The sequence below is a fragment of the Cryobacterium sp. HLT2-28 genome, from assembly GCF_004402495.1.
Classification (GTDB): domain Bacteria; phylum Actinomycetota; class Actinomycetes; order Actinomycetales; family Microbacteriaceae; genus Cryobacterium; species Cryobacterium mannosilyticum.
The window spans coordinates 110,674-225,599 of sequence record NZ_SOFH01000029.1 but is presented as its reverse complement, the minus strand read 5'-3'; the positions used below and the strand labels follow the sequence as shown (position 1 = coordinate 225,599).

At 65.6% G+C, this 114,926-nt stretch carries 105 protein-coding genes, 3 tRNA genes and 3 pseudogenes (2 of these 111 only partly in view); 53 read left to right on the top strand and 58 right to left on the bottom strand.

What is annotated here, in order from left to right; translation table 11 throughout:
• From E3O48_RS16030 to E3O48_RS16010, 5 genes are all read right to left on the bottom strand, one after another.
• Positions 1-59, bottom strand: the 5' portion of a protein-coding gene (locus E3O48_RS16030) for a VIT1/CCC1 transporter family protein (RefSeq protein ID WP_134540410.1). 700 nt of this gene lie to the left of the window's left edge; the window shows 59 of its 759 coding nt (coding positions 1-59); its start codon is at positions 57-59; the stop codon falls past the left edge of the window.
• 105 nt (positions 60-164) lie between these two features.
• The gene (locus tag E3O48_RS16025; RefSeq protein WP_134540407.1) at positions 165-1,559 is read right to left on the bottom strand and encodes a dihydrolipoamide acetyltransferase family protein; all 1,395 of its coding nucleotides are present in this window, start codon (positions 1,557-1,559) and stop codon (positions 165-167) included.
• 49 nt (positions 1,560-1,608) lie between these two features.
• Positions 1,609-2,568: an alpha-ketoacid dehydrogenase subunit beta gene (locus tag E3O48_RS16020; RefSeq protein ID WP_241982585.1), complete on the bottom strand. Its 960-nt coding sequence runs from the start codon at positions 2,566-2,568 to the stop codon at positions 1,609-1,611.
• 86 nt (positions 2,569-2,654) lie between these two features.
• The gene (locus E3O48_RS16015) at positions 2,655-3,782 is read right to left on the bottom strand and encodes a thiamine pyrophosphate-dependent dehydrogenase E1 component subunit alpha (protein ID WP_241982578.1); all 1,128 of its coding nucleotides are present in this window, start codon (positions 3,780-3,782) and stop codon (positions 2,655-2,657) included.
• Positions 3,783-3,786: 4 nt separating this feature from the next.
• A complete protein-coding gene (locus E3O48_RS16010; RefSeq protein WP_134540401.1) occupies positions 3,787-4,893 on the bottom strand; it encodes a histidinol-phosphate transaminase in 1,107 nt (368 codons plus the stop codon).
• 77 nt (positions 4,894-4,970) lie between these two features.
• On the opposite strand from E3O48_RS16010, the gene E3O48_RS16005 reads away from it, so the two are divergent.
• A complete protein-coding gene (locus E3O48_RS16005) occupies positions 4,971-5,363 on the top strand; it encodes a phage holin family protein (protein WP_134540397.1) in 393 nt (130 codons plus the stop codon).
• 89 nt (positions 5,364-5,452) lie between these two features.
• On the opposite strand, the gene E3O48_RS16000 is transcribed toward E3O48_RS16005, so the two are convergent.
• Both E3O48_RS16000 and E3O48_RS15995 read right to left on the bottom strand, forming a co-directional pair.
• Complete coding sequence (locus tag E3O48_RS16000) at positions 5,453-6,922, bottom strand: hypothetical protein (RefSeq protein WP_134540395.1); 1,470 nt, start codon at positions 6,920-6,922, stop codon at positions 5,453-5,455.
• A complete protein-coding gene (locus E3O48_RS15995; protein ID WP_134540392.1) occupies positions 6,919-7,209 on the bottom strand; it encodes a hypothetical protein in 291 nt (96 codons plus the stop codon). The genes E3O48_RS16000 and E3O48_RS15995 overlap by 4 nt, the downstream gene beginning before the upstream one ends.
• Positions 7,210-7,340: 131 nt before the next feature.
• Between E3O48_RS15995 and E3O48_RS15990 the strand changes: the two genes are divergently transcribed.
• Positions 7,341-7,868, top strand: a complete 528-nt coding sequence (locus E3O48_RS15990; RefSeq protein WP_134509514.1) for a low molecular weight protein-tyrosine-phosphatase — start codon at positions 7,341-7,343, stop codon at positions 7,866-7,868.
• The gene (gene purB / locus E3O48_RS15985) at positions 7,865-9,247 is read left to right on the top strand and encodes an adenylosuccinate lyase (protein ID WP_134540389.1); all 1,383 of its coding nucleotides are present in this window, start codon (positions 7,865-7,867) and stop codon (positions 9,245-9,247) included. The genes E3O48_RS15990 and purB overlap by 4 nt, the downstream gene beginning before the upstream one ends.
• A gap of 59 nt (positions 9,248-9,306) precedes the next feature.
• On the opposite strand, the gene E3O48_RS15980 is transcribed toward purB, so the two are convergent.
• From E3O48_RS15980 to E3O48_RS15910, 15 genes and pseudogenes are all read right to left on the bottom strand, one after another.
• Positions 9,307-9,561, bottom strand: a complete 255-nt coding sequence (locus E3O48_RS15980; RefSeq protein ID WP_134509518.1) for a hypothetical protein — start codon at positions 9,559-9,561, stop codon at positions 9,307-9,309.
• Positions 9,558-10,154, bottom strand: a complete 597-nt coding sequence (locus tag E3O48_RS15975; RefSeq protein WP_134540386.1) for a DUF308 domain-containing protein — start codon at positions 10,152-10,154, stop codon at positions 9,558-9,560. The genes E3O48_RS15980 and E3O48_RS15975 overlap by 4 nt, the downstream gene beginning before the upstream one ends.
• Positions 10,155-10,244: 90 nt before the next feature.
• Positions 10,245-11,618 (bottom strand): NAD(P)(+) transhydrogenase (Re/Si-specific) subunit beta, encoded by a 1,374-nt coding sequence (locus E3O48_RS15970; RefSeq protein ID WP_134540383.1) that lies wholly within the window; start codon positions 11,616-11,618, stop codon positions 10,245-10,247.
• Entirely contained in the window at positions 11,615-11,926 is a 312-nt protein-coding gene (locus E3O48_RS15965; protein ID WP_134509524.1) for an NAD(P) transhydrogenase subunit alpha, read from the bottom strand. Before E3O48_RS15965 ends, E3O48_RS15970 begins: the two co-directional genes overlap by 4 nt.
• Entirely contained in the window at positions 11,926-13,086 is a 1,161-nt protein-coding gene (locus E3O48_RS15960) for a Re/Si-specific NAD(P)(+) transhydrogenase subunit alpha (RefSeq protein WP_134540381.1), read from the bottom strand. The genes E3O48_RS15965 and E3O48_RS15960 overlap by 1 nt, the downstream gene beginning before the upstream one ends.
• A gap of 221 nt (positions 13,087-13,307) precedes the next feature.
• Positions 13,308-14,699, bottom strand: coding sequence for a replicative DNA helicase (gene dnaB / locus E3O48_RS15955; RefSeq protein WP_134540378.1), 1,392 nt, complete (start codon positions 14,697-14,699; stop codon positions 13,308-13,310).
• A gap of 439 nt (positions 14,700-15,138) precedes the next feature.
• Positions 15,139-15,588 (bottom strand): 50S ribosomal protein L9, encoded by a 450-nt coding sequence (rplI, locus tag E3O48_RS15950; RefSeq protein ID WP_134540375.1) that lies wholly within the window; start codon positions 15,586-15,588, stop codon positions 15,139-15,141.
• 9 nt (positions 15,589-15,597) lie between these two features.
• On the bottom strand, positions 15,598-15,861 hold the full coding sequence (rpsR, locus tag E3O48_RS15945; RefSeq protein WP_035835236.1) for a 30S ribosomal protein S18: 264 nt from the start codon (positions 15,859-15,861) through the stop codon (positions 15,598-15,600).
• A gap of 54 nt (positions 15,862-15,915) precedes the next feature.
• On the bottom strand, positions 15,916-16,419 hold the full coding sequence (locus E3O48_RS15940; RefSeq protein WP_134509532.1) for a single-stranded DNA-binding protein: 504 nt from the start codon (positions 16,417-16,419) through the stop codon (positions 15,916-15,918).
• A 180-nt stretch (positions 16,420-16,599) separates the two neighbouring features.
• Positions 16,600-16,968 (bottom strand): annotated as a pseudogene (gene rpsF / locus E3O48_RS15935) (30S ribosomal protein S6); the annotation flags it as partial.
• Between the two features lie 265 nt (positions 16,969-17,233).
• On the bottom strand, positions 17,234-17,926 hold the full coding sequence (locus E3O48_RS15930) for a hypothetical protein (protein WP_134540372.1): 693 nt from the start codon (positions 17,924-17,926) through the stop codon (positions 17,234-17,236).
• 244 nt (positions 17,927-18,170) lie between these two features.
• Complete coding sequence (locus E3O48_RS15925) at positions 18,171-19,505, bottom strand: sugar ABC transporter substrate-binding protein (protein ID WP_134540370.1); 1,335 nt, start codon at positions 19,503-19,505, stop codon at positions 18,171-18,173.
• 45 nt (positions 19,506-19,550) lie between these two features.
• Positions 19,551-20,372 (bottom strand): carbohydrate ABC transporter permease, encoded by an 822-nt coding sequence (locus E3O48_RS15920; protein WP_134540367.1) that lies wholly within the window; start codon positions 20,370-20,372, stop codon positions 19,551-19,553.
• Positions 20,359-21,255, bottom strand: coding sequence for a carbohydrate ABC transporter permease (locus tag E3O48_RS15915; protein WP_241974613.1), 897 nt, complete (start codon positions 21,253-21,255; stop codon positions 20,359-20,361). Before E3O48_RS15915 ends, E3O48_RS15920 begins: the two co-directional genes overlap by 14 nt.
• Positions 21,245-22,675 carry a CCA tRNA nucleotidyltransferase gene (locus E3O48_RS15910; RefSeq protein ID WP_134540364.1) on the bottom strand — a complete coding sequence of 477 codons (1,431 nt, stop codon included), beginning with the start codon at positions 22,673-22,675 and terminating at the stop codon, positions 21,245-21,247. The genes E3O48_RS15915 and E3O48_RS15910 overlap by 11 nt, the downstream gene beginning before the upstream one ends.
• An 80-nt stretch (positions 22,676-22,755) precedes the next feature.
• Between E3O48_RS15910 and E3O48_RS15905 the strand changes: the two genes are divergently transcribed.
• The 6 genes from E3O48_RS15905 (at position 22,756) to E3O48_RS15880 (ending at position 30,619) form a co-directional block, all read left to right on the top strand.
• Positions 22,756-25,050, top strand: coding sequence for a DUF6049 family protein (locus E3O48_RS15905; protein WP_134540361.1), 2,295 nt, complete (start codon positions 22,756-22,758; stop codon positions 25,048-25,050).
• Positions 25,043-26,659 (top strand): murein biosynthesis integral membrane protein MurJ, encoded by a 1,617-nt coding sequence (murJ, locus tag E3O48_RS15900; protein ID WP_134507588.1) that lies wholly within the window; start codon positions 25,043-25,045, stop codon positions 26,657-26,659. Before E3O48_RS15905 ends, murJ begins: the two co-directional genes overlap by 8 nt.
• A 151-nt stretch (positions 26,660-26,810) precedes the next feature.
• Complete coding sequence (gene trxB, locus E3O48_RS15895) at positions 26,811-27,785, top strand: thioredoxin-disulfide reductase (RefSeq protein WP_134507587.1); 975 nt, start codon at positions 26,811-26,813, stop codon at positions 27,783-27,785.
• An 11-nt stretch (positions 27,786-27,796) separates the two neighbouring features.
• Complete coding sequence (trxA, locus tag E3O48_RS15890) at positions 27,797-28,120, top strand: thioredoxin (RefSeq protein ID WP_134507586.1); 324 nt, start codon at positions 27,797-27,799, stop codon at positions 28,118-28,120.
• 183 nt (positions 28,121-28,303) lie between these two features.
• Positions 28,304-29,623, top strand: a complete 1,320-nt coding sequence (locus E3O48_RS15885) for a PLP-dependent aminotransferase family protein (RefSeq protein ID WP_134540358.1) — start codon at positions 28,304-28,306, stop codon at positions 29,621-29,623.
• 39 nt (positions 29,624-29,662) lie between these two features.
• Positions 29,663-30,619: a D-alanine--D-alanine ligase gene (locus E3O48_RS15880; protein ID WP_134540355.1), complete on the top strand. Its 957-nt coding sequence runs from the start codon at positions 29,663-29,665 to the stop codon at positions 30,617-30,619.
• A 2,960-nt stretch (positions 30,620-33,579) separates the two neighbouring features.
• Here the strand turns inward: E3O48_RS15880 and E3O48_RS15875 are convergent.
• The 8 genes from E3O48_RS15875 to rpmH form a co-directional block, all read right to left on the bottom strand.
• Positions 33,580-34,539, bottom strand: a complete 960-nt coding sequence (locus tag E3O48_RS15875) for a ParB/RepB/Spo0J family partition protein (protein WP_134540352.1) — start codon at positions 34,537-34,539, stop codon at positions 33,580-33,582.
• Entirely contained in the window at positions 34,539-35,477 is a 939-nt protein-coding gene (locus E3O48_RS15870; RefSeq protein WP_134507582.1) for a ParA family protein, read from the bottom strand. The genes E3O48_RS15875 and E3O48_RS15870 overlap by 1 nt, the downstream gene beginning before the upstream one ends.
• An 85-nt stretch (positions 35,478-35,562) precedes the next feature.
• Positions 35,563-36,192, bottom strand: a complete 630-nt coding sequence (gene rsmG, locus E3O48_RS15865) for a 16S rRNA (guanine(527)-N(7))-methyltransferase RsmG (RefSeq protein WP_134540349.1) — start codon at positions 36,190-36,192, stop codon at positions 35,563-35,565.
• Between the two features lie 14 nt (positions 36,193-36,206).
• Positions 36,207-36,722: a R3H domain-containing nucleic acid-binding protein gene (locus tag E3O48_RS15860; RefSeq protein ID WP_134540346.1), complete on the bottom strand. Its 516-nt coding sequence runs from the start codon at positions 36,720-36,722 to the stop codon at positions 36,207-36,209.
• An 18-nt stretch (positions 36,723-36,740) separates the two neighbouring features.
• On the bottom strand, positions 36,741-37,712 hold the full coding sequence (gene yidC / locus E3O48_RS15855; RefSeq protein ID WP_134540343.1) for a membrane protein insertase YidC: 972 nt from the start codon (positions 37,710-37,712) through the stop codon (positions 36,741-36,743).
• An 8-nt stretch (positions 37,713-37,720) separates the two neighbouring features.
• Positions 37,721-38,032 carry a membrane protein insertion efficiency factor YidD gene (gene yidD, locus E3O48_RS15850; RefSeq protein WP_134507578.1) on the bottom strand — a complete coding sequence of 104 codons (312 nt, stop codon included), beginning with the start codon at positions 38,030-38,032 and terminating at the stop codon, positions 37,721-37,723.
• 6 nt (positions 38,033-38,038) lie between these two features.
• Positions 38,039-38,422: a ribonuclease P protein component gene (rnpA, locus tag E3O48_RS15845; protein WP_134540340.1), complete on the bottom strand. Its 384-nt coding sequence runs from the start codon at positions 38,420-38,422 to the stop codon at positions 38,039-38,041.
• A gap of 8 nt (positions 38,423-38,430) precedes the next feature.
• Entirely contained in the window at positions 38,431-38,568 is a 138-nt protein-coding gene (gene rpmH, locus E3O48_RS15840) for a 50S ribosomal protein L34 (RefSeq protein WP_134507576.1), read from the bottom strand.
• Positions 38,569-38,964: 396 nt separating this feature from the next.
• On the opposite strand from rpmH, the gene dnaA reads away from it, so the two are divergent.
• The 10 genes from dnaA (at position 38,965) to E3O48_RS15790 (ending at position 49,861) form a co-directional block, all read left to right on the top strand.
• Positions 38,965-40,380, top strand: a complete 1,416-nt coding sequence (gene dnaA, locus E3O48_RS15835) for a chromosomal replication initiator protein DnaA (protein ID WP_134507575.1) — start codon at positions 38,965-38,967, stop codon at positions 40,378-40,380.
• A gap of 365 nt (positions 40,381-40,745) precedes the next feature.
• Positions 40,746-41,894 carry a DNA polymerase III subunit beta gene (gene dnaN, locus E3O48_RS15830; RefSeq protein ID WP_134540337.1) on the top strand — a complete coding sequence of 383 codons (1,149 nt, stop codon included), beginning with the start codon at positions 40,746-40,748 and terminating at the stop codon, positions 41,892-41,894.
• A gap of 14 nt (positions 41,895-41,908) precedes the next feature.
• On the top strand, positions 41,909-42,796 hold the full coding sequence (gene gnd / locus E3O48_RS15825) for a phosphogluconate dehydrogenase (NAD(+)-dependent, decarboxylating) (RefSeq protein WP_134507573.1): 888 nt from the start codon (positions 41,909-41,911) through the stop codon (positions 42,794-42,796).
• 5 nt (positions 42,797-42,801) lie between these two features.
• Positions 42,802-44,004 (top strand): DNA replication/repair protein RecF, encoded by a 1,203-nt coding sequence (gene recF, locus E3O48_RS15820; RefSeq protein WP_134540334.1) that lies wholly within the window; start codon positions 42,802-42,804, stop codon positions 44,002-44,004.
• Positions 43,997-44,485 (top strand): DUF721 domain-containing protein, encoded by a 489-nt coding sequence (locus E3O48_RS15815; RefSeq protein WP_134507571.1) that lies wholly within the window; start codon positions 43,997-43,999, stop codon positions 44,483-44,485. The genes recF and E3O48_RS15815 overlap by 8 nt, the downstream gene beginning before the upstream one ends.
• 122 nt (positions 44,486-44,607) lie before the next feature.
• Positions 44,608-46,584, top strand: coding sequence for a DNA topoisomerase (ATP-hydrolyzing) subunit B (gene gyrB / locus E3O48_RS15810; RefSeq protein WP_134507570.1), 1,977 nt, complete (start codon positions 44,608-44,610; stop codon positions 46,582-46,584).
• Between the two features lie 61 nt (positions 46,585-46,645).
• Positions 46,646-49,195, top strand: coding sequence for a DNA gyrase subunit A (gene gyrA / locus E3O48_RS15805; RefSeq protein WP_241982583.1), 2,550 nt, complete (start codon positions 46,646-46,648; stop codon positions 49,193-49,195).
• Positions 49,188-49,595: a DUF3566 domain-containing protein gene (locus tag E3O48_RS15800; protein WP_134507568.1), complete on the top strand. Its 408-nt coding sequence runs from the start codon at positions 49,188-49,190 to the stop codon at positions 49,593-49,595. Before gyrA ends, E3O48_RS15800 begins: the two co-directional genes overlap by 8 nt.
• A gap of 83 nt (positions 49,596-49,678) precedes the next feature.
• Positions 49,679-49,752 (top strand) — tRNA-Ile (locus E3O48_RS15795).
• Positions 49,753-49,788: 36 nt separating this feature from the next.
• A tRNA-Ala gene (locus E3O48_RS15790) sits at positions 49,789-49,861 on the top strand.
• A gap of 630 nt (positions 49,862-50,491) precedes the next feature.
• Here E3O48_RS15790 and E3O48_RS15785 read toward each other — a convergent pair.
• Together E3O48_RS15785 and E3O48_RS15780 are read right to left on the bottom strand one after the other, a co-directional pair.
• Entirely contained in the window at positions 50,492-52,450 is a 1,959-nt protein-coding gene (locus tag E3O48_RS15785; protein WP_134540328.1) for a DUF222 domain-containing protein, read from the bottom strand.
• A 172-nt stretch (positions 52,451-52,622) separates the two neighbouring features.
• A complete protein-coding gene (locus E3O48_RS15780) occupies positions 52,623-53,150 on the bottom strand; it encodes a hypothetical protein (protein ID WP_134507594.1) in 528 nt (175 codons plus the stop codon).
• Positions 53,151-53,277: 127 nt separating this feature from the next.
• On the opposite strand from E3O48_RS15780, the gene E3O48_RS15775 reads away from it, so the two are divergent.
• Together E3O48_RS15775 and E3O48_RS15770 are read left to right on the top strand one after the other, a co-directional pair.
• On the top strand, positions 53,278-53,817 hold the full coding sequence (locus E3O48_RS15775; protein WP_134507595.1) for a peptidylprolyl isomerase: 540 nt from the start codon (positions 53,278-53,280) through the stop codon (positions 53,815-53,817).
• A gap of 156 nt (positions 53,818-53,973) precedes the next feature.
• Positions 53,974-54,663, top strand: coding sequence for a rhomboid family intramembrane serine protease (locus E3O48_RS15770; protein WP_241974622.1), 690 nt, complete (start codon positions 53,974-53,976; stop codon positions 54,661-54,663).
• Positions 54,664-54,744: 81 nt separating this feature from the next.
• On the opposite strand, the gene E3O48_RS15765 is transcribed toward E3O48_RS15770, so the two are convergent.
• The gene (locus E3O48_RS15765; protein ID WP_134507597.1) at positions 54,745-54,990 is read right to left on the bottom strand and encodes a cell division protein CrgA; all 246 of its coding nucleotides are present in this window, start codon (positions 54,988-54,990) and stop codon (positions 54,745-54,747) included.
• Positions 54,991-55,073: 83 nt separating this feature from the next.
• On the opposite strand from E3O48_RS15765, the gene E3O48_RS15760 reads away from it, so the two are divergent.
• The 3 genes from E3O48_RS15760 to E3O48_RS15755 are packed head-to-tail and all read left to right on the top strand — an operon-like array spanning position 55,074 to position 56,688.
• The gene (locus tag E3O48_RS15760) at positions 55,074-55,883 is read left to right on the top strand and encodes a class E sortase (protein ID WP_134540325.1); all 810 of its coding nucleotides are present in this window, start codon (positions 55,074-55,076) and stop codon (positions 55,881-55,883) included.
• Between the two features lie 8 nt (positions 55,884-55,891).
• Positions 55,892-56,053: a hypothetical protein gene (locus tag E3O48_RS17705; protein WP_166788730.1), complete on the top strand. Its 162-nt coding sequence runs from the start codon at positions 55,892-55,894 to the stop codon at positions 56,051-56,053.
• A complete protein-coding gene (locus E3O48_RS15755; protein WP_134540322.1) occupies positions 56,050-56,688 on the top strand; it encodes an aminodeoxychorismate/anthranilate synthase component II in 639 nt (212 codons plus the stop codon). Before E3O48_RS17705 ends, E3O48_RS15755 begins: the two co-directional genes overlap by 4 nt.
• A 37-nt stretch (positions 56,689-56,725) precedes the next feature.
• On the opposite strand, the gene pknB is transcribed toward E3O48_RS15755, so the two are convergent.
• The 7 genes from pknB to E3O48_RS15720 all read right to left on the bottom strand — a co-directional run bounded on the left by pknB (position 56,726) and on the right by E3O48_RS15720 (position 65,605).
• Positions 56,726-58,357: a Stk1 family PASTA domain-containing Ser/Thr kinase gene (gene pknB, locus E3O48_RS15750; RefSeq protein WP_241982577.1), complete on the bottom strand. Its 1,632-nt coding sequence runs from the start codon at positions 58,355-58,357 to the stop codon at positions 56,726-56,728.
• A gap of 129 nt (positions 58,358-58,486) precedes the next feature.
• Complete coding sequence (locus E3O48_RS15745) at positions 58,487-60,187, bottom strand: protein kinase (protein WP_134507601.1); 1,701 nt, start codon at positions 60,185-60,187, stop codon at positions 58,487-58,489.
• The gene (locus E3O48_RS15740; RefSeq protein WP_134540316.1) at positions 60,184-61,635 is read right to left on the bottom strand and encodes a penicillin-binding protein 2; all 1,452 of its coding nucleotides are present in this window, start codon (positions 61,633-61,635) and stop codon (positions 60,184-60,186) included. The genes E3O48_RS15745 and E3O48_RS15740 overlap by 4 nt, the downstream gene beginning before the upstream one ends.
• Positions 61,636-63,048 (bottom strand): FtsW/RodA/SpoVE family cell cycle protein, encoded by a 1,413-nt coding sequence (locus E3O48_RS15735; protein WP_134540568.1) that lies wholly within the window; start codon positions 63,046-63,048, stop codon positions 61,636-61,638.
• Entirely contained in the window at positions 63,032-64,261 is a 1,230-nt protein-coding gene (locus E3O48_RS15730; RefSeq protein ID WP_134540313.1) for a PP2C family serine/threonine-protein phosphatase, read from the bottom strand. Before E3O48_RS15730 ends, E3O48_RS15735 begins: the two co-directional genes overlap by 17 nt.
• 4 nt (positions 64,262-64,265) lie before the next feature.
• Positions 64,266-64,859 (bottom strand): FHA domain-containing protein, encoded by a 594-nt coding sequence (locus E3O48_RS15725; protein WP_134540310.1) that lies wholly within the window; start codon positions 64,857-64,859, stop codon positions 64,266-64,268.
• Complete coding sequence (locus E3O48_RS15720) at positions 64,856-65,605, bottom strand: DUF3662 and FHA domain-containing protein (protein ID WP_134540307.1); 750 nt, start codon at positions 65,603-65,605, stop codon at positions 64,856-64,858. Before E3O48_RS15720 ends, E3O48_RS15725 begins: the two co-directional genes overlap by 4 nt.
• A 238-nt stretch (positions 65,606-65,843) precedes the next feature.
• On the opposite strand from E3O48_RS15720, the gene E3O48_RS15715 reads away from it, so the two are divergent.
• Positions 65,844-65,927, top strand: a tRNA-Leu gene (locus tag E3O48_RS15715).
• Positions 65,928-66,170: 243 nt separating this feature from the next.
• Here the strand turns inward: E3O48_RS15715 and E3O48_RS15710 are convergent.
• The 4 genes from E3O48_RS15710 to E3O48_RS15695 form a co-directional block, all read right to left on the bottom strand.
• Positions 66,171-67,838: a hypothetical protein gene (locus E3O48_RS15710; RefSeq protein WP_134540304.1), complete on the bottom strand. Its 1,668-nt coding sequence runs from the start codon at positions 67,836-67,838 to the stop codon at positions 66,171-66,173.
• Positions 67,839-67,927: 89 nt separating this feature from the next.
• Entirely contained in the window at positions 67,928-68,809 is an 882-nt protein-coding gene (locus tag E3O48_RS15705) for a hypothetical protein (protein WP_134540301.1), read from the bottom strand.
• A 711-nt stretch (positions 68,810-69,520) separates the two neighbouring features.
• Positions 69,521-69,766 (bottom strand): helix-turn-helix domain-containing protein, encoded by a 246-nt coding sequence (locus E3O48_RS15700; protein ID WP_166788729.1) that lies wholly within the window; start codon positions 69,764-69,766, stop codon positions 69,521-69,523.
• 202 nt (positions 69,767-69,968) lie between these two features.
• Positions 69,969-70,862 (bottom strand): site-specific integrase, encoded by an 894-nt coding sequence (locus E3O48_RS15695; protein WP_134540296.1) that lies wholly within the window; start codon positions 70,860-70,862, stop codon positions 69,969-69,971.
• A gap of 104 nt (positions 70,863-70,966) precedes the next feature.
• Here E3O48_RS15695 and E3O48_RS15690 point away from each other — a divergent pair, with 104 nt between their 5' ends.
• From E3O48_RS15690 to E3O48_RS15665, 6 genes are all read left to right on the top strand, one after another.
• Positions 70,967-71,281, top strand: coding sequence for a hypothetical protein (locus tag E3O48_RS15690; RefSeq protein ID WP_134540293.1), 315 nt, complete (start codon positions 70,967-70,969; stop codon positions 71,279-71,281).
• Positions 71,271-71,648: a hypothetical protein gene (locus tag E3O48_RS15685; RefSeq protein WP_134540290.1), complete on the top strand. Its 378-nt coding sequence runs from the start codon at positions 71,271-71,273 to the stop codon at positions 71,646-71,648. The genes E3O48_RS15690 and E3O48_RS15685 overlap by 11 nt, the downstream gene beginning before the upstream one ends.
• Before the next feature lie 86 nt (positions 71,649-71,734).
• Positions 71,735-72,328 (top strand): very short patch repair endonuclease, encoded by a 594-nt coding sequence (locus E3O48_RS18400; RefSeq protein ID WP_370250219.1) that lies wholly within the window; start codon positions 71,735-71,737, stop codon positions 72,326-72,328.
• A 268-nt stretch (positions 72,329-72,596) separates the two neighbouring features.
• A complete protein-coding gene (locus E3O48_RS15675) occupies positions 72,597-73,829 on the top strand; it encodes a DNA cytosine methyltransferase (protein WP_134540287.1) in 1,233 nt (410 codons plus the stop codon).
• A 233-nt stretch (positions 73,830-74,062) separates the two neighbouring features.
• Positions 74,063-74,797: a GIY-YIG nuclease family protein gene (locus tag E3O48_RS15670; RefSeq protein ID WP_206751287.1), complete on the top strand. Its 735-nt coding sequence runs from the start codon at positions 74,063-74,065 to the stop codon at positions 74,795-74,797.
• A 3-nt stretch (positions 74,798-74,800) separates the two neighbouring features.
• The gene (locus tag E3O48_RS15665) at positions 74,801-75,859 is read left to right on the top strand and encodes a DUF4928 family protein (RefSeq protein WP_134540281.1); all 1,059 of its coding nucleotides are present in this window, start codon (positions 74,801-74,803) and stop codon (positions 75,857-75,859) included.
• A 275-nt stretch (positions 75,860-76,134) separates the two neighbouring features.
• Here the strand turns inward: E3O48_RS15665 and E3O48_RS15660 are convergent, their stop codons facing one another.
• Positions 76,135-77,874 (bottom strand): AIPR family protein, encoded by a 1,740-nt coding sequence (locus tag E3O48_RS15660; RefSeq protein WP_166788728.1) that lies wholly within the window; start codon positions 77,872-77,874, stop codon positions 76,135-76,137.
• A gap of 349 nt (positions 77,875-78,223) precedes the next feature.
• On the opposite strand from E3O48_RS15660, the gene E3O48_RS15655 reads away from it, so the two are divergent.
• Positions 78,224-78,451, top strand: coding sequence for a hypothetical protein (locus tag E3O48_RS15655; protein ID WP_134540275.1), 228 nt, complete (start codon positions 78,224-78,226; stop codon positions 78,449-78,451).
• Between the two features lie 208 nt (positions 78,452-78,659).
• Positions 78,660-79,298 carry a hypothetical protein gene (locus tag E3O48_RS15650; RefSeq protein WP_134540272.1) on the top strand — a complete coding sequence of 213 codons (639 nt, stop codon included), beginning with the start codon at positions 78,660-78,662 and terminating at the stop codon, positions 79,296-79,298.
• Positions 79,299-79,345: 47 nt separating this feature from the next.
• Here E3O48_RS15650 and E3O48_RS15645 read toward each other — a convergent pair whose 3' ends face one another.
• From E3O48_RS15645 to E3O48_RS15630, 5 genes are all read right to left on the bottom strand, one after another.
• On the bottom strand, positions 79,346-81,112 hold the full coding sequence (locus tag E3O48_RS15645) for an ATP-binding protein (RefSeq protein ID WP_134540269.1): 1,767 nt from the start codon (positions 81,110-81,112) through the stop codon (positions 79,346-79,348).
• 713 nt (positions 81,113-81,825) lie between these two features.
• Complete coding sequence (locus tag E3O48_RS18395) at positions 81,826-82,167, bottom strand: DUF805 domain-containing protein (RefSeq protein ID WP_370250280.1); 342 nt, start codon at positions 82,165-82,167, stop codon at positions 81,826-81,828.
• 524 nt (positions 82,168-82,691) lie between these two features.
• Entirely contained in the window at positions 82,692-83,258 is a 567-nt protein-coding gene (locus E3O48_RS15635) for a hypothetical protein (protein WP_134540264.1), read from the bottom strand.
• 12 nt (positions 83,259-83,270) lie between these two features.
• The gene (locus tag E3O48_RS17700) at positions 83,271-83,429 is read right to left on the bottom strand and encodes a hypothetical protein (RefSeq protein ID WP_166788726.1); all 159 of its coding nucleotides are present in this window, start codon (positions 83,427-83,429) and stop codon (positions 83,271-83,273) included.
• Positions 83,430-83,781: 352 nt separating this feature from the next.
• The gene (locus tag E3O48_RS15630) at positions 83,782-84,969 is read right to left on the bottom strand and encodes an ROK family transcriptional regulator (RefSeq protein WP_134540261.1); all 1,188 of its coding nucleotides are present in this window, start codon (positions 84,967-84,969) and stop codon (positions 83,782-83,784) included.
• A 101-nt stretch (positions 84,970-85,070) separates the two neighbouring features.
• Between E3O48_RS15630 and E3O48_RS15625 the strand changes: the two genes are divergently transcribed.
• The 9 genes and pseudogenes from E3O48_RS15625 to E3O48_RS15585 all read left to right on the top strand — a co-directional run.
• Complete coding sequence (locus E3O48_RS15625) at positions 85,071-86,411, top strand: substrate-binding domain-containing protein (protein ID WP_241982575.1); 1,341 nt, start codon at positions 85,071-85,073, stop codon at positions 86,409-86,411.
• 87 nt (positions 86,412-86,498) lie between these two features.
• A complete protein-coding gene (locus E3O48_RS15620; protein WP_134540258.1) occupies positions 86,499-87,383 on the top strand; it encodes an alpha/beta fold hydrolase in 885 nt (294 codons plus the stop codon).
• A gap of 137 nt (positions 87,384-87,520) precedes the next feature.
• Entirely contained in the window at positions 87,521-88,342 is an 822-nt protein-coding gene (locus E3O48_RS15615) for a sugar phosphate isomerase/epimerase (RefSeq protein ID WP_134540256.1), read from the top strand.
• A 48-nt stretch (positions 88,343-88,390) separates the two neighbouring features.
• A complete protein-coding gene (locus E3O48_RS15610) occupies positions 88,391-89,548 on the top strand; it encodes a substrate-binding domain-containing protein (RefSeq protein ID WP_134540253.1) in 1,158 nt (385 codons plus the stop codon).
• Positions 89,549-89,598: 50 nt separating this feature from the next.
• Positions 89,599-91,164 (top strand): sugar ABC transporter ATP-binding protein, encoded by a 1,566-nt coding sequence (locus E3O48_RS15605; protein WP_166788725.1) that lies wholly within the window; start codon positions 89,599-89,601, stop codon positions 91,162-91,164.
• On the top strand, positions 91,145-92,119 hold the full coding sequence (locus tag E3O48_RS15600; protein ID WP_134540247.1) for an ABC transporter permease: 975 nt from the start codon (positions 91,145-91,147) through the stop codon (positions 92,117-92,119). The genes E3O48_RS15605 and E3O48_RS15600 overlap by 20 nt, the downstream gene beginning before the upstream one ends.
• A gap of 26 nt (positions 92,120-92,145) precedes the next feature.
• Positions 92,146-93,276, top strand: coding sequence for an agarase (locus E3O48_RS15595; protein WP_134540244.1), 1,131 nt, complete (start codon positions 92,146-92,148; stop codon positions 93,274-93,276).
• Between the two features lie 20 nt (positions 93,277-93,296).
• Positions 93,297-94,496: a Gfo/Idh/MocA family protein gene (locus tag E3O48_RS15590; RefSeq protein ID WP_134540241.1), complete on the top strand. Its 1,200-nt coding sequence runs from the start codon at positions 93,297-93,299 to the stop codon at positions 94,494-94,496.
• Between the two features lie 327 nt (positions 94,497-94,823).
• A pseudogene (locus tag E3O48_RS15585) lies at positions 94,824-95,081 on the top strand (DUF6510 family protein); the annotation flags it as partial.
• An 81-nt stretch (positions 95,082-95,162) separates the two neighbouring features.
• On the opposite strand, the gene E3O48_RS15580 reads toward E3O48_RS15585, so the two are convergent.
• The 3 genes from E3O48_RS15580 to E3O48_RS15570 all read right to left on the bottom strand — a co-directional run bounded on the left by E3O48_RS15580 (position 95,163) and on the right by E3O48_RS15570 (position 99,849).
• Complete coding sequence (locus E3O48_RS15580) at positions 95,163-97,661, bottom strand: glycoside hydrolase family 65 protein (protein WP_134540235.1); 2,499 nt, start codon at positions 97,659-97,661, stop codon at positions 95,163-95,165.
• Positions 97,658-98,467 (bottom strand): HAD family phosphatase, encoded by an 810-nt coding sequence (locus E3O48_RS15575; protein ID WP_134540232.1) that lies wholly within the window; start codon positions 98,465-98,467, stop codon positions 97,658-97,660. Before E3O48_RS15575 ends, E3O48_RS15580 begins: the two co-directional genes overlap by 4 nt.
• 524 nt (positions 98,468-98,991) lie before the next feature.
• Complete coding sequence (locus E3O48_RS15570; RefSeq protein ID WP_134540229.1) at positions 98,992-99,849, bottom strand: NAD(P)-dependent oxidoreductase; 858 nt, start codon at positions 99,847-99,849, stop codon at positions 98,992-98,994.
• A gap of 41 nt (positions 99,850-99,890) precedes the next feature.
• On the opposite strand from E3O48_RS15570, the pseudogene E3O48_RS18100 reads away from it, so the two are divergent.
• A pseudogene (locus E3O48_RS18100) lies at positions 99,891-100,091 on the top strand (hypothetical protein); the annotation flags it as partial.
• Between the two features lie 32 nt (positions 100,092-100,123).
• Here the strand turns inward: E3O48_RS18100 and E3O48_RS15560 are convergent.
• Positions 100,124-100,687, bottom strand: a complete 564-nt coding sequence (locus tag E3O48_RS15560; protein WP_134540226.1) for a TetR/AcrR family transcriptional regulator — start codon at positions 100,685-100,687, stop codon at positions 100,124-100,126.
• Positions 100,688-100,786: 99 nt separating this feature from the next.
• On the opposite strand from E3O48_RS15560, the gene E3O48_RS15555 reads away from it, so the two are divergent.
• From E3O48_RS15555 to E3O48_RS15525, 7 genes are all read left to right on the top strand, one after another.
• Positions 100,787-101,623, top strand: coding sequence for an alpha/beta fold hydrolase (locus tag E3O48_RS15555; RefSeq protein WP_134540223.1), 837 nt, complete (start codon positions 100,787-100,789; stop codon positions 101,621-101,623).
• A gap of 312 nt (positions 101,624-101,935) precedes the next feature.
• Positions 101,936-103,360, top strand: coding sequence for a protoporphyrinogen oxidase (gene hemG, locus E3O48_RS15550; RefSeq protein ID WP_166788724.1), 1,425 nt, complete (start codon positions 101,936-101,938; stop codon positions 103,358-103,360).
• Entirely contained in the window at positions 103,357-104,592 is a 1,236-nt protein-coding gene (locus tag E3O48_RS15545; protein ID WP_241982574.1) for a TIGR04053 family radical SAM/SPASM domain-containing protein, read from the top strand. The genes hemG and E3O48_RS15545 overlap by 4 nt, the downstream gene beginning before the upstream one ends.
• Before the next feature lies 1 nt (position 104,593).
• Positions 104,594-105,682: a ferrochelatase gene (locus E3O48_RS15540; RefSeq protein ID WP_134540218.1), complete on the top strand. Its 1,089-nt coding sequence runs from the start codon at positions 104,594-104,596 to the stop codon at positions 105,680-105,682.
• 265 nt (positions 105,683-105,947) lie between these two features.
• Positions 105,948-107,120: a sigma-E factor regulatory protein RseB domain-containing protein gene (locus E3O48_RS15535; protein WP_134540215.1), complete on the top strand. Its 1,173-nt coding sequence runs from the start codon at positions 105,948-105,950 to the stop codon at positions 107,118-107,120.
• Complete coding sequence (locus E3O48_RS15530) at positions 107,117-108,076, top strand: ABC transporter ATP-binding protein (RefSeq protein WP_134540212.1); 960 nt, start codon at positions 107,117-107,119, stop codon at positions 108,074-108,076. Before E3O48_RS15535 ends, E3O48_RS15530 begins: the two co-directional genes overlap by 4 nt.
• Positions 108,077-108,182: 106 nt before the next feature.
• The gene (locus E3O48_RS15525; protein ID WP_134540557.1) at positions 108,183-108,983 is read left to right on the top strand and encodes an ABC transporter permease; all 801 of its coding nucleotides are present in this window, start codon (positions 108,183-108,185) and stop codon (positions 108,981-108,983) included.
• Positions 108,984-109,001: 18 nt separating this feature from the next.
• Here E3O48_RS15525 and E3O48_RS15520 read toward each other — a convergent pair whose 3' ends face one another.
• Together E3O48_RS15520 and E3O48_RS15515 are read right to left on the bottom strand one after the other, a co-directional pair.
• Positions 109,002-110,231, bottom strand: coding sequence for a low temperature requirement protein A (locus E3O48_RS15520; RefSeq protein WP_134540210.1), 1,230 nt, complete (start codon positions 110,229-110,231; stop codon positions 109,002-109,004).
• Between the two features lie 195 nt (positions 110,232-110,426).
• Positions 110,427-112,010, bottom strand: coding sequence for an HNH endonuclease signature motif containing protein (locus tag E3O48_RS15515; RefSeq protein ID WP_166788723.1), 1,584 nt, complete (start codon positions 112,008-112,010; stop codon positions 110,427-110,429).
• Positions 112,011-112,204: 194 nt separating this feature from the next.
• Between E3O48_RS15515 and E3O48_RS15510 the strand changes: the two genes are divergently transcribed.
• Together E3O48_RS15510 and E3O48_RS15505 are read left to right on the top strand one after the other, a co-directional pair.
• Positions 112,205-112,864 (top strand): hypothetical protein, encoded by a 660-nt coding sequence (locus E3O48_RS15510; RefSeq protein WP_134507642.1) that lies wholly within the window; start codon positions 112,205-112,207, stop codon positions 112,862-112,864.
• Between the two features lie 22 nt (positions 112,865-112,886).
• Positions 112,887-113,372 carry a DUF2269 family protein gene (locus tag E3O48_RS15505; RefSeq protein ID WP_134540204.1) on the top strand — a complete coding sequence of 162 codons (486 nt, stop codon included), beginning with the start codon at positions 112,887-112,889 and terminating at the stop codon, positions 113,370-113,372.
• On the opposite strand, the gene E3O48_RS15500 is transcribed toward E3O48_RS15505, so the two are convergent.
• The gene (locus tag E3O48_RS15500) at positions 113,353-113,859 is read right to left on the bottom strand and encodes a MarR family winged helix-turn-helix transcriptional regulator (protein ID WP_134540201.1); all 507 of its coding nucleotides are present in this window, start codon (positions 113,857-113,859) and stop codon (positions 113,353-113,355) included. The genes E3O48_RS15505 and E3O48_RS15500 overlap by 20 nt on opposite strands.
• Positions 113,860-113,904: 45 nt before the next feature.
• Here E3O48_RS15500 and E3O48_RS15495 point away from each other — a divergent pair, with 45 nt between their 5' ends.
• Positions 113,905-114,804: an EamA family transporter gene (locus tag E3O48_RS15495; protein WP_198413085.1), complete on the top strand. Its 900-nt coding sequence runs from the start codon at positions 113,905-113,907 to the stop codon at positions 114,802-114,804.
• On the opposite strand, the gene E3O48_RS15490 is transcribed toward E3O48_RS15495, so the two are convergent.
• Positions 114,749-114,926: the 3' end of a hypothetical protein gene (locus tag E3O48_RS15490; protein WP_134540199.1), read on the bottom strand. The gene runs 884 nt beyond the window's last position; 178 of the gene's 1,062 nt are visible here — the last part of the coding sequence; the start codon falls outside the window, past its right edge; the stop codon is at positions 114,749-114,751. The two genes, E3O48_RS15495 and E3O48_RS15490, sit on opposite strands and share 56 nt — an antisense overlap.

Here is a 114,926-nt window from a genome sequence, read left to right as displayed (position 1 = left end):
GCTGCGGTGTCGACCGAGGGAGTGACCGGGGCGATTCTGGCGGGGGCGATGGAGGTCATGTGAACATCAGAACACACGGAATCGAAGGCCGCCAGCGTGGAAAGCCTTACCTCACCAGGGCGTTAAAAAGCTGGTGAGGTGAGGCTTCCCAAAGTTCAGGCTCGTTATTCGAGGAGGAGGGCCGGTTCCTCGATGATGCTCGCGACGTCGGCCAGGAAGCGGCTGGCGACGTCTCCGTCGACGACCCGGTGGTCGAAGCTGGCCCCGATGGTGGTGACCTGGCGCACCCGTACCTCGCCGTCGACGACCCACGGCTTGGGCTTGATCGTGCCGAGGGCGACGATGCCGGCCTCGCCTGAGTTGAGGATGGGAGTGCCCGTGTCCATCCCGAACACGCCGATGTTGGTGATCGTGATCGTGCCGCCCGACATGTCCGCCGGGGTGGTCTTGCCGTCGCGCGCGGTCATCGTGAGGCGCTCGAGCGCACCCGCCAGCTCGAGCAGGCTCATGTCCTGCGCCTCTTTCACATTGGGCACGATCAGGCCCCGCGGGGTCGCCGCCGCGATGCCGAGGTTGACGTAGTGCTTGATGATGATCTCCTCGTCGGTGAAGATCGAGTTGACCGTGGGATTGCGGCGCACCGCCCAGATCATTGCCTTGGCCATGATCAGCATGGGGGAGACCCGCACGCCGGCGAAGTCGGTGGAGGCCTTGAGCCGTTTGACGAATTCCATCGTGCGGGTGGCGTCCACGTCGACGAACAGGCTCACGTGCGGTGCGCTGAACGCGCTGGAGACCATGGCCTGGGCGATGGCCTTGCGCACGCCTTTGACGGGGATGTGCTCCTCGCGGTCGCTCGGCCACTCGGGCGTCTGGATGTTGCGGAAGACGCTGGCCTGGGTGGCGGCGCGCAGCACGTCCTCCCGGGTCACGTCGCCGACCGGGCCGGTCGCCTCGACCAGCGCGAGGTCGACGCCGAGGTCCTTGGCGAGCTTGCGGATGGGCGGCTTGGCGATGACCGGTCCGGCGGATGCCGCGCGGGGCAGCTGGGGGAGCGGCGCTGCCGCAAGCCGCGGGGCAGCGACGGGCGGCGGCGCGATCGACTCGTGGGCGACGGGGGTGCCGCCGTGGCGCTTGCGCCTGGTGGGCATGGTGGCGGTGGCGCCGCGGCCGACGAGCACGGCGCCGGGCATTTCGGCCGGTTCGTCGGTGATGGTGGAACCGGCATCCGCTGCCGCGCCGGCCAGCTCGTTCTCGGTGGCATCTGCCGGGGCGCCGGGCGCGACCGGGGGAGCGGACGCCGCGGCATCGGCTGCGGAGTCGGAGACGATCGTGATGATCACGGTCCCGACGTCGACCGTCGTTCCGGGCTGGACGAGGATCTCGCCGACCACGCCGATGTAGGGGGAGGGCAGTTCGACGAGGGACTTGGCCGTCTCGATCTCGACCAGCACCTGGTTGATCGCGACGGTGTCACCCGGCGCCACCTTCCACTCGACGATTTCGGCCTCGGTGAGACCCTCGCCGACATCCGGCAGTGTGAACTTCGACACGCTCATGGAGTGCGCTCCTTGCGATGGGTGAGGGAGGGGAGCATGCAGGGCATATTCAGTAGGCGAGGGCGCGGTCGACGGCCTCGAGCACCCGGTCCGGGCTGGGGAGGAAGTGCGTCTCCACGGCGGCGGGCGGGAACGGGGTGTCGAAGCCGGAGACGCGCAGCACGGGGGCCTCGAGCAGGTAGAACGCCTTCTCCATCACGGTGGCGGCGATCTCCGACCCGACGCTGACGAAGCCGTGCGCCTCCTGGGCGACGACGAGGTGGCCCGTCTTCTCCACCGAGGCGAGGATCGGCCCGTAGTCGACGGGGGAGATCGAGCGGAGGTCGATGACCTCGATGCTGATGCCCTCCGCGGCGGCGAGCTCGGCGGCCTGGAGCAGCACACTGACCATGGCGCCGTGGCCGAGCACGGTGACATCCGTGCCGGTGCGCACAACCCGGCTGGCGTGGAGAGGGGCGCCGCTGGTTCCCAGGTTCACCTCGCCCTTGGGCCAGTAGCGGCTCTTGGGCTCGAAGAAGATGATCGGGTCGTCGGAGGCGATGGCCTCCTGCATCATCCAGTAGGCGTCATGCGGGTTGGACGGGCTGACCACGCGCAGGCCCGGCGTGTGCGCGAAGTAGGCCTCCGGGCTCTCCTGGTGGTGTTCGATCGAGCCGATGTGGCCGCCGTAGGGGATGCGGATCACGACGGGCATGATCACCTGTCCCTCGTGCCGGTTGCGCATCCGGGAGAGCTGGCTGGTGATCTGGTCGAAGCCGGGGAACACGAAACCGTCGAACTGGATCTCGCAGACCGGGCGGAATCCGCGCAGCGCGAGGCCGATCGCGGTGCCGATGATGCCGGACTCCGCCAGCGGGGTGTCCAGCACGCGCTTGTCGCCGAATTCGGCGTACAGGCCCTCCGTCACCCGGAAGACGCCGCCGAGCGGGCCGATGTCCTCGCCCATCAGGAGCACCTTCGGGTTGTCCTGCATCGCCTTGCGCAGCCCGGCGTTCAGGGCCTTGGTCATCGGCAGGCTGGCCGTCTCCGGGCCGGCCGGGGTCACTGCGGTTCCCGACGCCGGTGCGGCGTGCGCGGCCGAAACGATCGTGTCGCTCATGCGTCGCCTCCTTCGAAGGATGCTTCATAGCGCCCCAGCCAGGCCTCTTGCTCCTGCACCCGCGGGTGGGGTTCGGCGTACACGTTGTCGAAGATCACGTTCTTCTCCGGCGAGTGGATCTCGAGGGCGCGCCGGCGCACGTCGGCGGCGTTGTCCTCCGCCTCCTCGTCGACGGCGTCGAGGAATTCCTGTTCGACGCCGAGTCCCTGCAGGTAGGCGCGGAACCGCACGATCGGGTCCCGGGCCACCCAGTAGGCGAGTTCGTCGGGGTCGCGGTACTTGGTGGGGTCGTCGGCCGTGGTGTGGGCACCCACCCGGTAGGTGAGGGCCTCGATCAGGGCCGGACCCTTGCCGGCACGCGCGTCGTCGAGGTGCTTGGCGGTCACCGCGTAGCTGGCGAGCACGTCGTTGCCATCGACCTGGGTTCCCGGGATGCCGAATCCGCCGGCCCGCAGGTACAGCGGGGTGCGCGACTGGCGTGTCACCGGCACGGAGATGGCCCAGTGGTTGTTCTGCAGGAAGAACACCTGCGGGGTCTGGTAGCTGGCCGCGAAGACGAGGGCCTCGTTGGCGTCGCCCTGGGAGGATGCACCGTCGCCGTAGTAGACGATGACGGCCTGGTCGGTCTCCGGGTTGCCGGTCGCCGTCGAGCCGTCCAACTGCATTCCCATTGCGTAGCCCGTGGCGTGCAGGGTCTGCGAGGCGAGCACGAGCGTGTAGAGGTGGAAGTTGCCGTGGTCCTCGGGGGTCCAGCCGCCGAGGGTGACCCCGCGCAGCATCCGGAGGATGTCGACCAGGTCGAGGCCGCGGATCATGCCGACGACGTGCTCCCGGTAGGACGGGAAGATGTGGTCCTGCGGGCGGGCGGCGTAGGCGGAGCCGACCTGGGCGGCCTCCTGGCCGTGGCTGGGCACCCAGAGGGCGAGCTGCCCCTGGCGCTGCAGGTTGGCCGCCTCCTTGTCGAACCGGCGGATGACGACCATGTCCCGGTAGAACCGGCGGTGGTCGGCCTCGGTGAGCCGGTCGAGGTAGGGCAGGAACTCGGCGGCGGCCTCGCTGGGCGCGAAGACACCGGCGGGGGAGAGCAATTGCACCGTTGGCGAGGCGTTCGGGGTCGCTGACACCGTCCTAACCTATCCGCCGGGCCGGATGCCCCGTTGGTAGATCATCGACAATGTCTGCGCACATGCATACGAGCTTTTCCACAGATTCTTCCTCGCCGATCGAGATCCGGATGCCTTCCGGCGGGAACGGACGCACGACCAGTCCGACGGCGGAGAGGACGTCGGCGATGTCGGTGGTTTCCTCGCCGGCGGGCAGCCAGACGAAGTTGCCCTGGGGTGCGGGGATGTTCCAGCCCTGCTCCGTGAGCGCCCGCCAGGCCGCGTCCCGGCGTTCCGTGATGGTGCGCACCCGCCGCAACAGCTGGTCGGATGCCGCGAGGGAGGCGATGGCGGCGGCGGCGGCGACTCCCGTGACCGACAGGGGGATCGCGGTGGCGCGGGCGGCGTCGAGGATCGGCACCGGACCCAGCGCGTAGCCGACCCGCAGGCCGGCCAGGCCGTACGCCTTCGAGAAGGTGCGCAGCAGGACGAGGTTCGGGTAGCGCTTCAGCAGCGGCAGGCCGGTGACCGCCTCGGGGTCGGTGACGAATTCGGCATAGGCCTCGTCGAGCAGGACCAGGAGGTTGTTCGGCACGACGGCCATGAACGCCTCGAACTCGTCCGAGGTGACGATGGTGCCAGTGGGGTTGTTCGGACTGCAGACGATGACGACGCGGGTGCGCTCGGTGATCCGGGCGGCCATCTCCGGCAGGTCGTGCCCGTGGTCGTCCCGGTTCGGCACGCGCACACTGGTCGCGCCGGCGACGGTGACGAGGCTGGGGTAGGCCTCGAAGGACCGCCAGGAGTACAGCACCTCGTCGCCGGGCCCGGCCGCCGCGAGGATGAACTGCGCCAGCAGGGCAACCGATCCGGCGCCGACGTGGACCTCCTCGACACCGACCTCGTACTTCGCGGCGAGACGCTCACGCAGGGCGAGGGCCGAGGCATCCGGGTACCGGTTGTAGGCGGTCTCGGCGCTGACGGCATCGATGACGCCGGGCAGCGGGTCGAAGGGGTTCTCGTTGCTCGAGAGTTTGAACGCCGTGGCCGCGGCGGCCCGTCCCTGCCTATAGGCCGGAAGGGCGACAATCTCGGGGCGCAGGCGGACCGATGGCTGGTCTGATGGGCTCACTCGCCGATTCTACGCCGGGGCATATGCAGACAGTGAAATGCGGTGCGGCCCCCGGCATCCGGTGCCATAGTGAGGGCATGGCCAGATTCCTGATCAAGCTGATCCTCAACGCCGTCGCCCTGTGGATCACGACCCTGCTCGTGGTCGGGGTGCACGTGGTCCCGTACGCGCCGGACACGGCCGCCGTGCTGATCAGCTACCTGCTGATCGCCCTCATCTTCGGCATCGTGAACGGGGTGGTCGGCGGGTTCGTGCGCGTGGTCGCGTTCCCGCTCTACGTCCTCACCCTGGGTCTGCTGGCGCTCGTCGTCAACGGTCTGCTCCTGCTGCTGGTCGCCTGGATCTCCGGCCTTCTCGGCTTCGGACTCGTCGTCGACAGCTTCGGCTGGGGTGTGCTGGGCGCCCTCGTGCTCGGCGTCGTCAGCTGGCTGCTCGGCCTGCTGGCCCGGCCGGCCACGCCCCGCCGGTAGACCGGCCCCGGTAGACCGGCCCGATAGACCGGCCCGGGCAGACCGGCCCGGGCAGACCGGCCCGGTCGGGCGCCGGCGGCCGGACCGGGTCAGTCCCCGGGCGCCCGCACCCCCCGCCACCGGGACACGGTCCCCGGCTCGCCGCCGAGCACCGTTCCCAATGCCGAACGGAACTCCCGCAGCCGTGGCTCCGGCGAAGCATCCATCAGCCGCGCCGTCTCCCGGTACGCGGTGAGGGCGTGGGCCGGCAGGGTCCGGTCGACGGGTACCGGCTCGGTGGCGAACACCTCCCGGCGCACGATCAGGCGGTCCTCCGCCCGTGCCCCGATCCCGCCGAGAGCGGGGACGATGTCGTCGGCGTGCTCGACCGCCACGGCGGCCAGGCCGGCCGGAACTTCGACCTGGCCGTTCGGGGCTCCGAAGGTCGCGATCAGGACGGTGTTGAACTCCCCGGATGCCGCCACCTGGCTGGCGACCAGCCCGCCCTGGGAGTGCCCGACCTGCACCACCGGGTCGGCCGGTCGCACCCCGGCCTCGCGCATGGCCGCCACGACTGCCCGGTAGGACCCGGCACCCTTCTCGGCCACGGCGGCGACGTTCGAGCTGAGGTCCCACGGCTCCGCGGTGACCCCCGGACTCCACTCGGCCGTGCCGCCGAGGTAGACGACCCAGGCCGCGGAGCCGGCCGGACCGTAGCGCTCGACCCGCACCTGCGCCCCGCCGGCGGTGGCCGCCGGGATGCGGGCGGCCAGTTCAGCGAACCCGGTCGGCGGGCGGGCCGGCGCGGACCGTCCGACCCGGCCGACCCTGACGCCGGTCTCCCTGAGCAGGCCGAGCGGGCGGGCGAGGGCCAGCACCCCCGCCGCGGACGTCGTCACGCCGAGCAGCCCGGCGCCCTGGTCGCCGAGCGCGAACGACACGGGGAACGGGAGCGCGCTCACCCCCGCCGCCGCGTCGTCGACCGACGACACGAGCACGCGCATCGCGGCGGGCAGGATCGGGTTGGTCAGCGCCCGCGGGTTGTCGGCCAACCACCGTGCCGCCGCCTCCGGCGCGGCCCCGGGGCGGCTGCCGGTCAGCAGGCTGCCGAGGAACCAGCCGACCGCTCCGGCGGTGAGGGCCGGCACCGCGGCCAGCGCGAGGAACGGTGCCACCCGTCCGACCAGATAGCCGAGCCACACCCCGCCCAGCCCGCCGAGGAACTCCGCCGATCGCTCGGCCCGGCCGTAGCCCTCTGCCGCGCAGACCAGGGCGTCGGCCAGGGCACCGCTCCTCCGGCCGACCTCGTGGATGGCTCGTTCGGCCTCGAACACGCTCATCCCGACGTCGGAACCGGACCACTGCGGGGCCGGGACCGGCTCCGAGTCGAGCAACCGGATGCGTTCCAGCCGTTCAAGCCAGCCGCCCGCCGCCGCCTGCAGCGCGCGCAGGGTCACCGCCTCGGTCAGCAGCACGTCGGTGGCGACCAGGCTGCCGCCGCCGGAGACGATCAGGTCCGTGGAGGAGCCCCCACCCTCACCGCCGGGGACCGAGCGCCCGGCCGCGTCGACCCCCGTCACGCGGATGCCGTGGCCGCGGCGATCGCCGCCTCGACAGCCGCCTGCGCGTCGTCGAGGTCCCGGCAGGCCCGGCGGAGCCCGTCCGCGAGTTCCCGGCGGCGCTCGGAGTAGCCGCGTTGGGCAGCCGACCGCCAGGAACCGTCGAGGTCGGCGGGGGCGAGCGCCCGCCAGGCGAGGTCGACGTCGTCCCGGAGCCCGCCCAGCAGCATCCGTCTGTGACGCAGCTCGGCCAGCCGTCTCTCGCGCCGGGCGGGGTCGACGAGCACGATCGGGCCGGTCTGGATCACGGCGGCGCCTCCCTGGTTGGCTGCCCAGCGAAGCACACCGGGCAAGGCGCCGGCCGTCCGAGCACGGAATTCACCCGCTGTACGCCCGACGGGGGTGTGTGGAGGAGAGGAATGGGGACCACAATGGAGGCATGAATTTTGCGGCGCTCTCTCCCGACGAGTCGACGCCCTTCCGGATAATCTTCGTCTGCACCGGGAACAGTTGCCGCTCGCCGATGGCCGAGGTGACCCTGCGTGACCTGGTCACCCGCTCCGGCCTCGGCCGGCTGATCGCCACGAGCTCCGCCGGCACGGGGGACTGGCACGTGGGCGAGCAGGCCGATGCCCGCACGATCGCCGCACTCGCCCGCCGGGGCTACGACGGAAGCCACCATCGCGCCCGCCAGTTCGACCCGGACTGGTACGCCGACCTCGACCTCGTTGTCGTGCTCGACCGGGCGCAGGAACGCATCCTGCACAACTGGGCGACGACCGATCGTGACCGCAGCAAGGTGCGCCTGCTGCTCAGTTTCGACCCGGAACAGGCGCCTCTCCTCGACGTGCCGGACCCCTACTATTCCGACGATGCGCTGTTTGACTCCGTTTTAGGCATGATTGAGAGGGCAAACCACGCGCTTTTCGCGCAACTCGCGCCCGCAATCAGACAGGGAGTCCGATGAGTCCACTACCGCCCCAGGTCCTCAGCCCACTCGATGGCCGCTACCTGGCCGCCGTCACCGAACTGGGAGAGTACCTGTCCGAGGCCGGCCTCAATCGCGCCCGCGTGCAGGTCGAAGTGGAATGGCTGATCACCCTCACCGACCGCAGCCTGTTCGGGTCCGCCCCGCTCACCGCTGATCAGAAGTCGGCGCTGCGCGCCCTGGTCACCGGCTTCGGCCAGGCTGAGATCGACGAACTCGCCGTGCTGGAGGCCACCACCCGCCACGACGTGAAGGCCGTGGAGTACCTGGTCCGCCGCCGTCTCACCGCGCTCGGCCTCGACCACATCAGCGAACTCACCCATTTCGCGGCCACCAGCGAGGACATCAACAACCTCTCCTACGCCCTGACGGTGAGCGAGGCCGTCCGCGAGGTCTGGCTGCCGAAGTTCCGGGCCACCATCGACGCCCTCCGCCTGCGCGCCCTCGAGTACCGGGCCGACGCCATGCTCGCCCGCACCCACGGCCAGCCCGCAACGCCCACCACCGTCGGCAAGGAGCTCGCGGTGTTCGTCTACCGGCTCGAGCGCCTGGACAGGCAGATCGCCGCCAACGAGTATCTCGGCAAATTCAGCGGCGCGACCGGAACGTTCGCCGCGCATGTCGCCGCGGACCCTGCCGTGGACTGGCCGACCGTGTCCCGCGAGTTCGTCGAAGGACTCGGCCTGACCTGGAACCCGCTCACCACCCAGATTGAATCCCACGATTGGCAGGCCGAGCTCTACTCGAAGGTCTCTCACGCCAACCGGGTGCTGCACAACCTGGCCACGGATGTCTGGACCTACATCTCCCTCGGTTACTTCCGTCAGATCCCGCAGGCCGGCGCCACGGGGTCGTCGACCATGCCGCACAAGATCAACCCGATCCGGTTCGAGAACGCGGAGGCCAACCTCGAGCTCTCCAGCGCGATCCTCGATTCGCTCGCCGCCACCCTCGTCACCTCACGGCTGCAGCGGGACCTGACCGACTCGACCACGCAGCGCAACATCGGCGTGGGCTTCGGCCATTCCCTGCTGGCCCTGGACAACATCGTGCGCGGCCTCGGGGAGATCGACATCGATCGCACCCTGCTGGCGAGCGACCTGGACTCGAACTGGGAGATCCTCGGCGAGGCGATCCAGACCGTGATCCGGGCCGAGGTCTCGGCCGGCCGGTCCACGATCGCGGACCCGTACGCGCTGCTCAAGGAGCTCACCCGCGGGAAGCGCATCAACCAGGCCGACCTGGTGGCCTTCGTCACCGGGCTCGAGATCGGCGATGAGGCCAAGGCCCGGCTGCTCGCGCTCACCCCTGCCGCGTACGTCGGGCTCGCGGACTCCCTGGTCGACTACCTGCCCTAGCGATCACGCGCTGCGCGGGTGGGGTGCCGCCCGCGCGGCCGCACCGCCCGCGGTGAGGGTCAGAGGCCCTTGTTCTGCTCGTCCAGATCGGTCTTCTCGGCATCATTCGGCTTCATGCCGAGCACGAGCATCGCGATCACGACGAGCACGACGATGAAGGTCACACCGAAGCCGATCACGGCCAGGACGGGTTCGCGCGTGCTCATCAGGATCACCAGCCCGAGGAAGAGCGCCATCACGCCGGACAGGCCGACGAGTTCGAGCGGCTTCAGGAGTTCGGAGCGGCTGGGCTTGCGGGGGGTGTTCTGGGTCACAGGGTGTCCGAATCGTTGGGTGGTGCCGGGTCGACGCGCGCGGCGGGCGTCGCCCATTTGAGCGAGAGCCCGGCGATGACGAGGTACACGCCGAGCAGCACGAGGTAGGCACCGAACAGGCCGACGGAGACGACGGCGTTCGGCGGCAGGAGCAGGAAGACGAGGGCGAGCACCGCGGTCAGTGCGCCGACCAGCATCCAGTCGCGCTCACCCGGGTCGCGGCGGCGGGCACGGATGCCGCTGTACAGCTCGGCGAAGCCGGTCACGGCCGCCCAGACGGTGACGAGGTAGAGGAAGAAACCGAGCCCGCCGCCGTGGAAGACCAGGGCGATCGTGCCGGCGGTGACGCCCACGGAACCCTGGACAAGGAACAGGGAACGGTCCCGCGGGTCGGCCAGGGTGCGGCGGCTGAGCACGCCCACCGCCAGGCCACTGAGCAGGGCGAAGGCGCCGAACGCGAAGAGGCCGAACTCGGCCGAGTGGTTCGCGTTGAACGTGATCGCTGCGGCCGGCACGAGGGCCAACGCCGCGCGCACGATCGGGACCGTCCAGTACCGGGCGCCGACGGCGCTGACTGCCTGGACGTTCGCCACGCGGCAACCTCTTTCGTAACGGGTTAGGACTGGTTCAGTCTACGCGGCACGCCTCAGGTCAGGCTGCGCTCGGCTGGACCGACCCCACGTTCACAGGGCGTTGACGGCGCCGAGCATCTTGGTCAGGGAGTCCTTGGCGTCGCCGAAGAGCAGGCTGGTCTTCGGGTCGTAGAGAAGCTCGTTCTCGATCCCGGCGAAGCCCGGGCGCATGGACCGCTTGAGGAAGACGACCTGGCGGGCGTCGCCGACGTCGAGGATCGGCATGCCGTAGATCGGTGAGCCGGGAGACGTCTTCGCTGCAGGGTTGACGACGTCGTTGGCCCCGACGACGAGGGCGACGTCCGTGTTCTTGAACTCGGGGTTGACCTCGGCCATCTCCCGGAGCGACTCATAGGGCACGTTCGCCTCGGCGAGCAGCACGTTCATATGGCCCGGCATCCGCCCGGCCACCGGGTGGATGGCGAAGACGACCTCCACGCCGCGCGCCTCGAGGGTGGTGGCCAGTTCGGCGATCGTGTGCTGCCCCTGCGCGACGGCAAGGCCGTAGCCGGGCACGATCACGACCCGCTGGGCGTAGTTGAGCAGCACCGCCACGTCCTCGGGGTTGGACGTGCGCACCGGGCGGTCGCTCTGAGCGGTCGACCCCGCCGTCGAGCCGCCCTTGAACGCGCCGAAGAGGATGCCGCTGACCCCGCGGCCCATCGCCGAGGCCATGGCCCGGGTGAGGATGGTACCGCTGGCCCCGACGAGGGTGCCGGCCACGACGAGCAGCAGGTTGCCGAGCACGATGCCGGAGGCGGCGACCGCGAGGCCGGTGAACGCGTTGAGCAGCGAGATGACGATCGGCACGTCGGCGCCGCCGACCGGCAGTACCAGGAGGGCCCCGACGATGAGGCCGATCCCGAGCAGGATGACCGCCCAGAGCGGTGCGCCCGTCGCGACGACGAAACCGCCGGCGACGAGGGCCACGAGCACGATTCCGCCCATCACGAGCGCGAGCCCCGGGAAGACGAGCGGGCGGGAGCTGATCAGGCCCTGCAGCTTGCCAACGGTGACGGCCGACCCGGAGAACGAGACGGCGCCGACGAGCATCGTGAAGACCACGGCGACCTTGGCCCACGGCCCGTCGGTGTTGCCCAGCTCGAGCATCGCGACGAGGGCGGCGGCTCCGCCGCCGACGCCGTTGAACAGCGCGACGAGCTGGGGCATCTGCGTCATCTCGACCCGGCGGGAGATGGGGGCGGCGATCGCCGAGCCGACCGCGATGGCGATCAGGATGGCGGGGATGTTCTCGATCCGGGCGGAGAGGAACACCGTGATGACGGCGAGGAGCGCGCCCGCGGCGCCGATCAGGTTGCCGCGTCGGGCGGTCTTCGGCGACGAGAGCCCACGCAGGGCGAGGATGAAACAGACCGCGGCGACCAGGTAGAGCAGGCCGGTCCACTCGGGGGAGAGCAGGCTCATTTCTTTGCGTCCTTCGCGTCAGCGCCGGCCGGTTTGCGGGGGGCGAACATCTTGAGCATCCGGTCGGTGACGACGAAGCCGCCGACCAGGTTGGCGGTCGCGAGCACGACGGCGATCAGGGCGATCGTGAGCAGCCACGGGTTCAGGCTCTGCCCGGCGACCGTGATGGCGCCGATCAGGATGATGCCGTGGATGGCGTTCGCACCGCTCATCAGGGGCGTGTGCAGGGTGCTCGAGACCTTGGAGACGACCTCGAAGCCGACGAAGACCGCCAGGACGACGACGGTCAGCAGGGTGACGGGATCCATCAGTGTTCTCCGTTCGGTGCTGCGGCGGTCAGTGCCGCCGCGGTCGGCGCGTGTCGCACCTCGCCGGCGTGGGTGAGGCAGGCGCCGGCGATGACCTCGTCGGTGAAGTCGGGGGAGACCTGCCCGTCGTGCGTCATCAGGGCGAGGAGGTTGGCCACGTTCTTGGCGTAGAGCCGGGAGGCGTCGGCAGGCATGGTCGAGGCCGGGTCCTTCATGCCGACCAGGGTGACCACGCCGTCGTCGGCGCTGGTGCGCACGAAGACGTCCTGACCGGCGACGACGCCCTCGACGTTGCCGCCGGATTCGGCGGCCAGGTCGATGACGACCGAGCCCATCCGCATGCCGGCGACCATCTCGCGGGTCACCAGCAGGGGTGCCGGGCGGCCCGGGATCGCGGCCGTGGTGATCAGCACATCGGCGGCGGCCACGTGGGGAGCGAGCAGGTCGCGCTGGCGCACGGCACGGTCCTCGCTGAGCTCGCGGGCGTATCCGCCGACGCCCTCGATGGCGTCCAGGTCGAGCGTGATGAAGGTTCCGCCCATAGAGGTGACCTCGTCGGCCGACGCCGGTCGCACGTCGTACGCGGAAACGCGGGCGCCCAGGCGCTTGGCGGTGGCGATGGCCTGCAGGCCGGCCACTCCGGCCCCGAGCACGAGCACGCGGGCGGGCGGGATCGTTCCGGCCGCGGTCATGTAGAGCGGGAAGAACCGGGGGAAACGGATGGCGGCCTCGAGCACGACGCGGTAGCCGGCGACGAGGGCCTGGGAGGTGAGGGCATCCATGGATTGGGCCCGGGAGATGCGCGGCACCAGTTCGAGGGCGAAGGCGGTGACCCCGGCCTGCGCGAGGGCGGCCACGGTGGGCAGCTCCGCGGCCGGCGCGGCCAGGCCGATCGTGATCTGGTCGGGGTGGAGTTGCGCCGCGCGCTCCGGGCGGAGCGGTCGCACGTGGCAGTACACGTCGACCTCGGCGAGCGGCAGCTCGGCGACGACGGATGCCCCGGCCTCCGTGTAGGCGGAGTCGGGATGCCCCGCCTCGACGCCTGCACCGGATTCGATCAGAACCTCGACGCCGAGCGCCGTCATCTGGAGTACCGTCTCCGGTGTTGCCGCAACGCGGCGTTCGCCCTCATGTCGCTCTCGACCGATGCCAACCTTCACACGCGTCTCCTCCATGGCGCCCGGCCACGAGCGAGCACGGACCGTTCCGAACGCTTGCGCGGCACTTACGCCCCGTTCGTAGCGTAGCGGTGATCGTTTGCCGCTCGGCGAATATGACCGCGCACGCCCTTCGCCACCGCGTACCGGTGCGGGAATGGAATGACGGGGATGGCTGGGCGTCCGGTAAACCCGGCCCCCCGGATGGCCCGGTGCCTGGGTGGCTAGGCTCCCGGCACCATATCGGCGAAGCGCGAGTAGTGGCCGTGGAACGCGACCGTGACCGTGCGGGTGGGCCCGTTGCGGTGTTTGGCGACGATGAGGTCGGCCTCTCCGGCACGTGGGTTGTCTTTCTCGTAGGCGCTCTCGCGATGCAGAAGGATGACCATGTCGGCATCCTGCTCGAGCGAACCGGACTCTCGGAGGTCGGAGATGGCGGGCATCTTGTCTGCGCGCTGTTCGGGGCCACGGTTCAGCTGGGACAACGCGATCACGGGAACCTGCAGTTCCTTGGCCATCAGCTTGAGCGCCCGCGAGAACTCACTGACTTCCTGCTGGCGGGACTCGACCTTCTTGCCTGATGTCATCAGCTGCAGGTAGTCGATGATGACCATCTTCAGGCCGACGCGCTGCTTGAGCCGGCGGCACTTAGCCCGGATCTCGACCAGGGTCATGTTGGGGCTGTCGTCGATGTAGAGCGGGGCGTCATTGATCCGGCCGCGGGTTGCTGCGATCGTGGTCCAGTCCCGGGCGTCGACGGATCCCTTGCGCATGCTCTGCAGCGGCACGGATGCCTCGGCGGCGAGCAGGCGCATCGCGATCTCGCTGCGGCCCATTTCCAGGGAGAAGAAGATGCTGGGCATGTCGTGTTTGATCGACGCGGCCCGGGCGAAGTCGAGGGCCAGGGTGGACTTGCCGAGGGCCGGGCGGGCCGCCACGATGATCAGCTGGCCCGGGTGGAAGCCGTTGGTGAGCTCGTCCATGTCCGCGAAACCGGTCGGCACTCCGGTCATCTGACCGTCTTTGAGCTTGGCGGCCTCGATCTCGTCGATGGCGGCCGTGACGGCATCCGTCAACGGCACGTAGTCTTCGGTTTCGGTGCCGCCGGTGACGGCGTAGATCTCGGCCTGGGCCGTGTTCACCAGGTCGAGCACCTCGCCCTCGCCGGAGTAGCCCATCTGGGCGATGCGGGTGCCGGCCTCGACCAGGCGGCGCAGCAGCGCCCGCTCGGCGACGATCGAGGAATAGAAGCCCGCGTTGGCCGCGGTCGGGACCAGGCTGGTGAGGGTGTGCAGGTAGTCGGCGCCGCCGGCCCTGGACAGTTCGCCGAGCTTGGTGAGTTCGTCGGTGACCGCGATGACATCGGTCGGCTCACCCTGCGCGTAGAGCGAGAGGATCGCGTCGAAGATGATCTCGTGCTTGGGGATGTAGAAGTCCGCGGCCCGGACGGTCTCGACGACGTCGGCGACGGCATCCTTGCTCAGCATCATTCCGCCGAGGGCGCTCTGCTCTGCGAGGAGGTCGTGGGGGAGGGTGCGTTCCGTGTGCCGGGTCTCGGATCCGCCGCGCGCATCTGCTCCGCGCTTGTCTGCCAGACCCAAGTGAGCAATCGACACCGGTGCCTCCTTCTATTTCTGGTGCTGGTCTATCAGGGCCCACCGACAACACCTGTCCGCACCCCGTGCACACCATGAATCGGCCGCGTGCCCACGATACGGACGCGTCTTCACAGCGACCAAACCCCCCTGTGGATAACACTGTGGATAATCTGGGCGAAACGCCGTGTGTGTTGTGCACAAGCTGTGCACTCAGCTGTGGACAACTTAAGAGCTTGTGTAGAAATATAAGTTCTGACCAGCTATTAAATCTATTCACAGCTGTGTGCAAAAACTTGTTTCAACTACGCATTGAACCTTGGGATTGTGAGACGTGCCCTGTGTACAAAAGCTGGCTTTCAGCATCTGAAATGCCCCCGAAGTAGGGGGATACGCCGGGGTTAAAAAGGAGTAGCGGTGAGGTCCTCTCGGACCCCACCGCTACTTCCGTTCGGCAGGCTTACTTTGCGGCTACCACCAGCAGGGTGATGGTCGCGCTGAGCTCGTCACGAAGACGAACCGTTGCCTTGTGCTCACCGGTCATCTTGACCGGGCTGAGCTCGATCTTGCGCTTGTCGATGGCACCGAGTCCGGCAGCCGCAACTGCCTCGGCAACATCGGACTGCTTGACGGACCCGAAGAGGCGTCCGCCTTCGCCGGCCTTGACGACCAGCTTGACCTTGGCGTTCTCGAGTGCGGCCTTGAGTGCCTGCGCCTCTTCGAGGGTGGCGTGCTCACGGGCTACGCGAGCTGCCTTGATCTGTTCGATCTGCTTCTCGCCACCGCGGGTCCAGGACACGGCGAACCCCTGCGGGTAGAGGTAGTTACGGGCGTACCCGTTCTTGACCTCGACGATGTCACCGGGTGCTCCGAGGCCGGAGACCTCGTGCGTCAGAATGATTTTTGACATGTGGGTTCCCTACCTGCCTGAGCCGGCGTAAGGCAACAACGCCATTTCACGGGCGTTCTTGACGGCACGGGCGATCAGACGCTGCTCCTGGACGGAGACACCGGTGATGCGGCGGGCGCGGATCTTTCCACGCTCGGAGATGAACTTGCGAAGGGTGGGGACATCCTTGTAATCGATGACACCAACCCGGATCGACTTCGCGGGAGCGGCATTCTTGCCACCCTTAGCTCCGCGGAGCGGCTTGCGGCGGTCGCCGCTCGACTTTCCAGCCATGATTTCCTTACTTTCTTAAGAAGAGTTTTTCAGCCAGCTGCCCGGGGGCCTGGCTTAGAAGGGTGTCTCGTCGCTGAAGTTGCCCGGAGTGTTCCACACGTCTCCGCCGGTGTTCGCGGCGGGGGCGGTGGCTGCCCAGGGCTCGTCGTTCCCGGAGACGGCAGGTGCGCCGCCGCCACGAGGAGAGGACGATGACTGCGCGCGGGTGAGCGAAGCGGTGGCGTAGCGCAGCGAAGGACCAATTTCGTCGATCTCGAGCTCCATGCTCGTGCGCTTCTCGCCTTCCTTCGTCTCATACGAGCGCTGCTTGAGACGCCCGGTAGCGATGACTCGGGAACCCTTGGTCAGTGACCCTGCAACGTGCTCGGCGAATTCACGCCAGACGCTCGCACGCAGGAACAACGACTCACCATCTTTCCACTCGCTCGATGCGCGATCGAAATTGCGCGGAGTGGATGCGATGGTGAAGTTGGCAACCGCCAGTCCGTTCTGCGTGTAACGCAGCTCCGGGTCGCTGGTGAGGTTGCCCACTACGGTGATTACGGTCTCGCCGGCCATCGGCTACTTGTCGCTTGCCTTGTCGGCGGGCACGGCAGCGGCGGGAGCGTCGGCTTCCGTCGCGGCAGGAGCGTCGACCTTGGCAGGAGCAGCCTTGACGGCCGCGGCGGCGGATGCCGATGCGGGCTTCACGGATGCGGCGACCTTGGCGGCGGGAGCGGCAGCGGCGGCTTCAGCCTTGGCTGCGATGACCTTCGGGTTGGCTGCCTTGCGGGCGGCCTTCTCGGCGGCAAGCTTGCTCGCGACGGCAACCTGGGCGATGCCTTCTTCTGCGCGGAGAACCTTGGTGCGCATGACTGCCTCCGACAGCTTCAACTGGCGGTCGAGCTCGGCCGTCGCAGAAGCGTTCGCGGTGAAGTCGACGACGGCATAGATGCCCTCGGTCTTCTTGTTGATCTCGTATGCGAGACGGCGGCGACCCCAAACGTCAACCTTGTCAATCGTTCCACCATCGTTGCGAACAACGTTGAGGAACTTGTCAAGGCTGGGAGCTACGGTGCGCTCATCGATCTCGGGATCGAGGATAACCATCAACTCGTACTGATGCATGACTAACCCACCTCCTTCGGACTAAACGGCTGCAGAATCTCTGCAACAGGAGGGTTGTGCATGTGTCGAGGGCGGAGGCCGGGATTCCGGCGCGCAGACAACCTGCCAAGACTACCGGATGCAGCGGTCGTTCGCCACCGCTCCGGACCGGCGCCCTCCGCGCCGACGGTTCGCGTCCCCCAACCGCCGAGATCTGCCTTTTCGGTCGAAACCGACCTGCGCACCGGTCGGCTTCGGCCGCACAGGGCGAAGTGGCCGCGGCTGGTCACCGTTCCGGCCTCAGCCCGGCGGCGATGAGCAGAGTTCGGAGTCTCGTCGGACTCACCAAAACGGCCCGGAGCCGGCGCACCATTGCCCGATTCGGGGCCCGGAGTCGATCCTCCCGGACCTTCGACCCTGTCCTCGCCGCCGCCGGGAAGGGGTAGACGACCAGGAGAATCGGCGCCGGCCTCCCGCTGAGGTGGATGTTCGCTCGGCTGACTGATTCTCCCGTCGAACCCGACTGCCCGTCGGCGAAACCGGCCGCAACGCGGGCGGCGCGGCATCCCCGCGCGGAGCCGAGCCGTGCCACGGCCTCCTGGAGTTCTTCCCGGGCGATCGTCTCGCTGCGCTCCCCGTCCGGCATGAGGTAGGGCGCGCGAAGTCCGGCGTCGAGAGTAGTCACGGCGGAGGCGAACGGAGTTGCGCGTGCGAGATCGACCATCGTGCGCAGTCGGCTGGTGACCAGGTAGCCGTCCAATTCGACGACCTCATCGTCGCGGAAATTGTCATAGGGCCAGACGACCCTGGCGTGGGTCCTTCGCTTGGCGCCGGCGGGGAGGAGGAAATGCACCTCCGCAGGCCACCGGCCCAGTATCGGCAGACCCCACACCCGGGCTGCCGAGTGGTGGGGCGGCACCGGCTGGCTGCGGCGCGTCAGGGAGAGGGCTGTTGGATGCAGGAAGTCGCGAGTGTCCACCCGCCGATCATTGCGACGCGGCGCTCCTCCGCACCGGAGCCAGCCGCCCCCGTGCACACCAGCCCGAGGTCGCCCTCTGTGGAGGACCACCGCCCTGGCGTCGAGTTCTACCGTTTCGGTCGAGCCCGACGGGCGTACCGGTCAGGCTCGACCGAAAAGGTCTCTGTCGGCGAGCTGGGGCCGAGTCGCGCCCGAGCCGCGCCCGAGCCGGTCGACGTGGCGCCGCCGTGCCGGCCCGCTGCGCCTACTTCGCCACGGCGGCGTTGGCGGCGTCCTGCGCGGCCTTCACACCCTCGGCGACGGGGGTGCGGCCGAGGAAGACCTCCTGCAGGAGCGGTCGCATCGCGTTGTCGGCGGCGGGCCAGCCGCCGCCCGTGATGGCGGGGGCGGAGCCGTTCTCGAGCACGTCGTAGAACGCTCTGATGTCCACCTTCTTGGCGGTCCAGTAGGCGGTGTAGTCGGCCTGGGCGGCCGTGACGGCCGGGGACGCGGACCCGTTGGCTCCGATGTAGCTCGATCCCCGGGCACTGCCGAGCCACTCGAGCACCCGCTTGGTCTCGGCGGGATGGGCGGAGGAGGTGCTGCCGGCGGCCACGATGCCGTCCACGCCGCTGATCGCTCCGGCCGGACCGGCCGGGAGCCGGGTGACGCCCCAGGCGAAGGAGGCGCCGTCGTTGACGTTGGCGAGGTTGTAGACGCCGCTCTGGAACAGCGCCATCTTGCCCTGGAGGAACTGGTCGCGGCTGAAGTCGCCGTTGGTGTTCGTGTCCGCCGCCGACGGCGCCACATGAGCGGTGTTGATCAGGTCGACGAGGTACTGGAACGCCGCGGTCCCCTTCGGGGAGGCGAAGGAGTACTCCTCGCCGTCCTGGAAGGTCGCCCCGCCGGAGGCGACATAGTTCAGCAGCATGGCCTGCAGGTCGTAGCCGGCGTTGTAGCCGTACTGGGCCAGGCTGGTGCCGTCGAAGCCGGGGTTGTCGGCCGTGGTCCCGTTCGTGTCCTTCGTCAGCTTCTTCAGGGTCGGCAGCAGCGTGTCTGCGGCGCCGGTCGGGTCCCAGTGGAGGTCCGCGATGTCGGCCGGAGTCAGGCCGGCCTCCGCGAGCAGGTCGGCGTTGTAGTACACGGCGATGCCGGGGTCGGCGAGCTGCGGCACCCCCCAGAGCACACCGTCCCGGGTGTACTGCTTGACGACGGCCGGGGACCAGGCGGCCGCGGCATCCGCGCCCAGCGCCTTGTCGATGTTCAGCAGCGCTCCGGCGTCGGCGTAGGCCGGGTAGTCGCCGCCGTCAACCCAGAAGACGTCGTCGACGTTCTTGCCCGCCACGTCGGTGCGCAGTTTCGTCCAGTAGTCGGCCCAGGGGATCACGGTCACCGTCACGTCGATGTCCGGGTTCTTCTTCTCGAAGGCGGCGAAGGATGCCTCGTACGCCTTGGCGACCTGGTCATCCCACAGCCGCACGGTCACTGTCGTCTTCGCGGCGGAGGCCTGGCCGCCGACGGTCAGTGCCGTCACAGCCCCGGCGATGACGAGTACCGCGGCAAGCGCGCTGGCGGCAATGACTGTTGAACGCTTGGGCATTAGTGTCCTTCGGGGGAGTCCGGTCGAAGCCGGGAAGCCCTAAGCCTACTTAAATCCGGAGATGGTGATGGAACGCACGAACTGCCGCTGGAAGACGAGGAACAGCACGAGCAGGGGCACCAGGGCCAGCGTGGTCGCGGCCATCACGAGGGTCCAGTTGCCGTTGAACTGGCTCTGCAGGGATGCCGTCGCCACGGTGACCACCCGCCACTGCGGGCCGGTGGTGACGACGAGCGGCCACATGAAGCTGTTCCAGTGGCTGACGATTGTGATCAGGGTCAGGGTCGCGATGATCGGCTTCGACAACGGCACGACGATCTCCACCAGCACGTCGAGGGTGTTCGCCCCGTCGAGCCGGGCCGCGTCGATCAGCTCCTGCGGGATGCCGCGGAAATACTCTCGTAGGAGGAAAACCGCGTAGGGCGATGCGAACGCGAACGGCAGCACGAGGCTCCAGAACGAGTTGCGGAGCCCGGCCTGCGTCATCATCAGGTAAAGCGGGATGATCAGCACCACCGGCGGGATCATCAGCGTCGACAGGTAGACCCAGAACAATACCTGGCGGCCCCGGAAATCCACCCGGGCGAACGCGTAGGCGGCGAGGATTGAGCAGACCAGCTGGCCGATCAGGATGAGCACGGCCGCGAGCAGGGTGACCACCACGGCACGTCCGAACTCGGCCGGTCCGGCCAGGACCCGCGCGATGTTGTCGACGGTGAACGGGTCCGGCCAGGCCAGCACGGACTGCCCGGCGAACTGCTCCCGGGTCTTGAAGGCGGTGAGGATGCTCAGCAGGAAGGGGGCCAGGGTGAACGCGGCCCCGAGGCCGAGCACCAGGTAGATGCCTGCCGTCCTAGTCCATTTCATAGGTGACCCTCCGGCGGAAGTAGAGCTGCTGCGCGAGGGTGATGACGACCAGGATGACGAGCAGCACGACCGCCATCACGGCGGCACGGCCCAGGTCGAATGCGCTGAACGCCTCGTAGTAGATCCGGGCGGCGACGACATCCGTCGTGTGGGCGGGGCCGCCCTGGGTCAGCGCATAGACCTGGTCGAACACCTGGAAGGCGGAGATCACGGTGGTGACGAGCACGAAGAACATGGTGGGGCGGAGCAGCGGGATCTTGATCTGCCAGAACAGAGCCACCGGCCCGGCGCCATCGATCCGCGCCGCCTCCAGGATCTGCTCAGGGATGTTGAGCAGCCCCGCCATGAAGAACAGGGTGACGTAGCCGACGTTGGTCCAGATCACGACAGCGGCCACGGTCGGCAGGGCGAGTGCGGGGTCGCTCAGCCATTCGATTCTGGCCCCGACCAGGGTGTTCAGTGCGCCATCCGTGGGCGCGAGGATCCACTTCCAGACCACGCCGAGGGCGAGCGGGGCGCAGATCCACGGCAGCACGTAGATGGTGCGGAACCACCCGGAGCCGGGCAGGTCCCTGGTGAGCAGCGAGGCCGCGCCCAGCCCGATCAGGGTCTGGATCGGAACCACGAGGGCCACGAACAGGATGGTCACGAGCAGGGAATTGCCGAACACGCCGTCCGAGAGCACCGAGCGGTAGTTGTCCAGGCCGACGAAGCTGATCGGGCCGATCAGGTCCCAGCTCTGGAAGCTGAGCCACACGACCACCAGTACGGGCAGCAGCATGAAACAGACGACACCGAACAGGCTGGGCGCGAGCAGCGCATAGCCGGTGACCGTGTTGCGTCGACGGATGCCGGGGTGACTTCTCCGGCGGCTACTCGCCACGCCCTGCCCACCAGACCTGCAACCGGCGCGTTGCCTCTTCCTCGCCCAGCGGCCCGTCATCGAGGCGCTGTTCGAGCAGGTACCGGTAGGCGTCGCCCACCTCGCGACCCGGGCGCACGCCGAGAACCGCCATGATCTGTTCCCCGTCGAGGTCCGGGCGCACCGCGGCCATCTCCTCCTGCTCGGCGAGCTCGCGGATCCTCTGCTCGAGGTCGTCGTAGGCGAAGCCCAGGCGGTCGGCCTTGCGCCGGTTCCTGGTGGTCACGTCGGCGCGGGTCAGGATGTGCAGGCGTTCGAGCTGGTCGCCGGCATCCCGCACGTAACGGCGCACCGCCGAGTCGGTCCAGGCTCCCTCGCTGTAGCCGAAGAATCGCAGGTGCAGTTCGATCAGCTTGGAGACGGCGGCGATGGTGTCATTGTCGAAGCGCAGGGCGCGCAGTCGCTTCTTGGCCAGCTTCGAGCCGACCAGGTCGTGATGGTAGAAACTGACCACGCCGCCCGGCTCGAGCTTGCGGGTGGCCGGCTTTCCGATGTCGTGCAGGAGCGCTGCCAACCGAACGATCAGGTCGGGCCCGTCGAAACCGCCGCGGGACTTCTCATAGCCGATCGCCTGGTCGAGCACGGTGAGCGTGTGCTGGTAGACGTCCTTGTGATGGTGGTGCTCGTCGACCTCCAGCCGCAGCGCGGGGATCTCGGGCAGCACCCGGTCGAAGAGGCCGGACTCGACCAGCAGCTCCAGGCCGACGTGCGGGCTGTCGGAGCGCAGCAGCTTGGACAGTTCCTCGCAGACCCGTTCGGCCGAGATGTTGCGGATGCTGTCGGCCATCGCCTCCATCGCCACCGCGGTGTCGAGGTCGAGGCGGAAGCCCAGCTGGGCCGTGAACCTGGCGGCCCGCATCATCCGCAGCGGGTCGTCGCCGAAGGACACCTCGGGCGAGATCGGGGTGCGCAGGACTCCGGCGAGCAAGTCGTCGATTCCGTTCGCCGGGTCGACGAGGGTGAGGCCGGGCAGGCGGAGGGCCAGGGCGTTCACGGTGAAGTCGCGGCGGAGAAGATCGTCCTCGAGGCTCAGGCCGAAGACGACCTCGGGCTTGCGGGTCTGACCGTCGTAGCTGTCCGCCCGGTAGGTGGTGATCTCGACGGTCTCGCCGGCGACCCTGGCCCCGATGGTGCCAAAGGCCCGGCCGATGTCCCACTGGGCGTCTGAGATCGGCTTCACGATCTCGAGGATCTGATCCGGGGTGGCATCCGTGGTGAAGTCGAGGTCGTTGATCGCTCGATCGAGGAACGCATCCCGGACCGGTCCGCCGACCAGGGCAAGCTCATGGCCTGCCGCCGCAAACGCCTGTGCCAGGGCCGAAACCGGGGGAGTGGCAGCCAGGTCGCCCAGCCGGGTGAGGGCTGTCGCGACGCTCTGCATGACCCCCATGTTAGTTGCTGGGCGCGTCGCCGCCCGCCCCGGGCCGGATATCCCAGCCTGCACGCCGTAGAATCCCCTACATGGTGGCCGACTCAATTCCTGCGCGTCGGCCCGCGCTCCCGGAATCGCGCGCCGGTCGCCGTCGCCCGGTCCGGACCCTGCTCGGCGCCGTTCTCGCCCTCGTGCTGGCCGGGGCCGCGCCGCTCGCCGCCTCCGCCGTCCCGGCCGGCGGTTCCACCGACCGCTCACCCGTCTCGGCCAGTGCCGTCCCAACGAATTCGGTGAGCGTCGCCGTTGCCCCGGTTTCGCTGAAGCCGCTGCACGCCGGGGAGGACCTCTACCTCACGGTCACCATCAAGAACGGGACCGCCGACCCGATCGCCCCCGGCACGATCGACCTCTATCTCGCCGAACGCGCGTTGACCAGCCGTTCCGCCCTCAACAGCTGGCTCCGCCCGGAGAAGACGGGGAAGCCGGGCGACCTGATGAAGAGCGAGGCGACGAAGGCTCCCGTGCAGCCGGACAGCACCGAGATCATCACCGTCACGGTTCCCGCCGACGCCGTCGGCCTCACCACCGGGAACGCCTGGGGTGCCCGCGGGATCGCGGTCACCCTGACCGACAACGGCGACGTGTTGGCCCAGGGCCGGGGAACCTTCGTCTGGTATTCGGACGAGGAACTGACCCCGGTGAACGTCGCCGTGGTCATGCCGATCGCCGCACCGGAACAGACGACAGGCCTGATCCCCGAGAAGGCGCTCGAAACGTTCACCAGCCCGACGGGTGTGCTCACCCGCCAGCTCGAGGGCGTGATCGATCGGCCGGTCGCCATCGCCATCGACCCTCAGATCATCGTCTCCATCCGAGTCCTGGGCAGTTCGGCACCACCCAGCGCGACCGCCTGGCTCGAACGGCTGACCCAGGCGAAAAACGAGATATTCCCGCTCAGCTATGCAGATGCGGATCTCTCCCTGCAGACCCAGGCCGGCGCCGCGACCCTCCTGGCGCCCACCTCATTCGACCAGGCGATCGACCCCACCCTCTTCACCACCCCCACCGCGACAGGAACGCCGACCCCGACGGCGACAGCAACCGCGCCTCCGGCAGCCTCCAGCACTCCGGTCCCGTCCGGCACCCCCACCGCGCCGGCCGGGCCGGTCGGCGGAGCCGCCCCGACCACCGAACAACTGCTCGCCTGGAACTACACCGCGACCGACATCGGGTGGCCGCACGAGGGTTCCGTTGCCGCCGCGGACCTGCCGATCTTCGCGGCCGGCGGTCTGGGCACGACCATCCTGTCCGGCAGCAACGCGAGCCAGTCCGACAGTGACATCACCCCGAACACCGCCGTCGCCCTCGGTGCCGGCGCCGGCACCGGGCTCGTCATGGACGATCCGCTCTCGAAGGCGCTGCGCACGGCCGCCGCATCGACGTCCGACGACGCGTGGCGTGAGGCCATGGCAGAGGTGGGCTCGCAACTCGCGGTGGTCTCGGCTGAGAAGCCCGGCACGATGCGCACCCTGCTCGCCACCTTCGACCGGGGCTGGCCGCCGAGCGCCGCCCGACTCAGCCAGACGCTCGACGCCCTCGCGGCGCTCAGCTGGCACGCCCCGGCCACTCTGGCCGCCGCACGCGCCACCACCACCACCGACGTCACGTTCGAGGGCCGCACCGAACCGGCCGAGCGCACCGAACTCGCCAAGCGACTGCTCGTGCGCGAGGCCGACGTGGCGGCGTTCTCCTCGGCCCTGACCACCCCACTGCCGGTGACCGCCGAACACCGACTCATCCTGCTGTCACTGCTGTCGAACTCGTGGGCTTCCCAGCCGGGTAGCTGGCGGGATGCCGTCGGCACCAACCTGGTCGATTCCTCCGCCCTGCTGCGTTCCGTCTCGGTCTCGACCAAGGGTCCGATCAACGTCCTCGGCAGCAAGGTGGACATCCCCGTCACGCTCGACAACACGCTGGGCCAGGCCGTCACCGTGCGCGTGCAGGTTGTCCCCTCGAACGGGCGCCTCCTGGTCGGCAGTGACGTCGAGTCCACGATCGAAGCACAGTCCGCCCGGACCGTGCTGGTGCCCGTGACCTCGGCGGTCGGGAACGGCACGGTGACCCTCCGGGTGACCCTGTTCACCCCGGCCGGCACCATGATCGACCAGCCGGCCCTCATCCCGATCAATGTGCGGGCCGATTGGGAGGGCCTGGGGTCGCTCATCTTCGCCGCCGCCGTCGTGTTGTTCTTCGGCTTCGGCGTGTGGCGCAACATCCTGCGCCGCCGCCGGGAACGTGACGAGCCCGACACGTCCACCGACCCGAACGCCACCGCCGCTCCCCCGGCGTCCTCGAACACGGCCGGAACGGATCCGAATGCCTAAGACCGGCAGCATCGGGCGCGCGAGCGCGTTCCTGGCCTCGGGCACGATCGTGTCCCGCATCCTCGGTTTCATCAAACTGATCGTGCTCGCCGGTGTGATCGGCCAGGTCGGCCAGAGCACCAACGCGTTCGCCGTCGCCAACCAGCTGCCGAACACCGTTTACGTGATCGTCGCCGGCGGAGTGCTCACGGCGGTGCTGGTGCCCCAGATTGTGCGGGCGAGCCTGCACGCCGACGGCGGCACGGCGTACATCAACAAGCTCGTCACCCTCGCCCTCGTGATCGTCGGCGTCACGACCGTCGTCGCCACGGCGCTCGCCCCGGTCCTGACCCTTCTCTACGCGCCGAATATGAAGCCCGGGGCGCTGGCACTGGCCACCGCCTTCGCGTTCTGGTGCCTCCCGCAGATCTTCTTCTACGGGCTGTACACGGTGCTGGGCGAGGTGCTCAACGCCCGCAAGTCGTTCGGCCCGTTCACCTGGGTGCCCGTGCTCAACAACGTCATCGCGATCGCCGGCCTGGTCGTGTTCGCCGCGCTCTACGGCGCCGACCCGGACGGCGTGCGCCAGGCCGGCGAGTTCACCCCCGTGATGATCGCCGTTCTGGCAGGAAGCGCCACTCTCGGCGTGGTGCTGCAGGCAGTCGTGCTGTTCTACTTCTGGCACCGGATCGGACTGCGCTTCCGTCCGGACTTCCACTTCCGCGGGGTCGGCCTCGGTGCGGCAGGCAAGATGGCGAGCTGGACCTTCGGGATGCTGCTGCTGACCACCGTCGCCGGCATAGTCGAGACACGAGTGGTCACGCTGGCCGGCGACACCGACGCATCCGTCGCCGTGCTGAACACCGCCTGGCTGATCTTCATGCTGCCGCATTCGGTGATCACCGTCTCGGTCGCCACGGCCTACTTCACCCGGATGAGCGAGCACGCTGCGGTCGGCAAGCTCGACCTGGTGCGCACGGATGCCTCATCCGCCATCCGCGGAACGACCCTGATCATCGTGCTGGCCTCTGCCGTGATCGCCGTCTGCGCCTACCCGTTCGCCGCGGTCTTCGTCTCCCGGTTCGGCCAGGTGCAGGGCATCGGCAACGTGATCGTCGCCTACGTGATCGGACTGGTCGCCTTCTGCGTCCTCTTCGTCATCCAGCGCACGTTCTACGCGCTCGGCGACACCCGCACGCCGTTCTTCTTCACCCTGTTCCAGGTGGTCCTCGTCATCACCGGAGTGCTCGCCTGCGCCCTCCTGCCGAGCGCGTGGATCGCGGCGGGCATCGCGCTCACGGTCACGGTGTCCGGGATCGCCCAGGCCGGGTTGGCCGCCTGGCTGCTGCGCCGGCGGCTCGGCGGGATCGACGGCAGCCGCATCGTCCGCAGCCTGGTCAAGTACCTCGTGGCGGCGCTGCCCCCGATCGTGATCGGCCTCGTACTGCTCGTCGTTCTCGGCGGCACGCAGGAGGACGGCTTCGCCCTGTCGGGCAAGGCGCAGGCCATTGCCACGATGCTGGTCATCGGCGCGTCGATGGCGGTCGTCTACTTCGGGCTGCTCCTGTTGATGCGCAGCGACGAACTGCGCGGCTTCCTCAGCCCGGTCTTCGCCCGTCTCCGGCGCTGACCGCGCGTGAGCGCCGGTCGTCCCCCCGCCCGGCTGTGTGTGCGCTGTGGACGCAGCCGGGGCGCGGAATAGCATCCGATTAGGATGTGTTGTACCCGGCAGCGAGGCAAGTCACCACTGTCCTGCCCCCCAAATCGAAGGAGTTCCCCGCGTGCGCCAGATCATCATCATCGGCTCAGGACCGGCCGGATTCACGGCCGCCATCTACGCCGCACGCGCCAACCTGAAGCCGCTGCTGATCGCCAGTTCCGTCGAGGCCGGCGGTGAACTGATGAACACGACCGAGGTCGAGAACTTCCCCGGGTTCCCCGACGGCATCCAGGGTCCGGAGCTGATGGCCAAGATGCAGGAGCAGGCCGAACGCTTCGGCACCGAGGTCGTCTACGACGACGTCACCGAACTCGACCTCACCGGCCCGACCAAGACCGTCACCCTCGGTTCCGGCGTGACCCACGAGGCCCTGGCCGTGATCTTCGCCACCGGTTCCGCGTACCGCAAGCTCGGCCTGCCCGACGAAGAGCGTCTGTCCGGTCGCGGGGTGTCCTGGTGTGCCACCTGCGACGGGTTCTTCTTCAAGGAGAAGACCATCGCCGTGATCGGCGGCGGCGACTCCGCCATGGAGGAAGCCACCTTCCTGACCCGGTTCGCCAGCAAGGTCTATGTCGTGCACCGCAAGGACACGCTCCGTGCCTCGAAGATCATGCAGGAGCGGGCGTTCGCCAACCCGAAGATCGAATTCGTCTGGAACTCCGCGGTCGTCGGCATCACCGGCGCCGAGGCCGTCGACGGTTTGCGCCTGCGTGACACCGTGTCCGGGGAGGAGACCAGTCTCCCGGTCGGCGGCGTCTTCGTCGCCATCGGAAATGACCCGCGCACACACCTCGTGCACGCGCAGCTCGACCTGACCCCCGAGGGCACCATCGCCGTCGCCGGCCGCTCCTCCAAGACCAGCCAGACCGGCGTCTTCGCCGCCGGCGACGTCATCGACCCGACCTACCGCCAGGCCGTGACGGCCGCCGCGTCGGGCACCGTCGCCGCGCTCGACGCCGAGCACTACCTCGCCTCCCTTCCCGCGGACCTGCTGGCTGACGCCGGCGAGGCCGAACTCGCAACAGTCACCAACTAAGGAGCAAATACATGTCTGCACGCGCCGTTACCGACGCGACTTTCGACCAGGAAGTCATCAACAACGAAAAGACCGTTCTGGTCGACTTCTGGGCCGAGTGGTGTGGCCCGTGTCGCGCCGTCAGCCCGATCCTCGACCAGATCGCGAGTGAGAACGCCGACAAGATCGACATCGTCAAGCTCAACGTCGACGACTTCCCGGCCCTGGCCGCGAAGTACCAGATCACCTCCATCCCCGCGATGAAGGTGTTCCAGAAGGGTGAGGTCGTCAAGACCGTCATCGGCGCCAAGCCCAAGGTCGCCCTCGTGGCCGACCTGGCCGCATACCTGGCCTAGGCCTCTCATCGGCCGTCCGGCCGACCCGCCTGAAGACCCGCCCGGCAGCAGCCGGGCGGGTCTTGTCATGCCCGGGCCGCCGGCTTGCCCCGCGTGGCCCTGTACGCTCGCGGGAAGGCGCCATGAGGACCGGCCCCCGCGTGACACCGCCTACGATTGAAGCCACACCAGAACGGAAGTGACGTGACAGGACAGGGTTCACCCCAGACCGGCAACAATCTCGATCCGTGGTACCACCACTACGCCGAGCGAGCCGCGGGGCTGCGCGCCTCCGAGGTCAGGGCCCTCTTCGCCGTGGCCTCCCGCCCCGAGGTGGTCTCCCTCGCCGGCGGCATGCCGTTCGTTGCGGCCTTGCCGCCAGACCTCGTGATCAACGCCATGGGCCGCGTCATGCGCGAACAGGGTCCGACGGCCCTGCAATACGGCTCTGGTCAGGGAGTTCCTGTGCTTCGTGAGCAGATCCTCGACGTGATGGCGCTGGAAGGCATCCGGGCCCACGCCGATGACGTGGTCGTCACGACCGGCTCCCAGCACGCCCTGGAGCTCGTCAGCAAACTCTTCCTCGACCCCGGTGACGTCGTGCTGTCCGAGGGTCCCAGCTACGTCACCGCCATGGTCATCTTCAAGTCGTACCAGGCCGAGGTCGACCATGTCCCCATGGACGAGCACGGCCTCATCCCGGAGGCACTGCGGGAGCACATCCTCAGCGTCCGGGCCGCCGGTAAGAGCATCAAGTTCCTGTACACGATCCCCAACTTCCACAATCCGGCCGGCGTGACCCTGAGTTGGGCCCGTCGGGTCGAGATCCTGGAGATCTGCCGCCGGAACGACATCCTCGTGCTCGAAGACAACCCCTACGGCCTGCTCTACTTCGACCAGCCGGCCCCGGATGCGATGCGTTCCCTCGAACAGGACGGCGTCGTCTACCTGGGGACCTTTTCCAAGACCCTCGCCCCCGGCTTCCGCGTGGGCTGGGCGCTCGCGCCCCACGCCATCCGCGAGAAGCTCGTGCTCGCCAATGAGGCCGCGGTGCTCTCGCCGAGTTCCTTCAGCCAGCTCGTGATCTCCGAGTACCTCTCCAGCGCCGACTGGAGGGGCCAGATCAACACCTTCCGGGGCGTGTACCACGAGCGGAAGAACGCCCTGCTCAGCGCGCTGGACGAGTACCTGCCCGAGTTGACCTGGACCAATCCGAACGGCGGCTTCTACGTCTGGGTGACCCTCCCCGACCGCCTCGACTCGAAGGCCATGCTCCCGCGGGCTGTCAAGGAACTCGTCGCGTACACGCCGGGCACGGCCTTCTTCGCGGACGGCGACGGTCGCCAGAATATGCGCCTATCCTTCTGCTATCCGACACCGGAACATATCCGAATTGGCATACGTCGCCTGGCCACCGTGATCCGCGACGAACTCGACCTGCTCGACACCTTCGCGGGGACCGGATCATTGAATCCGCTCCGGGAGAACTCGCGGTTCAGTTCGCCGCCACCCGACATCTCCTAGACCAAGACCCCCCGGCCAGAGCAAGGAAAAACCCTGATCATGAGCGAATTAGCGGCACTTGATATCATCGTCCTCGCCGGCGGGATCTCGCACGAACGCGACGTCTCACTACGTTCGGGACGGCGGGTTGCGGACGCCCTCACGAGCCGGGGACACACCGTGACGTTACTCGACCCGCAGGCCGGTCTGCTCGCCGACATCACCCATCGCCACCCCGACGTGATCTGGCCGGTCGTGCACGGTGCGACCGGCGAAGACGGCGCTCTCCTCGCTCTCCTCGAGACGACCGGAATACCTCACGTCGGTTCGCGAGGCGGACCTGCGGCACTCGCGTGGTCCAAACCGACGGCTAAGGAACTCGTCCGGCGGGCCGGTTTCCCGACACCCGACTGGATCGCCCTGTCCAAGGAGACGTTCCGTGATCTCGGTGCCGCGAGCGTGCTCGAACACGTCCTTTCTTCGCTGCCCACTCCACTGGTCGTCAAGCCGGCGGAGGGCGGTTCAGCCCAGGGAGTCACCATTGTCGAGACGTCGGCTGAGCTTCCTCGCGCGATGGTCGACGCGTACACCTACGCCTCCGTCGCAGTCGTGGAAGAGAAGGTCAACGGCACCGAACTCGCCGTCACCGTCATCGACACAGGCGACGGACCGGCCGCGCTGCCGGCCGTGGAAATCGTTCCCCTCGTCGGGGCCTACAGCTTCGAGGCCAGGTACAACGCCGGCGACACCCTCTTCTACGCTCCCGCCCGGATCTCTCCTGAGATAGCCGCCCGGGTCGCCGAGACCGCCGTGGCGGTGCACACTCTCCTCGGCCTCCGACACATCTCCCGAATCGACCTCATCGTCGACGACGACGGCACCCCCTGGTTCCTCGAGGCCAACGTTCTTCCCGGACTGACGGAGACCAGCCTCGTGCCGCAATCGATCGAGGCATCGGGGCAGTCCCTCGGCGCGGTCTACGAAGCCCTTGCCCAGGCGGCACTCGCCAAGAACTGAAGACCAAGGACCATCGATTGGTTTCACGTGAAACATTGACGCTCATCGGCGGGGGTCGAGGCCGTCCCGTCCACCATGGCTCACCGTTCACGCGAAAGAGCGTGACGGAGCCCTCGAAACGGGCCTTTTCACGTCGTCAGGATCGATCCTAAGGCGCGTTCAGAAATTCCGCTCGGACCATATTCGGGCCATATTTCGGCTCAAAACGGCCAAGGATTGAGCATTACCCACAATTCTTGATTCCGGCGATCCGTCACCCGCACGCTGGCCAATCTGGACGAAGTGAGATGCCCTCCACACCATATGACGGCTTTGGGAGCATGTCCGTCGAAGAACATGGCCGGATCAGGGGGCCACCAGATGAACTGATCATCGCCATGCGGAGGATGATCGGGGACGAGGCGCGCAGCCGAGGGAAGCGAGCGTCCGCTTGACGCTCGCGGGCGCGACGCTCTGCGAGTAGTCCGCGTTGGTATCGCCAGTCCCCGCGGTCGGACCCCGCGGTCGGACCTCGCTGCGCCAATGAACGGCAACCACCACCACCTCATCGATCCCCCGACCTGACCCTGTTGGACATCCATGACGTCCTGGCCCCCGGCACTGGTGCCGACCTCACCTCCGTCTTGATCCCGATCCGGCGACCCAGAAGTTCTATTGACCCAGGTCGACAGTGGCGCGCCCCGGCCCCGGCTGCCCTTCCGTTGCCCTCACTCAACCCGGACTTTCAGGTGAAACATGTTCCTGCCCAGTACCCGGGTCCCCACCCTGATCAGTCGTTGGGGCGGCCCGGGCGGGGCCGGGGACAGCCCTGGCGCCCTGCAGTCCCCGTGGATGCCTTCACAACACGATGACCTGCAGCGCGCTGCCAAGCCCGCACGCTGGCCCCGATCCCACCCCACACCCTCTGATCACACCGTGGGCACCGACAGGACGCGTGCGGCCGCGTCCCTGGCAACCACCGGTCCTCCATCGCCGGGGGGAGTGGGGTGCCGATACCGGCGGGGCAACCGGGAACGCAGGCACCGAGGTGCCGCCCGCGGTGTCAGACCCGCCTTCCCGCAAGGCCGACACAGCGTGAATTCAGGGTCGGTGGGAGTGCTGAAGCGGCTCAGCGCCAGGCACTGCCGCCAACGCAGAAATGGCAAGGGTACGGCAACAGGAACCTCTCGGCCCCACGACGAGGACGGTGTGGCCTGATCCGGCTCTTGCCAAATTGCCTCCACACGCGCCCGGGGGAAACCCCCGAGAACGCAGGGGCACAGTCCGGGGGAGTGACCGCTGTCGCGTGGGAATCCCGGCGGGACCAGGCCCTCAGGATTCGGCCGAAGCAGAGCCATTGGCGACATTCCTCATCACTTTCGTTCTCCGATCGAGCACGAGTATGGTCATGTTTCACGTGAAACATCACAGCGAGTACCCGGATTCATGGTCCGTGAACTCAGTCCTCAGCTATTCGCCAGCCAGGCGGGGCCGCCGCCCGCATTCCCTGGCTGCCCCAGCCGATCGGATGGGCCGGGAACGGCCGTCCCTGTCGCGGCCAGGGCAGGCCCGAATAGCGGCCCCGGGTCACAGGTCTCGTCGCAACAATCCATCACGAGTGAGCAACTGGAGGTGGACAGCCCAGGGGTCATGAGAACGCTCGACCGCCCACACGCGGCTCCTCAGCACCGCCACGATCCACCGGTGTCCGCATTCGACAGTGGACACTGGGTTGATCCCGCAAATGCTGCAACATCTCCGGGCGGCAGGGCCGGTGCGCACGGCTTCGACGGCGCAGTCACGTGTGCACCCTCTGCGTACAGCAGGAGCTACCCTGGCCAACCGCACGGATCCACCAGCGTGGACGCCAGGCCGCTGTCCAGCGGCGGGGAAGACACCCCCGTCATCGTCACCCGCAGCTCACCCGTGATCGCCACCCTGGCCGGCCGGATATCCGATGGCTTCACTCGTTCACAGACGGCAGCTTCCTGATCCACGCCCGCACGGACACGCGGAGTTTGTCGACGAGGAGAAAACGGACAGTTCCGGGACTCCACCGAACAACCAATGTGTTCCGCAGCGCAGGCAAGCACCCCGCCGTCGCCACAAAGAACAACACCCGTCCACGAAGCGACCCGGCCGGACAACAGCTCCCCAGCGAATCACAATTCTCCAGCCAACTGCCCAGTCGCGCACGGACAACTTCACCCCCTCGGCAGAGATCCATGCTCGCGGGTCACCCCGTTTCCCCTCGGTCACCTCGCCTGCGTCCACCCGGGAGGCGCGACCACGGGCTCCCGGGTCGCCTCCGCGGATCAACACCGACACGGCCAGCCAACGGTAGAGCGATCGCCGCCCGTCGGACGCGGACGACAGGACCGTTTCCGCGGGCGACCGGGCCACGGGACGATGCTCCGTCGCGAACACCGAGGTTCGTGCCGCTCGCCGGCCCCTATCCGAGCGCGCTCCTGACTACCGGGCTGCCGGTCACCGGCTTCAGGCCCCGGAGCCGTGGGTTACAAGTCCAGTCACACCATGGGTCCCACGCCGTTGCAGACCCTGATCCCCAGACGCAGGAGGAGTTGCGGGCACTGCGCCCTCAGGCGGGCCGTCTCGACCACGCGGGGTCCTTCGGAATGGGCTGGCGGGACCCTGATCCCAAGGTCACGCCACGGATCGATGACACCGGTGCCCCCGCGCACCACCAACCATGTTTCACGTGAAACGCAGTGACGGATTCACAGGCCAACAGCCACAGCGCACTGCCGCAGACACGGGGAGAGGAGGTGGGGGAGTGGATGGGTGGGGAAGTGGATGGGTGGGGGAGTGGCATCAGGAACGGGAGCGGGAGACCAGAGCAGCCCAGCATCAGAGGACGATGCACCGTGCGACGACTGCCCGGTTGCCCAGAGGCAACCGATGCCCCACCAAGGGGGATACCCAACCGGCGGACGACCAGATCGGTCAGGGTGCCAGGACGCTCAGCTCGCGCCGAAGCCCGGTTCGCCGATGACGCCCAGGATGCGGTTCAGGTCTCCGATTGTCGCAAAATCCACTGTGATCTGGCCTTTTCGTGCGCCCAGATGAATCTTCACCCGGGTGTCGAGGCGATCACCGAGGTGCTCGGCGATCTCATCAAGGTGCCCCTGGCGACGGCCGGCTGCCGGCTTCGTCTTCGTGGGGCGAGGCTCCGCCGTGGCGGCCGCCTCGGCTGCACGAACGGACAAGTCCTCGTTGACGATCTTGTCGGCGAGCCTCAGCATTCCCTCTGGGTCACCGACCGAGAGAATGGCCCGGGCGTGACCGGCCGTGAGAACTCCGGCGGCGACGCGAAGCTGCACCGGCTCCGGCAGCTTCAACAGACGGATGGTGTTCGTGATCTGTGGTCGCGAGCGGCCGATCTTGAGCGCGAGTTCATCCTGGGTGATGCCGAAATCGGCAAGCAACTGCTGATAGGCCGATGCTTCCTCGAGAGGGTTGAGCTGCGCACGGTGCAGGTTCTCCAGCAGCGCGTCGCGCAGCATGTCGACATCCGCGGTCTCGCGTACGATGGCCGGGATCGTGTCGAGCCCGACCTCTTTGGTGGCGCGGAGCCTGCGCTCGCCCATGACTAGTTCGTACTTGCCCGGCAACTCCGGGATCGGCCGCACCACGATCGGCTGCAGAACGCCCACCTCGCGGATGCTGTGAACGAGTTCGGCCAGGTCACTCTCGTCGAAGACACTCCGGGGCTGCTGCGCGTTCGGCACGATGTTCGCGGGATCCAGGTGGGCCAGACGCGCCCCCGGCACGGGGAGGAGATCCTGCGACTGCACCGTCTCCACCGGACGAAGTGCTTCGGAGTACGGGAAGAACACGTCGACCGGTCGGGCCAGGGTCGGGTCATCTTGAGTGGGGATCAGTGCGCCGATGCCGCGGCCGAGGCCTGTTCTCTTCGCCATTAGAGTCGTTCTCCTGTCTGGGGGGCGCCCCGTCGGGCGATTTCCGCTGCTGCTTCGAGGTAGGAGAGTGATCCGGCGGAGTTCAGGTCGTAACTGATGACACTCTGGCCGTAGCTCGGGGCCTCAGAAACGCGCACGGAGCGGGGAATCAGGGTATCCAGCACCTGATTCGGGAAATGATCCCGCACATCCTGCGCCACCTGGTTGGCCAGGTTGGTGCGGCTGTCGTACATCGTGAGCAGAATCGTCGACACGGTCAGGTCCGGGTTCAGGTGCTTTTCGATCAGTTCAATGTTCTTGAGGAGCTGGCTGAGCCCCTCGAGCGCGTAGTACTCGCACTGGATCGGAATGAGCACCTCCTGCGCGGCCACGAAGGCGTTGATCGTGAGGAGACCCAACGAGGGCGGGCAGTCGATGAAGACGTAGTCATAGGGATCGTCCATCGTCTTCAGGTGCACCGCGAGGGCGCGGCTGAGCCGTTGTTCCCTGGCCACGAGGGAGACGAGCTCGATTTCGGCGCCGGCAAGGTGGATGGTTGCGGGCACGCAATACAGGGAACCGACTTCGGGGCTCTCCTGAACGACGGCAGCCAGATCCATGTCGTTGACGATGACGTCGTAGACGCTGGGAGTCTCTGCCCGATGCTCGACGCCGAGTGCCGTTGACGCATTGCCCTGGGGGTCGAGGTCGATCACCAGCACACGGGCGCCCTGCCGGGAGAGCGCCGCCGCGAGGTTCACTGCGGTCGTGGTCTTGCCCACCCCGCCCTTCTGGTTCGAGATGGTGATCACGCGGGTCTGCTCGGGCTTCGGCAGTTGCTCGGCCGCGATCACCTGTCGACGACGAGTCAGCTCGGAGATCTCGCGCGCCAGGGGAGTGGTGTCGTCGAACCCTGGGGCGGTCTTGGTGCCTTGCTGGTTTTCGCCAGGATGTTTCACGTGAAACCTTTGCAGTCGACGGTTAATGAGCCATCCAGAGGCCCCGATTCTGCCCGTAAATGTCGCTCAGGCGGAAATTCGGGGACTAATCAACTGTAGCCCTAATGACCCTTGTGACGTCCGGAAGCACGCCCTCGCCGAGGGTGATTACCTCCACATTGCCGAGATGATACGTGCGGATGGCCTTCACTGCGGCATCGATCTCGCCCTGGGCACCCGCGCCCTTCATCAGCACCAGCTCTCCACCCGGCCGAAGCAGGGGAGCAGTGAGGGGAATCAGGGTGCGGAACGCGCTCACCGCCCGCGCGGTGACCTGGTCGAGGCGCTGGGGGAGACGCACATCTTCGGCCCGCGCCCGGGTCACTGTCGTGTTGTCCAGGCCAAGCGCGGCAACCTGTTCGGTCAGCCAGGCAACCCGCCGCTCCATCGGTTCGATCAGCACGAAGGACACGTCCGGCCGGGCGATGGCCAAGACCAGACCCGGCAGCCCGGCCCCCGAGCCGACGTCGCCGACCAGGCCGGGACGCAGCAGGGGAGCGACGATCGCGCAGTTGAGGATGTGACGGCTCCAGAGCCGTGGAAGCTCGAGTGGCCCGATCAGTCCGCGTTCCTCGCCCTGGTCGGCGAGGTTACGGGCGAAGGCGCGGGCGACATCAATGCGTTCCCCGAAGAGATCGGCGGCGACGGCCGGCTCGGCCTCAAGGATCTCAGTCACAGTTTCGGCTGTCGTCAGGAGGCGGAGATGACCGTGTGGCGGTCGCGGCCCTCACCCTTGGACTCGGAGACGAAACCGGCCTCGGAGACCAGGTCGTGAACGAGCTTGCGTTCGTAGGACGACATCGCCGGCAGGGATGCCTCGGCCGCCCCACCCTGGATGCGCTCGATCGCGCGGGCCACCAGGGAGGCCAATTCGGCCTGCCGGGCATCACGCGATCCGCCGATGTCGAGGATCAACCGGGAGAACGAACCGGTCTTGTTCTGCACGGCCAGCCGAGTGAGCTCCTGGAGCGCGTTCACGGTGTCCGGCTTCGAGAGCAGCCTGAGGTTGTCGGCATCCGTCGCCTGCACGGAGAGGTAGGCCCTCCCGTTGCGGGCATCGATGTCGATGTCACCGTCGAGGTCGCAAATGTCGAGGAATTCCTCGATGTAGTCGGCGGCGATGTCCCCTTCCTTCTCGAGCTGGTCGAGGGTGGGGGAGTCGTCGGCCGGGGCATCCGCGGCGATCACGTCAGTGTTCTCAGTCACGTTGGTCTTCGCTCTCTACTACTTCTTGGGGCCGGTTTGCTTCTTGGCACGACTCTTGGCGATCGGCTGCTGGCGCTGCGGCTTCTTGGGCTCTTCGACCACGATAACGTCACCGTCGGTGGCGATGAGCTTACCCTTGCGGGCAAGCCGCTCCTCACGAGCCTTGGCCGCCTCGCTTCCGGGCGTCGGCATGTTGCGGATCACCAGGAACTGCTGGATCATCGTCCAGATGTTGGATGTCAGCCAGTAGAACATGACCCCGAGCGGGAACGCCACACCGGAGAAGGCGAAGACCAGGGGAAGCAGGTAGAGCATGATGCGCTGCTGCTTGAACATCGGGCTCGCCTTGGTCTCCGGCGACATATTCTTGGACACGATCTGGAGCTGGGTGATGAACTGCGAGGCCGTCATCAGGACGACCATGGTGGCCGCGATGATCATGACCGCCAGGTTGAACGAGTTTCCCGCGATCATCGCGGTCCACTGGGTGGCGAAGGAATCGTGCAGGGGTGCGTCACCGAACAGGGTGGCACTGCCGAAGCTCTTGGCCAGCGAACTGTCCAGCGGGCCGACTCCGGCCTGGCTGCGCTGAGCGTCATTCAGCACCGAGAACAGGGCGAAGAAGATCGGCATCTGCAGCAGCAGGGGCAGGCACGAGCTGAGCGGATTCGTGCCGGTGCGCTTGTAGAGCTCCATGGTCTCGCGGGACATGGCCTCACGAGAGAACTGGTCCTTCTTGCCCTTGTACTTGTCCTGGATCTTCTTGAGCTGAGGCGCGACCTCGAGCATCTTGCGCTGGCTCTTGATCTGCTTGACGAAGATGGGGATCAGGGCGGCGCGCACGACCAGGACGAGGCCCACAATGGACAGCACCCAGGTGATGCCGTCGTTGGTGCCCATTCCGAAGTTGGTGAACAACCAGTGGAAGGCAACGAGCAGAAGCTCGACTCCCCATTTCAGAGGCCAGAGAATCGTACCTAGGAGGTCCATACTTTGGGTCAGCCCTTTCCGTGGCTCGGTGCGACAACAAATCCAAACGACGTCACCGTGTAGCGACGCTTTCGCTTCAGGGGAACGTCATCGATCCCACCTTCGGCCCACGGATGACACCGAGCAAGCCTGCGGGCGGCCAGGGCCGATCCGACCACGAGGCCGTGTTCCTGAACGGCCCCGAGTGCGTAGGCCGAACAAGAGGGATAGTACCGGCATACATCGCCATACAGCGGTGAAATCACGGCCCGGTACGCGCGTAGCAGAACCACTCCGCCATTACGGGGGAGCAGAACGACGGTCGCGATCGCCCTATTCATCGACGTTCATCGATTCACGGGGTTCGGCGCCGCGTCGATTCGAGGGGTCCCGGGTTGACGCTGGTATTTCGCCAGCGCGCCCTCGACCTCCGAATACAACTCGGGCCAGGAGACATCGTTCGCCGATGGCAGGGCGCGGATGACGACATCCGTGCCCGGGCGCACCGACGGCAGTAGGGAGAAACTGGCTGCTTTCAGGCGCCGACGAACACGATTGCGCCTGACGGCGTTCCCCACGTTCTTCGCCACGATGAAACCGAACCGCACCGGCTCCCCATCGGGGTTCCGGCGCAGGTAGGCAACCAGGTGTGGGCCAACGACCCGCACACCACGACGAACGACCATCTTGTAGTCGTCACCGCTGGTGATGCGATTGGCCCCCGCGAGCACGAGAGTGCTTAAGCGGAAAGTTCGATGCGACCCTTACGACGGCGAGCACCGAGAATCGCGCGGCCGGCGCGGGTGCGCATGCGAAGGCGGAAGCCGTGCACCTTGGCGCGACGGCGGTTGTTCGGCTGGAACGTTCTCTTGCTCATAGTTTTGTCTCCACGTGTTAAATCTCCGCAGGCCAAAACAAGCGGCCGGGAAAGAGTGAGGTAGCCCTCGGGCTGGGGTCAACTGATTAAAACTACGGCTTCGACCTCTGTGGGTCAAACTCGAAGTCCCCAAAGGATCGATTCTGCACAAGAATTCACCTGGATTGGGCAGGACACGCGCACAAGATGGCAACGAATTTTGCCTCACCGTGGCGGATTGGCTACCGTGAGGACAAGTTATCCACAGGTTTTCACCAAACCCTGAGAATTCGGCCTTATTTGCACACAGGCGGTGGATAACCTTGTGGATGCTTTGGCTGGAAGACGCGTTCAGGGACGAGCTCGCACCGCCGTCCCCGTCGTTTTGAAGGCAACAATGAGAGATAACGGGGAACCATGGCCGACGAACAACCTATCGCAGACACCTGGCGGGCAGTACTGACCAGCCTTGAGTCCGATGACACCATCACACCGATGCTTTACGGCTTCCTTAATCTGGTCGAACCCAAGGGCATCGCGGCGGGAACCTTCTATCTCGAGGTGCCCAACGAGTTCACCGCGAGCATGCTCAATCAGCGGATGCGGGTCCCGCTCCTGACTGCCATGAGCCAGCTCTCCGAGTCGACCGCGGTGTCGACCTTTTACGTGGTGGTCAACCCGGAGTTGGAGAAGGAATCGATCCGCCCGGTGCAGGAGACGATGTCCCCGCCCGACGTTGACACCCCCGCAGCGCCGCAGTCGGTCTTCGAGAGCACGTCACCCGAACGCCCCCACGACACCCGGCTGAACAACAAGTACAGCTTCGACAACTTCGTGATCGGCCAGTCCAACCGCTTCGCCCACGCCGCTGCGGTCGCGGTCGCGGAAGCGCCGGCGAAGGCGTACAACCCCCTCTTCGTCTATGGGTCCTCCGGCCTGGGCAAGACCCACCTTCTGCACGCCATCGGTCACTATGCGATGAGCCTGTATCCCGGCATCCGCGTTCGCTACGTCAGTAGCGAGGAATTCACCAACGATTTCATCAACTCGATTGCGAACAACCGCGGCTCGGCCTTCCAGGCCCGGTATCGCAACATCGACATCCTGATGATCGACGACATCCAGTTCCTCCAGGGCAAGGCGGAGACGCAGGAGGCCTTCTTCCACACCTTCAACACCCTGCACGACCACAACAAGCAGGTGGTCATCACGAGCGACCTGCCGCCCAAGCACCTCACCGGGTTCGAAGACCGGATGCGATCACGGTTCGAGTGGGGTCTGATCACCGACGTGCAGGCTCCCGACCTCGAGACGCGCATCGCCATCCTGCGCAAGAAGGCCCAGAGCGAGAAGCTCCAGGTGCCACACGACATCCTCGAGTTCATGGCGTCGAAGGTCTCTTCCAACATCCGTGAACTCGAGGGGACGCTGATCCGGGTCACCGCTTTCGCCAGTCTCAATCGCACCCCCGTAGACATGGACCTGGTCCAGACGGTGCTCAAGGACCTCATCACGCTCGACGAAGACAATGTCATCGCCCCGGTGGACATCATCACCAACACGGCGGACTACTTCAAACTCACCGTCGACGACCTCTACGGTTCGTCCCGGTCCCAGGCCGTCGCCACCGCACGCCAGATCGCCATGTACCTGTGCCGTGAGCTCACCAACCTCTCTCTGCCCAAGATCGGGCAGCTGTTCGGCAACCGGGACCACACCACGGTGATGTACGCGAACAAGAAGATCAGTGAGCTGATGAAGGAACGTCGCTCGATCTACAACCAGGTCACAGAGCTCACTAATCGCATCAAACAGAACCACCGCTACAAATAAGCCACAGAATCCCTCAGTTTTCACACCTGTGGAAAACCCTGTGGAAACTCTTTGGACAACAGGGTTCAACCTGTGGAAACTCCGGCGCTGCTTGTGCAAACGGTGTCGGACGGATTCGACGCCCGACACCGCAGTGCGATTAACGCTCACAGGCTGCCAACAAGTTACATGTTTGTAGTTCCCAGTGATTCCGCGTCATCCACAGAGTTATCCACAGTTTCCACAACGGTTAAGAAGATTAACAATTAACTTCTATCTCTCTCCATCCGACAACCTTTGCTGCTCCGCACCATCGCAACGAATGACAAAAAAACCCGACTAGCATTGAGGCCGTATCCAGGTCTCCCATCGACAGGAGTGACTTCGTGAGATTTCAGGCCAACCGAGACGTCTTCAGCGAAGCCGTCTCTTTCGCTGTGAAGCTCCTTCCCCAGCGCACCACGCTGCCCATTTTGAGCGGTGTGCTGATCGAAGCGACAGCGACCGGCCTCATCCTCTCGTCGTTCGACTACGAGGTGTCGGCGCAAACCGAGATCGCCGCAGACGTCGAGGAAACCGGCAAGGTTCTGGTCTCCGGTCGTCTGCTGGCCGAGATCGCGAGCCGGATGCCCAATGCCCCGGTGCGTTTCTCGACGAATGAGTCACGGATCACGGTCAGCTGCGGCTCGGCCAGCTTCACCCTGCTATCCATGCCGGTCGAGGAATATCCGAGCATCCCGCAGGTCAGTGCCCAGTCCGGACTCGTCCCGGCGGAAGAATTCGCTGCAGCCGTCGCCCAGGTGGCCGTCGCCGCATCCCGGGACGACGTCACCCCGGTCATCACCGGAGTGCAGCTTCAGATCACCGAGAACAGCCTCAGCCTCGTCGCGACCGACCGCTACCGCGTCGCCGTTCGTGAGATCGACTGGGACCCGGGAACCAATACCGCCACAGACACCATCACGGCGCTGGTACCTGCCCGCACACTGCAGGAGGTCGGTAAGACCTTCGGCCACAGCGGCACCATCTCGGTCGCCATCACGAACACCGACGACCGCGAGCTGATCGCGTTCACGGCTGACAAGAAGACCGTGACCAGCCTCCTGATCAAGGGCAACTATCCACCCGTGCGCCGGCTCTTTCCGGAGAACGTCGACAACTACGCCGTGATGAACACCGCCGAGCTGATCGAAGCCACCCGCCGGGTGCAGCTGGTCCTCGAGCGTGAGGCGGCACTGCGTTTCACCTTCACCGCCGACGGGCTCACCCTCGAGGCCGTCGGGTCCGAGCAGGCCCAGGCGTCCGAAACGATCGATGCGATCCTCTCCGGGACCGAAACGGTCGTCTCCCTCAAACCGCAGTTCCTGCTTGACGGCCTCGGCGCCGTGCACTCCGAATTCGTGCGCATCTCATTCACGAAGACGGAGAACCCCAACAAGCCCGGCCCTGTGCTGATCACGAGCCAGACCTCTCGGGACCAGCCCGGCGCCGACAGCTACAAGTACCTGCTCCAGCCCAACCTGCTGCTGCGCTAACCAGGAGACAGACCATGCACATCGGCATCATCGGCCTCGGCAAAATGGGCGCGAACATGCGCGACCGCCTCCGGGCGGGCGGCATCGACGTGACCGGCTACGACCGCAACCCGGGATTGACTGATGTCGCATCGACGGCCGCTCTCGTTGAGGCGCTGCCATCTCCCCGCCTGGTCTGGGTGATGGTTCCGGCCGGCAGCATCACGACCGCGGTGATCACCGAGCTCTCCGCGTTGCTCGAAGACGGCGACCTGGTCATCGACGGTGGCAACTCGCGCTTCACCGATGATTTCACCCACGCAGCCCTGCTCGCGAAGACCGGGGTGAACTACATCGACGCGGGAGTGTCCGGTGGGGTGTGGGGGCTGCACAACGGTTTCGGTCTGATGGTGGGCGGATCAGCCGATCAGGTCGCGCGCGCCATGCCCGTGTTCGACGCGTTGCGCCCGGAAGGACCGCGCGAAGAAGGTTTCGTGCACGCCGGCGAGGTCGGGGCCGGCCACTACGCGAAAATGGTGCACAACGGCATCGAATACGCGCTCATGCAGTCCTATGCCGAGGGTTATGAACTGCTCGAGAAGCGGGATGACCTGATCAAGGATGTCCCGGGGATCTTCAAGGCCTGGCAGCGCGGGACTGTGGTGCGTTCCTGGCTGCTCGAGCTGCTGGTCAAGGCCCTGGACGAGGACCCGGACCTCGGCGCGATCGAGGGATTCGTGGAGGACTCCGGCGAAGGTCGGTGGACCATCGAGGAAGCCATCAACAACGCCGTTCCGGTCCCCACGATCAGCGCGGCCATCTTTGCACGATTCGTTTCACGACAGGAAGATTCGCCGGCCATGAAGGCGGTCGCGGCACTGCGCAACCAGTTCGGTGGCCACGCCGTCAAAAAGGCCGACTGACTCGAGTGCGGGTCACTCACCTCTCACTCACCGATTTCCGCAATTACGCGGCAGTCGAGGTTCCCTTTGAACCGGGGCCGAACCTCATCGTGGGGCGAAACGGTCAGGGCAAGACCAACCTGGTTGAGGCTCTCGGGTTTCTCAGCACGCTCAGCTCGCACCGGGTGTCGACCACCTCCGCGATGATCAGGGCGGGCCAGGACGCCGGGATCATCCGGGCCAGGCTCGAATACAACGGACGTGACCTGCTCACCGAGGTGCAGATCAACCGCTCAGGGTTGAACCGGGCCCAGGTCAATCGTTCGGTGATCAAGACCCGTGACCTTCCCCGATATTTCTCGAGCGTCCTGTTCGCCCCCGAAGACATGGCGCTGGTGCGGGGCGACCCGTCGGGCCGGCGCCGTTTTCTGGACCAGCTCCTCGTGTTGCGCACTCCCCGGCTCGCCGGGGTCCTCGCCGATTACGACCGTGTGCTGCGTCAGCGCAACACCCTGTTGAAATCCGCCCGCGCGTCCGGTCTCCGCACAACCCAGCTGGGAACACTGGAAATCTGGGACGACCGGCTTGTCGAATTGGGTTCGGAGATCATCGACGAGCGCGCCGAACTCGTGAGCCAGCTCGGCGATCCGCTGCGCGCGGCGTACGAAGCCGTCGCCGGGGAGGACCACGGACCGCAGCTGCTCAGTTCGCTGAGCATCATGGGAGCGGATGAGGAGAATTCCGCATCGGTCGAGCCGCGTGCGGTGCTCGAGACTGTCGAGACCATTGTGGGCATCGGGGTCACGGCAAGCTCGACCGGCGGGGCCGGGTCGACGACAGACCTGTTCCGGGCCGCGCTGGCCGGCTTGCGGCGAAAGGAACTCGACCGCGGAATGACCCTGGTCGGACCGCACCGCGACGACCTGGTCTTCATGCTCAACCAGCTCCCCGCGAAGGGGTATGCCAGCCACGGGGAATCCTGGTCGTTCGCCCTCGCCCTCAAACTCGCGTCGGCCGAACTGCTCCGCCGGGATTCCGCCAGTGGCGACCCCGTGCTGATCCTCGACGACGTCTTCGCCGAACTCGACCTTTCCCGGCGACGGCGGCTGGCGGCGGCGGTCACCGGATTCCAGCAGGTGCTGATCACTGCGGCCGTGCTCGAGGATGTGCCCGAGGAACTCACCGCGCACACGATCCACATCAACGCGGGGGCGGTCGTCGATGGCTGAGCCGAGCGAGGCATCCCGGGTCTACCTGCGCTTCAAGGACGTGTTCGGCGACCCGAACGCAAAACGGGTGCGCGCCAGGCGCCGCCCGAGGGATGAGGCCGGGTCGAGCGTTCCGTTCGGCGCGGGTCGCGACCCGCGTGGCATCGGCGACACGATCAACTCGCTGACCCTGCAGCTCGGCTGGAACTCACCGCTGGCCCAGTCGGAGCTCCTTGCCTCGTGGATTGAGCTCGCCGGTGAGGAAACGTCGAAGCACTCCACTCCGGCGGGCATCGAGGACGGTGTCCTCACCGTGCAATGCGAGTCGACGGCGTGGGCCACCCAGCTTCGGATGATGAGGGTCGACATCATGACGCACATCGCCGTGAGGTACCCCGACGCGGGTATCCAGTCGATCCGTTTTCAGGGACCCAACGCCCCCTCCTGGAAAAAGGGTCCCAGATCAATCCCAGGGCGCGGTCCGCGCGATACCTACGGCTAGGGAGACAAATCTGGTCACCCCGGGGAATAAAACGCGTCAGATCGCCGATTTTGGCCCGGGTCCGTGCGCCCGTTTGGTAAGCTAAAGGGTCGCCCGCGCGACGGTCAGGAGCCCAATTACAGATGTCAGTTGAACCACAGATCGAGCCGGAGCACGGATACGGTGCCGACGATATCCAGGTTCTCGAAGGACTTGAAGCCGTTCGCAAACGACCCGGAATGTATATCGGGTCGACCGGACCGCGGGGACTGCATCACCTTGTCTACGAGATTGTGGACAACTCCGTCGACGAGGCTCTTGCCGGGCATTGCGACACCATCGGCATCAAGATCCTGGCCGACGGCGCCGTTCGCGTCGCCGACAATGGGCGCGGCATCCCGGTAGACATCCACAAGGCGGAGGGACGGTCGACCGTCGAGGTCGTGCTGACCGTCCTGCACGCGGGCGGAAAATTCGGCGGCGGCGGTTACTCCGTCTCCGGTGGGCTGCACGGCGTCGGCAGCTCCGTTGTCAACGCGTTGTCTTCCCGCCTCGACGTCGAGGTGCGCCGGCAGGGCCACGTGTGGCGGCAGCGCTTCCACGACGGTGTCCCGGATGCTCCGCTCACCATGGATGAGGCATCCGACGAGACCGGCACCACGATCACGTTCTGGCCCAGCGCGGAAACCTTCGAGACGATCGAATTCGATTTCGAGACCCTGCGGGCCAGATTCCAGCAGATGGCGTTCCTCAACAAGGGCCTGAGCCTGACACTCACCGACGAGCGGCCGGATCACCTCGACGACGAGGGCAATCCCATCCACAAGACCTTCATGTACGAGAAGGGTCTCGTCGACTACGTCGAGTACTTGAACCGTGCCAAGAAGGCCGACCTGGTCAATGAGGAGATCATCTCCTTCGAGTGGGAAGACCACGAACGCAAGATGGCCCTCGAAGTGGCCATGCAGTGGACCACCGCGTACACCGAAAGCGTGCACACCTACGCGAACACGATCAACACCCACGAGGGCGGAACCCACGAAGAGGGCTTCCGCGCCGCGCTGACCACCCTGGTCAACAAATACGCCAGGGAAAAGGGCATCCTGAAGGAAAAGGATGACAACCTCACCGGCGACGACGTGCGCGAGGGACTGACCGCGGTCGTGTCGATCAAGCTCGCCGAACCGCAGTTCGAAGGCCAGACGAAGACTAAACTCGGCAACACTGAGGCGAAGTCGTTCGTGCAGAAGGTCGCCAACGATCAGCTCTCCGACTGGTTCAACCGCAACCCGAACCCGGCGCGGGAGATCATCCGCAAGGCGCTGCAGGCGTCGAACGCCCGGATGGCCGCTCGCAAGGCGCGGGAAACCGCACGCCGAAAGGGTCTCCTCGAGGGTGGCGGAATGCCCGGCAAACTCAAGGACTGCCAGAGCAAGGACCCGTCGATCTCCGAGATCTTCATCGTCGAGGGTGACTCGGCCGGCGGCTCCGCCGTGCAGGGCCGCAACCCCGAGACGCAGGCGATCCTCCCGCTGCGCGGCAAGATCCTCAACGTCGAGAAGGCGCGGCTGGACCGTGCCCTCGGCAACAACGAGGTTCAGGCGATGATCACCGCGTTCGGCGCCGGCATCGGCGAGGAATTCAACCCGGACAAGGTCAGATATCACAAGATCGTGCTGATGGCCGACGCCGACGTCGACGGCCAGCACATCACGACCCTGCTGCTGACCCTGCTGTTCCGGTACATGCGCCCGCTGATCGACCTCGGCTACGTGTACCTCGCCCAGCCGCCGCTGTACCGCCTCAAGTGGGCGAACTCGGCGCATGAGTACGTGTATTCCGACAAGGAACGCGACGCTCTTCTCGCCGACGGCGCCGCCGCCGGCAAGCGGATCCCGAAGGACAACGGCATCCAGCGGTACAAGGGCCTCGGCGAGATGGACTACAAGGAATTGTGGGAAACCACAATGGCCCCTGAGTCCCGCACACTGCTGCAGGTCACGCTCGACGACGCGGCCGCCGCCGACGAGATCTTCTCCACCCTGATGGGCGAGGACGTCGAGTCCCGTCGAAACTTCATCCAAAAGAACGCGAAGGACGTGCGTTTCCTTGACATCTGACGACACCACCAACGACGGCACCACCGGCGAGGAGACCTCTGCGGCGAGCAGCGGGGACAGCCTGGTCGCGGCGGCGGATGCCGCCGCCGCCGCCAGGAACCTCGTGCAGCACGGCCGGATCGACCAGGTCGACCTCCAGCTGGAGATGCAGCGTTCCTATCTCGACTACGCGATGAGCGTCATCGTCGGGCGCGCCCTGCCCGACGTGCGTGACGGCATGAAACCGGTGCACCGCCGGGTGATCTACGCCATGTTCGACGGCGGATACCGCCCCGACAAGGCGTTCTCCAAGTGCGCCCGTGTCGTCGGCGACGTGATGGGCCAGTTCCATCCGCACGGTGACTCGTCGATCTATGACGCCCTCGTGCGTCTCGTTCAGCCGTGGAGTCTCCGCTACCCGCTCGCCCTCGGCCAGGGAAACTTCGGTTCCCCGGGCAATGACGGCGCCGCCGCCCCGCGGTACACCGAGACGAAGATGGCACCGCTGGCCCTCGAAATGGTGCGCGACATCGACGAAGACACCGTCGATTTCCAGGACAACTACGACGGCCGCACGCTCGAACCGACCGTGCTGCCCGCCCGGTTCCCGAACCTGCTGGTGAACGGGTCGGTCGGCATCGCCGTCGGCATGGCCACCAACATCCCCCCGCACAACCTGCGCGAGGTGGCCGCCGGCGCCCTCTGGTACCTCGAGAACCCCGACGCGAACCGGGATGAGCTGCTCGAAGCGCTCATCCAGCGGATCAAGGGCCCGGACTTCCCGACCGGCGCGCAGATCCTCGGGATCAAGGGCATCCAGGACGCCTACCGAACGGGCCGCGGCTCGATCACCATGCGGGCCGTGGTCAGCATCGAGGAACTCCAGGGCCGTACCTGCCTCGTGATCACCGAACTGCCGTACCAGGTCAACCCGGACAACCTGGCGATCAAGATCGCCGACCTCGTCAAGGACGGCAAGATCGCCGGCATCGCAGACATCCGCGACGAGACGTCCGGCCGCACCGGCCAGCGCCTCGTGATCGTGCTCAAGCGCGACGCGGTAGCCAAGGTCGTACTCAACAACCTCTACAAGCACACCCCGCTCCAGGAGAACTTCGGCGCGAACATGCTCGCGATCGTCGACGGTGTGCCGCGCACGCTGTCGCTCGATGGTTTCATCGCCGCGTGGGTTGCCCACCAGGTCGAGGTCATCGTTCGGCGCACCCAGTTCCGACTGAACAAGGCCGAAGCGGATGCGCACATCCTCCGCGGCTACCTCAAGGCCCTTGACGCCCTCGATGAGGTGATCGCCCTCATCCGTCGCTCCCCGACGGTCGACGACGCCCGCACCGGTCTGATGGACCTGCTCGACGTGGACAAGCTCCAGGCCGACGCGATTCTGACCATGCAGCTGCGCCGTCTGGCCGCCCTTGAGCGTCAGAAGATCATCGACCAGGCCGCCGAGCTCGAACTGCAGATCGTCGAATTCAAGTCGATCCTGGCCAGCCCGGAGCGCCAGCGCACGATCATCAGCGAGGAGCTGACCGAGATCACCGACAAGTTCGGCGATGTGCGGCGCACCGAGATCATGTTCGGGTTCGACGGGGACATGTCGGTCGAAGACCTCATCCCCGAGGAGGAGATGGTGGTCACGGTCACCCGCGGCGGCTACATCAAGCGCACCCGCAGCGACAACTACCGCAACCAGCACCGAGGCGGCAAGGGCGTCAAGGGTGCGCAGCTGCGCGCCGATGACGTGGTCGAGCACTTCTTCGTCACCACCACGCACCACTGGTTGTTGTTCTTCACGAACACAGGCCGGGTCTACCGGGCCAAGGCCTACGAGGCGCAGGAATCCGGCCGCGACGCGAAGGGCCAGCACGTGGCCAACCTGCTCGCACTGCAGCCCGGTGAGGAGATCGCGCAGATCCTCGACATCCGCGACTATGGGGTTGCCCAGTATCTCACCCTGGCCACCAGGGACGGTCTGATCAAGAAGACCGCGCTGAGCGAATACGACACGAACCGCACCGGCGGGATCATCGCGATCAAGCTCCGTGAGGGCGACGAACTCGTCTCCGCGCTGCTCGTCGAAGAGGACTCCGACCTGCTGCTCGTCTCCCGAAAGGGCATGTCCATCCGGTTCACGGCCTCGGACGAGGCGTTGCGCCCGATGGGTCGCAGCACCTCCGGCGTGATCGGCATGCACTTCAGAGGTGAGGACAAGCTGCTCGACGCCTCCGTCGTCTCGGACGATGGCTACGTGTTCGTGGTCACCGAGGGTGGATACGCAAAACGCACCGCCGCCGACCAGTACCGCCTGCAGAACCGCGGCGGCCTGGGCATCAAGGTCGCCAAGTTGAACGACGACCGCGGCGACCTGGTCGGCTCCCTCATCGTCGACGAGGAGGACGAGGTCCTTGTGGTTCTTGCCAGCGGCAAGGTGGTACGCTCTGACGTCGCCGAAGTCCCGGCCAAGGGGCGGGACACGATGGGCGTTGTCTTCGCTAAGTTTGCGGATGAAGACAGGATCATTGCCATAGCGAAGAACACCGAGCGCAATCTGGTGGCCGAGATCGAAGCGGCTGAACCGGACGGCGACTCGGGGAAGGAAGAGCCCGTAAATGAGTAGTGTCGCAGAAAAGCTCGCCAAGAAGTCCGGCCGGAGGCCGAGCACGGGCAAGCAGGTTCGCCTCAAGCTGGTCTATATCGACTTCTGGTCGGCCGTGAAGCTGTCGTTCCTGATCGCGCTGTGCCTGGGAATCGTGACCATCGTGGCGACGTTCCTGGTCTTCACCGTGCTGAACGGGACCGGGATCTTCGAGAAGGTCGACGCCCTGTACGCCGACATCGCCGGCTCGTCGGCGGATCTCGCCAGCATCCTGTCGATCGGCAACGTCATGGGCTTCGCCGTGGTCGTGGCGATTCTGAACACGGTCGTCATTACGGCTCTCGGTGCCGTTTATGCAGTGCTCTACAACTTGAGCGTGAAGATCACCGGCGGTTTGCTGGTCGGTTTCACCAACAACTAGCGTCAACCGCTCCCAATCGGGCCGATTCTCGGCCCGATTGGGAGAAACCGGCCAGATCCGGTAGTCTCAAATCTGCCCAATAGGGGGATATAGCTCAGTTGGTTAGAGCGCTTCGCTGATAACGAAGAGGTCCCAGGTTCAAATCCCGGTATCCCCACGCAGCACCGCAACACACACGTCCCCGTGATCATGCGGGGCCATAGCTCAATTGGTAGAGCGCCTGCTTTGCAAGCAGGAGGTCCGGGGTTCGATTCCCCGTGGCTCCACAAGTGAAGAACGCCCGTCCCCGCATCCCGGGACGGGCGTTTTTCATTTGAGAGACCACTGATTCAATAGACCACTGCGAATCGAACGTGCGGTGAGCGACGCAGCAGCGAACGGAGGGTCTCCCCCTTGCTCCACAGTCAAGAACGCCCGTCCCCGCGGTTTGGGAACGGGGGAGTCTCGACTCAGACCCCTGATCCCCGGCGCAGGGTCTCGGCGCAGGGTCTTCCGAGTGTTCTCCGCGGTTGCCGCCGCACATTCCGGACAATCGTCCAGTCCCAAACACTCTGAACTCGACGAGCCGGTGCCCTTTCGCGGCATCAGGAGGCGATTGCGGGCACCGGACGGGTGCCCGCCCATGTGGTGACCCCGACACCCCTGTAGTCGACCGAGTGGCACCCTGGCGCCTGTTGCCGGTGGTCGAGTCCGTCGAGACCCCATCCCCTTTCGGTAGTCGAGCCCTGCCGGTGGTCGAGCGTGTGGAGACCAGGCGCCATGATCTCGGCAGTTCAATCACCGATCATCGCGCCCGTCGAGACCGTGGTGCCCTGATTTCGGCGATCTCACCCGTGGGCGTCACTGCCGGTCTGGCCCCGGTGAACCGGCAGGTCTGGCCCGGCTGAACCGGCCGGTCAATCCGTGTCCCGGTCGATGGTCGGCGTGCCCTGGTCGAGTTGGCGGTGGGTCTTGCTGGGGAGAGGGATGAGCGTCTGTTTCGGGTCGACGGACGCTGGTGGTTTCAGCCAGTACTGGTCCCCGCCCCGGAGGATGACCCAGCCCGTGTTGTGGAGGAGCAGGTGGTGGGGGTGGCAGAGGCAGACTCCGTCGGCGAGGTCGGTGTAGCCGTGTTCGAGGAGCCATTGTTTGAGGTGGTGGGCTTCGGTCCAGGCTGGTGGCCGGTCGCAGTCGGGCCAGACGCAGCCGCCGTCGCGGGCGCCCATGGCGGTGCGTTGGGCCGGGGTGAAGAGGCGTTGTTCCCTGCCGACGTCGATGGGTTGGCCCGTGTTGTCGAAGAGGATTCCGAGGTAGCCGGTGTCGCAGAGTTGTCGTTGGACGGTGGCCAAGGAGATTGGGGCGGGACTGCCCTCGATGGACCCGTGCCCGGTCGCGAGGACCAGGGCCGTCCCCGGTTGTCCCGGCTGAACGGGCTGGCTGGGTTGGCTGGACTGGCTGGACTGGCTCGGTTGGCCCGAGTGACCGGTCTCGGCGGGCTGGCCGGGCTGGCCGGGTTCGCCGGACAAGTCGGGCTGGCCGGGTTGACCGGGTTGGTCGGGTTGGCCGGACATGTCGGGTTGGCTGGGTTGACCGGGTTGAGTGGAGGGGGCTGCAGTGTCAGGTTTGACCGCCGGGATGGGCCGGGAATCTGCTGGCATCTCTGCTGCTCCCGGTGCTTCAGGTGCCTCAGTGAGGTGGGGTGTTGAAGGTGTTGAGATGGATGTGCTTGACGGTGCCTGGGTCGCATTGCGACTGCCACTACCGCTCCCGGTCCCGGTACTGGTGCCGGTGCCGGCACCGGTGTTGGTGTGGGTGGCGTTGGTGAGGTCTTTTTGGGTGACGATGATGCGCACGGCGGGGCGGCGGCCGCCGAGCATCTGGCCGGGGTCGACTTCGCCGGCGATCTTGAGTAGTTGCACGAACGAGTCCGCGGCGATCTGCGCGGTGCTGCGGGGGTCGTCCTGGATGGCCTTGGCCCAGGCTTTGCGCTTTGGGTCGACGAAGCGCACCCCGCCGCGCCTGGGGCTGGTGATCGAGTCGTAGGTGGAGAGCACGAACTCGCCATCTTCGGGGGCGAAGAGCCCGTGCAGGCGGACCATCCCGTTGGCGAGCCGGTAGACCTTGAGGAACCGGTCGTCGTAGGCCTGCTTCTCCCTCGCGGCGATGCCGGCCTGGTCGAGGTCGTCGCGCATCCTTCGGGCGCGGGTGAAGCATTGGTCCGCGTTCAACTGACCGGCTTCGGCGAGCAGCCGGCTGAGGGCGGTGGCGAGTGTGTCGGCGGTGACGGCGGTGTCGATATCGCCCAGGCCCTTGCGGATGGATTCGGCGGCGTCGACGGAGAGGGTCCCGGCGGTCACGGCGCGAGCGATCGGCGCCTGCCACGACCTGGCACCGGCCGGATCGGGCGGGAAACTACCCGGGCCGCCCGGGCCGCCCGAGTCGTCGCCCGCACCACCATCGACACCGGTCCCGTCAGCGCCGGTCCCGCCCGCACCGGTCCCGTCAACACCGGGCGACTCGAGGCCGTCTGCGGCCTGCCGGTCGGCGGCCTCGGCCTGGGCGAGCATCGTGCCGACGGCGACGAGCTTGAATGCTTCGTTCTTGCTTGCGCCGGTGACCTTCTGGATCATCGCCTCCGGGGAGAGGAACCCCTGCTGAGCGGCCAGGCCCGAGTGGCCCAGCTCCGGGCGGGACCGGTCGGCGATGGTCGCGGCCATCCACGCGGCCCGGGTCTCCAGCAACCGGCGTGCGGTGGCGATGTCTTTTTGACCGGCCAGCGCCGCGGCATCCGTCAGGGCCTCGTAGTCGGCGCTGGAGCAGCCCAGGCGGGCGACGGCATCCGCTGCCTGTCTGAGTTGCTCTGCCGGTGAGTCCATGCCACGAAGATACCAAAACACGAACACACATGTGAGGGTTTGTCACTACTTGTGGATAACTTATTCGAAGATTCATTCACGGGTCCCGACAGGCGCGACCAACAGCGGGTGATGACAAGAGGAGGGGCCCGCATCCGATGGATGCGGGCCCCTCCTGAAAAACCTCGGAGGACTAGTCCTCGACGGAGGTGGCTGCTGCGGGCTCGTCTTCGGCGACCCAGAGCTCGTCGTCTGCGCGGAACGTCTGCCAGACGGCGTAGGCGACTCCGAGAGCGGCTGCGAGGCCGACACCGATGGCGATGTAGCTGCCGGCGCTGAGGCCCTTCTTCTCGATGACTACGGGCTTCTGGAACCGCACCCGGTTGATCGCGGCGCGCACGCGCGCGTCACGCGCGACGTCGCCGACGCTCATCACGGTGCCGATCGCGGTGCCCAGGCCAGGGAGGACCTTTTCGACGACCTGATGGCGCACACCCTCGGCGAGTTCCTGCGTGGCGTGCACGCTGGGGCGGAGGATGTTCTCGTAGCTCTCGCGGACCCGAGGAACAACTTCCTCGCGGGTGAGCACCCCGGCCTGGCGGCCGGCCTCGCGCGCAATCGCGTTTGCGCGCTCAAGCACTTCCTGCTGGTGGTTCCACAATTCGTCTGCGCTCTTGCGCAGCCGTGTCAGTTCCTTGCGGCGCTTGCGTGACAGGCTCATCTGGACCCTCCATCGATGTCATGTGGCTAACTCCCTCCATCTTGCCACGCAATCGACTGGGAGGGCTCTGGGTATCCCCTGTTGGGCAGTCAGATTGCGCCAATCCTGCTGTGCAAGAATTGTCTTCATGTCAAAGCACACTGCCGTCGCCACGCTCAATACCACCCTCGGGCCGATCAAGGTCAACCTCTTCGGCAATCACGCGCCGAAGACCGTCAAGAACTTCGTCGGTCTCGCGACCGGCGAGATTGAGTGGAAGCACCCCTCCACCGGTCAGGTTTCGAAGGCTCCCCTGTATGACGGGACCGTCTTTCACCGCATCATCAAGGACTTCATGATCCAGGCCGGCGACCCGCTCGGCCAGGGCACCGGCGGACCGGGCTACCAGTTCGACGATGAAATCAGCCCCGACCTCGACTTCACCCAGCCCTACGTGCTCGCCATGGCGAACGCGGGCATCCAGGGTGGTCGTGGCACCAACGGTTCGCAGTTCTTCATCACCGTCGTTCCGACCACCTGGCTCCAGGGCAAGCACACCATCTTCGGCGCAGTCGAAGACGAGGCCTCCCGCGCGATCGTCGAGAAGCTGGCCACGGTTCCCACCGACGGCCGTGACCGTCCCCTCACCGAGGTCGTCATCGAGAGCGTCACCGTCGAGCAGGTTTAGGCTCCATCACCCATGAGTGACCTGCCCGGTGCCGCCGCTAATTCCTGCTATCGGCATCCGGGCAGGCAGAGCTTCGTGCTCTGCCAACGCTGCGGCCGAACCATCTGCCCCGAATGTCAGACCCAGGCGGCGGTCGGCGTCATCTGCCCCGAATGCATGAAGGAGCAGCGAAAGAACGCCCCTCGCACCAAACCGGCCGTGCTGACCCGGCTCGGCGGAGCGGGCAGCCCCACCGTCACGTACGGCATCATCGGAGTCACGTTCGCCGTCTACGTGCTTCAGTTCCTGCTTGGTGACCGGGTCACGAGCTTCCTGCTCTACGCCGGCGCCTACTCCTACCCGGCCAATTTCGAGCCGTGGCGGATGCTCACCACCGCCCTCGTGCACGGCTCGATCCTGCACGTGGCCCTCAACATGTACACGCTGTGGATCTTCGGCCAAATCCTCGAGGGAATGCTCGGCCGTGGGCGCTACTTCGCTCTATACATCCTCAGCGGCCTAGCCGGCTCCCTGGGCGTGCTCTTCCTGGCCGACCCGGGCATACCGGTGGTTGGAGCCTCCGGGGCCATCTTCGGCCTGATGGGGGCGTTCCTCGTGATCCAGCGCCGACTGGGCGGCAATTCGACCCAGCTGCTGGTCCTGGTCGGCATCAACCTCGTAATCGGCTTCATCCCCGGGCTCGGCATCGCCTGGCAGGCTCATGTCGGCGGTTTGATCGGCGGAGCCGTCATCGGCCTGATCTACGTGCAGACCCGGCGGATCAGGGACCAGCGGCTGCAAACCACGCTGATCGTCGCCTTCGGAGCCCTGCTCGTGGCCCTCAGCTTCGCCAAATTCCTGGCCTAGGTGCCGATTCCGAAGTTATCCACAGGTGTTTCCACATGGGGATAATTACACCGGTGTAATTGCCACCCCTGAAGGGGGTGGTCAGCGCCAGCGGGTCGTCATCAGGAAGCCGACGAAGGCGACCCCGAAGCCGACCAGGATGTTCCACGAACCGAGCGAGGCGACCGGAAGGGTGCCCTGGCTCACGTAGAACACGATGATCCAGGCCAGCCCGATCAGCATGAAGCCGAACATGACCGGTTTGAACCAGACGGCGTTGGGAGCTTCCTCGCCAGAGCGAACGACCTCGGTGCGGGCGGGCTTGGTGCGGGGATTCGTGCGTGCCATGCCTGCGATTCTAGCCTGTATGCCCGATTCCGCCTGCAGGCGGTCCGTCGGCGGCCTGCCGCGCGCCGATTAGAATCGAGACCATGCGCGACCGAGCCGATCTGCCCGCCACGGAGGAGACCCGCCGCGGGCGCCGGCGCCCCCGCCCGCGCGGCCGGACCGGCGTCGCCGGGGTTCTCGGGGAGTTGCTCATCACGGCGGGCGTCCTGGTGCTCCTGTTCCTCGGCTGGCAGCTGTGGTGGAACGACGCCGTCATGGCCGGGTCGCAATCAAGCGCCGCGGCGGAGATCAGCCGCACCTGGATCGAACAGGATCGCCTCGCCCGGGGCCACACGGCCGTGCCGACGCCGGAGCCGACCGGCTACGGCGTTCCGGTGGTGGCAGCGGCGCCGGGACCCGCTGATGCCTTCGCCGTGCTCTACGTGCCGCGTTTCGGCGCCGACTACCACCGTTCGATCGCCGAGGGGATCGGGCTGGACGTGCTCAACAGTCCGCAGCTCGGAATCGGGCACTACCCGGGCACCCAGATGCCCGGTGAGGTGGGCAACTTCGCCGTCGCCGCGCACCGGAGCGCCAACGGCGGCGGCATGCACCTGATCCATCAGTTGCAGCTGGGCGATCCCATCTATGTCCAGACCAGCGACGGTTTCTACACCTACCGATTCCGCGACCTCGAATACGTCTCCCCGGCAACCGTCGAGGTTCTCGACCCTGTGCCGCACCGCCCGGAGGCGTCCGCCGTGGACCGCATCATCACTCTGACGAGCTGCAACCCGTTCTACTCCACCGCCGAGCGCATCATCGCCTACGGTGTGTTCGAGTCCTGGCAGCCCACCTCGGCCGGCGCACCGGCCGAACTCGCCACCATCATCGCCGCCCAGGCACAGGGTTAGGAGACACCGTGTACGCAGCGCTCTGGCGGGTTCTCCCCGGTCCGGTCTGGCTTCGCATCCTGTTCGTGCTCGTCCTGCTGGCCGGCGTGCTCGTCATTCTTTCCACCTGGGTGTTCCCGTGGGTGGACTCGATCGTCAACAACCAGGAAGCCACGGTGGGAAGCCCATGACCCGCATACTCGTCATCGACAACTACGACAGTTTTGTCTACACCCTCAACGGGTACCTGCTGGAGCTGGGAGCCGAGACGGTGGTCCTGCGCAACGACGCGTTCGCGGATGCGGACGCCGCCTCCCGGATCGCCGAATTCGACGGTGTGCTGCTGTCGCCAGGCCCGGGCAAGCCGGCGGACGCCGGAGTATCGATCCCGATCGTGCGGGCGGCGCTGGAGTCCGGACTGCCCCTGTTCGGCGTCTGCCTCGGCCACCAGGCCATTGCGGAGGCCTTCGGTGCCACCGTGACCAACGCCGACGAGCTGATGCACGGTAAGACGAGCCTGATCACCCACGACGACAGCGCCTTCTACGAGGGCGTGCCGCAGCCGTTCACGGCCACCCGGTATCACTCTCTTGCCGTGGTCGACTCGACTGTACCGGACGACCTCGTCGTGTCGTCACGCACCCAGGGCGGCGTGATCATGGGACTCCGGCACGTCTCCGCGCCCATCCTCGGCGTACAGTTCCACCCGGAGTCGGTGCTGACCGAGGGTGGCTACCGGATGCTCGGCAACTGGCTGGCACTGGCCGGCCTGCCGGAGGCCAGGGAGACCGCGAAGGGTCTCACGCCCATGCTCAAGCTGAACTGACCGCTCAGCCGGCGGCCGGCCTGATGCGGAGGTCCGTTCAGCCGGAGCAGTAGGTCAGCGCAACCTCGGACTTCTGCGGAACGTCGCCGGGCGGCAAGGACTGCTTGGTCACGGGCGATCCAGGCTTCGTTGGGCAGCCGGGATCCGGGGTGGGCATCGGCACCAGCTGGACCTCCGCGCCGCCGAGCAGGTCGCTGGCTGCAACCAGGGACTGACCCACCAGGTCGGGCAGGGTGACGAGTCCGCTCGACACGGTGAAGTTGACGGTGACGCCGGTCTTCTCAGCGCTCAGGGCCGGCGGGTCGGTGCTGAGAACCAGGTTCGCGCCGATGCTCGGGGAGTTCTCCTGGGTGACCGAACCTGGAACCAGGCCGAGGGCGGTGATGGCCGCCTGGGCATCCGCGATCGGCATGTTGGCGACATCCGGCACTTCGACCGGCTGGGCGCCCGTGGAGACGTAGACCTTGATCACGTCGGTCGGCTGGGCGATGGTGCCCGCCGGCGGGTCGGTGCGGGTGACCCGGTCCTTGGGGACCGTGGCGCTGGGCTCCTGGGCCATCGTCGCCGCGAGGTCGAGGTCGAGCAACTCGTTCTGGGCCTTGTCGTAGGTCTGCCCGGTGAGCGAGGGCACCTTGCGCGAGTTGTCGGGCAGGTCGCTGCTGGGAGTGAGGCTGAACGCCCAGATCATGACCGAGATGACGATGACGATGACGCTCAGGATGCCGGCCCACACCCAGATGACCGGGGGGCGGCGCTGGGTGCGCACCATGGTCTCGTCCTCGGAGAGCTGCTTGAGCGCGAGCTCGGAGCCGGACGCTGACGTCGGCGGCGCCCCGAACAGTCCGGCCCCGGACTCGTCGAGGGTGCGGCGCACGGGAATCTGGCCGGAGCCGGCGGTCTCGACGTCGTTGCGGAATTCCACCGCGCTCTGGTACCTGGCGAACCGGTCCTTGGCGAGGGCGTGGAGCACGACCGTGTCGAGCGCCGGCGACACCTTGGCGTTGATCGAGCTGGGCTTGACCGGGGTTTCGCTCACGTGCTGGTACGCGACAGCGACGGGGCTGTCACCGCGGAACGGAGCGCGCCCGGCGAGCATCTCGAAGAGGACAACGCCGGTGGAGTACAGGTCGGTGCGGGCATCCACCGACTCTCCCTTGGCCTGCTCGGGAGAGAAATACGATGCGGTTCCGAGGATGGCGGTCGTCTGCGCGACCGTCGTCGACGAGTCCGAGATGGCGCGGGCGATGCCGAAGTCCATCACCTTGACCTGCCCGGTCTTGGTGATCATGATGTTGCCGGGCTTGATGTCGCGGTGCACGACGCCGGCCCGGTGGGAGTACTCGAGTGCGGTCAGGACACCGTCGATGATGCGAACGGCCTCCGCCGGGGCGAGCGGACCCTCGCGGATGATGTCCTTGAGCAGGCGGCCGTCGACGTATTCCATGACGATGAACGGGATCTGCGTTTCGCTGCCGCTCGAGTCGACGACCGTTTCTTCGCCGGCGTCGAAGACGCGGACGATGGTCGGGTGCGCCATCCGGGCGGCGGCCTGCGCCTCCTGGCGGAAACGGGTGCGGAACGCCGGGTCGGCGGCCAGCGACGATTTGAGCAGCTTGACGGCCACGGTGCGGCCGAGCCGGGAGTCGGTGCCGATGTGGACATCGGCCATGCCGCCACGCCCGATGAGTGCGCCCACGCGGTATCGACCAGCGAGCAGACGGCCTTCATCAGTCAAAGCATTACTCCCAGTTCGCGGACACAGATCCCAGCTACTTTACCGGAACACCCCCGGCACCGATTACGGCACCGCAGTGACGGTGACGGCGGTCGACGACGGGGAGTACGGCGACGGGGTCCCTCCGCAGAGGTACCGGAACTTGACCGTGAACGTTCCGGATTCCGGACCGGTGGTCACTGTCGCCGTGGTCGCGTCCGGCCCGACGGCGGCGGGCGAGACGGCACCCTGGCCCTCCGCCAGCACTTCGTAGCCGGACAGAGCCTGCCCGCTCGGGCAGGACTGCGCGGTCCAGGTGACGGTCACGGGCTTGTTCTGAGCCGTGGCCGCTGGGGTTGCCGTGGGCGCCGTGGTAGGGGCGTCCGGGGTCACGGCGGGCGCATAGACCTTGACCGTGATCTTCTCGCCCTTGCGCACCGGCCCGGTGGGGTTCACCGAGTAGACGGTGTCTGCGACCTCTTCGGGCTTGGTGGAGGCGTTGCCCGTCTGCACATCCACGACGAAGCCCAGCCCGGCGAGCTTGTCGCGGGCCTCCGTGCTCGTCAGCCCGGCGTAGTCGGCCAGGGTCACCTCGACCGTGTTACTGGTCGGGGTGGGCGTTGGAGTGGGCGTGGGCGTGGCGGTTGCCTTGGGCGTCGCCTTCGGCGTCGAGGACGCCGAGGTGGTCGCCGCGGGGGTGGCGCCCTGCTGGGTGAAGAGGGCGATCAGGGTTCCGGTGAGCACGATGGCGAGCAGGGCGATCAATGCGATCAGCGGCCAGGTCCACGGGCTGCGCTTTTTCGTGGCTGCCGCGGCGGCGGCCGCTGTCGAGGCGCGCGTGGCCGGAGTCCCGGTGGGCAGCACCGTCGTCGCGGCCATGGCGCCGGCACCGGGCATGAGCATCGTCGCGGCGGTCGGTGTGACCCCGTTCATGATGGCGGGCACGGATGCCGCCGCTGCGGCGATGTCCCCGCGGCGCAGGGCTGCCGCGGCGCGGGAGAGGTGCGCGGCCGAGGCCGGGCGGTCGGCGGGGTTCTTGGCCAGGCAGGAGATGACCAGGTTGCGCACCGGTTCTGACACTGTCTCGGGCAGGTCAGGCGCGGTCTCGTTGATCTGGGCCATCGCGATGGCGACCTGGGACTCGCCCGTGAAGGGACGGCGGCCGGCGAGGCTCTCGTAGGCGACGATTCCGAGAGAGTAGATGTCGGTGGTGGGCGAGGCGGAGCGGCCGCTCGCCTGTTCGGGCGAGAGGTACTGCACGGTGCCCATGACCTGGCCGGTCGCGGTGAGCGGGACCTGGTCGGCGATGCGGGCGATTCCGAAGTCGGTGATCTTGACCCGGCCGTCGGGAGTGATCAGCAGGTTGCCCGGCTTGATGTCGCGGTGCACCAGTCCGGCGGCGTGCGCGGCGTGCAGCGCGGCTGCGGTCTGGGAAACGATGTCGAGCACCTTGTCGGTGGGCAGGACATGTTCGCGTTCGAGGATGGTCGACAGCGCCTCGCCCGGAACCAGCTCCATGACGAGGAACGCGCTGCCGTCTTCTTCTCCGTAGTCGAAGACGTTGGCGATGCCCTCGTGGTTGACGAGGGCGGCGTGGCGGGCCTCGGCGCGGAAGCGCTCGAGGAAGCCCGGGTCACCCAGATATTCGTCCTTGAGGATCTTGATGGCGACGGTGCGGCCGATCACGAGGTCGACGGACTGCCACACCTCTCCCATACCGCCGATGGCGATCCGGGATTGCAGTTCGTATCGTCCCCCGAAGGTGAGCCCTGCTGTGGGTCTCATTTATTCAGCACCGCCTCTAGTACCTGCTTTGCAATTGGTGCGGCAAGGAGATTGCCGTACCCCGTCTGGCCAAGTCCCCCGCCATCCTCGACGAGAACGGAGATTGCATATTTCGGATCCTCCGCGGGGGCGAATCCGGTAAACCACAAGGTGTAAGGATCATCGGCGGCATTCTCTGCCGTACCCGTTTTACCTGCCACGTTGACCCCATCTATTCTTGCATTGCTGGCGGCACCGTCCTGGACCCCATTCACCATCATCTGGGTGATCGTCGCGGCCGTTTCCGCGCTCATCACCCGTTTCAGGGTGCGGGGTTCGAAGGACTGAAGCGGGCTCAGGTTAGGCGCAAGAATCTGGTCGATGAGGTTCGGGGCCATTTCCACGCCACCGTTGGCGATTGTGGCCGAAACCATGGCCATCTGCAGCGGAGTGGCGCGCACGCTGGTCTGCCCGAACGCCGACAGGGCCAGTTGGGCGTCATCGAGTTCGAGTGGGTAGGCACTCTGGGACACATTCAACGGAATCGAATAATCCGTGTTGAATCCGAACTTCTCGGCCGTGTCGCGGATGGCCTTGTCGCCGAGCTGGAGTCCCAGTTCAGCCATCGGAATGTTGCAGGACAGGCGCAGCGCCGTGGCGATGGTGACGGTGTCTCCGCCGCCGCAGGTTCCGCCGCCCGAGTTGATCACAATCGAACTCGACCCAGGCAGCTGGAAGGTGCCCGGATTCGGGAAGGTGCTCTCGGGCGTGAACTTGCCGGATTCGAGGGCGGCGGTCACGACGACGAGCTTGAAGACGGAACCGGGCGGGTTGAGCGCGTTGATCGCCCGGTCGATCAGGGGGTTGGACGTGTCGCTGACCAGCGACTCGTAGCTGTCGGTGACCTTCTGGTTGTCGTGCACGGTGAGCAGGTTCGGGTCGTACCCGGGCTTGGAGACCATGGCGAGGATGCGGCCGGTCTTCGGCTCTGTCACGACCACCGACCCGGTGAGGTCGCCCAGGGCATCCCAGGCTGCCTGTTGCAGGGCGGGGTCGATGGTGACCTCCACCGAGGCGCCCTTGGCGTTCTGGCCGGTGATGAGCGAGTTGATCTTGTCGAAGAACTGCGCGTTGGACGTGCCGCTGAGTTCGCCGTTGAGTGCGTGCTCCAGCCCCGTCGGCGAACCGTTGATCGGCATGAAGCCGGTGATCGGCGCGTAGAGCGGCCCGTTGCTGTAGGTGCGCTGGAACTTGTAGTCGTCGGCGACGGGCATCGACTGGGCGATCGGGTTGCCGGCCACGAGGATGGCCCCCCGTTCGACGGAGTAGCCGTCGTAGAGCGTGCGGGTGTTGCGGGCATCCGCGGTGAGACTGTCGGCCTGGAAGACCTGGATGATGGTGGTCGAGGTGAGGAGGGCGACGAACATGAGCATCACGACGATGCTCACGCGCTTGAGTTCGCGATTCACTTAAATCACCAGCCTGGGTTGGTTGCGCAGAGTGTCGGACAGGCGCAGCAGCAGGGCGGCGATGACCCAGTTCGCCACAAGCGAGGAACCACCTGCGGCGAGGAATGGGGTGGTGAGCCCGGTCAGGGGGATCACCCGGGTGACGCCGCCGATCACGATGAAGCACTGGAGGGCGACGACGAAGGAGAGACCGACCCCGAGCAGTTTGCCGAAGTCGTCGTTGCCGGCGAAGCCGATCCGGAAACCACGGGCGACGAAGAGCAGGTACAGGGCCAGGATGGCGAAAAGTCCGGCCAGGCCGAGTTCCTCGCCGAGGCTGGCGATGATGTAGTCGCTCTGCGGCACCGGTGTGATGTCCGGACGGCCCTGGCCGAGCCCGGTTCCGATCAGGCCGCCCTTGGCGAGGCCGAAGAGGCCCTGGACCAGCTGGTAGCTGCCGCCGTTGGCTCCGTAGACATCCGGGTTGAGCGCGTCGAGCCAGTTGGTGAACCGGCCGTTTACGTATTCGAGGGTCTGGCTGGCGATCACGGCGCCGCCGAGGAACAGCGTCATGCCGAGGAGCACCCAGCTGAGCCGGCCGGTCGCGAGGTACAGCATGACCAGGAACAGGCCGAAGTAGAGCAGCGCGGTACCGAGGTCGCGCTGGAAGATGATGACCGACATCGATAGCGCCCAGACCACCAGGATGGGGCCGAGGTCGCGCAGGCGCGGGAATCGCATGCCGAGGAATCGCTTGCCGACCATCGACAGGCTGTCGCGGTTACGCACGAGGTAGCCGGCGAAGAACACGGCGAGGGCGATCTTGGCGATCTCGCCCGGCTGGAAGGTGGCGAATGAGCCGATCCCGATCCAGACCCGGGCGCCGCTGACCTCCCGGCCCAGGCCCGGCACCAGTGGCAGGAGCAGGAGGACGACGGCGATGAAACCGGCGACGTAGGTGTAACGGAACAGCACCCGGTGGTTGCGGATGATGAGCAGGACGGCGATCGCACAGGCGATGGCGAGGGCGCTCCACACCGTCTGGCGCACGGCGGAGCTGTCCCAGCCGGCGTCGCCGTTGGCGATGTCGATGCGGTAGATCATGGCGATGCCGATGCCGTTGAGCAGGGAGGCGATCGGCAGGATGAACGGGTCGGCGTCGCGGGCGACGAGACGCAGCACCACGTGCATGCACAGCACGAGCACGGACAGGCCCGCACCGAGCAGCACGAGGGTGGTGTCGACGTGACCGAGGGCGCCGAGCTGCACGAGCACCACGGCGGCCGCGTTGATTCCGCAGGCGATGAGCAGCAGGAACAACTCGAGGTTGCGCAGCTTCTGCGGGAGATGGAGACGGCGCACACGGACCGGTTTGGCGCCTTGCGGGCGCTGGGCGGCATCCGTCGCCGTGCCGCGGCTATTTGAGGGTGGCATCATGAAGCCGTTCGACGATGAGTTTCGCGTCTTCCAGGGAGGTCGCGCTGATGGTTTGCTGCACCTGCTGGCGGTCGAACACCCGCAGCTCGGACACTTTCAGGCTGGTGTCCTCGTAGACCGACGACAGCGCGATCGGGCCGAGATCCTGCTGCACACCCTGGAAGATGGCGACGTTGCTGCCTTCCACCCCGACGAAGTAGCGAGTCTGGGTCCACTGGTAGCCGAGGAATGCGGCGCCGACGATGCCGATGACAAGCAGGATGATGCCCATCAGCCAGGTGATCTTGCGCCGGCGGGCGCGGCGCTCGTCTTCCTCGATCAGCTCGGAGAGGTAGTCCTGCGAGTCAGGTTCGAAGTGGGTCTCCCGCACCGGGTGCAGGCGCAGGCTGGACATCCGCAGGGCGCGGCTGCGGCTCGGCTCCTCCCCGAAGGCGAGGGGGGCTGCAGCGGAGCCGACCACGGTGGGAACGTCGACCCGCTCGTCGGGGCCGCCGATGTCGACGACGACGATGGTGACGTTGTCCGGCGCCCCGCCGTCAAGGCTCTCCTTGACCAGGCGGTCCGCCACGCCCTGGGCGTCGAGGTCGGTGGAGAGGGCCGCGGCGATGGCGGTGTTCGAGACCACCCCGCTCAGCCCGTCGGAGCAGATCAGCCAGCGGTCGCCGGGGAGGGTGGCCAGGATCGACGTGTCGATTTCCGGCGACGACTCCACGTCGCCAAGCACGCGCATGAGCACGGACCGGCGCGGATGCACCATGGCCTCCTGCTCGGTGATGCGGCCGCTGTCGACGAGACGCTGCACGAAGGTGTGGTCGACGGTGATCTGGGAGAGCTCGCCGTCGCGGAGCAGGTAGATGCGGGAGTCGCCGATGTGGGCGATCGCCACCTCTCCCTCGAGCACGACGAGGGCGCTGACGGTGGTGCCCATGCCGGTGAGCTCGGTGTGCTCGAACACGGTCTCGGCCAGCTGCGAGTTCGCGGCGATGAGGGCGGCCTGCAGGGCGAACTCGGCGTCCTGCGGGGTTCGGTAGGGCTGGTCGGCCTCGATGATGCGCTTGGTGGCGATCGCCGAGGCGACGTCGCCGCCGGCGTGCCCGCCCATTCCGTCGGCGACCATGAACAGCTGGCGGCCGGAATACCCGGAGTCCTGGTTGTTGGACCGAATCTTTCCAACGTGGGACGCGGCCGCGCTGTGACTGACTGTCGCCATGCAGCTACCGCCGAAGCTCGAAGCTGGTAGCGCCGATCTTGACGGGCGTGTCGAGGGGGACCGGTGTCGGCACGGCGAGGCGCGAGCCGTTCAGGAAGGTGCCGTTGGTCGAATCCAGGTCCTGGATCATCCACTCTTCGTTCCAGAGCATCAGCCGGGCGTGGTGAGTGGACGTGTAGTCGTCTCGGATGACCAGGCTCGAGTCTCCCGACCGGCCGATCGTGACCGAGTCGGAGGTGAGCGGGAACTCCGTGCCCGACTTCGGACCGGACGTGATGACCAGGCGGGTCGCGTTCTTCGCGGTGGCCCGTTCCGGTCCGGAACGTGCCGGGGGAGCGGCCGGACGGGCGGTCAGCTGCTCGGTCAGGGCCGTGGCAGAGGCGGCGGCCGGCTGCAGGGTGGCGGCGGGAACCGGGGTCGGCACGGCGGCCGCGAAAGCGAGGGGCGGGGCGGATGCCGCGGCATCCTGCTGCTGTTTGCGCACCCGCTGGCCGAACAGGTCGCTGCGCAGCGCGTAGACGATGCCGAGGATGAACAGCCACAGCACCAGCAGGAAGCCGAGGCGCAGCACAAGCAGCGTCAACTCGCTGACGCTCATGCGGAGGGCTCCCAGAATCCGCCCATGTCGTGGCGTTCGGCGGGCGATTCGTGGCGGCGGTCGGCAATGGGCTCGCCGGCGGCGGCCTGGGCGATGACCCGGAAGACGATGCGGGTGCGACCGATGGTGACGACCGAGTCCGGTTCGAGGATGGCCTGTTTGACGGGGGACCCGTTGAGCTGGGAGCCGTTGGTGGAGCCGAGGTCGCGCACTTGGGCGCGCGAGCCGTCCCAGAGGATCTCGACGTGACGGCGGGAGGTGCCGGTATCGTCGACGGTGATGTCGGCGTCGCTGCCGCGGCCGATGACGGTGTGGGACTTGGTGAGCGGGTAGCGCTTGCCGTTCACGTCGACCACCGGGGTCCAGGTGACGCTGCCCTTGATCGTGCTGGAGTCGATCTGCACCATGCCCTCGCTGAGGCCGCGGTCGTCGGACAGGGCGATCGACACGCCACCGGCGAACTGGTAGCGCTGTTCGCGACCGTGCTGCTGGACCAGCTCGGTGAGCTCGTCGATGAGGGTCGGGCCGAGGTTGGTCATGCGCTGGTAATCCGCGTGGCTCATTCGAACGACGAAGCGATTGGGCGCGAGGATGCGATCGCGGGACACGACCGCTGCTTTTGTGTCGAGCTCGCGGCGCAGTGCGGAGGTGATCTCCACGGGCTGCAGCCCCGACCTGAAGGTCTTGGCGAATGCACCGTTGACGGCGCGCTCCAAGCCCTTTTCAAAGTTATCCAGAATGCCCACAGGTCTCCCGATCCGATCCTTTCGGCTATCTGCATGTTACTTGCCTGAAGTGTTAACTCGCCCGCCAGGCAATTGGGGGCACGGTTTGTCATCCTACGGGAGGGTGCCGAGATCACCCGTTTCTCCGGTCGAGTCGGGCGTTTGGCCTGCCGGGCCGCGGTGGTGGCACGGGCTCAAACCGGCCCACACCGCCTCGAATGGCGCAGTGCCCCCAGAAAGTGCTAATCTTCCTAAGTTCGCGCGAGTGGCGGAATTGGCAGACGCGCTGGCTTCAGGTGCCAGTGTTCGAAAGGACGTGGGGGTTCAAGTCCCCCCTCGCGCACAGCGGGTTGATTGCCAAATAGGTTGAATCTATTTGCGAAACCCAGTCGGACAGGAAAGGCCCCCGGGAAATCGGGGGTCTTTCGTCATTCTTGGGGCTGTCGTTGGCTCTCCGCGAGGCCGACCCCACCCGTGTCGGCCTCCCGGGCACGAAAAAGCGCCCCAGCGCTCTCGAAGTGGTGATTTCGAGCGTGCTGGAGCGCCTCGTGCCGCAGGTGAAAGTGTTGGTGAAGCCCGGCCTGGGCTATGTTTTGGCTGGTGGCTTTTGGAAGTCGTCCCAGGCCGCGACCCGCTTCTTGCGGTTCTTCCGCTTGCGTCGGATTTCGAGTTTCCGCGCTTGGCGGTCCGCTCGTTCTTCGTCGCTTTCGGGCCTGAGCATCTCGTCGCGGTACTTCTGCAGCTTCCGGAGGTTGCCGGCGACGACGAGGAAGCTTACGAGCAGGTATTGGGCGGTGGACCCGCGGATTCGGCGTCGGCTGGAGTCGCCGATGGCTTCGTGGGAGCTGTCCTTGAGGAACCCGTTGGCGCCCTCGATGGTGTTGCGGTCGTGGGAGTAGATTTCCTGCCACTCGTTGCTGCCGTATTGGTAGTGCTGCGCCAGCTTCGCGCCGACCTCGACGGGAACGGTGACGGAGGTGGCGTTGGTGCAGATTCTGTCGGGTTTGACGGGTGCGTTGTAGATGGTGGTGAGTGCGTCGTCGACCTTTGTGCAGCCGTTGTCGACGAGGGGGCAGTTGACGGTGGCCCCGGGGCCTCGGGCGGGACACATCATCGGGACGCGGCCTTTGGCGTCGGGCTTCTCTTTGGGGCGGAGCATGTATTGGCGGCGTTCGACGATGCGTTTGCGCCAGGTGGTGGCGTCGATTTCCTTGGCCCGGTAGAGGATGGTCGCGTTGACGAGGCCTTCGGGCATGGACGGGCAGTAGAGGGCGCCTTCGACCTGCATGGAGCCGGCGTAGCCGTCTTTGACGCCGAGCTGGTCGTCGCGGTAGTCGGTGACGACGGTGTAGCCGAGCATCCGGAGGGGCATTTGCAAGTCCTCGGACTTCGCGAGTGCGTAGTACCCGCGGTCGCCGGTGGCGCGGCCGGCCGGGTGGCCGCGCTCGGCGACGCTCTCGAAGATGTGACGCGCAGTGTGGATGAGCGCAGTTCCGGGGATGTTGAAGCCGATGCCGGCAATGAGGAGCGGATATCCGGGGAGAGTCTTGGGGTCGTGGTTGGTCTGCACGGCGATGGTCAGATCCCAGCCGAAGACAGACTTTGCCGCTTTGCTGGAGTCGGCGGTCTCCTTGTGACTGCTGGTGCGTCGGTACCAGCCGGCGTCGAACTCGATGGCCGCGTGAGTTTTTGACTTGGGTGCACCGCGTTTGCCATAGGCGGGGACGACGGTCGCGTCAACGCAGAGGTCTCCCTTCCATTCATCGCGCGCCGCCTCGGGCACAAGCTGCAGCGTTGCCTCGAGCAGCGCGTTGCAGACCCAGTCCAAGCGCAGTTGTTTTCGTTGGCTTCCTGCCACCTCTCGCAGCGCAAGAATCTCATCGACCTCGGCGTGGGTGGCGAACTTTCCGCGCTTGCCCGGTTTCGGGTCGATGGTGTTCAACGCCCGGTGCAGGGCCCGCCAGAGGGGGAAGTACCATTCTCGGGCAGTTCGCTTTTTGCCCCACAGGTCGAGCAGTCTCAAGGACTTGCCGCTCAGCCTGTCGGACGCGATGGTCGCCATCTCCTTGACGAACAGGGAACTGTATTCAGTGCTCAAGAGGAGCAAGAGCACAAGGACCGTTCGGGTGCTGGCAATGCGCCGCCGACCTCCGGGCGCGGTCTTGAGGCGGTCTTCTGCCTGCCATGCGTCGATTTGCTCGGCGACCTTGGAGTCGTCAATGAGCTTGCCGATGAATTCGACCTGGCTGTGCACGATGCGACTGGAGTTGCCGGTGAATCCATGCTTGGGCAGGGTCTTCCGGAGTTGGTCCATGACCGTTGGGGACGCCGGCGCGAGAGTCGTCATCGGTTCAACTCCCCGCGGAAGAGGGCCTGCAGTTCATCAACTTCGGGCACTGTCACGAAACGCGCCAGCCGTTCGAACGTGGTGTACGTCTTGACGCCGAGCGCCTGGGCCAGGGCGACGATGGGTGTCCTGGCCTCGAGGTGACCGACAATCCACGTGGACCGCAGGCGTTCCACGGTGGGGAACTCGCTGCCCTTCGCGGTGGAGTTCAGGAACTTCTTCACATATGCGACGGCGTCGTTGGGACGCACGTCCTTCACAAACAGGTAGTCCACGACGAGCGGCGCGTGCAGGAGGTGCCTGATGTCGTCCTCCCACTCGGCAAGGCAGACGACCGTTCGCGGGCTGGCACCCGTCACGGTGACGGTGACGCCGTCCTCGGTGGTGTCGACGTCGTTGGCTTTGAGGTGGACGATTTCCGTGGTCGTCAACGCGCAGCCGGCGGCGAGCGAGAGCAGCATCATCCAGTTGTGTCGGCGGAGCGGGGTGGACCGCGTTGCGGCCTGGCTCCGGAACCGCACCAGGGCAGCCGGAGAGTAGGGGGCGAAGGGGTTCGGGCGGGGCTTCTTGCCCGCGTCGCGACGGACGGGGTCGAACGAGTGAAGTTCCCCGGCGATGCGGAGCAGGCGTAGGCGCTCATTGCGGGCGACGACGGGGCTGAGGCCGCCCATCTGGCGTGCGGCGAACGTCTCGATGTGTCGTCCGCTGAAGACGATGTTCCGTTCGAGCGGGAGGCAGGCCGTCTCCGTCGTCCAGACGGCGAGCCGGGACACGACAGTCAGGGCCTTGCTGGCTTCGGCGCAATTTGCTGGCGCGAAGTCTGCCACGGCGGACCGAGTGAAGGTCGCGACCACGTCCCAGAGGCGTTTGGGAATCATCGGAGTGAAGTCCTCGATGGTTTGGGCGACATCCGCACCCAATTGCGGATTACTATAATCAACATGAGAAGAGTCGACAAGGGCCGGCGTCACGGGCGTCATGCGACAGGCCTCCCTGTGTGCTCTACGCTCGAACCATGTCCAGGCCCGCCAGACTCACCCCGAGAGACCTCGCGGACGGTTGGCCCGAAATGCCCTCTGTAGACCCAGTCGGAGAGGTCGCCCGACAGTTCGCCTTGAACGTTCAGGCCGCCATCGGAGACCGGAGTATCCGCGCCGCCGCCCGAGACGTGGGCGTGGACCCCTCGACGATGATGTCCGTCCTTCACGGACGTTCCTGGCCCGACCTCGCCACCATCGCCAAACTCGAAATGGGCTTCGGCGTCGACCTTTGGCCTGGGCGCCTCAACAAGTAGGTCGTTTTTCAGTCGCCCGTTGCGGCTTCTTGAGGTCGCCGGTGATTCACCGGTGAGTGGACCGAGGTGTTTTGTGGCTGCGCAGGCGGTCAGTTGTGGGGCGCAAATTAAGGGACTCATTACCCTTACCTGTGCGTTCACTTTTGATGTGATGTCCAAAGTGAGAATAAAAGCAGGTCAGAGATCTTTTATTTCTCAAATCTGAGGCAAGGCCCTCAGTGATTGCTCCGCTGCGTGCCCCTCATATGCGACTTGGCCTGAGAAGAAATAGTCGGCCAGGAACCCTGACTGTTGCTCAGTCACGGCCTTCCGATTTGTCGCCGAGTGTGTACGAGACGCTGATGGTGATGCCGAGAGCGTTCAAGGCCCGGAACAGTCGGGTGATGTAGAGGTTGGGTTTGCCGTTCTCGAGCTCTTGAAGGTAGTTGCGTGAGAATGCGAGGGTGTCGGCCAGCTCCTCTTGGCGGATGCCACGAGACGCGCGGACTGCCTTGATAACGGCACCGAGGTCGCGGAATCGCCTGATGGTCACCGTGTACATGTCGAGGCTTTCTCCATGTCCGTTGCGGCGGCCAGTCCGCCCAATGCCAGCATATCCGTGCATTCTTGCATGCATGGATATGCGTGCATTATTTGGGCTCATGTGTCCCGACGTAAGCCCTCTGTCCCCTTCAGGATTCGTGCAGGCAACGCACACTAAAACTGACTAAACGGGCACTCAGGAATCGTCCAGCTTGTTGTTCTCACGCCTCACGCAGCCGAGTCCTTGCCTCGCCGTCATCAACTTCGCGCACGAACCGCACGTAGCGAGTCATCGCCTCCAGAGACTCGATGCCAGCGGCCTGCATCAGCGGGACCACCGGCGTGGCGGCGTCGAGGTGCCGGACTATCCAGGTTGCGCGCAGCCGTTGCGACTTTGGCTTAACGCCGACAACTTGGCTTCGGTCGATGAAGTTGGCGATGAGGTTCGGGTAGTTCGCGGCGTGGTTCTCGCGGAAGGCGAACCGGTCTGGCCCCAGAGTGCGGGTTCGGTCGGCCAAGACCTGCTCCCACTCGCGCAGAACGGGAACTACACGCGGGCGCTCACCCGTAACGACTAGGAGTACGCCGTTGCCATCAACTCGGATGTCGCCCACGCGGAGCTCTCCGATTTCGGATGCCGCCAGCCCCGCGCCGGCACCAGTGGCGAGCAGTACCCAGGCGTTTGCACGTCGTGCCGGGGTCGACTGGGTGGATGCCCAGCTGCGAAGCGAGATCAGCTCCGCGCCCGAGTATGGGGCTGCCGGCTCTGAGGATTCCAGCGCAGCGAGACGCCGTGGCACCTCCCGTGGGTCGAGCAGCACCTCGGACATCCTCAGAAGCTGACTCCGAAGGTTCCCCCGGGACGCGGGCTTCAACGTCGAGCAGCCGACTGCGATGAACCGGGCGACTACGTCCCGCCGGAAGACAACACCGCGCTCCAGGGGCAGGCCTGCAGTCTGCCAGGTCCACGCCGCGATGCGTGACGCTGCGACCTTCAGCTCGGCCTCCGTGTACGGGGTGCCGTCGGCGGCATCAGCGACGGAGTCGAGCACGAATCTTTTCACTTCGTTCCAGACCGCCAAGTTGAGATTCGGTTCGTAGTCGGAATTTGTCACCTCGACTCCAATTTGTTGTATTGCGGATTAGTATATTCATCAAATGCACCTGCATCCAGAGTGTGTCGGTCACGCGAAATGGTCGACGGGGAGGGTCGGCAGACATGGACGATGAACCTGAGCAGGTCAACGGCCTGGTGGGCGACGAGGGCGGTGTCTGGCGTGTGGTCACGCAGGGCAGCTCGCACATCCTCGACCTGGATGCCAAGACGGTCAAACGTATTCCCGGCCCGGGCCGGCCGGCCACCTTCAACGACGTGACGCGGCCGCTCCGCACTCTCGAGGCGTGCATCGTCGGGGAGTCCGGACGGTGGACGATGATCTCCGACGACGAGTTGACTGACTTCTACTGGCACGTCACGAGCCGCGTCCGCCGGATTGAGCGGGTCGAGCACCCGCGTGCGGGCCGTGAGGATTGAGACGCTCTGGCGCGATATCGAGGCGACCTGGGGGCTACTGACCCCTGACGCAGTCATGAAGGCCCTCGGCCTACCGGAGATTGATGTCGACGCCGTCTCACGAATGAGAACTGACGGGCAGCTCCTGGCCGTCGAGCGAGAAGGTGCGTACGTCTACCCGGGCTTTCAATTCGAATCGGGACACGTCGCGCCCGTTGTTCCGGTCTTGGTTGAGCTCGCACGCGATGTGGGTTGGTCGCAGAACGAGCTCGTCATCTGGCTTTGCTCTCCCTCCGGCTACTTCGGCGGAGACCGGCCGGTAGAGCACCTGGACGAAGCTGACGAGCTCGCCGAGAAGGCGCGAGATGCGGCGACGGTGGAGTGGTGAGGGTTGGGTGAGACTCGCAGACGAGCACGACTGCCCGCAACGGCCAGCACCCTGCCATTTCGGAGGAACTCGATGTCAAATTGAGCATGAGCGAAATACGTTCGATGCGCGGGACCATTGAGCCGGTGTCGGAGGACGTTTCTGTCAATTTGGTCGCCCCGCCGGGAGCGGGCGGCTCCTGGGCTTCGACTCCAACCGTTCGTCGGGTGATGCAGGCGAACAAGTCCCGCGACACGAAACCGGAGATGGCGGTTCGGCGCATTGTGCACAGTCGAGGGCTTCGCTATCGGGTCAACGTCCGCCCGGAACCGGCGCTGCGCCGGACTGCGGACATCGTGTTCTCGCGGGCACGCGTCGCAGTCTTCATCGACGGCTGTTTCTGGCACGGATGCCGCGAACATCATGTGCTGTCCAAGACGAACACCGACTATTGGCGGGCCAAGGTCGGTAGGAACATAGCCCGAGACCGCGGCACCGATGAGGCGCTGTCCCGAGCGGGCTGGGCCGTGCTGCGGTTTTGGGAGCACGAGAACCCGAGCTTGGCGGCCGACCGCATCGTCGAGGCCGTGGCGGAACGGTCACAGCCCCGCGGCGGGCCGAGGGCTGGGGTCGGTGTTGCGGTCGACAGTGCATTTCGGATCGATGTGCTCAGACCCGGCCCCGGCAAAGTCGTCCTGTGATTTAATTGTAGGGATGCATCTGGCGAGCAAGGCCGCGTGCGCAACGGTCAACTTGCTCCGACGACAGCGGGCCAAGGACAGGCCAGTTGGGACCGCGCATATATAGAGGCAAGGCGGACGAGAACGTCCGTCGTCGGCCTAACTGCCAGCGTGAAGTACGCGGTGGCGCAGAGACTTTGGCTTGCGGATCGTGTCTTTGCGCGATGCGGAATCCAGAGTGACGGTCCCGGGTAGTAACTTATGTAGACATACGGAAAGGTGGCCGGAAATGACCATCACAGCACCGCTCAAATCGACTGCGAGGCGCCGCCCGCCCGCGCCGACCGAGGCCGCGTCGACCCCAGACATTTCGCGCAACGACGCGCACGAACCGATCCAAGCCCCGGGAGCCGGCTTCCGCGTTGCCGAGTTCTTCGCCGGAATCGGCCTGATGGCCGAAGCACTCGAGTCTCGCGGTTACGAGATCGCCTGGGCCAACGACATCGAGAAGGCCAAGTTCGATCTCTACGCCGCCAACCGCCCCGACGAGGGAGCTACTTTCGAACTCCGTGACGTACGCACGGTCAAAGGTGCCGGCATGCCCGACGACCTCGACCTGGCCACGGCATCGTTCCCATGCATCGACCTCAGCCTGGCCGGCAAGCGCGAGGGACTGGGCGGATCGCAGAGTGGAATGTTCTGGGAATTCGCACGTGTCCTCGACGAAATGTCGGACGAGAAGCGCCCCAGGATCGCACTCCTAGAGAACGTCCACGGGTTCGCGACAAGCCACGGCGGCGCAGATCTCCGCAAGGCAGTCCAAGAGATGAACCGGCTTGGCTACAGCTGCGACGTCTTCGCGATCAACGCGCGACACTTCGTTCCTCAGAGCCGCCCACGCATGTTCGTCGTCGGCGTCCGTGGCGAGCTGCCCAGGGACTCGAACACGGATGCCCCGCCGCTCTCCGACATCCGCCCCGAGTGGGTTCGCCGCATCTACGCCGCAAACGCCGACCTCCGGATGCACACGCGCGAGCTCGCCTCGCTCCCGGACGGCCCCGACGACCTCGGCGCCGTCGTCGAGACCATGAGTAACGACGACCCCCGCTGGTGGGACACGACTCGCTCCGACAAGTTCTTCGGCAGCCTCACGCCGCTGCACGCCGCACGCCTGGCCGAATTGAAGAACGCGAAGACGCTCTCGCAGCGCACCGCATATCGCCGGACCCGAAACGGCTCCGCGACGTGGGAGATCCGGCCCGATGGTATCGCGGGGTGCCTCCGGACAACCGGTGGAGGCTCGTCGAAGCAGGCCCTGGTCGTGGCCGGCACGGGTCAGGCCCGCGTCCGTTGGATGACCCCGCTCGAGTACGCCCGACTCATGGGAGTGGGTAGCTTCAAGACGAACGCCCGCACTGACAACCAGGCCCTCTTTGGATTCGGAGACGCAGTCGTCGTCGACGTGATCCAGTGGATAACCGACCAGTACCTCACCGGCGTCCTGACCGAATCCCGTCGATAAGCCCGAACCGCGAGCTGCTTCACCTCGTCCGCAAAATAGTCCCTGAATCGCGCTCCTCGTCGCGGCTCAGGGACTTTTGCATCCAGTGAGCAGAAATCAGTGAGACGGGCGAAGGTTTCCGGGATCCCAAAAGGGGGTGGAGAAACCGGTCCGACGCGGATTCCTGGTCTCGGGAGCGCCGATAGACTCACGAATACGGCAGTCCGAACGGAGCAACAACTTTGACAGACCAGATGATGCCCGCCGATTTCTTCCCCGGCGTGGATCTCTCTACGACATACCTTCCACGTGAAGTGGACGCCATCCGAAGGTCCATTTCGGACGCAATGCGGTTGCCGGACCCGTCCAGGGGTGGCTCCCCAATCGGCAAGGCCATCACCGGAATCTACGCGTTCTTTGACTACGATGGCGAACCGATCTACGTGGGGCAGACCTCCGAGAATTTCGGTACGCGCATTGGCCGCCACATGACCGGCATGAGATCAGACTCGGTCGGGAAATACGTCCTCGACCCATTCGAGGTCTATGCGATAGCCCTCTGGTCACTGCCGCATATCGAGCACGACTTCCCCAAGAAAGACCGCAAACGAGAACTGGACAAGTACGAGTACACCGTCCACCACCGCTTGACTGGGGAGTCGAAGTTCGGGGCAGTGCTGAACGAGGGGACGCTCCTGGTCACCGAGCTCATGGCGGACCTCCCCGAACCGATTCGCGCGGTCATCATCCCGAATGACATCTTTCCCGACCGCGCCCACCCTGACGTGCGGATCGCCAGGCGGGCCATCACGGTTTCACTGCTCGCGAAGAACATCTCTGAACGGAAAGTGTCAAAAGGGCTTCGGCAGGCTCTCCTCGTCCAGACCAAAAGGCTTGAAGACCTCGCTGGCAGGCGCGCTGATGCACTCGCCAACACGGCGGAAGATGCCGCCGATGGAAGTTTCGACTTTTCAGAAGGAAATAACTAGATCATGACCACTGCACAGTTCGAGAAATTCGAGTCGTCGATGCTCGCAGATGTCGAATCATGGTACGAGAGCCAACGAGCGAAGCCGAAGGCAGTTCCGAAGAAAAAGGGTCCCGTCCAGACAAGCATCGCGACGGGGCGAGTCGAGACGGGGCGAGTCAATACAAACGTAATGGCCACGGGACTCATGGTCGGCGGATATATGGGCGGTGGACTCCCAATAACGCCACAGCGATACCGCTCAAGGGGCGGCTCGCAACTGCTCAATATCAGCGGCTCGTTCATAGAGACGGTGCTTGCTCAACACGACGAGTTAAGGCGGTTCACCAGCGAAGGCGGCCGGACCTCTCGAGGGACCCTTGTACTCGGCGAAGCACTCGTGACCATCATGAATGACAGCGCGCGGGTCGCGATGTACGCACAGATGTCTGTCGCGGAGCGAGACAGCGCGGCGGCATCATTGAAAGGCTGGTTCGTCGAGCGGCTCCAAGTCGACTTCTTTAACCGTCAAAGGATCACAGCCCAAATTGACGCTAGCAAGCCTGTCCAGGTCGCAGTTCATGCACTTATCGACGCGGCTCGGCGTAAGGACCAGTCCTCGGCCGGTGCCTTCGTGCACCACCTCGTCGGAGCGTATCTTGATCGGCAATTCCCTCAATCGGGCGTCAATTCAGAGACCTACACAACAGCCGATCTCCAGACGCAGCGCTCGGGGGACTACCAAATCGGCGGGACCGCAGTACACGTGACAATGAGACCGACGGAGGCTCTATTCGACCGTCGTTGTCGCGACAACATCGCAAAGAAATTGCGCCCTCTTGTCCTCGTGCCAGACTCAGCCGTTTCAGCGGCCACGCAGCTGGCGGAGATACAGAACATGCAGGATCACGTGTCAGTTCAGTCGATTGAAACCTTCATAGGAACCGGTGTCGAGGAGGCCGGCCTGTACGAGTCCAAAACGATTCGAACCCAACTTCGCGGTCTACTCGAGGCTTACAACGAGCGTGTCGGTCGCATTGAGCCAGATCCTTCGCTCCTAATCGCAATTCCAGGCAGGTTCTGAGGGCGTTTGGTCCGGGGCGGCGCGTAGCGCTTCATTGCAGCGGAGTCTGTCGAGATGGTGGCGGCCTGGCTGGCGGGTTGACCGTGCCGCTGCGTTGCCGCTTGCACGCGCGGAGTCACTCCCCGAGCCCGGCCTCAGCCGCCATCGGGGGCGGGGCGACCCCATGCTGCAGGATCCGCCCCCGAGACGACGATGACCTTCGGCCCGACGCTGTCCGTCCGCACCAGGCAAAAATCTCTATTCCCTGGTGCCAACCACCTTTGCTAGAGCTCTCGTCAGGCCGTTAGTGCGCGGAAGTAAGCCTCCCTGAACTCACTGCTCTTGAAGATAGTGTCGCGCGATGACTTTGGGTTCAGCGTTGCGAACGCAGCCGCGGCGGCCGTCAACACAGTCAGCGCTTCGACCAACAGCGGCTGCTTCAGGGGGGCTTTCAATTTGGAGAAGTTTTTGTCGAAATGAAAATCACTGGTGTCCTTGAGCTTCATCGCGAGGATCAAATAGCCCGCGGCCACGTAGAAACGCGAATTACTGAACTCATCCAGGACATCCTTCGCGACGTCTGTGGTGAGGAAATCATCGACAGCCTTGATCGTCTCAACTGCTGTGAGATAGGCGGCCATATCTAGGCTGCTGGGGAAGACCTGTTCGTAGCCGTCCTTCTTGCTCAGCAGCGTCGAGGGGCGAGCGCGTGCCACATCTGGTTGACCGAGCATGAGGGTAATCATGGACTGCGCCAACAGATTGATCGTGATCCGACGCTTTGCCGGCTTACCCAAATTCCGGTACCTGTTCTTCCGGCGCTCGTAATACCAATCGTGGACGACCAAGAAACGCTCGATGTCGCGTTGAAGGGGCTGGGTGGCGTAAAGGGCTGGCGTAGGTACATGCGTTTGCCGGTTGGTCCCGGCGATGATTTGGTCTCGGACGTCCTCATCGCTGGTCACAATGACTCGGACGAGCAGGCCGTTGTTCAACCGCTCGGGCGCGAACAGGCTGTTGTGTTCGGCATAGTGGAGGACGTGCGAGGTCTGAAGACCATTGACAATTAGCGGCCGTGAAATCGTGAGCGTCTGCTGGGGACTGTCGACCTTGTCGCCAAGCACAGTCACACCGTTGTTGAGCCACCAGAATTCCGAGGTGTCGTTCTTCGCCAAGGTTTCCGCAATCGCCTTGTTGACGATGTTGTCGCCCTCGAAGTCGCGAACGTTGGAATCGAACAACTCTTCCCGAAGCACACCCGCGTCGCTTCGAACAAAAGCCAGGTAGTCGCTAAGCGCCACGATTCCGACGAATGAGTCGGTTTCACGGATCAGACTGCGAAATTTCAGGACACCAGGCTGCGTGTAGTCCGTGCCGGCCAGCGTGTAGAGCGCGCTTACCCCGATGTGATCAGAAGTGACGGTTGCCCCGGACGTGAGTTTTGAGGTGACGAGGGCAGCGACTTGGGCAGCTCGGGCCTGCACGGTCTCAGTGATGTTGGCCTCGGGGGCGCGGCTCACGTATACGGTGCGAAACGCGACCTTAGGGAACTTTGCGCCCAGCGACACCACGGCTTTGCGAAGAATCCCCGTTCTCTCCACGACGTCGGCGCGGTAGATGGTTTCAAGATCTTCGTCGCTGGCTCCAACATCGAGCAAATTAGACAACGATGAGAGCAGATGTTCCCATACGGATTCCTGCCAGCTTGTTGAGTTCTTGGACTGGATTAGGAAGACCTCAAGGAGCGGGTACGGCCCGATTAATGCGACCGAAGGGTCCCCCTTTATGAGGAAGGCGTCGTCCGGACTCACGAGTATGCCGTTCAGGAAGACGAAAAAGCTGTCTATGCCGCCGTCCTTGGTCCCATCTACGATTCCGGCAGCCAGTTCCTCGACCGAGAGCTCTCTTGGCTTCAATACCTGCGTCGCTGCGTAGATTTCAAAAGCATCGTCGACGTTCGTGCCGGGGTACTCTGTGGCGACGAAGTCAGCGAAAAGCGCGTCAAGTACAATCTGATCTGGATTTGGCGTAGCCATATCGTGTCCCATACTTTTTGGCGATGCGGCAAGTTGCTTCCTGAACCGCCTTTAGATGATTCTGTTCACGCAAGGTTCCGAGGATGCGAGTCCCGTCCATCTGGACTGAGCAAACGACTGCGGCGCCATTGCCGTTCTGTTCACTAGGTCAGTCTTACACGCCGCCTCTTCGGCGCATGACAGATCTGACGCTGCCGGTCCTCTCGGGCAGAAGGCAGGCTCCGCACACGAGTCGAATCAAATGTCGGAATTCATTAGGTTCACCCAGAACGAACATCCAGCCGTCGGTGCACCCATGTAGGTTGATTGAGCACGCTGGATGACTCGCGGGCGGAATAGGTGTTGGGCCATGTTCGATCTCCTCACGACAACCGGGTTCCTCTTCACGTACTCGGCGGCCGTCCCTGACCCGTCCCAGATGCAGATAGTTGAATTCACCATCAACTCACCGTTCACGGAGGCTGCGAGCGTCCTCAACGTCAACGTCTCAACCCTCGCCATGCTCGGCAAGTCCGTCGAGCAGTTGCTCGTCGACCACGTCGAGCACTACGAGCGGCGCGCTAACAAGGCGGAGTAGTCCGAGCGGGCGCTTGTGCATTCGAGGGATCGCTCTGGTGGCACCTTCATGTCAATTGATCGCACGCGCGGGCCCGCATAGTTATGTTTTTCAGTGAGTTCTTTTTCTCGAACAACCGACCACCCCCACGAGCTGGCGCAGCGCGCGGGCCAACACGGTGCGGCGATAGTAGCCTGAACTCGCAAGCTACAAATCCAAGGGGGCAGCGATGAGCAGCAACGGGTTTTCATTGGCGGCGGACGTGATTTCCGTTCACGGGGAGCGTGGAGATTCCAAGGCACAATCCAGACCGCAAAAGGGGGTCGTAAAGAAGTACAGGAGCCTCCCGGCATCTAGTTTTCTTCTCACATTCGCGGCCGCCGAGGCCGCGGTCAAGGATGCCAACCGCGAAGAGCGCTTCGTCCGTGAGGGAAGCCCCCACGGGATCCAATGGCCGCTGCTCGTCTCGAGCTGGGCCGCACTCGGAGTTCCTCTGCTCGCCCGGGCTCGGGTGATTCCGCAGCCAGGTGCGACGACTGGGATCCACAGATGGATGCTACTCGAGGGGGAAGACCTGAGTGCTTATCTCAGCGATGCTGCACGCTTGCGAAATCAGCTCGCCCATCGAGCTAGCACTTCGGGCATCGCCCTCACGTCTGAATATTTCTCGCGAGATGGCGGAGAGCTCAAATCGATGACACTGATGCTCGCGGAAGGGTTTCTCCAAGCCGCCCAGGACGTGAGCTTCCAAGTGCTAGGGAGACGCGGCGATTCCCGGTTATGGGAATGGGCGCTGCCTGAACGTTCAGGCACAAGCAGGATGACTCGAAAGCTTCATCGTCACCCAGCATTTCCATTGCCCGAATGACGACTTGCACCGCATTGGTCCAACAGCGAGTGTTGGCCGAGGCAGCCTTAGGAAAGAAGAGAGTTCATCAAAGCGCGAGTCGATGATGGCACTGCCGACGGATAGTCTCGCCAAACTAGGCGAACGATATTTCGCAGCAGATGATTCTTGTGGCTTTGAAGTGAGGGAAAAACCGCGAGAACCCTTGCCTGCAGATCATGACCACGTTCGTTCAGCCAAAAAGAAGGCACCGAGAGCGTGAAGCCCCCAACGTATTCGACTTCGAGGAAATCAGAACTTTCCCAATCTTCCCCCATGGCCTCTGTCACCGCTCGGACGAGTTGTTCACCGTCTGATATGTCGAAAGCTCGGAATGTTGTGCTGCCGACTGCGCTGAATACTGGCTCGGTTTGGTCTCTGAGGAGCAACAGCCCGAGAGAGAGCGGGTCGAGAATCACGTTTTCTATCGAGTACCGCTGGGCGTCGAGTAGTACGCGTTGGTGGGGGGCTTTGGATCGATTGTCTCGATCAACGAGGCCCCACACTCTCGTGTTTCCTTGCTCTGAAAGTCTCTGGACCAAACGGATTACAGCGTCGCACCCATTTCCGCCCGCAGCTCGGCTGCCCGCGGCCATGAACACAAGCGACCGCTCGGAACCGATACCAGGCGCCAAGATCGCCAAAATGTCGGTGTAAAGCTCTTCGTCATTGGGGTCTTCAACGATGACCGTCCGGCGGTTCTCGGCATCAACACTGATGGTGGGTACACCGACCAGCAGCGCTCGAAGTGCCTCATCCTTCGTAGTCTTCCGAAGACGAGGCGCACCCGACCGCACCATGACGTAGAGAGAGCTTTCATCGGTCAGCGCAACTGTCGTGGGCGAATGAGTAGTCAGCAGAACTGGGACGCCGAGTTTCCCAACGATCTCTTCACGAATAAGGCGCAGCATGCTGCGCACCATTTGGGGATGCAAAGTAGCGTCGGGCTCGTCAAGGAGGACTATCGGCGGGGCTTCAAAGGCATCTCTCCGGTATCCAACGGAATACATGGATAGAGCGATCATTATGAGCGTCTTTTCACCTGACGACAATTCCGCAGTCGGCACTGGCCGCCCAGTGTCGAGATCGGTTAAGCGCGGTTCCACATACTCGGGGGAAATCGATGGAACAGGAGACTCATATGAATAGTTAAGGCCGGCATTTAGGAGTACACGATTGAGAACGGTCCAGGGTGGGTCGCCATGTTGTTGACGGAAGAGACCTGGATTGACGAACGTTTCGCCATCACCAGACGTTTCAGCACGCCACTGATTGAAGCCACTTAACGTGCTCATCTGGTTGTAAGTCGAAAAAGCTTCAGCAACTGAGAAGTAAAAGAGATCTCTTCGTCCGAGTTCACGCGGGGCGTATCGCTCGTAGTCGACATTGGACCAAAGGTGGATTTCTTTGCCGGATGCCAACTGGGCGCTGTTCAGGGCCCCAATTGTCAGGAGGCCCTGCTGTATGAGGCTGCCGCGAAGATTGGGTGCGTCCATGCCCTGCGCGTTCAGCTGCTGAATTGCTGTCCTGAGTTGATCTATCACCTGTGCACGCGTCAGCGTTGGAAGATGATCACCTTCACTGAATTGAAGGTCAGCTGCGGTCAACATCCTTGGGCTCTGGGTCAGTGGGTTGCCCCCAATTTGGATGTGGGACTCACGTACTGCCTCGAGGAGCTGCGTCTTGCCTGAGCCATTGGCTCCCGTTATCACTGTTAAATCCGGCAAGTCGCCGTCGAAGATGCCCTCCATTGCCGACAATGACTTGTAGGGCCTCGCCATGAACAACTTGACCAATCACTCCTCCTTCGGCAGAGGCCCGCCTGGTTCGTAAAGCGGCCCTAGCAAGAGGTTAGCCATTGCCTGGCACATGGCGTTGCCACTACGCGGATGCCCCGCAACACTTCGGCCAGAAAAGCGGCGCGTTGAGAATGATTTCTTCCACATGAGGCTCGGGCCGGTTATCGGCGAAGGTTCGCCCGCGCCCTGTAACGTCCTCCCCATCGGATCCGACCGACCAGTTCTGTGTGGGCGCCGTATCTCGCTTGAGACATGTGCGGCAACAACGGGTGGGCCGACGCGGCCGGCAAGCGCAATGCGCTCCACGACCTTCGGGAAGTTCGTGCGCTCGGCAAGCTTGACAAGGACCTGCTCATCGGGCAACTAGTGAGCCGCAAACACTATGAAGCCGTTGTCCGACTCGGGAAGCTCGTTGACGGTGTTCTCGCGGAGTAGAAAATGGCTGAGGCACCCTGGCGGAACAGCGTCCATGAGGGCAAATCTCCACACTCCAAAAACAAGGGCGCTCGGGAACGACTACCCGCGCCCGGCCGTGGGCGAGGGCGTCAACAACCCGTCCGTCTTCGCGAATCGCTGCAGCGTAGGGGAAGAAATCGCCATGGTCAGCGAGCTTCTATTGGGCGAAGCCGATGCAGGCGCTGAGCAACTGTGTTTTGTCAACTCGTCGACGTCATGCTGGGCCAGGTCGGATGCGGTGTTGCGCCAGGAGGTCATCGGGGGTCATGCACACGGTCTCGTGCGGAGTCAGCTGTCGCCTTGACTTCGCTTGGTTGGCAGAGCATCACAATTATGATGATGGCACCGAGGATGGGGAGCAGTGCGAGAAAGAGGGAGCCCCAACCGTAGCCCGCATCACGGAATCGTCGGACGGTTACGGCGAGTGAGGGGAGGAGGGTACCAAGTGACCAAACGAGCGGGAAGTTGGTGCTTTGTCCGTTGATTGCCACGTCGAGTCCAACGATGGAATATCCGACGACCGTAGCGAAGAGAGTCCACCACCAGTACTCGGATCGGCTGGCGACGCCGTGAAACTGGGCGTACTTCTTGAACACTGTGGAAACTGCCTGACCCAAGTTCACGTGTATTTCCTGACTGCGCGACTGCACCCGAAGAACGCTCCAGAGTCAAACGACCCCCGAAGTCAGGGTATCGGCGTCGGCGTGTTCTTGACCCGGCGAGGGGGACCCCAGTTCTGGGGATTCGCCGCCGCGGAGAATCGCGGGTCGCAAGCGCGAAAGTGGAGGATTCTCGGCGAACCGGCGGAGGATCGGCGCAAACACGGTCGGAAAGTGCCCGGGAGGCGTAAGGGTTGCAGGTACCCTTTCGAGAAAGGCAATCAACCCACAGCGGGTGTTTCAGGAAATCCAGGAATGGTTTTCATGAAATCCAAGCGGACAGGCCGGCTGGGCAGAAATGCCCAGCCGGCCTTCTTCTTTTAACGAATCAGTGCGCGTTCGGTGGCCGTTTTAGCGCTCGCTGCTCGGGGGTTTGCGGTTTAAACGCCAATTAGCCTGCTGGTAGGCAGGCTGAAGCGTTCGGTGCGCGGGGTGACGTTCGGAATTGGCGGAGGTTCCCGCTACTGCGGCGGTGCCAGGGCGGGAAGTGCGCTGTGTTTGCTCAGCGGTGTTCCGGTGGCTTCTTTGCGTCGGCGTTCTCGGGAGAGACACTCGCCGCTGTCACGTTCCGCGGTCTTCACGAAGAAGTCGAATATCTTCCGCAGGTTCGAAGAGACTGCGGCGAGGGTCGCCGCGAGGTAGTTGAAAGCAAACCCGCGGCCGGAGCGTTTGCTGACGTTGGCGAGGTCCTCGAAGTTCTTCGACTTCAGTGTCTTGTTCGCAGATTCGACGAGGCTGCGCATGCCGAAGTACTTCCGGTGTTCCGGGGACTTGAAGGCGAATTTCTGGATGTGCTTCACGGCCAGTCTCGGGTTCTGATTCCGTTCGGCCGGGGCACCTGCGTCCATCGGGATGGTGACGGTCGCCGGTGTCGCAGGCTTGGCGACGCAGTTGCCGCTGGCACGGTCGATTGCCATGTAGGTTCCGGGGGTTGGGTACATGAACCGCTGGAATCCATCCTTGTCGGGCCGGCCTTTCGGCTTCATCCGGTAGGCATCGCGCCTGGCAAGGTAGGCCTTGAAGGTCATCTTGTCGAGCAGTCACTTGGGATTCTTGGGGTCAAGGGGGTCGCTCACCCGGGCGTTGTAGGTCTTGGCGGCATCGATGAGGTCCTGGGACATCCAGGTGACATACCAGTTGCCGTCGACGAGGATTAGGTCGCGCTCGTCAGTGCGCCGGAGACCAATGTTTGCGTCCACGGCAAGGCGTACCTCTCCAACACCTTCAAGGGCGCCCGTGCAGTGTTCGCTCGATGACAGGTGTTCGTCGGGGTGTCACGGTGCGCCGGTTGCAGACTGATCCCCAGGCTCCGGCAGTGCGGACGCGACCGCCTGGCGCACCATCGGCGCGAGCAGATCTGGCTGTAGGTTCCTGACCGACTTGACAATGCCACCGCCCGAATTCACAAGGAGCTGGGTCGAACCGGTGTGTGGACAGTCCTCGCTATATTGCCACATTGCTCAGGCCAAGAACCTCGCGGCCCTGCTCCGGTGCCCTGATCCACCCCACTCCGTCTGCCCGCGCGTTCAGGTACTGCGGGTCTCACGATGGTTACGCGGCGTTGCGCTTGGCCATTGCTTCTATCCCCGCAGGGGACAGGGCGCTTTCGATAGCCATGACGGCCGCACCGATCACTCCTGCACTCTCATCGGGTCTGGAGGGAGCGATCGTCAGATGCGAAGTTGCGAGTGGCATGGAGCGCGCGTAGACGACTTCTCTTACACCGGCAATCAGGTGGTCGCCAGCGCGGGCGAGGGAGCCGCCGATAAGAATGGCCGAAGGGTTGATTAGGCTGACGCAGGTGGTCAAAACCTCGCCGATGTCGCGACCGGCCTGACGCAAGGCCTGAGTGGCCAGCACGTTTCCGGATCGAGCGGCTTCGATCACATCGCGCACAGAATGAGTTGCCAGACCCGCTTTCCGAAGATTGGCGGCGATGGCGGGCCCTCCCGCCACGGCCTCCAGGCAACCCCGATTGCCGCACGTGCAAATAATGTCTTGTCGCCCCGAAACCTGGACGTGACCGAGATCGCCCGCGATGCCCTGCGCTCCGCGAATCAAATGCCCGTCGCTGACTATCCCTGCACCAATTCCCGTGGAGACCTTGACCAGGATCATGTTCTCTGTCTTGGATGCCATGGTGGCCCGCTCGCCGAGCGCCAGCAGGTTGACGTCGTTGTCGACCAGCACGAGTACATCGAAGACTGCCCGAACAAAACGCGGCACGTCGAAATCGTCCCAGCCGGGCATGATCGGGGGATTCTTGGGCCTCCCTGTCTCGTGTTCAACAGGGCCGGGAAGCCCGATGCCTATGGCCACGATATCCGACGGTGGTCTGCCGGCCTCGGCAAGTAAGCGGTTCGCGACATCGATGAACCATCCGAGCACCTGCTCAGGCCCGAGTGTGACCTCCACCTCCTCTGTGTGCTCGGCGATTACGACTGCGCTTAAGTCGACGAGAACAACAGTTGCGTGGGACGCGCCGAACTCAGCGGCGAGCACCACTCGAGCGGCTGGATTAAGGGCCACGAGCATAGAGGGACGCCCGCCTGTAGAGGCGGCGTCCCTGATGGGAGCGACTAACTCCAATTCGATGAGTTCGTCCAGTCGAAGGGCGATCGTCGATCGAGACAGGCCGGTTGCCGACGCCAACTGTGCACGGGTCTGGGGGGCACCGTCCCGGAGCAGCTGAAAGAGATCGCTGGCGCCGAAGCCTTTGGCTAGAAGCTGTGCGGACATTGCTCTCCTCAAATAAGTTCCCAAATGTTACGCGAGATTCGATTCATTTTCGCACCTCCGGTGACTCTTTGAGTTAGTTCCACCTTGCTGGCGTCGAAAAAATGCGCAAGTTCAAATTAATTCTTGCATTTGGCATGAGAAAAGATTACCTTGATGACACTAATAACGATATTCGCCAAAAGCGGAATGTTCAATGGCGCAAGGTTCGGGCTTACCCTTCGGAGCTTCTCGGTCATTACAAAACCTATTTTCTCGATCAAGGCCGATCATGTGGAAAGAGCATTTCAATGAAGAAATCAGCAGCAAGCGTTCTGGGGATCGCGGCGATATCAGCCCTACTTCTTACTGGGTGCAGCTCCGGAGGATCGACTAGCGTCGAGCAGGCGACCAACCCCCTGGCCGGCGTCACGGCCAAAGAACTCGTGCCAACCGGCATTTTGGGTCTCGGACCAAACGGCGTCAAATCAGGCAGCTTGAGCGACGTCGTCCTCACCGACGCCGAGGTCGCCCAGGCGAAAGAAAAGAAGTTCCGCGTCGGGATCGTCATGCAGACGATGAACATTGAGTGGTCGACGGAACAGGTCCGAGCGATCACGGACCGCCTGAAAGAGTTGAACGCCGAAGTCGTCGGCGTTGTTGACCCCAACTTCGATGTCACCAAGCAGGTGTCGGGCATCGAGAACATGATCCAACTCAAGCCCGACGCGATCATCAGCATCCCCGTTGACGACACCGCGACCGCTGAGGCCTACCGGAAAATAGGCCAGGCGGGCATCAAGCTCATCATGATGGACAACGTGCCAAAGGGCCTCGTGTACCCGGCCGACTATCAGGGCATGGTCTCTTCTGACAACCAGGGCAATGGCGCCGTTTGCGCGGAGGCCCTTGCAAAGTTCATCCCCAAGGGCGGAACCGTGGGCGTTCTTGATTTCGGCGTGGATTTCTTCGTCACCAAGGAACGCATGAAGGGCTTCGTTGACTGGATGAAGGCCAATCGGCCCGACATCAAAATCAAGACCCAGGAGTTCTTGGACCCGTCGAAGTCGGGACAGAACGCCGGCGACTTCCTCACGGCAAATCCCGACATCAAGGGGATGTTCGCCGAGTGGGAGGTTCCCGCACTGGCGATTGACCAGGCCGTCCGCGCCCAGGGCAAAACCATGCCGATCGTAGCCGTCAACATTGCATCCGATGTCGCCAACGAACTGGCCACGGGAGGCAACATCAAGGCGCTCGGCGCTCAGGTGCCTTACGACCAAGGACTCGCGGAAGCCGACATGGCGGTCAAGGTGCTGCTCGGAGGCTCAGTCCCGAATTGGCTTGCCTTCCCCGCGGTCCCGGTTCTTCAGCAAAACGTGCTCGAAGCGTGGAAGTCCGTTTACCACCAGGACCCAAGCTCACAGCTGGTCGATGCCTGCAAGGCGACTGAAGCCTGCGGCTAATCCGTAGGCAGCCCATCACACGGGTGGGTGTCAACTTCGTAACTCGACGTGAACTGAAAAAACAATAGGAAATAAGGAGTATCGACCATGGATATCATCCAGGACCACAACGGTGTCCCCGCAAAGCACGGACGAGCCCTCGTCAATGGCGTCCGACTGCACTACGTCGTCGCCGGGCAAGGTGAGCCGCTGTTTCTGCTGCACGGTGTACCAAAGACGTCATACCACTGGCGTCGCGTAATTCCTCTTCTGACGCCCTACTACACCGTCATCGCGCCGGACCTGCGCGGTCTCGGCGACTCGGAACATCCCAAGGACGGTTTCGACATGAAGAACATGGCGGAGGACATCGCCCAGTTGGCAACCCACCTTGGATACGACACGTTCAACCTTGTCGGCGAGGACTGGGGCGCTTCGACTGCCTACCAAGTTGCCGCTCAGTACCCCGAGCGAGTCACGAAGCTCGTCTACCAGGAAATGATTCTGCCCGGGTTCGGTCTCGAAGACTACTCGTTCCTGACCCGCGAGAACGTCAGCACCTATGTCTGGCTGTGGCACATCAACTTCTACAGCGTGCCGGACTTCCCCGAGCTCCTCATCACGGGCAGGGAGAGGGAATACTTTAATTACTTCATCAAGCACGAGACCCATAACCCTCAGGCAATCACGCCCGACGCGCTGGACGAATATGTACGGTGCTACTCCTCGCCCGGTGGCCTCCGCAGCATGTTCGAGATTTACCGTGCGACCCTCGATGACGCGGATCAGAACCACGAATCAGCGAAAACGAAACTGAAGATGCCCGTCCTCGCCGTCGGAAGTGAGTACTTCATCGGCGAGGACAACGAACGCCAGATGCGTGAGGTGGCCGAAGACGTGCGGGCCGTCATTCTCCCGTGGGGGCACCAGCTCGCAGAAGAGGACCCAGAGGCTCTGGCTGCTGCCTACCTCGACTTCTTCGGTCGAGACTAACACCGGAACGGGAGCCGTGCCGCTGCGCGAGTGGGGCACGGCTCCGGAAGCCCACAGTACAGAACCCTGCCGCAGGGCGCGGCTGAGGCAACTAGTGAGGTTCCCAATCGGGGTTACAGGAAAAGAGGAAGATTTCGATGAAATTCGGCTATCCGACGATCACCTGGGGCGGTGTCACAGGCACCCCGGGCGGTATCACAAGCATCAAAGACTCGTTTTATCGGACTAACGGCGACACCGCCGAAGCGCTATCCGACATTTCGGCGGCGGGGTTCACTGGAACCGAGCTTTTCGATGGCAATCTACTGGACTTCGAAGAGACTCCGGACACGCTGCTGGGGCTATTGGAGGCAGCGAAACTCGATCTCGTGAGCGTCTATACCGGCGCAAACTTCATCTACCCGGACATCCTTGGAGACGAATTTCACAAGATCGAGCGAGCGGCACAACTGGCACAGAGATTCGGAGCGGAAAGGCTCGTGTTCGGCGGAGGAGCGCAGCGCTTCGGAGGCGCCCATCCCGAAGACATCCGAAGCCTTGCGACCGGTCTGGACCGGGCCGCAGAAATCGCCGATTCGTTCGGGCTGGAGGCAAGTTATCACCCGCACCTCGGCACTCTGGTCGAAGGCCCGGAGGCGCTTATCGAACTCATGGAAATCTCGACCATCGACTTCTGCCCGGACACCGCCCATCTGGCGGCAGGCGGCGGTGATCCAGTTGCGCTGATTGAACAGTTCTCTGACCGCGTTGCACATGTGCACCTTAAGGACTGGGATCCAGGCACCGGCAGGTTCCTGCCCCTCGGGGAAGGTGTTCTCGACTTCCCCGCCATTGTTCGCGCTCTGAGCAAGTCCGGCTACGACAGTTGGCTGATGGTGGAACTCGACTATTACGACGGGCACCCGCGAACAGCCGCCGAGATTAGCAAGCGATACCTCGAAACACTTTTCCCCAGCTAAACAAACCCACCCCAGCTCCCAAGACCAACACAGGAAGACGCAACGCCCATGATCAAGTCCCGAACCAAAGCCGCGCTCGTCACCGGCGCACTTTCCGCCCTGGCGATGCTGCTGTCGGGCTGCGCCTCGAGCACGACATCCACGCCGCAGTCCGCGGCGGTTGTCATCGATGCAGGCTCCGTAACCCCACATGGCATCGTCGGCAAGGGGAAGAACGGGGAAGTGCCGGCAAACGTAAACGCGCTCAAGTTGAGTGCAGCTGACGAAGCCAAAGTCAAGGCAGGCAAGTTCACGGCTGCGATCTCGATGAACACTATGGATATCGACTGGTCGCGCCTCACCCTCCAGGGGATCCAAACGACCTTTGATTCCCTGGGAATCAAGGTCATTGGGGTAACTGATGCGAAGTTCGATGTGCAGCAACAGATTTCCGACCTTCAGAACCTGACCACGAAGAAGCCGGATGTCATCATCAGCATTCCGACGGACGACGTCGCAACAGCGCAGGCGTACAAACAGGTCGCTGCCGCAGGCATCAAGCTCGTTTTCATTCACATGCCTGCTGCTGGATTGACCTACCCCGCCGACTATCAGTCAGTGGTGGCACCCGACAACCAGGGCAACGGGGAAATCGCTGCGGCTGCCCTGTCCAAGTACATCCCTAAGAACGGTGTAGCCGGGATTGTGGATTTTGCTGTCGACTTTTACACGACTAACCAGCGCACTCTACGAGTCAAGCAGTGGTTCGCCGACAACCGGCCGGACGTGAAAGTCAAAGAGGTTGGCTTCACCGACACGAACGCTGTGGGTCCCATTACGGCCAACTTCGTCACGGCAAACCCCGATATCAAGGGTCTCTTCATCATTTGGGATTCTCCTGCCATGCAGTCGGTAGCTTCGCTGAGGAACGCAGGAGTCACCCTTCCCATCACGACGGTCGACCTCGGTACCGAGGATGGTGTGGATATGGCAAGCAACGGCTACATCAAAGCGATCGGCGCACAGCGTCCTTATGACCAGGGTGAAGCGGAAGCTCTGGCCGCGGCCAACGCCCTCATTGGAAACTCGGCACCCGCGTGGGTTGCGTTGCCGTCAGTCGCAGTAACGCCCGGGAATCTCCTCGAAAGCTACAAGAGCATCTTCCACACGGACGCGCCAAAGGAAATTGTCGACGCCTGCAAAGCTTCCGGAATCTGCGGCAAGTAGCGCCCGATGATCAACCCATGGTCGACCCCCCAGCGGCGAAAGGTTCCCTGATGAGTACACCCAAGGCGCAGACCGGCTCCGACAGCCAGGTGATGGGCACGCTCCTACAAGCGACCGGCGTAAGCAAGCTCTTCAGTGGCATCTACGCACTCAAAGATGTCGACTTCGACCTCAAAGCCGGTGAGGTACACGCCCTTCTTGGTCCCAATGGGGCCGGCAAGTCCACCCTCATTAAGATCCTTGACGGTGTGCAGCCTCAAGATCAGGGTTCTGTCGAAGTTGATGGTCGTCCTCGGAATGCGGGAGACATCGCCACTGTCTTCCAGGAACTCAGTCTGATTCCCTCGTTGACAGTTGCCCAGAATATCTTTCTCGGCAATGAGATCCACAATGCGCTTGGTCTGTTGCGAACCAAGGAGATGAATCGGATCGCAAAGGTCCTCACGGACCGACTGGGGTTGGACCTTCGCCCTGAAGAGCCGGTAGAGAACCTTTCCGTGGCCTCACGCCAACTGGTCGAGATCGCAAAGGCGATCCATCGAAACGCGCGCGTCCTGGTCCTGGATGAGCCGACTTCAACACTGACCAAGGCCGACCAGCTTCTCCTATTCACAAGCATCCGCGACATTCAAAAGGCGGGGGTTGGGATCATCTACGTCACACACCGACTGACGGAAGTATTCGAACTCGCTGACAGGGTCACCGTGATCAGGGACGGCCGGAAGGTGCTCACGGCGCAAGTTTCCGACATGGAGATGAAGTCGCTTGTGAGCGTCATCACTGGAACAAAGTCGGATGAGGTTGGGCCGTCTGCGCAAGACTTCGACCGATTTGTGCCAGCCGACGAAACTCAGCCGAAGACTGGTCCACGGCTCCATGTCTCCATGCTTTCGGGCGACCGCTTCTCGGATATCAGCCTGACGGTCGCCCCGGGACGGATCGTCGGCATAGCAGGACTCATCGGTACGGGACGAACTGAGCTGCTTGAGACGATTGCCGGGGTCCGGCGCAGCAGCGCAGGCGATATCCAACTTGATGGCCAGTCGGTCGCCTTCAAGAACGCATCGCAGGCGTTGAGCGCCGGCGTCGCGTTGGTTCCGGAGGATCGGCACCAGTCTGGCCTCGTTCTGCAGCACTCAATCCTGCGCAATCTCACACTCGCGCACTCCAAGGCGCTCCGACGCGGGCCGCTCGTGGACGAGGGCGCCGCCCGCACCCTGGTGCGTGGACTTGTCGAAACGCTGCAAATCAAAGCGGCCTCGATGGGAAGTCCCGTGCAGTCGCTTTCGGGTGGCAACCAGCAGAAAGTTGTCTTCGCAAAATGGATGCAACCAGGCGTTCGCGTATTGCTGCTCGACGAACCGACGCAAGGAGTCGACGTCGGTGCGCGACAGGAGATCTACAAGGTAGTTCATCGCTTTGCCGAGGAAGGCGCCGCAGTTCTGGTGGTGTCGTCTGACTTCGTCGAGCTTCAGGAGCTGTGTGACGAGATTTACTTCATGACGTCGACCACGATGAGCGAGCCCGAACCCGTCACGGCAAAAATGACAGATCAGTACATTTATTCGGCATTGAACGAAAGGGTGATCAAGAGCCATGAACGCGATCAGCGCTAGCGCCGTCACTAAGCCGCGATTTGGCGGCAGGTCGGGCGGCGACTTCATTAGGGAATATTTCGTCTACATCGCACTAGCGGCACTGATCGTCTTCTTCGCGTTTGCGTCGCCGTATTTTATGACAACGCAAAACCTGGCCAATATTGGCCGGCAAACTGCGACGGTCTCAATCGTCGCAGTCGGCATGGCCTTTGTGATTATCAACGCCCAGATCGACTTATCCGTCGGAAGCGTCTTCGCGCTTTGCGGTATGGCATCGGCCCTGGTTATGCAACACGTCGTCAACTTCTGGCTTCTCGGCGCCCTCGCCGCAATCGCCGTAGGCGTCGTATTTGGATTCCTCAATGGTTTGGTCACAGTAAAACTCGGAGTGCCGAGCTTCCTCGTCACTCTGGGAATGCTTGGGGTAGCTCGCGGCATCGCCCTGCTCATCACCGACACCAAACCAGTGCTGATTTCTAACCCCGCGTACTTCCAGATCTTTGGAGAAAGTACTTTCCTGGGACTACCGATCGCCGTCATTTGGACCCTCGTGATCGTGGCCATCGGTGTCGTTGTTCTCCATAAAAGCATCTTTGGACTTCGTGTCTTCGCAACGGGAGGCAACCCTCAGGCGGCCCGGTTCACGGGAGTCAACACCCAGCGCACCATCATCCTGTCGTTTGTTATCACCGGCGCTCTTGTGGGTCTCGCGTCGCTGCTCTTCACCGGCATTGCGCACGCTGCGCGACCAGACCTGGGTAGCGGTCTTGAACTGGATGTGATCGCCGCAGTGATCCTGGGCGGCGTGAGTCTATTCGGTGGTCGCGGAACAATAATCGGCGTTCTGGCGGGTTCGCTCATCATCGGAATCATGAACAACGGCTTGGTGCTGATGGGGGTCAGCTCCTCAGTTCAGCAGATCATCAAGGGGATCATCATCATCGCCGCCGTATCGCTGAGCAAAAAACGATAATCACGTCGGAAAGGACAGATCAGATTATGGCTGCACCAGAAAACCCAGGAACTCGTTTCTTCACCGTTGCGCAGAGCGCGACCGGATCATGGAGCTTCATCGATCCCGAGGGAAAGCCGTTCGTGTCCCTCGGCGTGAACCACATCGACGACTCGGATTTGCGATATCCCCACAATGTCGACGTGTGGAATGAAAGATATGGATCTCGGCAGAGATGGGAACAGGGCGTTGTTGCAGACCTGCAGTCGCTGAACTTCAACACCATCGGTTGGACAAGCCAGTACATCAGCGGGGGGTGGGGCGAGGCGCTCGACTGGTTCGGTGACCCCGTCGATCTTGGCCACTCGTATCCGTGGCCCGATCGCGACCTGCTTGAGGCGGGTATGCCCTATGTCGTGCAGCTCCGGGTGCAGGAAATCGAAGACTGGAATGGCCACCCCGCATACCGCGACGTGTACGGCGAAGACTTCGCCAAGTATGCGGACTGGCTTGCACGACGAATGACTTCAGATCACAAGGACAGCTCAAACCTCATCGGATACTTCCTCGTCGACATCCCTGGGTGGATACCCCACGCGGCGGGACGGTTCTGGCCAGGCTTCGACGGCCTGTCCCCGGAAGAGCACGACGCCAAGTTGCACGACGTGGCACAGCAGTACTACAAGATAATCACCGAGGCCATTCGGCGCTATGACCCAAACCACTTGATTTTGGGCGACCGCTACAACGGCAACAAGGGCATCCCCGAAGTGGTGCTCCGCGCGATGACCGACTACGTTGACGTTCTTTCCGTGCAGTACTTCACCGGCAAATCCCCGGAGGAATACGCGACGATGATCGGCGATCTCCGCAACTGGCAGCAGCTCACCGGCAAGCCCGTACTGATCGCCGATATCGGCAACTGGGTGCCCACCGCGATGAATCCACACCGCACAAGCGACATGGAAACGCAAGAGGAACGCGGACAGGACTACGCGAGCGGTCTGGCAACGATCATGCAGGAGCCATGGATCGTCGGCTGGCATTGGTGTGGTTACATCGAAAACCTGGGTCGCGGCTGGGGAATCAAGGACCCCCAGGACAATTTCTACACCGATATGACAGACCCCATGCGCGCAGCCAACGCCGCCGCGCAGACCACGATCGCCGACCGCTAAAACGAGACTTGGAGCACAGGATGAAGAAGATAAATATTGGGTTGATCGGCGGCGGGTTCATGGGCAAAGCCCACTCGCTCGCATATTCGGGCGTGCCGATGTTCTACTGGCCGTCGGAGTTTCTCCCGGTCAAGCACACAATGGCGGAGGCCACGCCGGAGCTCGCGGCCGACGCGGCGAACCGATTCGGGTTCCAACACTCGACCAGCGACTGGCGAACGGTGGTGGAAGACCCGGACATTGACGTCGTTGATATCGCAACTCCGAACCATCTTCACGCTGATGTTGCGATTGCGGCACTTCGGGCCGGGAAGCACGTGATCTGTGAAAAGCCGATAGCGCGAACCGTCGACGAGGCAAAAGCCATGTACGAGGCGGCGCGTGAGGCGAAGGTCACCAACATGGTGGCGTTCAACTATCGGCGTACTCCTGCCGTCGCCCTGGCGAAGCGCTACATCGACGAGGGCGCGATCGGCGACATTTTGAACGTCAGGGCAACCTATCTTCAGGACTGGTCCGCAGATCCGAATTCGCCGCTGTCGTGGCGCTTCCAGAAGTCGATTGCCGGCTCCGGGGCGGTGGGCGACATTCTCACGCACGTTGTCGACATCGCACGTTATCTCGCTGGCGACATCACTTCGGTAACGGCGATGACCAAGACGTACATTCCCGAGCGACCGATCCAGTCTGCAGGAACGGACAGTCTGGGGAACTCCAAAATTGCGACCGGGCCAAAGGGCGTCGTCGACGTCGACGACGAAGTACTGACGCTCGTAAGGTTCGCATCGGGTGCTATCGGCTCACTCGAAGCCACGCGAAACGCATGGGGACGAAATAACTTCATCACGGTAGAGGTGCATGGATCAGAAGGATCCATCTACTTCAACTACGAAAACCGCGATGAGCTTCAGGTTTGCTTCAAATCAGATCAGGACGACCGTCGAGGATTCAGAACCGTATATACGGGGCCGAATCATCCAAACGGTGCCGCCCTGTGGCCGATTCCCGCGTTGGGCATCGGGTACGGCGAAACCAAAATCATTGAAGCGCACGACTTCTTCCACGCCGTGGTCAATGGCACGGAAGTGCGTCCCGACTTTGCGGATGGATACCAGGTAGCACTTATCGACGAGGCCATTTTGGAATCCGCCTCGACGGGCCGGTGGACCGATGTTCCCATTCTCGATCGTGTCACCGGCAAGTTGAGCCCATCTGTGTGACCGAGGAACTGGCGGGTGCCGGGCGATCACTCTTTGCTCGGCGCCCTCCAGAACGGTTTTCGAAGGTCAGCAATGAGGGAGTTCACGTGCATGAGCGCAGGAGATTGTGAGCCGGAATCATCGGCGGTGGCTTCATGGCAGAAGTGCATGTCTGGGCAATTCGAGCAAACGGGCCTCATGTAAGTGGGATCAACAGCTCCACCAGAGACAGGTGCGAGGGGCTCAGTCCCATTTTCAAGGGAGCCAGGCGACTTTAAAGTTGATTGCCTGCTGTGCCTTTGTTCGTGAAAGAGTGCTCATTGTGCCAGTACCGCGCACGCCGCGGCCGGGGCCCTCTCCGAGATCTTCACCTTCGACGTGACGATGGCACGCGGGCGGTGCGAACAGTGCGCGGCCGTCGCGGCGCTGGCGACCGCACGGTGGTACCCCGACTCGCACGGCCTGGTGCTGCGCTGCTCGCTCTGCGAGGGAGTGCTCTTGCGCCTGGTCGACCACGACGACCGCAGCGGGGTCGACCTCCGCGGCCTCAGTTTCCTTGAATTCACGCCCCAGGAACGGCGGGAGTCTGAAATTGACGCAGTTTGAGGCCGAGGCCGAGGCCGATGCGGATGCCGCAGCCGACGGCGCCGAGGTTGAGCGCCGCTGGTCAGTCGCTGAGCCCGCTGGTCAGTCGTTGACCTCGAAATCGAACACGTGCGCGATCGTGGGGATCGACGAAGTGATGACGGTACCGTCCGCGCGGCGGCCGCCCTCGATCGCCGCGGGCGAGGGGGCGCCGGCGTCACGCAGCCCCTGGTGGGACAGCGGGACGGTCACCGGGTGGCCGGCCAGGAGGTCGAAGGCAACCCCGCGCACGGCCAGCCTGGCCGCGTCGCCCTCTTCGATCGTGAGCACGATCTCCTTCTGGCGAAGATCGAAGCGCACCCGGGTGCCTCTGAGGGTGATCCGGAAGGTGAGTTCCTCCCAGTCGACCGGCAGGCGCGGGTCGAGGGTGATCCGCCCGTTGTGGTCGCGCAGGCCGCCGAAGCCGTAGACGAGCGCGCTCCAGACGCCGCCGGCCGAGGCCACGTGCACGCCGTCCGCCGCATTGTGGTGCAGGTCGGCGAGGTCCACGAAGAGCCCGGAGGTGAAGTGCTTGAGGGCGAGCTCGTGGTAGCCCACCTCGGCCGCGATGATCGACTGGACCACGTCGGAGAGGGTCGAGTCTCCGGTCGTGATCGGGTCGTAGTAGTCGAAGTCGGCGCGTTTCTGCTCGGCAGTGAACTGGTCGCCCTGCAGGAGGAGGGCAAGCACGACATCCGCCTGCTTGAGCACCTGGAAGCGGTAGATCACGAGGGGGTGGTAGTGCAGCAGCAGCGGCCGGTTGGCCGCCGGCGTCGCCGACAGGTCCCAGCGTTCCTTCTCGAGGAACTGGGCGTCCTGCGGGTGGATGCCCAGGGTCTCATCGAACGGGATGTGCATCGCCTCGGCGGCGAAGGCCCACTCCACGACCTCGGTCTGGTCCAGGCCGAGCCGGGCGACCATGGCGTTGTAGGAGTCGATGTCGATGTAGCGCAGCCGCCGCACCGCGGTGACGGCGGACCGGAGGTTGGCCCTGGCCATGATGTTCGTGTACAGGTTGTCGTTGACGACGGTCGTGTACTCGTCCGGCCCGGTGACGCCGTGGATGTGGAAGACGTCGTTGCCGTTGCCGCGCCAGAATCCGAGGTCCGCCCACATCCGGGCGGTCTCGACGAGGATGTCGATCGCCTCGCGGGAGAGGAAGTCCTCATCGCCGGTCGCCGCCACGTACTGGCCGAGCGCATAGGCGACGTCGGCGTCGATGTGGTACTGCGCGGTTCCCGCGGCGTAGTACGCCGAAGACTCGAGGCCGTTGATGGTGCGCCACGGAAAGAGGGCGCCGAGCTGGTTCAGCTCGCGGGCGCGCATCCTGGCGTGGTCGAGCATCGCGTGCCGGAAGCGCAGGGCGTTCCGCGCCGCGTTCGGGGACGTGTAGGTGAGGAACGGCAGCACGTAGACCTCGGTGTCCCAGAAGTAGTGGCCGCCGTAGCCGGAGCCGGAGACCCCCTTCGCGGACACACCCTGGCCGTCGGCGCGCATCGAGGCCTGGGCGAGCTGGAACAGGTTCCAGCGGGTGGCCTGCTGGAGCGAGGGCTGGCCGGCGAGCTGGACATCCGTTCGGGCCCAGAAGGCGTCGAGCCAGTCGCGCTGCGCCGTGAGGATGGCCTCGAGGCCTTCCTTGCGCGCCCGGTCGAGGGTGCGGTCGCAGCGGTCGGCGAGCTCCTGGGTGGGCACGCCGGTCGAGGTATGGTAGCTCAGCGTCTTGGTGATGCGGATGACGTTGCCCTGCGTCGCCTTGATCTTGTAGACATGCTTGGCCATGTCGTCGCCGATCTGCGACGACTCCTCGAACTCGTTGGCGGTGTCGATCGCGTGGTCGGCGCCACAGGCGATCGTCATGCCCGAGTTGGTGCAGCGGAAACCGAGGATGTAGCGGCCGTCGGAGGCGCGCTTGAACCGCGGCTGCAGCACCCGGTCGGTGAACGACTCCGCCTTGCGCGGGTCGAAGTCCTTGCCGCCCCCGGCCCTCGGGGCGTCGTACTCGCCCATGCCGTCCTGCCGGTTGAGGATCTGGCTGGAGATGACCACGGAGGCGTCGGCGTCGAGCATGGTCACCTCATACTGCAGCACCGCCAGGTGGCGTTCGGTGAAGGAGACCACCCGGCGGGACCGGATCAGTACCCGCTTGCCCGACGGCGTGCGCCAGACCAGGGAGCGGGACAGCACGCCGTCGGCGAAGTCCAGGCGACGCTCGTAGCTGAGCAGGTCGGCCAGGGTCAGCACGAGGGGCTCGTCGTCGACGTAGATGCGGATGACCTTGGCATCCGGCGCGTTGACGATGGTCTGGCCGACGCGGGCGAAGCCGAAGGCCTCTTCAGCGTGCCGGATTGGCCACGTCTCGTGGAAGCCGTTGATGAAGGTGCCCTGCACGTGGCCGTCGCGACCCTCGTCGACGTTGCCGCGCAGGCCGAGGTAGCCGTTGCCGACCGCGAACAGGGTCTCGGTGCGGCCCATGTCCTCGCCAGAGAAGGCGTTCTCGACGAGTGCCCACTCGTCGACGGGGAACCGGTTGCGATCGAGGGGATCCGAGGGGTTCAGGTTCATGCGTTCGCCTCCGTGGTGGCTGAGGTGGTGTTCGGGGTGATAGTGACGGATGCCGGCACGAGCTCGTCGAGGTCGGAGACCACGATGTCGGCGCCCGCGTCGAGCAGGGTCTGCCTGCCCACGCCGCGGTCGACGCCGAGCACGAGGCCGAAGTTGCCCGCGCGGCCGGCCTGGATGCCCGACTGGGCGTCCTCCACGACGACGCACTCAGCGGCGGTGAGGCCGAGCAGCTCCGCGCCCAGCTCGTAGGTGTCAGCGGCCGGCTTACCGGCGAGTCCGCGCGAGGCGGAGAGGAGGCCGTCGACGACGACCTCGAACCGGTCCCGGATGGCCGCGGCGGCGAGGGTCAGCTCGCCGTTGCGCGAACTGGTGACGACGGCAACGAGCAGTCCGGCGCTGGTGACGAAGTCGAGGAACTCGATCGAGCCGGGGTACGGCGTCACGCCCTCTTCGGCCAGGGTCTCGTTGAAGGCCTCGTTCTTGCGGTTGCCGAGGCCGCACACGGTCTCCTGGTCGGAGGCATCCCTCGGCAGCCCGTCGGGGAGCGTGATCCCTCGGGAGGCCAGCAGGCTGCGCACACCGTCGTAGCGGGGCTTGCCGTCGATGTACTCGAAGTAGTCGGCGTCGCTGTACGCGGGGGAGACGCCCTGCTCCTCCAGGTACGGGGTGAACAGGCGAGACCACGCGTGCATGTGCACGTCAGCGGTCGGAGTGAGCACCCCGTCGAGGTCGAACAGCACGCCGCGCAGGCTGTGCAGGCGGTCGAGCGTTTCGGCGTGAGAAAGGGGGTTCTGCGGAGAAGTCATATGTCGTGCCCTGCTCGGTATCGGCCTGGAATGGGGTTCTGCTTGTCAGAATGACGGTTGATCAGGATGCGGGCCGAGGTGGAGGTTCTGCCACTGAGTTGTCGCGGGGGAATGTCATCGCTTGAGTAAGAGCCCTTCCGGCCACCGGTGCTCGGCTGCAGGCGGAGCACCACGGGAGTGGCTTGATTGGATTGATCGAGAGGCGGCCGGGCGGTGAAGGTATCTCAGCCAACGGCGGCAAAGATCGCGATTGACGACACGCGAACCACGTCCGGGGAAGGCATGCGTCGTTATTACAGCAACGATTCTATGCCCCGGGCGGGGTTTTTCCACCTGTGGGTTTCGGACTCCGGCCGACGGCGTCGACGGCGGCCGCGAAAAGCCCCGGCTGCACCACGCCTGGGGGAGGCGAGGTGGCGGCCGGGGCCGATCGTGTGGAGTGGGGGACTCCGTCAACCACGGTACGGGGGATGGGCTGGGTGCCGGCTGGGCAGGCCCGGGATCGGATGAGCAAGCTGACAGGTTCAGGGCCGCGGTGCGGCGTGGTCCCGCCAGCTGTGCTCCGGGGCGTAGCCGAGCATCCGCCTGGCCTTGTCGATGCAGAGCAGCGTCTCGTTGGCGCCGACCTGCTTGCGGAACTCGACGCCGGGGAACACCTCGGCGGCGAGGTCGGCGTTGGGTCGGCTCATCACCGTGTCGGCGGCGGCGATGATGAAGGCCTCGAAGCCGGGCCGGGCGTTCTCCAGCGCGCGCAGCACGGCCTGTGCGCCGTCGCGGCCGTCGATATAGCCCCAGAGGTTCCACTTGCGCCGGGTGGCGTCGCTGTCGAAGGCGGGGAACGCGGCGTAGTCCTCGGGGTCCATCACGTTGGAGAACCGGAGGGCGGTGATGCTCAGCGTGGGGTCCCAGCGGGTGAGCTGGATCGCCATCTGCTCTTCCAGGTGCTTGACCAGCGAGTAGGTGCTCTCCGGCCTGGCCGGATACTCCTCGTCCACGGGGAGATAGGGCGGGTCGGTCTCGAACGGCAGGCCGAGCACCGTCTCGCTCGACGCGTAGACCAGGCGCCGGATGCCCGCCCGCCGGGCCGCCTGGAACACGTTGTAGGTGGAGAGGATGTTGTTGTGGAACGTGGCGACGTCGGGAACCAGGCCCGGGGCGGGGATGGCCCCCAGGTGCACGATCGCGTCGAACCCGGTGTGCCGGTCATCGACGCCGAGGACCGCGTCGAGGACCTGGCCGTAGTCGGTGAGGTCGATCAGCACGAGACCGTGGCTCTTCTCCCCGGCCCGGTCGAGGTTGAGCACCTGGTGCCCCTCCTCGGTGAGCCTTCGCACGACGGTCCTGCCGAGTTTGCCGCTTCCGCCGGTGACCATAATTCTCATCTTTTGCTCCCTGGGTTCCTCCGCCATGCTACGAGGCTTTCGTGCCTCGCCGGGACGTCCTGGGCTACCGGCTTCCCCCGCTGCCCTGGCTCGGCTGGGTCTCGCCGCTGCTCGGTTCGGTGATCTTCGCCTGGCGCGGCCGGCCCTTCCTCGCCGGCGCCGTGGACGAGGTCAAGGCCAGGAAGCCCGGCATGATGCTGCTGATCTCCCTCGCGATCTCGGTGGCCTTCCTTGCCTCCTGGAGCCGCACGCGTCCAGGAGCCGGAGGCCGACCTCAGCGCCGCAGGGCCGCGTCGATGAGGATCTCCGCGGCGTCGCGGGCCGAGCGGGCGGCATCCGCGCTGCCCGAGATCGCCGCGGTGGTCTGAGCGCCCTCGGCCAGGATGGCCAGCTGCGGGGCCAGGCTCGCCGGCGCCCCCGCCTGCTCGACGAGGTCGGCGACGTAGCGCTGGAACGACTCCTTCTGCTCCCGCGCGGCGAGGGCGACGGCGGGAACAGTGGCGCCGAGCTCACCGAAGGCGTTGATGAAACCGCAGCCTCGGTAGTTGCCGTCGGTGAACCAGTCGTGGAGGAAATCGTAGATGGACAGCAGCCTGTCCGTCGGGGTGGACACCGCGTCGGCGGCGCGGGCGATCCCCGAGGTCCACAACTCGTGGCGACGGTCGAGCACAGCGAGCAGGATCGCCTTCTTCGAGTCAAAGAGCGAGTAGAGCTTCTTCAGGGAGATCCCGGTCTCCGAGCGCAGTTCATCCATCGTGACCGCCTGGATGCCGCGGGCATAGAACAGTCGGTCCGCCGCGTCGATCGCAGCTTTCTGGGCGTCACTTCGTTCGTCCATTGAATTCACACAACCTCACTTGCGCAGAGAACGCATGTTCTCTACACTATCAAACAGATCAGAGAACGATCGTTCTCTGCCGATGAAAGGAATCGAAAAATGTCGTCTATCACTGTCGGAACCGAGAACAGCACGAATATCGACCTCTACTACGAGGACCACGGCAGCGGGACGCCCGTCGTGCTGATCCACGGGTATCCGCTCGACGGCAGGTCCTGGGAGAAGCAGACCGCAGCCCTCCTCGACGCCGGCTACCGGGTCATCACCTACGACCGTCGCGGATTCGGCCAGTCCAGCCAGCCGGCCGCAGGCTACGACTACGACACCTTCGCCGCGGACCTCAACACCGTACTCGAGACCCTCGACCTGCAGGGTGTGGTGCTGGCCGGCTTCTCGATGGGCACCGGCGAGGTCGCCCGGTACCTCAGCACCTATGGCTCGGCCCGGGTGGCGAAGGCCGCCTTCCTCGCCTCGCTGGAACCCTTCCTCCTCCAGACCGAGGACAACCCGGACGGTGCGGCGCCGAAGGAGTTCTTCGACGGAATCGTCGCCAGCGTGAAGGCGGACCGCTACGCCTACTTCACCGACTTCTACACGGCTTTCTACAACACCGAGGAGAACCTCGGTACCCGGCTGAGCGAGGAGGCCCTCCGGCACAGCTGGGACGTCGCCGCCGGGTCCGGGTTCTACGCCGCGGCCGCGGCCCCGCTGAGCTGGATCACCGACTTCCGCCAGGACATCCCCAGGATCGACGTGCCCACCCTGATCGTGCACGGCACGCGCGACAACATCCTGCCGATCGACGCGACAGGGAGGCCGTTCTCCCGGCTCCTCCCCGACGCGGAGTACGTGGAGATCGAGGGCGCGCCGCACGGCCTGCTCTGGACCCACGCCGCCGAGGTGAACGCCGTACTGCTCGCCTTCCTCGCGCGCTGACGCCCCATCGGGAGCCGGCGCAAACCCGGCTCCCGACGGCCCCGGCAGTGCATATACCTGAATAGGAATGGATGTCGCAAGTGCCGGACGGTGCGGGTGCCGGGCGCAGGTCGAGAGCCGTTTCCCGTGCTCGGCCCCGCTCGGCCCCGTGCTCGCCCGTGTTGTGCACAGACGTGCAAACCGACGACTTCGGTTGTGCCGCCGCCCGTCTGCCGCGAATTCCGTGGCATCGACCGCCGTAGGATCGGAGATGACAAGGATTGCCACAGGGCGTCGGCTGCGCTGGTTCCCCGGCAATTGGAGGAATATACAGTGCACTCGCGACCAAGGATTGTCATCATCGGCGGCGGAATCAGCGGATTGACGAGTGCACACTATCTGCACCGCCGGCTCGGGGACGGGGTGCAGGTCACCCTAGTCGAGGGTGGTCCGCGGCTCGGCGGGAAGATCGCCACGGTGCCGTTCGGCGGCCAGGCCGTCGACGTCGGACCAGACGCCCTGATGGTGCGTTCCCCCGTCGTCGCCACCCTGATCGACGACCTCGGCCTCGGCGACCTCGTCGTCGAACCCAACGCGGGCGGCGCACGGATCTGGTCCCGCGGCAAGCTCCGCAGGCTCCCGGCCGGCACCCTGTTCGGCATCCCCGACCGGCTGCTGCCCCTGCTCTGGAGCGGACTGCTCTCCCCGTCCGGGGTGGCCAGGGCGGCCCTCGACATTGTGCTGCCCCGCCGCCGCGGCCCGAAGCCGGCCGATCCGACGATCGCCGAGCTGGTCCGCCCACGGATGGGAGCGGAGGTGTTCGACCGACTGGTGGACCCCCTGCTCGGCGGAGTGCACGCCGGTCGGGCCGACGAACTCAGCGCCCACAGCACGGCTCCCGACATCGAGGGCCTCGCCCGCACCAACCGCAGCCTCTACCTCGCCCTCGGCCGGCGCCGCCGCGCCGCCCCGCCGAAGACCGGCGGCGCCGCCCTGGTCACCCTCCGCGGCGGACTGGCCACCCTGATCGACGCCCTCGCGGCCCGGCTGGCCGGCGACGACATCCGTCTCGGCAGCCCGGCGTCACTGGTCACCCGCACCGCCGACGGTTACACGGTCGACCTCGCCGACGGCACGAGCATCGAAGCGGATGCCCTCGTGCTTGCCACCTCGGCCGAAGTGGCCGCCGGGCTCCTCGGCGGCGAGTCGCCCGAGCTGGCCGCCGCTCTGGCCGACGTGCCCTACGTGGACGTCGCCACCGTCTGCCTCGCCTACCCGCGCTCCGCGGCCCCCGCCGAACTGCACGGCACCGGATTCCTCGTTCCGCCGATCGAGGACAAGCTCGTGGTTGGCTGCACCTGGTCGAGTGCGAAATGGCCGCACCTCGCCAACGACGAGCTTGTGCTGATCCGCTGCATGGTCGGCCGGCGCGGCGACAACCGCTGGCTCGACCTCGACGATGACGCCCTCGTCGACCTCATCCACGGCGAACTGGTCGAGGCTATGGGGCTGACCCAACGCCCGGTCGAACGGCATATCGAGCGGTGGCCCCAGGGGATGCCGCAATACGTGGTCGGCCACCAGGCCCGCCTCGACGCCGCGGCGACGGCCCTGCTGGCCCTTCCCGGCATCCGGTTGACCGGGTCGTCGTACCGGGGCGTCGGACTGGCCAGCTGCATCGTGGACGCCGAACGCACGGCCGACTCGCTCGCCGCCCTCCTCTCCGGTGACCGGCCCCTCACCGAGGTGGCGTCATGAGCGGCGCGGACCTGCACGGCGCGGTCCTGCCCGGCGGGGTCCTGCCGGTCGAGGTCATGAACACCGTCGACCAGGCCGGAGTGCTCCCCAGCGTGCCGACCCGGAAGCGTGGTCCCGGCCCTGACTACGCCCTGCGGCCGATGCTCGTCTTCTGGGAGACCACCCGCGCCTGCGCGCTTGCCTGCAAGCACTGCCGCGCCAGCGCGACCATGCAGGCCCTGCCGGGCGAACTCAGCACCGAACAGGGCAAGAACCTGATCGACCAGGTCGCGGGCTTCGGCCGCCCCTACCCGATCCTCGTGCTCACCGGCGGCGATTGCCTGATGCGGCCCGACCTCTTCGAACTCGTCGACTACGCGACGGGACTCGGCCTGCCGACCGCGCTCTCCCCGTCGGTGACGCCCACCCTGACCGCCGAGATGATCGAGAAGATCGTCGCCAGCGGGGTCAAGGCCGTCTCGATCAGCCTCGACGGCGCGATCGCCGCGACCCACGAGGGCGTGCGCGGCATTCCCGGCCACTTCGACGACACCGTGCGGGCCATCCGGGCGCTCTCCGCGGCCGGGCTGACCGTGCAGGTGAACACGACGGTGATGCGCGCCAACGTCGACGAGCTGGCGGATGTCGCGGCCCTCATCGCCGACGCGGGCGCGTCGATCTGGGAGGTCTTCTTCCTCGTCCAGGTGGGGCGAGGGGTGTCCACCGAGGCCGTCTCCGCCCTCGAACACGAGGAGATCTGCCACTTCCTCTTCGACGCGTCCCAGCACGGCTTCATCGTGCGCACGGTCGAGGCGCCGTTCTTCCGCCGGGTGGTCGCCCGCCGCCGGGCCGGCGACCCCGCACCCGCCACGGCGCGTTACCTCGCGCTGACCGAGCGGCTCGAAACCCTGATGGGGCCTCCGATCGGGTTGCCCCGGGCGCAGACGGCCTCGACCAGGGACGGCAAGGGCATCGTGTTCGTCGCTTACGACGGGGAGGTCTACCCGGCCGGGTTCCTGCCGCTGGGCCTCGGCAATGTGCTCACCACGCCGCTCGCGGAGATCTACCGGGACAACTCCCTGCTCAAGCAGATCCGGGCCACCGAGTTCACCGGGCGCTGCGGCAGCTGCGACTACGCCGACCTGTGCGGCGGATCCCGGGCCAGGGCCTACGCCGACAGCGGCGACCCGCTCGGCGAGGACCCGGCCTGCCCGTACCAGCCGGCCGCGGCGGCGCTCGACGCCGGGGCCTGACGTGGGAAGCGCCACGCCGGCCTACGACGCCGTGCTGCTGCTCGGGTTCGGCGGGCCGGAGGGTCAGGACGACGTGATCCCGTTCCTCCGCAATGTCACCCGCGGGCGCGGCATCCCGGAGTCCCGGCTCGAGGCCGTGGCGACGCACTACCGGGCCCGCGGCGGGATCAGTCCCGTCAACGAGCAGAACCGGGCGCTGAAGTCGGCGCTGGAGAGCGAACTCGCCGGCCGCGGCATCGACCTGCCGGTCTACTGGGGCAACCGCAACTGGGTACCCTACCTCGGTGACGCCGTCGCCGAGGCTGCGGCGGCCGGGCACACCCGGCTGCTCGCGCTCACCACCAGCGCGTACAGCTCCTACTCGAGCTGCCGGCAGTACCGCGAAGACCTGGCCCAGGCGGCGGCGCGCACCACACTCGCCGGCCGGGTGACCCTCGACGCGGTGCGACCGTACTTCGACCACCCCGGCTTCGTCACTCCCTTCATCGACGGACTCCGGACTGCCCTCGCCGCCCTGGCCGGGCGGAACGTCGCGACCGGCGACACGCACATCCTCTTCACAACCCACTCGATCCCGTCCGCGGATGCCGCCGCGAGCGGCCCGCGGGACGTCGGCTGGGGGCCGGGCGGCGCCTACGTGGCCCAGCACCGTGCCGTGGCCGAGGTGATCATGGCCGCGCTGCCGGAGACCGGCCGCCCGGACTGGTCGCTGGCCTACCAGTCCCGCTCCGGCCCGGCCGGCATGCCCTGGCTCGAGCCCGACGTCAACGACGCGATCAGCGGCCTCGCCGCCGCCGGCGGCACGGCCGTGGTGGTCGTCCCGCTCGGCTTCATCTCCGACCACATGGAGGTCATCTGGGACCTCGACACCGAGGCCGCCGCCACGGCCGCCGCTCACGGCCTGGCCTTCCTGCGGGTTCCCACGCCCGGTCTCCACCCGGCGTTCGTCGCCGGCCTCGTCGACCTCCTGCTCGAGCGCATTCCGACCGGAGCGACCCCGGTGCGGGCGGCCCTGACCTCCCTCGGGCCGTGGCGCGATGCCTGTTCCCCCGGCTGCTGCGAGAAGGCCGCGGCGCGTCGCCCGGTCTGACCTGCTCGCCCAAGAGCGGATGGCGTGCCCGCGCGCCGCCGACCGCGCCTGCTGCGCCGTTGCGCTACAAGCGCACCAGGAGCGAAGCGGCGCAGGTGGCGCGCTCGGCGCCGGCTTGCGCCGCGCGCCGGCTCGGCGGGCACGGCGGGCACCGCGCGCTGAGAGTTCGCCGAGTGCGGGGGCATCCGGCACCCGGGAGGGGTGTGGTCCGGCGAGGCCGGACGTAGGATCGCAGTATGAATTGCGTCAGTCGAAGGAGGCTGTCATGACCCGCCGTTTGCGCACCTGGCTCCCCGTGGCGGTCGTCCCCGCCGTCGTCATCGTCGGCGTGCTGACCGTGCCGCTCCAGGCCGGCGCGGCCGTGGACCTGCCCGACAAGACCCCGGCCCAGGTGCTCGCCATGATCGGCGACAGCAACGTGACGGCGCTCTCCGGCACGATCGAACAGACCTCTGAGCTCGGCCTCCCCTCCCTCCCCAGCACCGGGTCCGGTGCGGATGCCTCCGCCTCCTCCGCGCTCGAGCTTCTCACCGGTTCGCACACGGCCCGGATCTACCTCAACGGGCCGGACAACGTGCGCGTGCAGATCATGGACCGGCTCGCCGAACGCGACCTTGTGCGCAACGCCTCCGACGTCTGGATGTACAACTCGAAGGACAACACCGCCCTCCACGTCACCCTCCCCGACACGACCGGCATGACGAGGCCCCAGCCGGACGGCGCCCAACAGACGCCGGCGCAACTGGCCGAACGGATGCTCGCGTCGATCGACCCGAGCACCGCCGTCACCGTCGGCAAGGACACCCGGGTTGCCGGCCGCACCGCCTACGAACTGCGGCTCACTCCGCGCACCGACGCGACCCTGGTCGGCGAGGTGTCGATCGCGGTGGACGCCGAAACCGGGATGCCGCTCCGGGTCGAGGTGCAGGCCCGCGGCCAGTCCGCCCCGGCCTTCTCCCTCGCCTTCTCCAGGCTCTCCCTCGACGCGCCGAATGCCGACCTGTTCGACTTCACCCCGCCCGCCGGCGCGAAGGTCGAAGAGAAGACACTGCCGGACCCGTCGGTGATTCATGACAGCGCGATTCATGACAGCGCGATGCGCGACAAGGCCATGACCGGAACGAAGATGCCCGCCACCGCGGAGGAGGCGAAGAAGCTCCTCGAGGAGCTGAAGGCCGAGCAGCCGAAGAACGGCGGCGGCATGCTCCCCGGCGTGACCGTTGACGGCACCGGTTGGGCATCCGTCGTCGAACTGCCCGCCGGCACTGTCACGGCCGACCTCCTCGCCAACCCGCTGCTCGCGCAGGTGACCGAGAGCGTCGACGGAGGCCGGCTGCTGTCGACCGCGCTGGTCAACGTGCTGGTCACCGACGACGGCCGGGTGTTCGCCGGATCGGTTCCGGCGGAGCGGCTGCAGGCCGCGGCCGTCGGGGGGTGACCTCCGCTACCCCGTCCGTCGAACTGGCGATCGAGACCCGGGGGCTGACCAAGCGGTTCGGCCACCAGACGGCCGTCGACGGCATCGACCTGTCGGTGCCGCGCGGTGCCGTGTTCGGCTTCCTTGGCCCCAACGGGTCAGGCAAGACCACGTCGATCAGGATGCTGCTCGGGCTCGCCGCCGCCACCAACGGCGACATCGCGGTGCTGGGCCAGGAGATGCCCGGCCGGCTGCGCGACGTGCTGCCGCGGGTCGGGGCCCTGGTCGAGGGGCCGGCCTTCTACCCGTTCCTCTCCGGCGCGGCCAACCTCCGCCGGCTCGACACCGCCGACCCGGGCGCCTCGTCGGCCACGCGTTCCGCCCGCGTGCACCGGGCCCTCGAGCGGGTCGGCCTCACCCACGCGGCCGGCAAGAAGGTGCGCGCCTACTCGCTCGGTATGAAGCAGCGGCTCGGCATCGCGAACGCGCTGCTGGTTCCGCGGGAGCTGCTCGTGCTCGACGAGCCGACGAACGGTCTCGACCCCCAGGGAACCCGGGAGGTGCGCAGCCTGGTGCGGTCGTTGGCCGCCGAAGGCACCACGGTCTTCGTCTCCAGCCACCTGCTGGCCGAGGTTGAGCAGATGTGCACGCACGCGGCCGTGATGAGCGCCGGCAGCCTGGTGGCGCAGGGCACGCTCGACGAACTGCGCCGGGTGGGCGAGGCCCATCTGCGGGTGCGCACCCCGGATGTCGCCGACGCCCGCCGGGTGCTCGCCGGGTTCGGAATCGCGGCGGGCGACCCGGTCACCGACGACCTGCTCAGCGCGCCCTTGCCCGAGGGTGCGGCGGCCCCCGAGACGATCGTCGCCGCTCTCGTCGCTGCCGGAGTGCGCGTGCGCGGGTTCGCGGTGGTGGGCGCCAGCCTCGAGGAGCGGTTCGTGGCGCTGACGGGAGAGGGGTTCGACGTTGTCCAGTGACACCCGGCCCGCGGATGCCTCGGCATCCGTCACACCATCGACCGGCCTCCCGGGGCCGGGCACGCCACTGTCCGACCGGCCGCGGCCCTCCTCCGGCTGGGCGCTGATGGTGTCGGAGCTCACCGTGCTGTTCCGGCGTCGCCGCACCTGGGCGATGCTGCTCGCGCTGGCCGCCGTGCCGGTGCTGATCGCCGTCGCCGTGCGGCTGGCCAGTTCGCCCGTGGCGCCGGGGCGTGGCCCGCCCTTCCTCGACCGGGTCACCCAGAACGGCCTCTTCGTGGCGATCACCGCGATGGTGGTCTGCATTCCGCTGTTCCTGCCGCTGACGATCGGCGTGGTCGCCGGCGACACCATCGCCGGTGAGGCCGGCCTCGGCACGCTCCGCTACCTGCTGGTGGCCCCCGCCGGGCGGGTGCGCCTGCTCATCGTCAAGTACGCGGGCGCCGCGGTGTTCTGCCTGGCCGCCACCCTCACCGTCGCCGTCTCCGGCGCGGCCATCGGTGCCGCCCTGTTCCCGATCGGCCCGGTGACGCTGCTCTCCGGCGACATGATCGGGGTGGGGGAGTCCGTGCTGCGTTCGCTGCTGATCGCCGGATATGTCACCATTTCGATGCTCGGCCTCTCGGCGATCGGCCTGTTCATCTCCACCCTGACCGAGGTGCCGGTCGGCGCCATGGCGGCCACGATCGTGGTGTCGGTCGTGGCGCAGGTGCTCGACGCGCTCCCGCAGTTGGACTGGCTGCATCCGTGGCTGTTCAGCCACTACTGGCTCGACTTCGCCGACCTGTTGCGCCAGCCGCTCGAGTGGACGTCGTTCGGCAACAACGCGCTGCTGCAGGGCGGCTACCTGCTGGTCTTCGGGGCGCTGGCCTATGGCCGGTTCGTCACCAAGGACATCCTGTCCTGACGCCGGTGACTGAGCCCGTCACCTGACTCGACGGGCGTAGGAGAACCAGGTGAGGCTGCCGAAGATCCAGACGGCGCCGAGTGTCAGCATCAGCAGCAGGATGTGCAGCCACGGCGGCGGGGCGAGCCAACCGAGGAGGAGAGCAACGGCCGCCGCCGTCACCAGCGCCGCCGCGACCGGGCGGTAGACCGGAGCCTTGCTCTGCCAATTCGCGAGCGAGGTCGCGACGAGGACGAGAGCGAGGGCGCCGACGGCCACCGAAACCGACAGCAGCATGGCCGCGGGAGCCGCGGTCGGACTCCTCGGCACGTGTTCAACCATGCTGACCATGATCCCGCCGGTCGCGGCGATCGTCATTGTCACCGCGAGATGGCCGACGAGCCACCTTGCCACTGCACCTCGATCAGACCTCACCCGGCTGGCCGCCACGAAGTCGAAGTAGCTCCACCAGTAGGCGAACCCGATTCCGAGCCCCAGGATCCCGGTGACGATGGCGCTCGGCGTGCGACCGGCATCCGCGATGCCATTGACGACCCCGACCACCACCTCGCCCAGCACGATGATGGTGAACAGGTCGAACCGTTCGATCAACGACGCGCTCACGTTGATGCTGGTGTCGCGGGTGGCCCCGTTCCGCCAGTCCAGGATGACGATGCTGCCCAGCCAGCCGACGACGACGACCGCCCACACCGCGAGGCGCGCCGTATCCGGGAGCAGCGCGCTGGCCCCGACGAGAGCAGCCGAGACGACGACGCCGACGATGTACGGGGTCGCCCTGGAACGCAACTCTCGGTCGTCCTGGCGCCGCACGGTGTACCAGAGACAGGCGAGCAGGAAGAGGTAGGCGCTGTAGACAGCGGCGAAGGCCGGGCCGTCGCCTGCCGTCGCCTCACCGGTGAACACGGCGAGGAGCCCGAGCACGGCCATTTGCAGAAAGACGTTCGACCGGGTGCGCCCATCGGAGCGGCCGTGCAGGTCGTGATAGGTGGCCCCGTTGACCCAGGCCAGCCAGATCAGTCCGAACACGATGGCGAACCGGCCCACGCCCGCCCACGTCACGTCCCCCGAGAGATGGTGGGCGGCCTGGGAGATGACGACGACGTAGACGAGGTCATAGAAGAGTTCGAGGAAACTGACCTCGCGCCCCTGGATGACGTCGCCGTGGGCCCGGGGCGGCTGCCAGAAGTGGCGCCGGAAGGCAGCGGCGGATGCCCAGGAGAGCGGTGCGCCACCCGGTTGGTTCGACATGCGCGCTCCTCGCCTCGGCTGCCGTTCTGTTCAGACTCTGAGAGTAGCTCAATGGGGCAGGACGCCCAGGGCAGAGCACGGGTCATGCGCGCGGTCGCGGCGCGGGCTCACTGGTGGTCGATCCGGTCGAGACCCTGCCCCCGGTGGTCGATCCGGTCGAGACCCTGCCCCCGGTGGTCGAGCTGGTCGAGACCGTCAGGGGCGGTTGCTGACGAGGCGGGTGCTGGTGGTGCGGGTGCGGTTTTGGTTGGCGGGGTGCCAGGTTTGGGTGGGGTCATACCAGGGTGGCGCTTTGACCTGGGGGGTTCCGTAGACCATTCGGATGATCCAACCGGAGGTGTTTATGGTGTGGTGACGGAACCAGCAGAGCATCACACCGTTGTCGATGTCGGTGGGTCCGCCGGCGGCCCAGGGGATGACGTGGTGGAGTTCGGCCCAGTGCGGTGGGCAGGTGCAGCCGGGGATGATGCAGCCGCCGTCGCGGGCGGCGATGGCACGGCGTTGGGCGGGGGTGAAGAGGCGTTGTTTGAGGTCCAGGCGGAGCACTTCCTGGTTCGGTCCGAAGAGGATCTTCTGATAGCCGCCGGTGCAGATTAGTTGCTTCACGGTGGTGAGCGAGACGGGGGCGTCGACGCCGTCGACCCAGCCGACACCGGTGCCGGTGAGGAGATCGGTCGCGTTGACGTGGACGAGGACGGTGGGGGCGGCGCCGCCCAGGGTGGGGGTGGCCGGGTCTCGGGCGGCCCGGTCGAAGAGGGCCCAGACGATGTCGGCGCGTTTCTCGCCGCCGGTGCGGTCGTCCCCGATCCCGGCCGGCAGATCATCCGGGGCGCTGTCGGCGCCGCAGTCCTCTTGCTGGTCGGAACCGGCCGGCTCGGCCGGTTCGGTGCTGGTGGACCTGGTGTCCGTCGTCGTCGGGTCGGGGTTGGGCAGGCCCTGTTCGGCGTGGGTAGGGAAGGCGGTTGAACGTGCGGAGAGGTAGGTGTCGAAGAGGACGGTCATGATGCCGCGTAGTTCGGGGGTGACGCCGCCGCGGAGGGGGTAGAGGCCGTCGGTGAGAGTGCCGAAGCTGATCGTGCTGCGGGGTTGCCGGATGGGTTCGGTGGGGGCGGTGCCGTCGGGGTCGAGCCGGGCTTGCCATTGGAGCACGATGCCGCGGATCAGGTCGGTGGCAAACGCGAGGCCTTCGCCGGGGAGCCCTTTGGTTTCTTCGGTGATCGCTCCGGTTGCGCAGGCGACGAGGGCGCGTTCGGCGGTGTGCAGGTCGTCGGGGGCGACCCGGGTGCTGATGCGTTCCAGCCCGGTCACGATCACGTCCGCTGTCTCCACGCCGAGCTTCCCGGCGGTGAGGGCGGCGGCGACGGCCGGGTAGAACGGCGGCATGATGAGGCCGGCGCCGGTGCGGGGCGTGACGAAGCTGCCGAGTCGAGTGCGGCGTTTGGTTTCTTTGACCGAGATGCGGGCGGCGCGGGTGATCACGTCCACCCCGTCCCGGCACCCCAGGCTGGCCGGCAAAGCGGGTTGGGACTGGCCCGGTAGGATCCGGACCGACCGGACATCAACCTCGGACGCGGTCGCGATCCGGGCCGCATCGACACTCCGGCCCAGGTCCTCGACCGCGGCGAGCACCGCGACCGCGTCCAGATCGCTCAGCCTGGCCAACGGCACCGCCGCCAGCTCGGCCGTCAGGGCCAGCTGCAACGCGGCCAGCCGCTGCACCGGGGAGAGCTCCACGACGGCATCCGTGCCCGGGATGGCTGGGGCGGGATCCGCAGCCATCCCCACCTCAACAGTTGGACCGGAGGCGGTGGTTGCTCGGGGATCAGGGGTTCCTGCCATAAACTGAGAATACCACAACTCGAACATAATTGCGAGGATTATTCGAGTTCTTGTGTCGAATAGTCGTATTGAATGTTGCCAGGTCCTCCCGGCAACGAGCTACGCTCGAATGCAGGCCAGCCAGGGAGAACACCGTGACGCACTCGTATCCGCTCTATGTGGCCATCCGCGCCCAGTGCTTTTGCTGCCGGTCGCTGCAATCCTTCAACTTCACCTCGGCAAGCGACCAGGTGGTCTGTTCGTTCTGCCTGCACCACCTGGGCGACGAGAAGGCCGAACGCCGGGACGCCGACCACGTGATGCTCTGGGTCGGCGAGTACGCCGACCTTCAGAACGTGCACCGGAAGTCCGTCGAGAAGTCAGAGTCCGACCTGGCCGAGCGGGACGCGACGATCGCGGAACTGACCGGGCAGGTCGACGAACTTCGTGCCCTGGTGGCCGGTGAGTTCGACCGCACGGTGAGCGGAGGCATCCGCGCCGTGCTCGAAAGCGATCTGGTCAGGCGAGCCGAACGTCGGAACGACCTCGGCGGGCGTCAACTCGACTGGACGATGGCGGTGATCTGGCGGGTCGGGATGCTGCACTCGGGCGACCCGGCGAAACCGGGCTTCTGCACGTGCGGGCGCAGCATCCCTGCCTGCGCCGACGGCCGGGCAATCGACCCACAGCGGCAGGCCGTGAGCGACTGGGAGAAGAAGAACCTCGCCCTGCTCGCGGCCGGCAAGCGCCACGGACTCCCCGACGACCACCCGGCCGTGGCTGCCCAGCGCAGCGTGGGCGACCGGGGCCGGTAGCGTAAAGCAATACGCTGAAGCCATGGATACTCTGTTCAACACCCTGCACATCGTCGCCGCCGTCTTCATCGTCGGCCCGATGGCCATCCTGCCGATGACCGCCATGCGTTCGATCCGGGCGGGGGAGGCCGGTCAGGTGGCCTCGCTGGCGAAGTCGGTGAACCTGTTCACCCTGTTGTCGATCGTCGTGGCCCTCTTCGGCTTCGGCGCCCTCGGGGTTGCCGACCCTGAGGAGGGATTCTCGTTCGGCTCGACCTGGGTGCTGCTGTCGATCCTCGCGTATGCGATCGCCCTGGCGATCAACCTGTTCGTCGTCGTGCCGGCCATGCGCCAGGCTGCGGAGGCGCTCACGGCAGGTGCCGCGGTCGTCGGGGCCTCGGCAACCGGCACCTCGGCAGCCGGGACATCCGACGCCAAGCCCGCCGGTTACTCCCGGGTGGCGATGGGATCCGGGATCTCGTCGCTCCTGCTGGTCATCGTGGTCGTGCTCATGGTCTGGAAGCCGTAGCCTCAGCCAGGGATTCGGCCAGCGCCTGGAGCAGCGTCGCGAGGGCGGCGCGCTGCGCGTCGGTGAGGCCCGCGAGCATCCGCTCCTGGTTGGCGACGTGATCGGGCAGCGCCCGGTCGATCAGCGCGCGACCCTCCGGAGTGAGGCTGACAACGGTGCCTCGCCCGTCGGCCGCATTCGGACTGCGGAGCACGAGGCCGTCCAGCTCGAGCCGGTTCAGCCGTTGCGCGATGGCACTCGAGGTGACCATGGCGCTCTGCTGGATCTCGGTGGGGGTGAGCCGGAACGGTTCCCCGTTCCGCCGCAGCGTCGCGAGCACGTCGAAGGATGCAGCGTCGAGGCCATGGGCCGCGAACGTGACGCCGAGGCGGGAGTCGGCGAGCCGGGCCGCGCGGGCGAGTCGACCGAGCACGGCCATCGCCGCCACGTCCAGATCAGGGCGCGCGGCCGCCCATTGCGCGAGGATGCGGTCGACGTGGTCGGTCATGCGACAAGTCTAGCTTTTTTCTAAGTGCTTAGCTATTATGGCTTAGTGCTTAGCAATCGATGGTGGATGGTGACGACGACCATGGTGGCCCCGATCTTCTGGGGAACCACCTATCTGGTGACGACCCAGTTCCTCCCGCCCGACCGCCCTCTGCTGGCCGCCACCCTGCGCGCGCTGCCGGCCGGCGTCCTGATCGTGCTGATCACGCGCAGGCTGCCGCGGGGCGCCTGGTGGTGGAAGTCGCTGGTGCTCGGCACCTTGAACATCGGCGTGTTCTTCGCCCTGCTCTTCCTCGCCGCCTACCGGCTTCCCGGCGGTGTCGCCGCGACGATGGGGGCCGTGCAGCCGCTGCTCGTGACGGTGCTCGCGGCCAGGATCCTGGGTGACCGGGTCACCGGTTTGAGGGTCGCGGCGGGGATTGCCGGGGTCTTCGGGGTCGCCCTGCTCGTGTTGCAGGCCACGGCGCGGCTGGACCTGCTCGGGGTGCTCGCGGCGCTCGGCGGCGCGGCCGTGATGGCCGTGGGCACGGTGCTCGCCAAACGGTGGGGACAGCCGGCGCATCCGCTGGTCAGCACGTCCTGGCAGCTCCTGGCCGGAGGGCTCGTCCTGGTCCCGGTCCTCCTCCTGGTCGAGGGGCTCCCGACGGAGCCCCTCACCCCGGGCAACCTGGCCGGCTACGCCTACCTCGCGGTCCTCGGCACGGCGCTCAGCTACACGCTGTGGTTCCGGGGCATCCAGAACCTGCCGGTGGCCTCCGTCGCCTTCCTCGGGCTGCTCAGCCCGGTCGTCGCCGTCGCCTGCGGCTGGGCGCTGCTGCAGCAGCCGCTCAGCTTCGGCCAGGTGGTCGGCGCGGCGATCGTGCTAGCGGCGGTCGTGGCCACGAACGCGGTCAGTCCAGGTCGCCCACCGAGACCAGCCCGTCGTGCCGGCGTCCGTCGAAGATGATGGTCGGGATCTTCACGGTGTGGATGCGTTCCTTGACCGTCTGCTTGTTGGCGGCGATGATCCCGGCCACCTTGTCAGAGCCGGCGACGGATGCGACGGTGTCGACCTGCGCCTGGCTCAGC

Coding starts and splice junctions, on each gene's coding strand:
- E3O48_RS15600 (WP_134540247.1), top strand. CDS start 91,145: ATGAACGCGATCAGCGCTAGCGCCGTCACTAAGCCGCGATTTGGCGGC.
- E3O48_RS15965 (WP_134509524.1), bottom strand. CDS start 11,926: ATGGATCCCGTCACCCTGCTGACCGTCGTCGTCCTGGCGGTCTTCGTC.
- E3O48_RS15730 (WP_134540313.1), bottom strand. CDS start 64,261: ATGGCGACAGTCAGTCACAGCGCGGCCGCGTCCCACGTTGGAAAGATT.
- E3O48_RS15760 (WP_134540325.1), top strand. CDS start 55,074: ATGCGCGACCGAGCCGATCTGCCCGCCACGGAGGAGACCCGCCGCGGG.
- E3O48_RS15665 (WP_134540281.1), top strand. CDS start 74,801: ATGACCACTGCACAGTTCGAGAAATTCGAGTCGTCGATGCTCGCAGAT.
- E3O48_RS15920 (WP_134540367.1), bottom strand. CDS start 20,372: ATGAAATGGACTAGGACGGCAGGCATCTACCTGGTGCTCGGCCTCGGG.
- E3O48_RS15660 (WP_166788728.1), bottom strand. CDS start 77,874: ATGGCTACGCCAAATCCAGATCAGATTGTACTTGACGCGCTTTTCGCT.
- E3O48_RS15580 (WP_134540235.1), bottom strand. CDS start 97,661: ATGAACCTGAACCCCTCGGATCCCCTCGATCGCAACCGGTTCCCCGTC.
- E3O48_RS15765 (WP_134507597.1), bottom strand. CDS start 54,990: ATGGCACGCACGAATCCCCGCACCAAGCCCGCCCGCACCGAGGTCGTT.
- rpsR (WP_035835236.1), bottom strand. CDS start 15,861: ATGGCTGGAAAGTCGAGCGGCGACCGCCGCAAGCCGCTCCGCGGAGCT.
- E3O48_RS15725 (WP_134540310.1), bottom strand. CDS start 64,859: ATGAGCGTCAGCGAGTTGACGCTGCTTGTGCTGCGCCTCGGCTTCCTG.
- E3O48_RS15675 (WP_134540287.1), top strand. CDS start 72,597: ATGACCATCACAGCACCGCTCAAATCGACTGCGAGGCGCCGCCCGCCC.
- E3O48_RS15615 (WP_134540256.1), top strand. CDS start 87,521: ATGAAATTCGGCTATCCGACGATCACCTGGGGCGGTGTCACAGGCACC.
- E3O48_RS16020 (WP_241982585.1), bottom strand. CDS start 2,568: ATGACCAAGGCCCTGAACGCCGGGCTGCGCAAGGCGATGCAGGACAAC.
- E3O48_RS15535 (WP_134540215.1), top strand. CDS start 105,948: ATGACCCGCCGTTTGCGCACCTGGCTCCCCGTGGCGGTCGTCCCCGCC.
- yidC (WP_134540343.1), bottom strand. CDS start 37,712: ATGGACCTCCTAGGTACGATTCTCTGGCCTCTGAAATGGGGAGTCGAG.
- purB (WP_134540389.1), top strand. CDS start 7,865: ATGAGTCCACTACCGCCCCAGGTCCTCAGCCCACTCGATGGCCGCTAC.
- E3O48_RS15515 (WP_166788723.1), bottom strand. CDS start 112,010: ATGGCTGCGGATCCCGCCCCAGCCATCCCGGGCACGGATGCCGTCGTG.
- E3O48_RS15785 (WP_134540328.1), bottom strand. CDS start 52,450: ATGGACTCACCGGCAGAGCAACTCAGACAGGCAGCGGATGCCGTCGCC.
- E3O48_RS15775 (WP_134507595.1), top strand. CDS start 53,278: ATGTCAAAGCACACTGCCGTCGCCACGCTCAATACCACCCTCGGGCCG.
- E3O48_RS18400 (WP_370250219.1), top strand. CDS start 71,735: ATGAGCGAAATACGTTCGATGCGCGGGACCATTGAGCCGGTGTCGGAG.
- E3O48_RS15620 (WP_134540258.1), top strand. CDS start 86,499: ATGGATATCATCCAGGACCACAACGGTGTCCCCGCAAAGCACGGACGA.
- E3O48_RS15650 (WP_134540272.1), top strand. CDS start 78,660: ATGAGCAGCAACGGGTTTTCATTGGCGGCGGACGTGATTTCCGTTCAC.
- E3O48_RS15735 (WP_134540568.1), bottom strand. CDS start 63,048: ATGCCACCCTCAAATAGCCGCGGCACGGCGACGGATGCCGCCCAGCGC.
- E3O48_RS16025 (WP_134540407.1), bottom strand. CDS start 1,559: ATGAGCGTGTCGAAGTTCACACTGCCGGATGTCGGCGAGGGTCTCACC.
- E3O48_RS15755 (WP_134540322.1), top strand. CDS start 56,050: ATGACCCGCATACTCGTCATCGACAACTACGACAGTTTTGTCTACACC.
- E3O48_RS15655 (WP_134540275.1), top strand. CDS start 78,224: ATGTTCGATCTCCTCACGACAACCGGGTTCCTCTTCACGTACTCGGCG.
- yidD (WP_134507578.1), bottom strand. CDS start 38,032: ATGAATAGGGCGATCGCGACCGTCGTTCTGCTCCCCCGTAATGGCGGA.
- E3O48_RS15625 (WP_241982575.1), top strand. CDS start 85,071: ATGCGCAAGTTCAAATTAATTCTTGCATTTGGCATGAGAAAAGATTAC.
- E3O48_RS15610 (WP_134540253.1), top strand. CDS start 88,391: ATGATCAAGTCCCGAACCAAAGCCGCGCTCGTCACCGGCGCACTTTCC.
- E3O48_RS15555 (WP_134540223.1), top strand. CDS start 100,787: ATGTCGTCTATCACTGTCGGAACCGAGAACAGCACGAATATCGACCTC.
- E3O48_RS15970 (WP_134540383.1), bottom strand. CDS start 11,618: ATGAGCCTGCTCTCCCCCGAGTGGACCGGCCTGCTCTACCTGGTCGCC.
- E3O48_RS15705 (WP_134540301.1), bottom strand. CDS start 68,809: ATGATTCCCAAACGCCTCTGGGACGTGGTCGCGACCTTCACTCGGTCC.
- E3O48_RS15910 (WP_134540364.1), bottom strand. CDS start 22,675: ATGCAGAGCGTCGCGACAGCCCTCACCCGGCTGGGCGACCTGGCTGCC.
- E3O48_RS15570 (WP_134540229.1), bottom strand. CDS start 99,849: ATGAGAATTATGGTCACCGGCGGAAGCGGCAAACTCGGCAGGACCGTC.
- E3O48_RS15525 (WP_134540557.1), top strand. CDS start 108,183: ATGGTGTCGGAGCTCACCGTGCTGTTCCGGCGTCGCCGCACCTGGGCG.
- E3O48_RS15770 (WP_241974622.1), top strand. CDS start 53,974: ATGAAGGAGCAGCGAAAGAACGCCCCTCGCACCAAACCGGCCGTGCTG.
- E3O48_RS15800 (WP_134507568.1), top strand. CDS start 49,188: ATGAGTAGTGTCGCAGAAAAGCTCGCCAAGAAGTCCGGCCGGAGGCCG.
- rplI (WP_134540375.1), bottom strand. CDS start 15,588: ATGTCAAAAATCATTCTGACGCACGAGGTCTCCGGCCTCGGAGCACCC.
- E3O48_RS15605 (WP_166788725.1), top strand. CDS start 89,599: ATGAGTACACCCAAGGCGCAGACCGGCTCCGACAGCCAGGTGATGGGC.
- trxA (WP_134507586.1), top strand. CDS start 27,797: ATGTCTGCACGCGCCGTTACCGACGCGACTTTCGACCAGGAAGTCATC.
- E3O48_RS15780 (WP_134507594.1), bottom strand. CDS start 53,150: ATGAGCCTGTCACGCAAGCGCCGCAAGGAACTGACACGGCTGCGCAAG.
- E3O48_RS15520 (WP_134540210.1), bottom strand. CDS start 110,231: ATGTCGAACCAACCGGGTGGCGCACCGCTCTCCTGGGCATCCGCCGCT.
- E3O48_RS15670 (WP_206751287.1), top strand. CDS start 74,063: ATGATGCCCGCCGATTTCTTCCCCGGCGTGGATCTCTCTACGACATAC.
- E3O48_RS15560 (WP_134540226.1), bottom strand. CDS start 100,687: ATGGACGAACGAAGTGACGCCCAGAAAGCTGCGATCGACGCGGCGGAC.
- E3O48_RS15630 (WP_134540261.1), bottom strand. CDS start 84,969: ATGTCCGCACAGCTTCTAGCCAAAGGCTTCGGCGCCAGCGATCTCTTT.
- dnaA (WP_134507575.1), top strand. CDS start 38,965: ATGGCCGACGAACAACCTATCGCAGACACCTGGCGGGCAGTACTGACC.
- gnd (WP_134507573.1), top strand. CDS start 41,909: ATGCACATCGGCATCATCGGCCTCGGCAAAATGGGCGCGAACATGCGC.
- E3O48_RS15745 (WP_134507601.1), bottom strand. CDS start 60,187: ATGAGACCCACAGCAGGGCTCACCTTCGGGGGACGATACGAACTGCAA.
- E3O48_RS15690 (WP_134540293.1), top strand. CDS start 70,967: ATGGACGATGAACCTGAGCAGGTCAACGGCCTGGTGGGCGACGAGGGC.
- E3O48_RS15505 (WP_134540204.1), top strand. CDS start 112,887: ATGGATACTCTGTTCAACACCCTGCACATCGTCGCCGCCGTCTTCATC.
- rpmH (WP_134507576.1), bottom strand. CDS start 38,568: ATGAGCAAGAGAACGTTCCAGCCGAACAACCGCCGTCGCGCCAAGGTG.
- E3O48_RS15700 (WP_166788729.1), bottom strand. CDS start 69,766: ATGTACACGGTGACCATCAGGCGATTCCGCGACCTCGGTGCCGTTATC.
- E3O48_RS15595 (WP_134540244.1), top strand. CDS start 92,146: ATGGCTGCACCAGAAAACCCAGGAACTCGTTTCTTCACCGTTGCGCAG.
- E3O48_RS15925 (WP_134540370.1), bottom strand. CDS start 19,505: ATGCCCAAGCGTTCAACAGTCATTGCCGCCAGCGCGCTTGCCGCGGTA.
- pknB (WP_241982577.1), bottom strand. CDS start 58,357: ATGGCCGATGTCCACATCGGCACCGACTCCCGGCTCGGCCGCACCGTG.
- E3O48_RS16005 (WP_134540397.1), top strand. CDS start 4,971: ATGGCCAGATTCCTGATCAAGCTGATCCTCAACGCCGTCGCCCTGTGG.
- E3O48_RS15990 (WP_134509514.1), top strand. CDS start 7,341: ATGAATTTTGCGGCGCTCTCTCCCGACGAGTCGACGCCCTTCCGGATA.
- E3O48_RS15880 (WP_134540355.1), top strand. CDS start 29,663: ATGAGCGAATTAGCGGCACTTGATATCATCGTCCTCGCCGGCGGGATC.
- E3O48_RS15875 (WP_134540352.1), bottom strand. CDS start 34,539: ATGGCGAAGAGAACAGGCCTCGGCCGCGGCATCGGCGCACTGATCCCC.
- E3O48_RS15500 (WP_134540201.1), bottom strand. CDS start 113,859: ATGACCGACCACGTCGACCGCATCCTCGCGCAATGGGCGGCCGCGCGC.
- E3O48_RS15635 (WP_134540264.1), bottom strand. CDS start 83,258: ATGACCTTCAAGGCCTACCTTGCCAGGCGCGATGCCTACCGGATGAAG.
- E3O48_RS15815 (WP_134507571.1), top strand. CDS start 43,997: ATGGCTGAGCCGAGCGAGGCATCCCGGGTCTACCTGCGCTTCAAGGAC.
- E3O48_RS15545 (WP_241982574.1), top strand. CDS start 103,357: ATGAGCGGCGCGGACCTGCACGGCGCGGTCCTGCCCGGCGGGGTCCTG.
- murJ (WP_134507588.1), top strand. CDS start 25,043: ATGCCTAAGACCGGCAGCATCGGGCGCGCGAGCGCGTTCCTGGCCTCG.
- gyrB (WP_134507570.1), top strand. CDS start 44,608: ATGTCAGTTGAACCACAGATCGAGCCGGAGCACGGATACGGTGCCGAC.
- E3O48_RS15575 (WP_134540232.1), bottom strand. CDS start 98,467: ATGACTTCTCCGCAGAACCCCCTTTCTCACGCCGAAACGCTCGACCGC.
- E3O48_RS15590 (WP_134540241.1), top strand. CDS start 93,297: ATGAAGAAGATAAATATTGGGTTGATCGGCGGCGGGTTCATGGGCAAA.
- E3O48_RS15940 (WP_134509532.1), bottom strand. CDS start 16,419: ATGGCCGGCGAGACCGTAATCACCGTAGTGGGCAACCTCACCAGCGAC.
- E3O48_RS15905 (WP_134540361.1), top strand. CDS start 22,756: ATGGTGGCCGACTCAATTCCTGCGCGTCGGCCCGCGCTCCCGGAATCG.